We start from the raw sequence: 115343 nt of genomic DNA on the forward strand, positions 1-115343 counted from the left end.
GCCGGGCGCGGCGATCTTGCCTTGCTGCGCACGCTCGCCGAAGGGCGGAATGGCCTGTTCGAGCTGCGCCGACTGGAACTGTCGCGCCAGATCGCGGCCGAGGGCGCGCTGGCCCGCATCCGCCGCGGGGCCGAGGCGGTCAGCCTGCATGCCGCTGAGGTGACCGCGCGTGCGCAGTCCGAAATTGCCGCCGAACGCGCGCGCACCGTCTCGGCTATCGCCTTTGCCAAGGGGGTGATTGTCTTTGTCGGGCTGATCAGCGCGGCGGTGGCGCTTGCCACGGCCTTGTTCGTCTCGGGCTATGTCACCGGCAACCTGCGCAGCATCTCGGATGCGATGATGCGGCTGGCGGTGGGCGACCGTTCGACCCGCCTGCCGCGTGGCGAACATGCCGGCGATGAAATCGGCAAGCTGTTCCACGCCTTTCGCGCCTTCCGCGCCAATATCCTGCGGCTGGACCGATCCAACCGGCAACTGGCGCAGCGCAATGCGCTGTTCCAGAACCTGTATGATGGCATGTCCGATGGCTTGGCGATCCTGTCCGACAGCGGCAATCTGATTGCGCGCAACAGCAGGCTTGCCACCGTGCTGCGGCTTGATCCCGAAGGCCTGAAGGGACGGCCTGCGATGGCGGATCTGCTGGCGGGGGTGGGCTGGGCGCGGGTGGCGGGGCCGCACGGCTTTGCCGAATTGCTGCACCCGGATGGCCGGGTGGTGGAACTGCGCGAAAGCCGTCTGGCCACTGGCGGATCTGTCATGCTGCTGTCGGATGCGTCTGAACGGCGCGCGTTGGAAGACCGTCTGCGGCAGGCGCAGCGCACCGAGGCGCTGGGCAAGATCGCGGGCGAGGTGGCGCATGATTTCGGCAATATCCTCTCCACCATCTCCACCTGCCTGCATCTGATGGAAACCGCGCCGCCCGACCGCATCGTCGCCTTGCGGCAATCGCTGGGGGCGGCGCTGGATCTGGGCGGGGCCCTGACGCAACGCCTGCTGGCCTTTGCCCGCCGCCTGCATCTGGAGCCGGAGGTGATGGATCTGAACGGGCTGGTTGAAGGGGTCGAGGATCTGATCGCGCTGGCGCTGGAAGATCGGATCACGCTGCGCATCACCCCCTGTTCCACGCCGCTGCTGGTGCGGATCGACCCGGGCCAGATGGAAAGCGCGCTGTTGAACCTGTGCCTGAACGCGGCGCAGGCCATCGAAGGCGCGGGCACCATCCGCATCAGCCTTGATCTTGCGTCGGAGGATCGCGCGTTGATTGCCGTTACCGACACCGGCTGCGGCATGTCGCCCGAGGTGCTGGCGCATGCGATGGAGCCTTTCTACACCGCCCGCGCAGATGGAACGGGAACCGGGCTGGGGCTGGCGATGGTCTATGGTTTCATCCGGCAATCGGGGGGGGATGTGCAGATCACCTCGACCCCGGGGCAGGGCACGACCGTGCAGTTGATGCTGCCGCTCTGCCGGGCCGATGGCCCGTTGTTGCCCGCGCTGGGCCGGGTGCTGCTGGTCGAGGATGATCCCGCCGATGCAGACCACGCCCGCCACGTGCTTGGCGGGGCCGATCTGCATGCGGTGTGCAGCGCTGCCGAGGCCGAGGCGCTGATCGCCGCCGCCCCAGCCTTTGATCTGGTTCTGACCGATCTGCACCTTGGCCTTGACCCGGCGGGCTGGCGCATCGCCGAGGCGGCCTTGCGGCGCGATCCGCGCAGCCGCGCCATCGTGCTGTCAGGCCGTCTGCCCGCGGCACATCCGCTGATCACCCGCTTTCCCGGCCGGGCCTTTTGCCTGCCGAAACCCCTTGATCCCGCCGCATTGGCGGCCTGCCTGCAAGGACCGACCTTCCTATGACGCTGATCCCCAAAGCCTTGATCTTCGATTGCGATGGCACCTTGGCGCTGACCGCCGATCTGCATTTTGCTGCCTTCACCGCCGCTTTCGCCGCACAGGATGCCCGGCTGGCGCGTGCGTTTTATCATGCGCGGGGCGGGATGGCGCGCACCGCGTTGATCGAGGCCTGGATGGCAGAGACCGGGCATGATCTGGATGTTGCGCGGCTGGTGCGTGACAGCATCGCCCATGCCTGTGATCTGGCGCATACCAGCCGCCCCAACCCGCCGGTGGCGGCGCTGGCGCTGGCCTGGGGGGCACGGCCTTCGGCGGTCGCCTCGAACGGCGAAGCGCCGGTGGTGCGGGCCACGCTGCACGCCTGTGGGCTGCTGGATCTGTTCGATACCGTGGTCACGCTGACCGACGTTGCGGCCCCGAAGCCGGATCCGGCCATGTTTCTGCTGGCGGCAGAGCGGCTGGGGGTCGTCCCCGCCGACTGCCTTGTGCTGGAGGACAGTGCGCAGGGCATGGAGGCCGCCCACCGCGCCGGAATGGCCGCCCATGATGTGCGCGAACCCGCCGCGCTGGCCACCATTGCCGCGCTGACAGAACAGGTCTCTGCCGCTGTCAGGGTCTGATCCGGCCTTTTGCACCGTTTGAAGGTTTCGGTTGGGCCGGTCGAGGCTATGACCGATTGTCGATCCTTGACAAGGCCGGATCAGTTTTGCATGGCTTTGCATCTGTAGCAAAGACACAACGGGAGTTTCTCAAGGTGGCATCCGCGAACGATCCCGGCCCCGAAATCACCAGACTGATCACCGAAGACGCGCCCCGGCTGATCGAGATCCGCCGCGATATCCATGCCCACCCCGAGACGGGCTTCGATACCGTGCGCACGGCGGCGCGTGTCGCGGCAGAGCTGCGCGATCTGGGGCTGACGGTTCAGACCGGCGTGGGCCGCACCGGCGTGGTGGCCGAGATCGCCGGGTCTGGTCCCGGCCCCTGCCTGATCCTGCGCGCGGATATGGATGCGCTGCCGATCGAAGAGCAGACGGGCCTGCCCTTTGCCTCGACCATTCCGGGCCAGATGCACGCCTGCGGGCATGATCTGCACACCGCCTCGTTGCTGGGGGCGGCGAAGGCCCTCGTCGCGCTGGCCCCGGGCCTGAACGGTACGGTACGGCTGGTGTTTCAGCCCGCCGAAGAAACGCAGGAAAGCGGAGCCGCCGCCATGGTTGCCGATGGCGCGGCAGAGGGCGCGGATCTGGCGATTGGCTTTCATAACCGACCGGAGCTTGCCGCCGGGCTGGTCTTGCTCAATCGCGGTGCCAGCACGGCCTCCAGCGATGAATTCAAGGTGGTGGTGCATGGCAAATCAGGCCATGCCGCCCGCCCGCATGCCGCCATTGATCCGATTGTCGCGGCGGCGCATATCATCACGCAGTTGCAGACCGTGATCTCGCGCGAGATGGACCCGGCGCTGTCGGCGGTGCTGACCGTGGGTCATATTCACGGCGGTGCCACGCAGAACATCATCCCCGACAGCTGCATGTTCGAGGGCACGGTGCGCTGCCGGTCGCCGCAGTCCCGCGATCTGGCCGAAGCATCGTTCCGGCGCATCTGCGAGGGCGTAGCCATGGCGCTGAACGTGCGCGCCGAGGTCGAGTATATCCGCGGCGCACCGGCGGTGCTGAATGATGACACGCTGGTCGACCGCGCGATTGCCTCGCTCGGCCATCAGTTCGACGCGGTGCCGCAGGTCGAACAGGGATCCAGCTTCGGTGCCGAGGATTTTTCGCATTTCTCGGAACGGATGCCCTCGCTGCAGATCTTCATCGGTTCGGGACAGCCGGGCCGGGATGATCGGGTGCACAATTCTGACTATCAGCCCGATGAGGCCTGCATCGCGCAAAGCGCCATCGCGTTGACGCGCATGGCCGTTGATCTGCTGGCCTGACCCTTTTCCGACCGATACAACAAGGAAGACCCTCGTATGAACCTTACCCGCAGCACCTTTCTGCGTTCGGCCCTTGCCGCTGCCGCCAGCCTTGCCGCAGCCCCTTCGGCCCTGTTGGCGCAAGAGCGCAAGAAGCTGGTCTTTGCCACCGAGGGCACCTTTCCGCCCTTCAACATGACGCGCCCCAATGGGGAGCTTTACGGGTTCGAGCTGGATCTGCTGGCCGAAGTCGCAAAGCGCGCCGATTTTGACTATGAGGTCATCGCGCAGGCCTGGGATGGCATGATCCAGGGTCTGGTGGATGGCAAATACGATGCGGTCATCGATTCCGTCACCATCACCGAAAAGCGCCTTGAGGTGGTCGATTTCTCGCTGCCCTATACCACCGGCGGTTCGACCTTCGCGGTGATGAAGGAAACCGGGCTGGAGCTGCCGGGCACCGGCACCTTTGTCGATCTGGACGATACCGCCGCCACCGAAAGGGCCGTTGCGGCGATTGCCGAAGTGCTGGCGGGCAAGACCGTGGGCGTGCATGTGGCGACGATTCAGGCCGATTTCCTTAATCAGTATCTGGCGGACAAGGGTGTGACGATCCGCACCTATCAGACCGGCCCCGAAGTCTATCAGGATCTGATGAATGGCCGTCTGGACGCAGGCATGGCGTCGGTTACCAATATCTCGGCCTTCCTGGAAAAGAATGTCGAGACGGCAATGGCAACCGGCCCGTCGTTCAAGGGCGGCGTGATGGGGCGTGGCTCGGCCATCGTGGTGCAGAAAGGCAATGCAGAGCTTGCCGACAAGCTGAGTGCGGCGCTGAAGTCGATGTCGGATGACGGCACGCTTGAAAAACTGTCGAACCAGTGGTTCGGCATGGTCGTCACGCCGAAGCTCTGAGGTCAGGGTGGGCGATCTGGCACTTCTGGGCTTCGGGCCGGACGGATGGGGGCTGGCGCTGCTGCGCGCCGGCCTTCTGACGCTGGCCGTGTCTGTCGCGGCGTTTCTGTGTGGTCTGGTTCTGGGCACCGGGATTGCCTGGGCGCGGATTGCCGGAAACTGGCCGCTGCGCAAACTGGCCGAGGCCTATACCGTGATCTTTCGCGGCGTGCCGGATATTCTGGTCATCTATCTGTTCTACTTTGGTGGCCGTCAGGTGGTGACCGCCATCGGTACGGCGCTGGGCTTGCCGGGACCGTTTGACATCAGCGGTTTTCTGGCCGGGATGCTGGCCATCGGTCTGATCTCGTCGGCCAATCAGTCCGAAGTGCTGCGCGGGGCCTATCAGGCCGTGCCCAAAGGCACGATCGAGGCGGGCCGCGTGGTGGGCATGACCCGGATCACCCTGTTCCGCCGGGTGATCGCGCCGCAGGCCATGGTGACGGCCATTCCCGGCATGGGCAATCAATGGCAATCGGTCATCAAGGAATCCGCACTGGTTTCGGTGACGGGGCTGGTGGAAACGATGCGTCAGGTCTCGGTTGCGGCGGGCACCACGCAGGAACATTTTCTGTTCTATGCGGCGGGTGCGGTGATCTATCTGATCATCACCACCCTGTCGGATCAGGTGTTCCGTCTGGCAGAAAAGCGCAGCCTGCGCGGCCATGCCGGCGGGGGGATCTGACGATGGATACCGGCTTTCTGTCGACGATTTTCGTCCAGCTGCTCAAGGGTGTGCCGCTGACGCTCAACCTCGGGGTTCTGGCGCTGCTGGGCGGCGGCTGCCTGGCGCTGGTGCTCAATCTGCTGCGGGTGACGCGGACGGGCAATGCGGTTGCGTCGGCCTATGTGTTTGTCTTTCGCGGCACGCCGCTGCTGATCCAGATCTTCATGATCTATTATGGTCTGGCCGGGTTCGGCTTCATCCGGCAATCGGTGCTGTGGCCGTTTCTGCGCGAACCCTATTGGTGCGGCTTGCTGGCGCTGATCCTCAATGACGCGGCCTATACGTCCGAGATCCTGCGCGGTGGCCTGCGGGCCGTGCCGAAGGGCGCGGTGGAGGCGGGCCGGGTATCGGGCATGACACGGCTGGCGATCCTGCACCGCATCACGCTGCCCATCGCCTTCCGACAGGCGCTGCCTGCCTATTCAAACGAGGTGATCTCGATCCTGAAGGCCACGGCGCTGGTCTCGACCATCACCTTGATGGAGGTTACCGGCATCGCCCGCGCCGCCGTGTCGGAAACCTGGCGGGCGGTCGAGATCTTCCTCTGCGCAGCGGCCATCTATCTGGCGCTGTCACTTCTGGTGACGCGGCTCACGGCCTGGGCCGAACGCCGCCTCTCGCCTTGGCAATTCGGAGAGTCACCATGAGCCTGCCCCCCACCGCCCTGTCGATCACCGGGCTGCGCAAGCGCTTTGGTGCGAACGAAGTTCTGCGCGGCATCGACCTCACGGCGCAGGACGGCGACGTGATTTCACTGATCGGGGCCTCCGGTTCGGGCAAAAGCACGCTGCTGCGCTGCATTCCGATGCTGGAAGTGCCGGATGCCGGAACCGTGTCTGTCGGTGCGGACAGCGTATCGCCCAAGGGTGGGCGGCTCAGCCGTGCCGAAGAGGCGGTGGCCCGCCGGATGCGCGGCCATCTGGGCTTCGTGTTCCAGAACTTCAACCTCTGGCCGCATCGCACCGTGCTTCAGAACGTGGTGGAGGCGCCGCTGTTCGTGCAGAACCGCAGCCGCGCCGAAGCGGTGGACGAGGCGATGGTGCTGCTGGAAAAGGTCGGGCTGACAGACAAGCGTGACGCCTGGCCCGCGCATCTGTCGGGCGGGCAGCAGCAACGCGTCGCCATTGCCCGCGCCCTTGCGCAGCATCCCCGCGCGATCCTGTTCGACGAACCGACCTCGGCCCTTGATCCCGAATTGGTGGGCGAAGTGCTGAAGGTGATCCGCAGCCTTGCCGAAGAAGGCCGGACCATGCTGATTGTCACGCATGAAATGGGCTTTGCGCGCGAAGTGTCGTCGCGGGTCGTGTTCCTGCATCAGGGGCTTGTCGAAGAGGATGGCACGCCTGCACAGGTCTTTGGCAACCCCGGATCGGATCGCTGCCGCGCCTTCATCAGCGGCCATTTCGACCGCAACCGATAGGACAGACCATGCGCCAGCCCATCGCCCGCAAAAGCCTTCAGGATCAGGCGACGGACTGGTTGCGCGACGCCGTGATCCGCGGCGATTTCCGGCCCGGCGAGATTCTGACGGAACAGGCGCTGACCGAACGCATCGGGCTGGGGCGCGGCACCGTGCGCTCGGCGCTGTTCGCGCTGGAGGCGCAGGAGCTGGTGACGCGCACGCCCTATTCCAGCTGGCGGGTGGCGGTGCTGGATGCGCAGGCCATCTGGGAAATCTATACCCTGCGTGGCGCGTTTGAGGGGCTGGCCGCGCGGATTTTGGCCGAGCGGCGCGACAGCCTTGGCACGGCCTTGGTGGCGGCGGCGTTTGACCGGCTTGGCACAGCCAATGGCAGCGATACAGATGAACGGGTCGCTGCGGATCTGGGCTTTCATGCCAGTTTCGTCGCGCAGACCGGCCATCAACACCTGATCCGCCGTCACAGCCTGCTGTCTGACAAGATGGAATGGCTGTATCGCTGGTCGGAACATCACTGGCCGCAGCGGCAGCCGCTGGTTGCCGATCATCTACGGCTGTTTGACGCGATGCTGCACGGCACACCCGAAGCTGCCGAAGCCGCTGTGCGCGACCATATTGCGGAATCGATTGACCTGGATGTGGCGGGGTTCCAGTCACTGGCCACCCCGGCCGCATCCGCCAACCAGACGGAGCAGACATGACCCTCACCATCCTTGACGGCGGCATGGGCCGCGAGCTTGAACGTATCGGCGCGCCGTTCCGGCAGCCGGAATGGTCTGCCCTTGCCCTGATGGAAGCACCCGAGATGGTGCGGCAGGTCCATGATGGCTATATCCGCGCCGGGGCGCAGGTCATCACCACCAATTCCTATGCGTTGGTGCCGTTTCACATCGGCGAGGACCGGTTCCGCGCCGAGGGAGAGCAGCTCGCCGCCCTTGCCGGACGGTTGGCGCGCGAGGCTGCCGATGCCGCAACGGGGGTGACGGTGGCAGGGTCTTTGCCGCCGGTGTTCGGATCCTATCGCCCCGATCTGTTCCGCGATGACATCGCGCAGGACTATCTGTCGGTTCTGGTGCGCGGGCTTGCGCCGCATGTCGACGTCTGGCTGGCCGAAACGCAAAGCAGCCTTGCCGAGGCCCGCGCGGCTGCAGCGGCGGTCAGCGGCACCGGCAAGCCGCTGTGGCTGTCGTTCACCCTGCGGGATGAAGACCTGCCCACCGAAGGCACCGTGCCGCAACTGCGCTCGGGCGAGCCGGTGGCCGAGGCGGCACGTCTGGCGCAGAGCCTCGGGGCCGAGGCGATGCTGTTCAATTGCGCCATGCCCGAAGTGATGGCCCCGGCGCTGGCCGCTGCCCGCGTGGCGGTGCCCGGCCTGCGGCTGGGCGTCTATGCCAATGCCTTTGGCGATTCACAGGACGAGGACGGCGCGGCAAACGAGGTGGTCTCCACCATCCGCGACGACCTCGACCCGCATTCCTATTGCCTCTGGGCTGATCGCTGGACCGCGCAGGGGGCCACGATCATCGGCGGCTGCTGTGGCATCGGCACCGATCATATTCACCATCTGGCGGATCATCTGCCGAAGGCGCACGCCTGACAGCCCGCCGCTCTCCGGCCCCGGCGCATACATCCGTTGCGCCGGGGCCGATCCGGGCAGGGATCAGAAATCCCAATCTTCATCGGTCGTCGCCACCGCCTTGCCGATGACATAAGATGACCCCGAGCCCGAGAAGAAATCGTGATTTTCGCTGTCGGGCGACAGGGCCGCCAGAATGGCGGGATTGACCTGCGTGACCGAGTCCGGGAACAGCGCCTCGAAGCCCAGATTCATCAGCGCCTTGTTGGCGTTGTAGTGCAGAAAGGTCTTCACATCCTCGGTCAGCCCGGCCTCGTCATACAATTCGGCGGTATAACGTTCTTCGATGGCATAGAGGTCGAACATCAGGGAAAAGGCGAAATCCTTGGCCGCAGCGCGCTCTGCCTCGCTTGCCCGTTCCTGCGCCCGCTGGAACTTGTAGCCGATGTAATAGCCATGCACCGCCTCGTCGCGGATGATCAGCCGGATCAGATCGGCGGTATTGGTCAGCTTGGCGCGACTGGACCAATACATCGGCAGGTAAAACCCGGAATAGAACAGAAAGCTTTCCAGAAACACCGAGGCGATCTTGCGATGCAGCGGGTTGGCTCCGGCAGCGTATTCCTCAAGGATCAGCCGCGATTTCGCCGCCAGATGCGGATTGTCCTCGGACCAGCGGAAGGCCTCGTCCACCTCGGTCGTCGAACACAGGGTTGAAAAGATCGAGGAATAGGACCGCGCATGAACCGCCTCCATGAAGGCGATGTTGGACAGCACCGCCTCTTCATGCGGGGTCACGGCATCCTGCATCAGGGCGGGGGCCCCCAGCGTGTTCTGGATGGTGTCCAGCAGGGTCAGCCCGGTGAACACCCGGATCGTCAGCTGCTGTTCGGCGGGGCGCAGGGTGGCCCAGCTTTGCACATCATTCGACAGCGGCACCTTTTCCGGCAGCCAGAAGTTCGAGGTCAGGCGGTTCCAGATCTCCAGATCCTTGTCGTCTTGCAGACGGTTCCAGTTGACGGCACGGGGCAGGGCGCGCAGCGGCGATTGCATATTCATCGGATCTGTCCTTTCACAGGCTGCACGACACGCAGCCCTGCACTTCGGTCCCTTCAAGGGCCATCTGGCGCAGGCGGATGTAATAGATGGTCTTGATGCCCTTCTTCCACGCCGCGATCTGGGCGCGGTTGATGTCACGCGTCGTGGCGCTGTCACGGAAGAACAGCGTCAGCGACAGACCTTGATCGACATGCTGGGTGGCGGCGGCATAGGTGTCGATGATCTTGTCGGGGCCGATCTCGTAGGCGTCCTGATAGAACTCCAGGTTGTCATTGGTCATGAAGGGCGCGGGGTAATAGACGCGGCCCAGCTTGCCTTCCTTGCGGATCTCGATCTTCGAGGCGATGGGGTGGATCGAGGACGTGGAGTTGTTGATATAGCTGATCGAGCCGGTCGGCGGCACCGCCTGAAGGTTGCGGTTGTAAAGCCCGTATTGCATCACATCGGCCCTGAGCGCGGCCCAGTCGGCGCGGCTGGGCACATGGATGCCCGCCGTATCGAACAGCGATTGCCCGCGCGCCGTCGCCGGTTGCCAGTCGGCCTCGGTGTATTTGTCAAAGAACGCGCCTGACGCATAGGCCGAGTCTGCAAAGCCCCGGAAGCTTTGCCCGCGTTCGCGCGCAATCAGGTTCGAGGCGCGCAGGGCGTGAAACAGCACCGTGCAGAAATAGATATTGGTGAAGTCGATTCCTTCGGGGCTGCCATAGTGGATGCGTTCGCGCGCCAGATAGCCATGCAGGTTCATCTGGCCCAGACCGATGGCATGGCCTTCGTCATTGCCGCGCCGCACCGATGGCACCGAGGTGATGGCCGACATATCCGACACCGCCGTCAGCGCCCGGATCGCGGTTTCAACCGTGGCGCCGAAATCCGGCCCGTCCATGGTGGCGGCGATGTTCAGGCTGCCCAGATTGCAGGAAATATCGGTGCCCAGATGATCGTAAGACAGATCGTCCTGATAGGTGCTGGCCTCGTTCACCTGCAGAATTTCCGAACACAGGTTCGACATGCTGATCCGCCCGGCAATCGGGTTGGCGCGGTTCACCGTGTCTTCGAACACGATATAGGGGTAGCCGGATTCAAACTGGATTTCGGCCAGAATCTGAAAGAACTCGCGCGCCTTGATCTTGCGTTTCCTGATGCGCGGATTGTCCACCATCTCGCGGTATTTTTCGGTGACCGACAGTTCCGAAAAGGCGCAGCCATAGACGCGCTGCACATCATGCGGCGAAAACAGATACATATCCTCGTTCGCCTTGGCCAATTCAAAGGTGATGTCGGGGATCACCACGCCAAGGCTCAGCGTCTTGATGCGGATCTTTTCATCGGCATTTTCGCGTTTGGTATCCAGAAACTTCAGAATGTCCGGGTGATGCGCGTTCAGATAGACCGCGCCCGCCCCCTGCCGCGCGCCAAGCTGGTTGGCATAGGAAAAGCTGTCTTCCAGCAGCTTCATCACCGGGATCACACCCGAGGACTGGTTTTCGATCCCTTTGATCGGCGCGCCCGCCTCGCGCAGGTTGGTCAGCATCAGCGCCACGCCGCCGCCCCGCTTGGACAGTTGTAGGGCCGAATTGATGGACCGCCCGATGCTTTCCATATTGTCTTCGATGCGCAGCAGGAAACACGAGATCAACTCGCCCCGTTGGGCCTTTCCGGCATTCAGGAAGGTGGGCGTTGCCGGTTGAAAGCGGCCCGCGATCATTTCTTCCATGAAGCGCAGGGCCAGGCCCTCGTCCCCCTGCGCCAGCGTCAGCGCGACCATCACCACCCGATCCTCGAACCGCTCCAGATAGCGCTGCCCGTCGCGGGTCTTGAGCGTGTAGGACGTGTAGTATTTCAGCGCGCCCAGAAAGCTGGGAAAGCGGAACTTCCGTGCATAGGCCGCATCGAAGATCTGGCGCAGAAAGGCGGTGGAATAGGCCTCCAGCACCGGCGCTTCGTAATAACCTTCGCGCACGAGGTAGCCGAGCTTTTCGTCAAGGCTATGAAAAAAGACGGTATTCTGATTGACGTGTTGCAGGAAATACTGCCGGGCCGCCATCTTGTCGGCGTCAAACTGGATGCGGCCCTCCGCGTCATAAAGGTTCAGCGTGGCATTCAGGGCGTGATAATCCAGCGTCGCGGGCGGCATCATGGCACGGTCAAGCATTGGTCTCTCCAGAAATTGTGCAGGCCCGCGCGGATGTGGGCGATGTCGGTGTCGGTTCCGGCCAGTTCAAAACGATACAGGCAGGGCACCGCGCATTTCTGCGCGATGACAGTGGCGGCATGGGCGTAGAAGCGGCCGAAGTTGCGGTTGCCCGCGCCGATCACCCCGCGCAGCCCGCCGCACAGATCGGGATCGTTCAGAAAGCGGATCACCTGTCGGGGCACCGCCCCCCGGCCTGTGCCATCGGAATAGGTCGGGCAGATCAGCACATAGGGGGTCTGTGGCTGCGGCAGGGGGGCCGTCGCGTCGATGGGGATGCGCAGCGCGTCCAGCCCCAGCCGGGCGACCAGCCGCGCGGTATTGCCAGAGCCGGATGAAAAATAGACAAGCCGCGCCATGATCCGGCCCGCCGATCAGCAGAGGGCGTTGATCTTGTCGGGGCGGAAGCCCGCCCAATGATCGCCGCGCGCCTCGACCACCGGCACCTGCCGATAACCAAGCGCGGTGATCCGGGCCAGCGCCTCGGCGTCTTCGGAAAGGTCGATCACGGTGTAATCGACGCCCAGCTTGTCCAAGGCGCGATAGGTTGCCACGCATTGCACGCATGCCGGTTTGGAATAGACGGTGATGGTCATTGCCCTGTTCCTTTGCCTGTTTGCGAACGGCGGACAGGGGGCTGCAACGGGCCAAGCCACAGAGGATCTGTGCCGCACCCGTTCCACGCCACCGGGCCCACCGCCCGAGATCGTTTCTGCGTTCAGGCAGGTCTCCTGGCTTGCGGCGTAGGGCCTTGCCCCGCCTTCCCGATCCGCAGATCAGTGGCATATGGGGCAGGCACACCGCTTACAGTTGCGGGGGCAGCGCCGGACTATCACCGGCTTCCCTTTTCACCCCCTTGTCGCCATGGCGAGTCAGGGGCACCTGAACATCTGCATATAGCGGCTAAGGGGTGGATGGTGTCAATATATAGATAGTGTGCTTGGGCCGATTCTATTCGGCGGCGGCCAGAATGGGGCGGGGCACATAGTTCAGAATCGGCCCCAGCCAGCGTTCCACCACCTCGACCGGCATGTCTTTGCGGGCGGCGTAATCCAGCACCTGATCGAGTTCCACCTTGGCCACGCCAAAATAATAGGCCTCGGGATGGCCGATATAGAGGCCGGACACGGACGAGCCGGGCCACATCGCCATGCTTTCGGTCAGCCGCACGCCGGTTGCCGCCTCGGCATCCAGCAGGCGGAACAGCGTGGTCTTTTCGGTGTGATCCGGCTGGGCCGGATAGCCGGGGGCCGGGCGGATGCCACGATAGGGCTCGCCGATCAGGGCTTCCGGGGCAAAGCTCTCGTCGGGCGCATAGCCCCACAGCTCGCGCCGGACCATCTCGTGCATGCGTTCCGCAAAGGCCTCGGCGAAACGGTCGGCCAGCGCCTTGACGAGGATGGCGTTGAAATCGTCATTTGCCCGTTCGAACCGCTCTGCGATGGCAACTTCTTCGATGCCTGCCGTCACCACAAAGCCGCCGACGTAATCGGCGGTGCCGACCGGGGCCACGAAATCGGCCAGTGCCACATTGGGGCGATCATCGCGTTTGCTGACCTGTTGGCGCAGCGTGTGCAGGGTGGCCAGATCGGCGCTGCGGCTGTCATCGCGGAACAGCCGGATGTCATCCCCCACCGCATTGGCAGGCCAGAAGCCGACGACGGCGCGGGGGCGGAACCATTTCTCGGCGATGATCTGCGCCAGCATGGCCTGCGCATCGGCAAACAGCGCGCGGGCTGCTGCCCCCTGCTTTTCATCGTCCAGAATCCGCGGATAGACGCCTTTCAGCTCCCATGTCTGGAAGAACGGCGTCCAGTCGATATAGCGCGCCAGCTCGGCCAGATCCCAGTCCTCGAACACCTTGGTGCCCAGAAAGCCGGGCCGGGGCACCGCGTAGCCCTGCCAGTCGATCTTCAGCGCATTTGCCCGCGCATCGGCCAGCGGCAACCGCTTTTTGGCCAGTTCGGCGCGGGCGTGGTTTTCGGCCACCTTCTCGTATTCCGCGCGGGTGGTTTCCACGTATCCTGTCTTCTGATCGGGCGACAGCAGCGCCGACACAACCCCCACGGCACGGCTGGCATCGGTCACATAGACGGTCTGCCCCCGATCATATTTCGGGTGGATCTTCACCGCCGTATGGACGCGCGAGGTGGTGGCACCCCCGATCAGCAGCGGAATGTCAAAGCCTTCGCGCTCCATCTCGGCGGCGACATGCACCATTTCGTCCAGCGAGGGCGTGATAAGCCCCGACAGACCGATGATGTCCACCTGTTCACTGCGCGCCACCTCAAGGATCTTTGCCGCAGGCACCATCACGCCCAGATCAATGATCTCGTAATTGTTGCAGGCCAGAACGACCCCGACAATGTTCTTGCCGATGTCATGCACATCGCCCTTGACCGTGGCCATCAGAACCTTGCCCGCGCTTTCGCGGCCGGTGCCGCCGGACAGGCGCTTTTCCTCTTCCATATAGGGCAGCAGCAGGGCAACCGCCTGTTTCATCACGCGCGCGGATTTGACGACCTGCGGCAGGAACATCTTGCCCGCGCCGAACAGGTCGCCCACCACATTCATGCCCGCCATCAGCGGGCCTTCGATCACATGCAGCGGGCGTTCGGCCTGCTGGCGCGCCTCTTCGGTATCGGCGTCGATGAATTCGGTGATGCCATTGACCAGCGCATGTTCCAGCCGCTTTTCCACCGACCAGTCGCGCCAGGCCAGATCGCGTTCGCGCGCTTCGCGGGCACCGGTGCTTTTGAACCGCTCGGCAATCTCCAGCATGCGTTCGGTTGCTTCGGGCGTGCGGTTCTGCACCACATCCTCGCAGGCCTCGCGCAGATCGGGGTCGATACTGTCATAGACGGCAAGCTGCCCGGCATTGACGATGCCCATATCCATGCCCGCCTGAATGGCGTGATAGAGGAACACGGCGTGCATCGCCTCGCGCACGGGTTCATTGCCCCGGAAACTGAACGACAGGTTGGAAACCCCGCCCGAGACATGCACATGCGGCAAAGTCTCGATGATCCGCCGGGTGGCATTGATGAAATCGAGGCCGTAGTTGTTGTGTTCCTCGATCCCGGTCGCAATGGCGAACACATTGGGGTCAAAGATGATGTCCTCGGGCGGGAAGCCCACCTGCTCGGTCAGAAGACGGTAGGCGCGGCTGCAGATCTCGACCTTGCGGTCTTCGGTATCGGCCTGCCCCGCCTCGTCAAACGCCATCACCACCACGGCGGCCCCATAGGCGCGGCACAGCCGGGCCTGATGCAGGAAGGCGGCTTCGCCCTCTTTCATGCTGATCGAATTGACGATGGGCTTGCCCTGCACACATTGCAGCCCGGCCTCGATCACCTCCCATTTGGAACTGTCGATCATCACCGGCACGCGGGCAATATCGGGTTCGGCGGCGATCAGGTTCAGAAACTCGATCATCGCCTGTTTGCTGTCGATCAGGCCCTCGTCCATGTTCACGTCGATGATCTGCGCGCCCGCCTCGACCTGCTCGCGCGCTACCTCCAGCGCCGCCGCATAATCGCGGTTGGTGATCAGCTTGCGGAACTTGGCCGAGCCGGTGACATTGGTCCTCTCGCCCACGTTCACAAAGGGAATATCCTTGGTCAGGGTGAACGGCTCCAGCCCGGACAGGCGCATCAGCGGCGTATGCGTCGGCACGGCGCGGGGCGGATATTTGGCCACGGCCTCGGCAATCGCGCGAATATGGTCGGGGGTCGAGCCGCAGCAGCCCCCCACGATATTCACCAGCCCGTCGCGGGCAAACTCCGCAATCTGGGCGGCCATGAACTCCGGGCTTTCGTCATACTGGCCGAATTCATTGGGCAGGCCCGCATTGGGATAGGCGCAGATCAGCGTCTCTGCCGCGCCCGACAGCTCTGCCAGATGCGCGCGCATCTCGGCGGCCCCCAGCGCGCAGTTCAGCCCGATGGTGGCCGGAGCGGCGTGCCGCACCGAATGCCAGAACGCCGTCGGCGTCTGCCCCGACAGGGTGCGCCCCGAACGGTCGGTGATGGTGCCGGAGATCATCACCGGCAGGCGTAACCCATTGGCAGCAAAAACTTCTTCACAGGCAAAGATTGCGGCCTTGGCGTTCAGTGTGTCAAAGATCGTCTCGATCAGGATCAGATCCGCGCCACCGTCGATCAGCCCGCGCAGCTGTTCGGCATAGGCGGCGCGCAACTGGTCAAAGGTGACGGCGCGGTAGCCGGGGTTGTTCACATCCGGCGACATCGAGGCGGTGCGGTTTGTCGGCCCCAGGGCACCTGCCACAAAACGTTCGCGCCCATCCTCGGCGGTGGCGCGGTTCAGCGCCTGCCGCACCAGACGCGCGCCGTGAAAGTTCAGCTCGTACACCAGATGTTCCAGCCCGTAATCGGCCTGCGCAATCGAGGTGGATGAAAACGTATTGGTTTCCACAATATCCGCCCCGGCCTTGGCATAGCGGTAGTGGATATCCTCGATGGCCTGCGGCTGGGTCAGGATCAGCAGATCATTGTTGCCCTGTTGCGGATGCGGCTTTTCGCCGAACATCGGCGGATGGCAGGCGCAGCCCGCGCCATGGGCGGTAAACTCGGCCTCGCCAAAACCAAGGCTCTGGATCTGCGTGCCCATTGCGCCGTCAAGGATCAGGATGCGGTCGCGTGCCAGCGATGCCAGACGGTCAAAGACGGGGGAAAGGCGGGCAGGGGATGACATGCAGGCTCCGGTCGGCGGCAGGGGGGCACCAAGGTGCAAAAGCGCCTTCTATCGCAAAGCGGAACGGTATCCAAATTCATGTTTCTCATGGAGAACATGAATTCCGCGCATGATGTTGCGCCCAGAGCGGCGCAGGGGTGTCAGATATCCGCTGAAAATTTGGGTATTCACAAACGCGGCAGCGGGCCGTAAGCATCAGGGGCTTTGGTCCGGGTGGTGCGCCATCCGGTTAATAGGGAATGTGGTTCGGCGTAGCCATCAGGTGCCAAATCCACAACTGCCCCCGCAACTGTAGGCGGAGAGCGAAGCCGGGAAATGCCACTGTCGCACAAAGTGTGATGGGAAGGTCCGGCCAAGCGTTGACCCGCGAGTCAGGAGACCTGCCAAGGTGCTCACCCTGTCCGAACGCGTGGGGCGTTTCGGGCTGCGGACCTTCCGCGCGTGGTGATCTCACCGTCTGCGGGGGGCTTTTGCCCTCATCTGACATCATGTTTGACAGCGCGGTCCCTTGCGGCCGCAGATGAGGGATAGCCATGTCGCGTTCCGTTTTTCCGGCCCCAGTTTTTCTGGCTTCGGTTGCCAGCCTCACCTTCAGTGCCCTTCCGGCACAGGCACAGCAGGTGGTCGAGTTTCCGCCGATCTATCTGAATGGGGGCCTGTCGCCGATCGAGGCGGCACGCTATGGCCGCGCGGCCAGCATCGTCACGGCAGAGGATATTGCCGCGCGGGGCATCACCACGGTGCAGGACGCGCTGCGCGCCGTACCGGGCGTGGCGGTCAATGGATCGGGCAACAGCTTTACCCAGGTGCGCATCCGTGGCGGTGAGGGCAATCACACCCTGATCCTGATCGACGGTATCGCGGCGGCGGGGGGTGATGGCGAATATATCCTCAGCGGCATCGAGACGGCGAATATCGAACGGATCGAGGTGCTGCGCGGCCCGCAATCGGTGTATTTCGGCTCCAATGCCTCGGCTGGGGTCATCAACATCATCACCCGCAAAGGCGGCGCGGGCAGCAGCGCCAGCGGCAGCATCGAGCTGGGCGCAGGCACCACCGCCAGCGCCTTCCTGTCGCACCGCACCGCGCAGGGCGGGGTGTCGCTGTCGCTGTCGCGGACCGATGACCGGGGCTTTGATCAATCCGGCGACGGCGGCGAAAAGGATGGTCTGGACCGCACCACCGCCATCCTGTCGGGTGATTATGCGCTGGGTGAAGATCTGACGCTGGGCTTCACCGCGCGGCGGTCGCAGGAAAGCTATGATTACGACAGCACTTCCTACACGGCGGTCGATGCCCCTTCGTATGTTGTTGATGACCCGACCCAGTTCGCGGACCGGGACGAGCTGACTGCCGGGGTCTTTGCCGAATACAGCATGATGAACGGTCGGCTGACGCATCGTCTGGCCGCCGAGACGACGCAGAACAAACAAAGCGCCAATGGTGCGCCGTTCACCCGGACCAGCACCGATGCGTTGAAATACCGGCTGAGCTATGGGCTCGACGGCGCGGTTGCGACCGCCGACAATCTGGTCAACCTGCTGCTGGAAAACCGGCGCGACGCCAGCAGTTCCAACCCGCAATACGGGCGCGAGGCGACCTCGGTTGCGCTGGAATACCGGGGCAGTCTGGACTCGGGGCTGGATGTGCAGGCGGGCGCGCGGTTTGACAATAACGACGTGTTCAAGGATGCGCGCACCTGGACGCTCGGCCTGTCTTACACCTTTGCCGAAAGTGATATCCGTCTGCATGGCTCTGCCGGAACCGGCATCGTCAACCCGACCTATTTCGAGCTTTATGCCGATGCCTTCGGCTATAGCGGCAACCCCAATCTGCGGCCGGAACGCAACCGCAGTCTGGATCTGGGCGTGGAACTGCCGGTGTTCGGGCATCGCGGCACGGTGGATGTGACCCTGTTCAAGGAAACGCTCACCGATGAAATCACTGCGGTCAGCACCGGGCCGGGCACCTTCAGTTATGTCAACCAGACCGGCAACAGCGACCGCCGGGGGCTGGAGGTCGCGGGGCAGGTGCAGGCCACTGACGCGCTGGCGCTGCGTCTGGGATATACCTATCTGGATGCGCAGAACCCCGATGGCAGCCGCGAGGTGCGCCGCCCCCGACATGAGGTGGCACTGGGCGCAACGCTGGACAGCTTTGGCGGCAGGGGCAGCGTATCGGCGGATCTGCGGCATGTGTCGGGCAATTTCGACACCCAGTTCTGGGGCGCTTATCAGACGGTGGAATTGCCCGCATTCACCACGGTCAACCTGACCGCGCGCTATGATCTGACCGATCGGCTTCAGCTGACGGGCCGGGTAGAAAATGCGTTTGATGCGGATGTGACCGATGTCTGGGGCTACGCGACGCGGGGCCGGGCGGTATATGTGGGGCTCAATGCCAAATTCTGATGCTTTGCGACGGATCCTGCTGGCGGGGGCGCTGCTCTGCGCCCCCGCCAGTGCGCTGGCCGATGGCCCGGCGCGCGTGGTGTCGATGAACCTGTGCACCGATCAGCTTGCCATGTTGATGGCGGCTCCGGGGCAGCTTCATTCGGTCTCTTATCTCGCCGCCGATCCGCGCGGGTCGGCGATGGCAGATCAGGCACGGGCCTATCCGGTCAATCACGGGCTGGCCGAAGAGGTCTATCTGATGCAGCCCGATCTGGTGTTGGCGGGCACCTATACCTCGCGCGCGACGGTCGACATGCTGCGCCGTCTGGGCGTGCCGGTGGAAACATTCGAGCCGTCCAATTCGTTGCAAGAGGTGCGCGATGGCATGATCCGCATGGGCGCGGTGCTGGGTCAGAGCGCCCGCGCGGCAGAGATCGTTGCCGCCTATGACGCGGATCTTGCTGCCTTTCAGGAGGCGGTGGCGCACCGCCCCCGCGCCGCCCTTTATGCCGCCAACAGCTATACCTCGGGCGACCGCACTCTGGCCGGGCAGATCCTCGCCACGGCGGGGTTGGCCAATGTGGCGGCAGAGGCGGGCTATGACAGCGGCGGCATCCTGCCGCTGGAGGTGCTGGTGATGGCGGCCCCGGAGGCGGTGATCACCGGGCGCCCCTTTCCGGGCGCGTCGCGGTCGGAAGAGGTGCTGCGCCACCCCGCCCTGCTGGCGATGCAGGACGATCACGCCTCGGGCCATGTCACCGACCGCGACTGGGTCTGCGGCACCCCCTATGTCTTGCGCGCTGTGGCCGAAATGGCCGAGCTGCGCCGCACCTTGATCGAGGTGGACCAATGATGCGGCTGTTCTTGGGCCTGACGGCGCTTGTTGTCCTGCTGTTCGGGGTGGCGCTGGTGGTTGGCCCCGCGCGTATCGGTCCGGTGGCCAGCCTTCATGCACTGATCGTCGGCGATAGCAGCCCGCTGACGCTGGTGATGCGCGAAATCCGCCTGCCGCGCGCGCTGCTGGCGGTGATGATTGGCGCGGCGCTGGGGCTGGCCGGGGCGGCGATGCAGGGCTATCTGCGCAACCCGCTGGCGGATCCGGGGCTGATCGGCGTGTCAGGCTCGGCGGCGCTGGGCGCGGTGCTGGCGATCCAGACCGGGCTTGCCACCACGGTGGCCATGGCGCTGCCGGTTGCGGCGCTGGGTGGGGCACTGATCGGCGTGCTGCTGGTTCTGGCGCTGTCGGGGACGCGCGGCGGGTCGCTGACGCTGATCCTCGCGGGCATTGCCATATCGGCACTGGCCGGGGCGCTGACCTCGCTGGTGCTGAATCTGTCGCCCAACCCCTTTGCGGCGAATGAGATCGTGTTCTGGATGATGGGGTCGCTGGCAGACCGCTCGATGACGCATGTCTGGATTGCGCTGCCGCTGATCCTTGCCGGGGCGGCCTTGCTGGCCAGCCTTGGCCGTGGGCTGGATGCGCTGACGCTGGGCGAAGATGCCGCGCAGGCGCTGAGCATTGATCTGGCGCGGCTGCGCCTTGTGCTGATCTTTGGCACGGCGGCGGTCGTGGGGGCCTCGACGGCCGTGGCGGGGACCATCGGGTTTGTCGGGCTTGTGGTGCCGCATCTTCTGCGCGGGTATGTGGGCGCGCGACCGGGGCGGCTGTTATGGGCCTCGGCGCTGGGCGGCGCGGTGATGCTGCTCGCCGCCGATATCGCGGTGCGGCTGCTGTTGCCCGCGCGCGATCTTAAGCTGGGCGTGGTGACGGCACTGGTGGGCGCGCCGCTGTTCCTGCATCTGATCTATCGCACCCGGAGGGCCGGACCATGACCCTGCTCTCTGTCAAAGGCCTTGGGGTAGCGCGGCGCGGCAGGCCGGTCCTGCATGACATTTCGCTGAGTGTGACCGCGGGCGAGGTGATCGGGCTGATCGGCCCGAACGGGGCGGGCAAGACCACCTTGATGCGGGCCTGCCTTGGGCTGGTGCCGCATCATGGCGAGTCGTCGCTGGCGCAGATGCCGCCCCGGCAGCGGGCGCGTGCCGCCGCCTGGATGCCGCAATCGCGCGAAATTGCCTGGCCGGTTTCGGTGGAAACGCTGGTTGCGCTGGGCCGCACGCCGCATCTTGCCCCCGGTCAACGGGCATCGGAGGCCGATCTTGCCGCCGTGGATCGGGCGCTGTCGCGGATGGATCTGCAAGCGTTCCGCCACCGCAGCGCAACGCAGCTTTCGGGAGGCGAGCAGGCGCGGGTTCTGATCGCCCGTGCGCTGGCGCAAGAAGCGCCCCTGCTGATGGTCGACGAGCCGATTGCCGGGCTGGACCCCGGCCATCAGATTGCGACCATGCAGGCCTTTGCGGCGCTGGCGGAGGATGGCTGCGCCGTCATCGTCTCGTTGCACGATCTCAGTCTGGCGGTGCGGCATTGCACCCGGCTGATCGTGGTTGACGCGGGCCGGATCGTGGCCGATGGCCCGGCGCAGGCGGTGCTGACCCCGGCGCTGTTGCGCGACAGTTTCGCGATCTCGGCCTGGTTCGAGCAGACGGCGGATGGCCCGGTGTTCCAGCCGCTGGAGGTGCTGCGATGATGCGTGTCACGCTGAATCGCCCCTGGCTGAGCTGCGATCTGGGGCAGGAGATGCAGGTGCTGAGCTGGGCGATCAACCGCCCCGGCTTTGCCATGGCGCGGCGCATCCTGTGGCGTGAGGTGCGCAATGCCGACCTGCCGGAAACGCTGGATGTGCGCGACTGGCTGGCGACGGAACTGGCCCGCACGGGGGCCGGGGATGCGATTGCCTTTCTCACCTCGCGCGATGTTACGCGCTATCATCAGGCGGTGCAGACGGTGGGAGACTGCCGGGCCGATTGTGTGGCGACGGTCGGCCTGTCGAACGCGGAACGGGTCGGGCAACGTGTGCTGCGCCCCCATGCCGTCTGGGGCACCATCAACATCGCGGTGCAGCTGGACCGGGGGCTGAGCCAGACCGGACTGATCGAGGCGATCAGCATCGCCGCCGAGGCCCGCACCGCTGCGATCATGGATGCCGATCTGCGGCTGCCGGGTGGACGGGCCACCGGCACTGGCACCGATTGCCTCGCCATTGCGGCCCCGCCGGGGCGCGATGACTATGCGGGTCTGCACACCGAAATTGGCGAGGCTCTGGGCGCTGCGGTCTATCGCGCGACGCGCGCCGGGGCGGCTGACTGGCTCGGCGATCCCCCGAAATTGACAGGAGACGAGAGCGATGGCTGATCTGCACATATGCCTGGAACAGGGGCTGACACAGGCCGAAACCGGCTGGAATATGGGGTCTTTTGGCGCGATTGCCGAATTTCATCATGTGGCGGGCGAGGCCCCGCCCACGCCGCTTGCCCCGCTGGCACAGGTGACCCAAAGGGGCGGGGTGCGGATCGACCGGCTGGAGGGTGTGCGCCCGGTGGCCTATGAGGCGCTCAGCCCGCGCAGCCACCGCTGGTCGCAGGCGGTGGCGCTGTGCCTGCCCGCGCCAGGGGCGGTGATGGGCCAGCGGCGGGTGCTGACGGATCTTGGCCCGGATAGCGCGGCACTGCGCCCGCAAGACCAGGACGCGATCCTGTTTGACATGGGGTTGGCCCAGTATCAGGTGGATTTCTGTATCCGCACGGCGGATGAAGAGCTGTTGGCGGTGCTGCGCGCACAGGCGGGCCGGTCTCTGTTCGAGCCGGGCAATCCGGCGATGGCGGCGATCCTGAAGGCGCACCCACATCGGGTGGCGCTGACGCGGATCGGGCGGGTTGAGGTGTTTCAGAAGATCGGCGGCCCGGATACCGGCGGCGTGTCGCCCGAAGGGCCGCATACCCATGTGCTGCCCAAATTGCTGCGCGCCAAGCGCACCCATTCAGCCAATGCGCCGATCCCCGAAGGCTGGGTGCCCTGCGCCGGCTTTCATCCGGCAAATCCGGTGATCGGCCCGATGGGCGAGGACAAGCCGTTTGATCCCGCTGCCTTTGCCGCGTTTCAGGGGCTGTTGGCCGCCTGGGGTCCGATCGAGTATACTGGGGTCAAATCCGCTGTCGCGGCGGCGCTTGCCGCAGGCCAGATGCCGGATGGGATGCCGGAGCCCGCCACCCGTCTGGGCCGCGCGGCCTTGCGCAATGCGCTGCGGCAGTGGCGGCGGCAGCACGGCGGCTCTGCCTTGCTCGATCAATGGGTCGCCCGCTTTGATGCCGCAGGCACGGCGGGCGATGAGGAGGACGACGCGCCGGGGGACTGAGCGGGGGATCAGGTCTGGCGCAGGCGGCGGGCGCTGATCCAGCTTGCCGCCGCCATCACGCCCGCCGTGGCAAGGCAGAGCGGCAGGCCGCCCAGTTGATAGCTGATCCCCGACAGCAGCGTGCCAACCAGCCGCCCCGCCGCATTGGCCATATAGTAGAAGCCCACATCCATCGTCACCCGATCCGCATCCGAAAAGGCGAGGATCAGATATGAATGGACGGCCGAGTTGATGGCAAAGACAAAGCCGAACAGCAAAAGCCCGGCCACCAGCGTCAGGGTCAGCCACAGGGCGGGGGCTGTGACCGTCGCGGCGGCGGCGGCCAGTGCAAAGGGGATGGGCACCAGCCACCCGGCCCAGGCGATGGCCTTGGCGACAATGGCCGCTTCGGGCTTGCCCTTGGCCGCCAGCAGTTTTGGCGCGGCGGCCTGCACAGCGCCATAGGCGATGATCCACAGCGCCATGAAACCACCGATCAGGAAAAACGCGGCGCGGCGGCCATCCGGGGTGCCATCCGACAGGACCGTCTGAAAATAGACCGGAATCCCCACCACGAACCACACATCCCGCGCCCCGAACAGAAACATGCGCGCCAGCGACAGGCGGTTGATGCGGCGGTCGGTGGACCAGATGGCCGAGAGCCTGGCACCCTTTTGCCCGGCAGGCAGGCCGGGCGGCAGGAACAGCACGACCGCGATCAGGATTGCGGCCAATGCTGCGGCCATGCCCCAGACGGCGGCATCAAACCCGGCCAGCGCCAGCAGCGCCGCGCCGATGAAAAACCCGGCCCCCTTGACCGCATTCTTCGATCCGGTCAGCGCCGCCACCCAGCGGAACAATGTGCCATCACCTGCGGGCGCCAGATGTTTGACTGCCGATTTCGACGACATCTTGGCCAGATCCTTGGCGACGCCGCTGACCCCCTGCACCGCCATGACGAAGGCGACCGAGGCGGCAACACTCCAGGCGGGATCAAGCTGCGCCAGCGCCGCCAGTGCCCCGATCTGCAAGGCCAGCCCGGCATAGAGCGTGGAGGCCAACCCGAACCGCACGGCAATCCAGCCCGCCGCAAGATTGGTCACGATGCCCGCAACCTCATAGAGCAGGAACAGCCAGGCGAGTTGGATGGGCGTGAAGCCCAGCCCGTTGAAATGCAGCAGCACCAGCATCCGCAGCGCGCCGTCGGACAGCATGAAGGCCCAATAGGCGGCAGTCACCGCCATATAGGCACGAAACGGGTTTGCAGCGGTCATGGGGGGTCCTTGCCAGACGGGGCGCGCCGGGGGCTGTCTGCCCCCGGACCCCCGAGGATATTTGCGCCAAGATGAAAGGGGTCAGAAGTGCTGCGCCACCATGCGGGTGATGTCGGCCAGGCGGCAGGCATAGCCCCATTCATTGTCATACCAGGCGTAGATCTTCACCTGGGTGCCGTTGATGACCATGGTGGAGGGCGCGTCGATGATGGCCGAGCGCGGGTCATTGGTGAAATCGCAGGAGACCAGCGGGCGCGGCTCGTAGCCGAGGATGCTTTGGAGCGGGCCTTCGGCGGCGGCCTTGAATAGGGCGTTCACCTCTTCGGCGGTTGTCGGCCTTGCCACTTCGAACACGCAATCGGTGAGCGAGGCATTGAGCAGGGGCACGCGCACGGCATGGCCGTTGAGGCGACCCGCAAGTTCGGGGTAGATCAGGGTGATGGCGGTGGCGGAGCCGGTGGTGGTCGGGATCAGGTTCATCAGGGCCGAACGTGCGCGGCGCATGTCTTTGGCAGGGCGGTCCACGATGGTCTGGGTATTGGTCACGTCATGGATGGTGGTGATGGCGCCATGGCGGATGCCGAGGGTTTCATGGATCACCTTCACCACCGGGGCGAGGCAATTCGTGGTGCAGCTTGCCGCCGTCACCAGATGATGCCGGGCCGGATCATAGGCGTCGTGGTTCACGCCATAGACGATGTTCAGTGCCCCGCCGTCCTTGACCGGGGCCGAGACGATCACCTTTTTCACGCCAGCCGCATAATAGGGCTGCACCTTGGCCGCTGTCTTGAAGACGCCGGTGCAATCGATTACCAGATCCACGCCCAGGTCGGCCAGCGGCAGGTCTTCGATCCGTTTGGCGGTGGTGAGGCGGATGCGGCTGCCGTTGAGGGTCAGGCTGTTGGCGTCATGGGTGATCTGTGCGCGCCAGCGGCCATGCACGGAATCAAACTCCATCAGCAGGGCGTGCTGTTCCGGGGTGCCTTGCGGATCATTGATCAGCACGATGTCACCGCCTGCGCCAGTGTCGATCAGATCGCGCAGGGCGAGTTTGCCGATGCGGCCAAGGCCGTTGAGGGCGATACGGGGCATGGGGCGTTCCTTTCAGGCCTGATCGCGACCGATATGGTCGACGCTGCGCTGTAGCGCGAGGCGGTCAAGCTGGTCGACGGGCAGGGCGGAGAAGGCCATGATGCGCCGGTTCAGTTCGGAAAAGGCCTTGCCGAAAGCCAGCGCCTTTTCGGCATCGGTGCCGGTTGCCTTGACCGGATCGGGCACGCCCCAATGGGCGCTGATCGGCTGGCCCGGCCAGGGCGCGCATTCTTCGGCTGCGGCGGCATCGCAGACGGTGAACACGAAATCCATCTGCGGGGCGTCGGGCGCTTCAAACTCCGAGATATGTTTGGAGCGCAGGGCCGAAGTGTCGAGCCCGGCGCGTTGCAGCACCTCGACCGCATAGGTGTTGAGCTGCGTGCCGGGGCGGGTGCCCGCCGAAAAGGCGCGAAAGCGGTCTGGCGCGGTGGCGTTCAGGATGGCTTCGGCGAAGATCGAGCGGGCAGAATTGCCCGAGCAGATGAACAGCACGTTGAAAGGCTGTGTGGACATGACGGGACTTGCCCCCTGTTGAAGAAGTTGCGCACAAAGATCAGGCCGCCCCCGGCAGCAATCGTTGACGAGATAGCCCAGAAGATCACCGGCCCGTTGCATGTCGACGCTATAGATCAGCGATCGCCCTTCCCGCGTGGCCCCGATCAGGCCGGCAGACTCCAGATCGGCCAGGTAATGCGACAGCGTGTTCTGTTTCAGGGCCAGCGTCTCGGCAATCTCGGTCGGGCGGGCACCCTGGGGGGCGCGCCGCACGAGAAGGCGGAACACCGACAGGCGACCGGGATGTCCGAGGGCGGTGAAGGCCTGGGTTGCGATATTTATTTCCATAAATCAGGAATAATGGATTTAATGGCAATCCCCAAGTGAAAGTTTCATGACCCATTCGGGGGTCGGGTTCGGCGGAGACAGGCCCATTTCCTGCTCGTTTGCTTGTAATCGACGGTCATCGTTCCCATGTGAAATCCTGTGATCTTGTATCGAGCGTCGAGGCCCTCTCCGCTCTGATCCACCTTCTTGACGTGCCGATTTGCCGCGATCCCCGCGCCCTGCGGGGCATTTGCACCCCTGTTGCGACCTGCCGGGCAAATGGCGGGCGCCTATACCTTCCGTGCCGATGGGCCCGGACCATCAAAGGATACCGTCCATGGCACAGTGGCAGACGCACAGGACGATGGATCCCGAAACGGCGGCCCGCCCGGGAGTGATGGCATGACCGCCGTGCTGTCAGGGGCCGGGATTGCGCCGGACGGCTTGCCTTGGGCGGATGCGGCCCCGATCCGTGCCGAGCTGTTCGGGATCGAGCGGATGGAGCAACATGCTCTGACCCTTGCCACCGCACAGCGTGTGGCGCTGCGTCCGCGCCGCGTGCCGCCGCTGCAACATCGGCTGGATGACAATACCGCGCAGCTTCTGGCGGCCTACCGGGCCATTTCGCGCGAGCTGGCCGCCGGGCGGCAAGTGGTGCCGGCGGCGGATTGGTTGCTGGACAATTACCATCTGGTCGAGGCGCAGATCCGCGAGATCCGTACCGATCTGCCGCCCGGCTATTATCGGCTGCTGCCCAAGCTGGAGAGCGGGCCCTTTGCCGGGTATCCGCGCGTGTTTGGCATTGCCTGGGCCTTTGTGGCCCATACCGACAGCCATTTCGACCCGGAGGTTCTGCGCCGCTTTCTGGTGGCCTATCAGACGGTGCAGCCGCTCACGATTGGCGAGCTTTGGGCGGTGGCGATCACCCTGCGCATCGTGCTGATCGAAAATCTGCGCCGCCTGTCCGATCAGATGACGATGGGGCGCTTGCGGCGGCTGGAGGCCGATACACTGGCCGACCGGATCTGCGCGCCGGGTCAGGCCCATGCCGCGCTGTTCGCCGAAATCGAGCGCCGCTCCTCCGGGCCGCTGTCAGAGGTGTTTGCCGCGCAACTGGCCAAACGCCTGCGCGACCGCGACCCACGCACGAACCCGGCCTTGGGTTGGCTGGAAGAGCGTTTGGCCGCGCAGGGCGCATCCATCGACAGCGTGGTGCGCCATGCGCAAGAGCGGCAGGGGGCCTCGAACGTCACGCTGCGCAATGTGATCACCAGCATGCGCGCGATCTCCGAAATCGACTGGGCCGACCTTTTTGAAAGCGTCAGTCTGGTCGAGGCCGGGTTACGTCAGCATGGCGACTATGGCGCGATGGATTTTCCCAGCCGCAATCTCTATCGCAGCGCGGTCGAGGCGCTGGCGCGGGGCAGTGATCTGACCGAAGCCGAGGTGGCCGATCGCGCCGCTGCGCGTGCCGCTACGGCGCGCGATCTGCGCGGGGCGGACCCTGGTTGGCATCTGATCGGGGGGGGGCGTGCGGCGTTTGAAACGGATATCGGGTTTCGCGCGCCGCTGCCCTTGCGCATCCGCCGATGGGGGCTGGCGGCGGGGCCGCGCGGCTATTTCGGGGCGCTTTTTGCGGTGACGCTTGGGCTGGTCGGGTTGTCGGTTGCGGCGCTGCTGGCCTGGGGTGGCGGGTCACTGGTGCTGTGGCTGTGGGGTATGCTTGCCGTGCTTCCGGCCAGCGCGGTTGCAGTTGCGCTGGTCGACCGGATCGCCGCCGCCAGCGTGGGGGCGGTGCGGCTGCCGGGGCTGGAGCTGAAGGCGGGGGTGCCCTCTGCCCTGCGCACCGTGGTGGCGGTGCCGGTGCTGATCACCGACAGCGACGATCTGCGCGCCCAGATCGACGGGCTGGAAGTGCATCACCTGTCTGGCACTGGCGGCGACATGACCTTTGTGCTGCTGACAGACGGGCTGGATGCGCCGACGGAACAGATGCCGGGCGATGCCGCGTTGCTGGCGCTGGCCGGGGCTGAAATCGCGGCGCTGAATCAGCGCCATGCACCCGGCCCCGCCGGGCCGCGCTTTCTGCACCTGCACCGGGCCCGGCGCTACAACGCCGCAGAAGGGGTCTGGATGGGGTGGGAGCGCAAGCGCGGCAAGTTGCATGAATTCAACCGCCTGCTGCGCGGGGCACAGGATACCGGCTTTGTCACTGCGGACGGGCAGGTGCCTTGGGTGCCCGCCGATGTGCGTTATGTCATCACGCTGGATGCCGATACGCGGATGCCGCGCGATGCGGCGGTGCGGCTGGTCGGCAAGATCGCCCATCCGCTGAACCGCCCGGTTCTGGATACGGCGCTGGGCCGGGTCACGCAGGGCCATGGCATCCTGCAACCGCGCGTGACGCCCGCGCTGGCAAGCGGCCACAAGGCCACGCTGTTTCAACAGGCGACCTCTGGCCCCGGTGGCATGGATCCCTATGCGGCGGCTACCTCGGACATCTATCAGGATCTGTTCGGCGAAGGCTCTTTCACCGGCAAGGGCATTTACGATGTCGATGCCTTTGCGGCGGCGATGGAGGGCCGGGTGCCCGACAACACCCTGCTCAGCCATGATCTGTTGGAAGGCATCTTTGCCCGTGCCGGGCTGGTTTCGGATGTGGAGCTGGTCGAGGCTTTCCCGGATCGTCACGATGTGGCCAGCCGCCGCCAGCATCGCTGGACGCGCGGCGACTGGCAGTTGCTGCCCTGGCTGGTGGCACCGGGTATTCCGCTGTTGGGGCGGCTGAAGATGGTCGACAACCTGCGCCGCGCGCTGGTCGCGCCGCTCACGCTGGCGGTGCTGGCGCTGGGTTGGGTGCTGCCCGGCCCGGCGGCGCTGCTGGCAACGCTGCTGGTGCTGGCGGCGGTGGCGCTGCCGGTGCTGGTGCCGATGCTGATGGGGGTCATTCCGCGCCGCACTGGCCTGCATGTGGAAAGCCATCTGCGGCAGTCGCTGGCGGATCTGCGCCTTGCACTGCTGCAAACCGGGCTTGGCCTGACCTTTCTGGCCGACAGTGCCTGGCGCATGGGGGATGCCATCCTGCGCACCTTCTGGCGGCTGGGGGTGTCGCGCCGCAATCTGCTGGAGTGGACGACGGCGGCACAAGCGGCGGGCGGCCCCCGGCCTGGCCTTGCCGGGGTGGCGCGCGGCATGGCGGGAGGGGTGGGTCTGGGCCTGACCGTCAGCGTTGCTGCCGGGCTGGCCGCCCCGGCGGCGCTGCCGCTGATCCTGCCTTTTGCGGCGCTGTGGCTGCTGGCTCCGGCCATTGCCTTCTGGATCAGCACCGCGCATCCCGCGACACAGGACAGACCCCTGCCCGCCGAGGCCGCGCGTGATCTGCGCCGCATTGCCCGGCGGACATGGCGGTATTTCGAGGTTTTCGTGACCGAGGCCGACGGCCATCTGCCGCCGGATAATTTTCAGGAAGACCCGGTTGGCGTGACGGCCCGGCGCACTTCGCCCACCAATATGGGGCTCTATCTGCTGTCTGCCGTTGCGGCGCGCGATTTCGGCTGGTCGGGCCTTCTGCGCACCACCGAACGGCTGGAACTGACGCTGGCCGCGATGGCGGCCCTGCCAAAGTTCAAAGGGCATTTCTACAACTGGTACGGCACCGAGGACGGGCGGGTGCTGGAGCCTGTGTATGTGTCATCGGTGGATAGCGGCAATCTGGCGGGCCATCTGATTGCGGTGGCCAATGCCTGCGAGGGCTGGGCACAGGATGCCACCCCCGGCGACATCCGCACCGGGCTTTTGGATACGCTGCATCTGGCGCGCATGGCCCCCGGTGCGACGGCAGCCCCGCTTGGTGATCTGCTGGATGAGATCGAGGCGGGGCTGCTTGCGCCTGTCGCGGGCGATCCCGGCTGGCTGGCGCTGCAGCGCCTTGCCAGCAAGGCGCGGGCTGCGGTGCCTGCGGGCGATGGCATGACCGAGGCGCAGCTCTGGCTGGATGCCCTGCACCGCGAGCTGGGCCAGCATGCGCAGGACACCGACCCCGCGCTTTCTGCGGGCCTGCCGTCGCGCCTTGCCGCCGTGGCCGCGCAGGCGCGACAACTGGCGCTTGCGATGGATTTCGCCTTTCTGCTCGATCCGGACCGCAAACTGCTGTCGATCGGCTATTCCGTTTCTGAAAACGCGCTGGATCCAAGCTGTTATGACCTTCTGGCGTCCGAGGCGCGCTTGGCCAGCCTGTTTGCCATCGCCAAGAAAGACGCCCCGGCGCGCCACTGGTTCCGGCTGGGCCGGTCGGCAACGCCGCTGAAAGGCGGGGCGGCGCTGGTGTCCTGGTCAGGCTCCATGTTCGAATATCTGATGCCGGCCCTGGTGATGCAGGAATCCGACGACAGCTTGCTGGGCCAGACCAACCGTCTGGTGGTGGCGCAGCAGCAGCGTTATGGCCAGCAGCGCAATGTGCCCTGGGGCGTATCGGAATCCGGGTTCAATGCCCGTGATGTGCAAATGAACTACCAGTATTCCACCTTCGGCATCCCCGGACTGGGCCTGAAGCGCGGGCTTGCGGCGGATCTGGTGATTGCACCCTATGCAACCGGGCTGGCAACCATGATCGACCCGCTGGCGGCTCATCGCAATTTCGCGGCTCTGTCGGCGCGGGGTGGGCTGGGCCGCTTCGGCTTTTTCGAGGCTATGGATTTCACGCCCTCGCGCGTGCCCGAAGGGGCGACCGTCGCGGTGGTGCGCAGTTACATGGCACACCATCAGGGCATGACGCTTGTGGCCATTGCCAATGCGCTGCACGATGGCCGGATGCGCGCGCGCTTTCACGCCGAGCCGATGATCCGCGCCGCCGAGCTGCTGCTGCAAGAGCGCATCCCGCGCGACATCGTGAACGCCCATCCCCGCGCCGAAGAAACCCCGGCCGGAAATCCCGCCGTGGCGGATATGCAGCGGATGGCGCGGATCGAAGGGGTGCCGCAGGGCCCGCCCGTTACCCATCTTCTGTCCAATGGCCGGTATTCGGTGATGCTGACGGCGCGTGGCGGCGGTTACAGCCGCTGGGGGCACATCGCCATCACGCGCTGGCAGGCGGATGCCACACGCGACAGCGGCGGCACGCAATTCTGGCTGCGCGATGTGCGCAGTGGCGCAGTGCATCATCTCAGCGGCGCCGGAGATGTGGCCGAGCACCGCGAGGTGCAGTTCTTTGAAGATCGCGCCATCGTTTCGCGAACCGATGGCACCCTGGCGACCACGCTGGATATTGTGGTGTCGGGCGAACATGATGCCGAGGTGCGACGGATCTGCGTCACCTCTACCTCGCGCCGCCCGCGCGAGATCGACGTGACCTCCTGCGCCGAGCTGGTGCTGACGACGGTTGCGGCGGATGAGGCGCATCCGGCCTTTGCCAAGATGTTCGTGCAGACCGAATATCTGCCGGAGTTCCACGCGCTTCTGGCCACGCGCAGGCCACGCAGCCCGGAAGAAAGCCCGGTCTGGGCGGCGCATTTTCTGGTGGTCGAGGGCGAGCCTGCGGCGGCGATGGAATATGAAACCGACCGCGCGGCATTTCTGGGCCGCGACAATGACATGGCCCATGCGCAGGCGATCAGTGGCGATGCGGCGCTGACGGGCAGCGTGGGCACGGTGCTGGATCCGGTGTTTGCCCTGCGCCAAAGGCTGCGCATTGCGCCGGGTGGCACGGTGCGGCTGGCCTTCTGGACGGTGGTTGCGGCCTCGCGGGCCGAGGTGATTGATCTGATCGACCAGCACCATGACCGTAACGCGTTTGATCGGGCCAAGACGCTGGCCTGGACGCAGGCGCAGGTGCAGCTGCGGCATCTGGGCGTGGATGCGGCGCAGGCGGCAGAGTTTCAACAGCTGGCCGCGCCGCTGCTTTATCCCGATGCGCGGTTCCGGGCGTCGGCTGGGGCCATCCTGCATGGGGCGGGTAAACAATCCGGACTGTGGCCGATGTCCATTTCCGGCGATCTGCCGATTGTGTTGCTGCGGATCGACGATCAGGCCGACATGCCCGCAGTGCATGATGTGCTGCTGGCCCATGAATATTGGCGCATGAAACGGCTTGAGGTGGATGTCGTCATTCTGAACGAGCATCCGCCCTCGTATGTGCAAAGCCTGCAATCGGCGATCGAGGCGGCGCTGCGCAGCAGTAATACCGCCCGCGCCGGGGCGGCGGGCGGGGCGGTTCATGCGCTGCGGGCCGATCTGATGACCGCCGAGGCGCGCGCCCTGCTGGCGGCCACCGCGCGGGTGGTGTTGTTGGCTCGGCGCGGCGCATTGGCCGATCAGATCGCGGCGGCGCTGTCCGAAGGTTCGGCTCTGCCCGCCGCCGCGCTGCCCGCGCGGCAGGCGCTGCGGCCAACCCCGCTGGCCGGGGTGCCTGCCACCGACGCGCCTGTCACCGAATTTTTCAATGGCCTGGGAGGGTTTGACCGGCAGGGCCGTGAATATGTGACGGTCCTCGCTACCGGCGCCACGACCCCGGCCCCCTGGGTCAACGTGATCGCCAATGACGGCTTCGGCTTCCAGGTGTCGGCCACCGGCAGCGGCAGCACCTGGGCAGAAAACAGCCGCGAAAACCGGCTGACCCCCTGGTCGAATGACCCGGTGGCCGATCCGGCGGGCGAGGCCTTCTATATCCGCGACGAGGCGACGGGCGAGCTGCTGTCGCCGACCGCCCGGCCCCTGCGCAGTGCGGGCCTTCATACCGCGCGGCACGGCTTTGGTTATAGCCGCTTCACCCATGAGGCGGGCGGGCTGGCGCTGGATCTGCTGCAATATGTGCCGCTGGATGCCCCCGCCAAGATTTCGCGCCTGACGTTACGCAACCTGTCGGGGCGGCGCAGGCGGCTGACGGTGCTGGCCTATGCCGAGCCGGTCATGGGCCTGTCACGTGCGGCCACCGCGCCGTTCCTGACCACCGGGCGCGATGACCAGAGCGGTGCCCTGTTTGCGCGCAACCCGTGGAACATGGCCTTCCCGGATCGTGTGATGTTTGCCGATCTGGGTGGCACCCAGACCGGCTTCACCACAGACCGCACCGCCTTTCTGGGCCATGGCGGCGATCTGTCGGCCCCGCTGGCATTGATGACGGGAGTGCCGTTGGCTGCTGCCGAAGGGGCCGGGCACGACCCCTGCATGGTGCTGGCCCGCAGCGTGGATCTTGCCCCCGGAGACAGTGTGGAGGTGGCGCATTTTCTGGGGCAGACCGCCTCGCCCGAGGCGGCGCGCGCGTTGATCGACCGGCTGCGCCATGCCGATCTGGATGCGCTGCTGACCGAGGTCGAGGCGCATTGGCAGGAGGTTCTGGGCACGGTGCAGATTGAAACACCGGACCGTGCGATGGATATTCTGGTCAATGGCTGGTTGCAGTATCAGACATTGGCGTCGCGGGTGCAGGCGCGGGCCGGGTTCTATCAGGCCAGCGGGGCCTACGGGTTCCGCGATCAATTGCAGGATGGCATGGCGCTGACGATGGCGCAGCCGGGCCGGGTGCGGGCGCATCTGCTCCGGGCGGCCGGGCGGCAATTTCCCGAAGGCGATGTGCAGCATTGGTGGCTGCCCCATTCCGGGCAGGGGGTGCGCACGCGGATTTCGGATGACTGCGTGTGGCTTGGTTATGCCGTGGCCGATTATGTCGCCACCAGCGGCGATGCTGCGGTGCTGGACGAGATGGTGCCTTTCATCGAGGGCGTTTCGCTTGCCCCCGGTCAGCATGACGCCTTCTTTCTGCCCGATCCATCGGCGCATCACGCGCCGCTCTATGAGCATTGCGCCCTTGGTCTGGATCGCTGCATCGCCCTGACGGGGCGGCTTGGTCTGCCATTGATGGGCACGGGCGACTGGAATGACGGCATGAACCGCGTCGGCGAGGGCGGGCAGGGCGAAAGCGTCTGGCTGGGCTGGCTGCTGCTGCGCACGCTGGCGATGTTTGCGCCGCTGGCCGCGCAGCGGGATCCGGCGCGGGCTGTGCGCTGGCAGGCCCATGCCGAAACCCTGCGCGCCGCTCTGGAGCGCGAGGCCTGGGACGGCGCATGGTATCGTCGCGCCACCTTTGATGATGGCAGCTGGCTGGGCTCGGCCAGCGGTGCGGCGTGCCGGATCGATTCCATCGCACAATCCTGGGCGGTGTTGTCCGGGCAGGCCGACCCTGTGCGCGCCGCGCAGGCGATGCAGGCGCTGGACCGGAACCTGATCCGCCCCGAGGCGAAGCTTGCCTTGCTGTTCACCCCGCCATTTGACAATGCGGCCCCGGAGTTTGGCCCCGACCCCGGCTATATCGCCGGATATCCGCCCGGTTTGCGCGAAAATGGCGGGCAATACAGCCATGCGGCGATATGGGCGGTTCTGGCGCGGACGCAGTTGCGCGATGGCGATGGTGCGGCGCGCTTGTTCGGCATGCTTAACCCCATCACCCATGCGCTGACACCCGAAGGGGTGCAGCGTTACAAGGTGGAACCCTATGTGGTGGCGGCCGATGTCTATTCGGTTGCGCCGCATGAGGGCCGGGGCGGGTGGACCTGGTATACCGGCTCGGCGGCCTGGATGTATCGTGCCGCAGTCGAGGGCATCCTTGGCTTGCGCCGCGAGGGCGACCATCTGCGCATCGACCCCTGCCTGCCACGCGACTGGCCGGGCTTTTCGGCAAAGCTTCGGATCGGCAGCACGCAGTTGGAGATTCGCGTGGTGCAGGGGGGGGATACCGCGACGCCGGGCACAGAGATTGGGCCGGGCGGCCTGCGGGTGCCGTTGGACGGGGCGGCGCATGTGCTGCATCTGCGCCTGCCACCGGATGCCTGAGGGTGGGCGCGGCGGGCAGCCGCGCCGCAAAAGACAAAACCCATCCCCAAGCCCCGCTGCAAGAGAACAGAACCCTTGTCTGGACCCCCAACTATAGAAACCAAATCACGACAGGATTGGTAGATTTATCTCCATGACAATGGAGGCTGCCATGACTCGTATTCTGACCATCTCGGGGCCCGCCACCCAATCCGGCCTGCTGCGGCAGACCGGATTGGGCGCGGCCACGGCAGGCGGGCAAGCCCTGGTGCTGACAGAGCGGCCCGACCCTGAAAATCCGGTTCAGCAATTTCTGGTGGGCGAGGCGATCCTTGCCCATCCCGGGCATGCCATCGTGGCGCAGGGCGCCGTTGTGCCCTTGGTGGCGGCGGTTCTGGCGCAGTGGCCGCATCTGGCGCAGACCCGTGTCTTGCTGGTCGATCCGGTAATCGCGCCGGGGCAGAGCTGTGACCGGCTACCCCGGGCTGCCGCGGTGCAGATCGTGGTGGGCCGCAAGGCCGATGCGCCGCGCCGCGCGATGGCCCGTCATCTGGCGGCGGAGCTTGGCTGCGCGCTGCGGGATCAACGCCCGCTGGCATCCTTTGGTCAGATACAGGCCGAGCGCGCCCGAATGATCGCGGCGACCGTGATGCGCCTGTGCCGCTGGCGGGCCTATGCCCGCGCGCCGCAGGCCGGGCCGGTCTGATCCGTGTTTTGCCCCTCACCCTCTCTCGTCCCGTGGCCCTGTGGGCTGCGGGACTGAACCCATGATCACAATGGAAAACTCCTCATGTATTTCACCAGCGTTCCAGTCACTCCGGCGGCCGTCTGTCCTGCCGGTCCTGTCATTGCCATCGTCGGTGGTGGCTATAGCGGTGCGGCGGTCGCCTGGCATCTGGCGCAGGTGCTGAAGGATCGTCCGGGCCGCATCGTGGTGTTTGAACCGCGCGCAGAGCTGGGGCGCGGCTTGGCCTATTCGACCCCCGATCCCGATCACCGGCTGAATGTGCCCGATCACCGCATGACATTGGCGATTGAAGATCCGCTGCATTTCAAGCGCTGGCTCACCTCGGAGGCCGCGCCCTTGCTGGCACCGGGCAGTGCGACATTGGCGGGCGAGATCTTTGCCCCCCGCGCGGTGTTCGGTCAGTATGTTGCCGCGCATCTGGCACCGCTGATTGCGGCAGGTCGGGTGGTGCATCGGCAAAGCGCGGTCACGCGGATCAGCGCCACCGGGGCGCAATTCGCGGTGCAGGATGCGTCCGGGGCCATCGTCACGGCGGATCAGGTGGTGCTTGCGGTTTCGCATCCACCCCCGGCCCTGCCGTCCGAGCTGGCAGCGCTGCGCCACGATCCGGCGCTGATCGAGGATCCCTCTGCCCCCGGCGTGCTGGCGGCGGTCTCCCCGCAAGAGCGGGTGCTGATCGTCGGATCGGGCCTGACCGCGGCGGATATTCTGTGCAGTCTGATACGGCAGGGGCAGCGGGGCGGGGTGCAGATCCTGTCGCGGCATGGCTGGCGGTCGCAACCGCATGGCCCGAAACAGGCGGAAACGACGGCAGAGTTCACCGAAGGTCCGGCACGCACGGCGCTGACGCTGCTGCGCAGGGTGCGCAAGGCGCTGGCGGCGGATGCGGCGCGCGGGCTGAGCTGGCACGCGGTGTTTGACCGGCTGCGCGCGCAGGGCCCGGCGATCTGGGCGGCGCTGCCGCTGGCAGAGCGCAGGCGCTTTCTGCGCCATCTGCGCGCCCTGTGGGACATCCACAGATTTCGCATCGCCCCGCAGACGCATGACATCGTAAGCCGGGCCGAGCGCGCCGGTCGGGTGGAGTTTCATGCGGCGCGGCTGATTGGCGTGGCGCGGACGCCGCAGGGGCTTCTGACGACGATCCGCCCGCGCGGCAGCAGCCATCTGGCGCATCTGACGGTGGATCGGGTGATCCTTGCCACCGGGCCGGCGCATGGGCAGGTGATTGCGGGCAATCCGGCGCTTGCCAGCCTGCAGGAACAGGGGCTGGTGCAGCCCGATCCGCTTGCGCTGGGGATTGCGACGACGCCACAGGGCCGCGCCATCGGGCAGGCGGGTGCTGCCGTGCCGGGGCTGTTCGTCGCTGGTCCTCTGGCGCGCGGCACCGTGGGCGAATTGATGGGCGTGCCCGAGGTCACCGCGTGGGCAGAGCATCTGGCCCGTCAGTTGGTCGCCGACTTGCCACAGCCCGCAGCGGTTGTGGGCTGAGGCAGATCCGGTTGGCCGCGCGGCGAATTTCCTTCTCTGCGCGGGTCGGCCTTGGGAAGAAAGCCTCTTTGCAGGCGCAGCAATTTGGAATGGCCGCAGGCGGAAAGCGCCGCTAGCTTTATATCGACAAAGTTAGTCGTGATAGGCGTCGCCTGTCGCTCCAGATCAGAAGGAAACCGACCATGGTATTGAAATCACTTGGCCTTGCTGCCGCACTGGCGCTTGCCACCGCCCTGCCATCCTTTGCCGCGCCGCTGAAGATCGGGGTGGTGCCGGGGGCCTATGCCGATGCGGTGGGCGTGGCCGCCGCCGAGGCGAAAGAGCAGGGGCTGGAGGTGGAGGTGATCGAGTTCAGCGACTGGAACACACCCAACCTTGCACTGGATGCCAAGGACATTGACCTGAACTTCTTCCAGCACCAGCCCTTCCTTGAAAATGTCGAGGCCGAAAAGGGCTTTGATTTCAGCGTGGTGGCCCCGGGTATCCTGCAAAACTTCGGCTTCTTCTCGCTCAAGCACGCCTCGCTGCAAGACATCCCCGAAGGGGGCAGCGTGGCGATTGCGAATGATCCGGTGAATCAGGGCCGCGGCCTGTTGCTGCTGGCCAAGGCCGGGCTGATCACGCTGAAAGACGGTGTGGGGTTCAAAGGCACGGTGGATGACATCACCGCCAATCCCAAGAACCTGACATTCACCGAGGTTGAAGGCCCGCAGCTGGTGCATGTGACGCCGGATGTGGATCTGGCGCAGGGTTATCCGCATTTCATCGTGGCGTCGGGCGCGTTCGATCCGACATCTGGCCTGATCTATTCCGGGGTCGAGGACAAGATCTTCAACGTGAGCTTCGTCAGCCGCGCGGGCGAAGAGAATGACCCGAAGATCCAGCAATTCGTCAATCTATTCCACAGCTCGCAGGCGGTGAAGGATCAGATTCACACCTCTTTTGCGGGCAGTGACAAGCTTTATGTCCTTGCGTGGTTGCTGCGATGACCGGGGCGATTGCGATCGGCTTTCCGACGCAGACCGAGGCGGGGGCGCGTGCCGCCCCGGTCGCCGAGGCGCGGAAATCAGGGGGATCGGTGCGGTTCGAGGCGCTGGGCAAAACCTATGTCTCGTCGGCGGGCGAGGTGCAGGCCCTGCGGAACGTTACGCTGGAGGTGAGCGCGGGCGAGATTTTCGGGATCATCGGCCGCAGCGGCGCGGGCAAATCCAGCCTGTTGCGCAGCATCAACCGGCTGGAATCGCCGACCGAGGGCCGCGTTCTGGTGGATGGGGCCGATATTGCCGGTTTGGGCGAAGCGGGCCTGATGCAGCTGCGCCGCCGGATCGGCATGATCTTCCAGCATTTCAACCTGCTGTCCGCCAAAACCGTGCGCGAGAATGTGGCCCTGCCCCTGCGCATCGCGGGTGTGCCTAGGCACGAGGTAGACCGGCGCGTCGACGAGGTGCTGCATCTTGTCGGGCTGGAGGGCAAGGAAGACACCTATCCCTCGCGCCTGTCCGGGGGGCAGAAGCAGCGGGTCGGCATTGCCCGGGCGCTGGTGAACCGCCCCGAGATCCTGCTGTGCGACGAGGCGACCTCGGCGCTGGACCCGGAAACCACGCTGTCGATCCTGCAACTGCTGCGCGACATCAACAAACGGCTGGGCCTGACCATCATCCTGATCACGCATGAGATGAGCGTGATCCGCGAAATCTGTCACCGGGTGCTGGTGCTGGAGCGCGGCCAGATTGCCGAAACCGGCCCGGTCTGGCAGGTGTTCGCAGCACCGCAACATGCCGCGACGCAGGCTCTGTTGCGCCCGTTGCGGCGAGATCTGCCCGCCGATCTTGCGGCGCGGCTGACGGCGCGGGCGACAAGCGCAACCGATCTTCAGGTGGTCGAGCTGAGCCTTGAGGGCGATGCCCTGCCGGATCTGGCAGCGCTGGCGCAGCAGTCCGGTGGGCCGGTGCGGCTGGTTCAGGCGCAGGTCGACCCCATTCAGGGCCATGCGGTGGGCCGGCTGGTGCTGTTGGTCGGCCCGGGGGCCGATCTGTCCAAACTTCCCTATCGCAACAGGAGCCTCGGGTATGTCGCCGCAAATGATTGACCGGCTGATCAACGCCTTTTTCGACACGGTGCTGATGGTCTCGGCCTCGGCCGGAATCGCGGTTCTGGCGGGCATTCCGCTGGCGGTGTTTCTGGTGACCACCGGGCCGGGCGGCTTTTTCCTCGCACCGCGCCTGAACCGTGTTCTGGGGGCCATCGTGAACGGCTTTCGGGCGGTGCCCTTCATTGTGCTGCTGGTCGCGCTGATCCCCGTCACCCGCCTGATCACCGGCACGACAATCGGCGTCTGGGCGGCGGTGGTGCCGCTGTCCATTTCGGCCACGCCGTTCTTTGCCCGCATTGCCGAAGTGTCGCTGCGCGAGGTCGATCCCGGCCTGATCGAGGCGGCGCAGTCCATCGGGGCAAGCCGCTGGCATATCGTGCGCCATGTGCTGCTGCCCGAGGCGCTGCCGGGAATCCTGGGCGGTTTCACCATCACGGTGGTGTCGATGATCGGTGCCTCTGCCATGGCGGGCGCGGTCGGGGCCGGGGGCCTCGGCGATGTGGCCATCCGCTATGGGTATCAGCGGTTTGACACCACGGTGATGGTGGCCGTGATTGTGATCCTCGTCGCTCTGGTCAGCCTCGTGCAGGGCGCGGGGGATACTGCTGTCCGTCACTTGCGGGCGCGGTAGCGCGGGGGATGCAGCCCCTGTCGCAACGCAAAAGGGCCGGGATCACTCCCGGCCCTTTCTGCCTGTCGGCGCCTGTCACAGATTGAGCAGACGCGCCGCCGAGTCATGCAGCACCTTAGGCAACACGCTGTCCTTCAGGCCAAGGCCTTGCAGATCGTCAATGCTCTGGCGGATTGGGCGGAACGGATAGGAGGATCCGAACAGCAGCTGATCGGCCAGAAAGCTGTTGGCGGCCTCAATGTAAAGCTGGCTGCCGGGCTGGAACAGATACATGTCGGGGATCAGAAAGACGTTTTCATGCCGGAAGGCCACGCCGATGATGCCCGCGACCTGCGGCCAGAAGCCGTGAAAGACGCCGATCTTCAGCCGGGGAAACTGCCGCGCCACATTGGCCACCGGCGCGGGGTCGTTATAGCGCGGGTCGGGGGTGGTCGGGCCGCTCATCAGGAACAGTGGCACGTTCAGGGCCGACAGCAGATCATAGAGCGGAAAGAACACCGGGTCATCGGCATGGCGGAAGGGCGAACCGAAGCCCGGCTCCACATCAATTCCGCGCAGGCCCAGCGTCAGGATGGCGCGCTCTGCCTCGTCCAGCGCGGTCTGGCGGCCCATGCTGACGATATCCACCGAACCGATGCCCTCAAGCAGCGGCGAGCCGCTGACAATCTGGTGGATCGTGTCATTCGGCAGATGCTGCGTTGGCGTGTGGCGCCCGACCACCACCGCCTTGGTCAGTCCGGCATCGCGCACTTCGGCCAGAAAGCCCTCGTGCGTGGCCGAGCGGGTGAAATGGTCCAGATCCCCACGGGTGCCGACGCGGCCATTCAGCCAGGTCACCACATCATAATCCGGCCCGCCCGGCGTCTTGCCGAAGAAATCGTGCAAATAGGCGGGGCGGCAGCGCATGTCGATGATATTCATGGGATCTCTCAGCTTGCAGAGGTTTGTTTCTGAACATGGCGCACATCAAAGGCGCCGCCGGTCTGGCTGCTGTCGCGCAGCGTGACCGCGCGTTTGCCCAACAGCGGAAAGACCAGTTCGGCAAAGCGGATGCTTTCTTCCAGATGCGGATAGCCCGACAGCACGAAGGTATCGACCCCCAGCGCCTGATAGTCGCGCAGCCGGTCCACGATCTGTTCGGGGCTGCCAACCAGCGCCGTGCCCGCCCCGCCGCGCACCAGCCCGACACCGGCCCACAGGTTCGGGCCAATTACCAGATTGTCGCGCCGCCCGCCGTGCAGGGCCGCCATGCGCGCCTGCCCGACGGAATCCATTCTGGCGTAATTGGCCTGTGCCGCCGCAATCTCGGCATCGGTCAGACGCGAGATCAGGCGATCCGCCTCGGCCCAGGCTTCGGCCTCCGTCTCGCGGGCGATGACATGCAGCCGCACGCCGAAGCGCAGCGTGCGCCCGTGCTTGGCGGCCCGCGCCCGCACATCCGCGATCTTTTCGGCCACCTGCGCCGGGGGCTCGCCCCATGTCAGATAGGCATCGACATGCCGGGCCGCGAGATCATGCGCCGCCGAAGAAGAGCCGCCGAAATACAGCGGCGGATGGGGGCGTTGCACGGCGGGGTGAAAGTTCCGCGCGCCCTTCACCGTGACATGCTTGCCCTCGAAATCCACCGTCTCGCCCGCCATCAGCCTGCGCCAGACGGTCAGGAATTCATCGGCATTCTCATAGCGGCCATCATGGCTGAAAAACACGCCATCGGCGGCCAGTTCGGTGGCATCGCCCCCCGGCACGACGTTCAGCAGCAACCGCCCGTTCAGCGCCTGATCCAGCGTTGCCGCCTGCCGCGCCGAGGCGGTCGGCCCCATGATCGAGGTGCGCAACGCCACCAGCAACTTGATGCGCGTGGTCGCGTCGATCAGGCTGGCCGCCGTGACCCAAGGGTCCTGGCACGAGGCCCCTGTGGGGATCAGCAGGCCGTCATAGCCCAGCCGGTCGGCCGTCACGGCAATATCGCGGATATAACCATGCGAGGGCGCGCGGCCAAAATCCGAGGTGCCAAGATAGCGGGTATCGCCCGAGGTGGGCAGGAACCAGAAGATATCGGGCGGGGTCATTCGGCAGCTCCGAGCAGGGGGGCGCGGGGCCGAAACCCCTGCGCCGTATGGGTGGCGGGAAGGCGGTCGCCCTTGCCGAAAATCCGGTGGCGCAGAGATCCCTCGCCATATCCGGTCTTGTAGCTGCCGCGCGTTTGCAGTTCGGGCACCACCAGATCGGCGAAATCGGCATAGCTTTCAGGGGCGACGATGCGGGTCAGGTTGAAGCCGTCGATCTCGCCCTCGCGGATCCAGTCCTCCAGCGTGTCGGCCACCTGAACCGGCGTGCCCACGGCCAGCGGATACCGCCCGCCCAGCGCCAGCTGGTTCAGCAGCACGCGTTTGGTATAACCCCGGCTTTCGGCGATCTTCGCCGCCGACTGGATGGCATTCGATTGCCCGAAGGGGATCGGATCATCCAGCCCATAGCGCGCAAAGTCGATGTTCAGCGAGGCCGAGTAATGCGCCAGCCCGGCTTCGGGCGAGCTGACGGCGCGATATTCGGCCAGCTTGTCCTGGGCGGCCTTGGCACTGTGATCGGCGATGACCGCAATGCCTGCAAGGATGCGCACATCTGCCGGATCACGACCTGCATCGGCCACCGCCTTGCGGATCGACCGCGCCATGGCCCGTGCCGCCGCCGGATCGGGGGCCGAGATGAACACACATTCGGCATGCCGCGCCGCGAACAGCTGCCCGCGCCCGGAAGTGCCCGCCTGAAACAGCACCGGCGTGCGTTGGCGTGACGGTTCCGACAGGTGATAGCCATCCACGCTGTAGAACGGCCCCCGATGGTGGACCGGGTGGATTTTGGCCGGGTCGGCATAGACGCGCGCGCTGCGGTCGGCGCGCACGGCATCCTCCTCCCAGGATCCCTCCCACAGCTTGTAGAGCACCTCCAGATAGTCGTCGGCCTGATCATAGCGCAGGTCATGGCTGCCCTGCCCATCGCGTCCCACCGCACGGGCGGCGCTGTCCAGATAGCCGGTGACGATGTTCCAGCCGATCCGCCCCTCGGTCAAATGGTCCAGCGTCGACATGCGGCGGGCAAAGGTATAGGGCGCTTCGTTGTTCACATTGACGGTGACGCCGAAGCCAAGGTGCCGCGTGACCGAAGCCATGGCCGACACCAGCATCAGCGGATCATTGACCGGCAGCTGCACGCCTTCGCGCGCGGTCACGTCGATGCCCGCGCCGTAAACGTCATAGACGCCCAGAATATCGGCCAGAAAGATCGCGTCGAACAGCCCGCGCTCCAGCGTCTTGGCCAGTTCCGTCCAATGGTCCAGCCGCTTGTAATTCACCGAAGTGTCGCGCGGATGCACCCATTGACCATGGTTGATATGACCAACGCAGTTCATGTTGAACGCATTGACCAGAATGTGTTTTCCAAGAGGTCCGGCCATCAGATTGCCCCGTGTCTGGGAGGGTTGATGCCGTTCAGCGTATGATTGCCGACGGCATGGTATTTCCACCGCACCGGATCATGCAGCGTATGGGTGCGCACATTGCGCCAGTGCCGGTCGAGGTTGTCAGCGGCCAGCGTGGCCGATGTGCCGGTGAACTCGAACAGCTTCGATGCGGCCAGCAGTCCGGCCTTGGTGGTCAGCACCCGCGCTTCGGCCACAGCCACCGATGCGGCGGCGACCGTGCTTTCGGTCGGATCGGCAATCGCCGCATCCACCGCGCTGCCCGCCCGCTCCAGCAGGGCTTCGGCGGCGGTCAGGCGCACGGATACTTCGCCCAGACCGGCGAGAGTCAGCGGATCCTGCGCCGCCGTCTCCACCTTTGCATCGAGCCAGGGGCGGGCACGGTCGCGGATGAAGGGCAGGGTGGCGGCGAAGGCCCCCTTGCCGATCCCGAGGTCGATCGCCGCATGGATCAGCTGTGCCACCGGGCCAATCGGCGTGGCGCGTTCAAAACTGGTCTGGAACGGCACGACCCATTCCGGCTGCACGGTGACCTGATCGAAGGCCACAGACCCCGATCCGGTCACGCGCTGGCCAAAGCCGTCCCAATCATCGGTGATGGTCACACCGGGCGCGCGGCGCGGCACGAATACCAGCTGCTGCACTTCGGCATCATCCACCGCCAGCGTCGGGATCCAATGCGCGTAGATCGCGCCGGTGCAATAGAATTTCTGCCCGTGCAGCACCATTCCGTCCGGCGCGCGCACCAGCCGGGTGCGGCGTTTGAAATCGCGATGACTGATTTCTGCCAGCGCATTGCCAAAGCGCAGCCCCTGCAAGGCCTTCTGGAAGAAGAACCGTTGCTGCCCGTCGCGTGCACCGCTGCGCAGCACTTCCAGCGCATAGAAATGGTTCTGCGGAATCTGGCTGAGAGAGCCATCCGCCGCCGCGATGATCGCCGTCACCTGCGCCAGGGTGACCATCGACACCGCCGCCCCGCCATAGGCGCGCGGCACGGTGATGCCCCAGAGCCCCGACGCAGAGAAGCGGTCCAGCTCCTGCCATGGCAGGATGCGGTCGCGGTCGCGCTGCAAGGCGCGGGTGGCGAAATCCGCGGCAAGGCGGTGCGCGATGTCCAGCGCCTCCTGATCCGACCGGATCACATGGGCTTCGGGTGGCGGCTTGGCGGGCGAAGGGGGTGCGGTCATGGTCAGTTCCATTGATGGCGGGCGGGCAGGGCACCGTTCAGGTGCCAATTGCCCAGCAGGTGGAATTTCCAGCGCAGCGGATCGTGCAGCGTATGCACCCGCGCATTGCGCCAGTAGCGGCCCAGATTGGGGCCAGCACGGGTGGTGGCGCTGCCTGCCAGCTCGAACAGCTTTTCCGAGGTTTCCAGCGCCACTTCGCTGGTCAGGATCTTGGCTTCGGCCACCGCCACCGATGCGCGGGCCGAGGCTTCGGCCGTCACTGGCGCGGCGGCGATGCTGTCGATCAGCCGGGCGGCGCGGCGCAGCACCGCCTGCGCGGCATGGATGTCGATCTGTAAGCGCCCCACTTCGGCGATGATATAGGGATCGTCCACCGCGCGGCTGACGCCGCTATCCACCCAGGGGCGCGATTTGTCGCGCAGGAAGGCCAGCGTTTCCGCCAGCGCCCCCAGCGCGATCCCGCTGTCGATGGCAGCCTGAACAAGCTGCGAGACCGGCCCGGCCAGCCCCGGCACATCGGCCCGTTGCCAGACCGGGATGATCTGTTCTTCGCTGTCAATGCGCACATCCTCGAAGATCACCGAGCCCGAGGCGGTGGTGCGTTGCCCGAAGGAGGACCAGTCGTCGACCACCCGCACCCCCGGCGCATCATGTGGCACCCAGACCTGCACCGGCCTGCCCTCTTCGTCATTGGCGCGGGTCGGGATCCAATGCGCGAACAGTGCGCCGGTGGAATAGAAACGATGCCCGGACAGGCGCAGACCCTGATCGGTGCGGCGTAACCGGGTGGTGTTGTGCGTGACCAGATTGCGGTTCTTTTCCGGGCCGGCATTGCCGATCCGGTGGCCTGCCAGCACATCGGCAAAGAAGCGGCGCTTCTGGCTGTCGCTTCCGGCCTCGCGCAGCAGTTGCAGCACGCCGAAATGGTTCTGCGGGATCTGGCCCACCGAACTGTCGGCGGCGCAGATGATCTCGAACACCTCGACCAGCGTCACGTGATCCAGCCCCGGCCCGCCATGCTCTTTCGGGATCAGGATCGAGCCGAGGCCCGAGGCGGTATAAGCCTCCATCTCGCGCCAGGGCAGGATGCGGCCCCGGTCGCGGTCAGCGGCCAGTGGCGCGATATGGTCGGCAAAGGCCTGTGCGGCGGCACGTGCGGCGACGGCATCGCGCAGGACAGGCGGGCGGAACGGCGGCAACGGGCGCAGGCCCACTTCCGCGCCAGAAGAGGGCGTGATCTGGATCGTCATGGCATTGTCCTGACAAGATTTTCAATAACGATTTATCTTGTCGTGATTATGCGCAGCCCCGGCCCCCGAGGCGATTCCAAAGCCGGAGGCGGAAAGAGATCAATCTTTCCCCAAGGGCGGCGCTGGCGAGGGATTTCTTATCCGCCACCCCCTGCCCAACGGTATCACGGGCTGCGTCACTCGGCCCCGGAATAGGGGGCAAAGCGCGCCTCGCCCGGATTGACCGCCAGAGGGCGGCCCACGGTCGGGAAGGCGCGCTGCGGGCAGGCGGGGCGTTCGCAGATCTTGCAGCCGGGGCCGATGCGGGCGGCAATCGCGGGGTTCTTCAGGTCGATCCCGCGCGCATAGACCAGCTTTTCCGCATGGGCGAGATCGCAGCCAAGGGCGATGGCAAAGGTCTTGTCAGGGGCGCCAAAGCCGCCGCGCCGGTGGCGCACCATACGCGCGATCCACAGATAGCTGCGCCCGTCCGGCATCTGTGCGACCTGACGCAGAATTTCGCCGGGGCGGGCGAAAGCCTCGTAGACATTCCACAGCGGGCAGGTGCCGCCGATGCGCGAAAAGTGGAAATCGGTCGCGGATTGCCGTTTGGAGATATTGCCCGCCCGGTCCACCCGGACGAAAAAGAACGGCACCCCGCGCGCGTCGGGCCGTTGCAGAGTGGACAGGCGGTGGCAGATCGTCTCGAACCCCACGGCAAAGCGGCGGGCGATCAGGTCGATGTCATAGGCGGTGGATTCGGCGGTTTCCAGAAAGGCGCGGTAAGGCAGGATCAGCGCGCCTGCGAAGTAATTCGCCAGCCCGATCCGCAGCAAGGCCCGCCCGTCGGGGCCGATGGCGGGATCGTCTGACAGGCGCGCGATCATGTCCTCCTGCTCAATGAAGGCCAGTTGCGTGGCGATCTGAAACGCTTGCTGGCCCGCATCCAGATGGCCCGCAAGGCGCAGGATACGGGCGGCGCGGTCAAAGCTGCGCAGCCGGGTTTCATCGGGCGCATGGGTGACGCGGATGCCATGCCGCCCCGCCAGCCGGTCGATCAGGCCGGCCAGCATCGCGCCTGCGGGCAAGGCGCCGCCAATCGCCTCGGCCGCCGCATCCAGTTCGGGCACATGGTTGCGTCGATTGTAAAACCAGTCGCGGACCGCCTCGAACGCTGTCGGCGCGGCCCGCTGCCCCGGTTCAGACAGCCGCCCGGCCAGAAGATCCGCGCGTTCGGCGGTTTCCCTGAGCGCGGATTGCATGGTGATGATGGTGCGCGCGATCTCGGGCATGTTGGTGGCCAGTTCGCGCACCTCGGCCAGCGAGGGCACCAGCCCCTGATCGGCAAGGGCGGCGCGCAGATCGGTGATGATGCGCGCGCCTTCACTGTCGGCAAAGATCTGCACATCCAGTTCGAACACCGCATTCAGTTTGAGCAGCACCGGGACCGTCAGCGGGCGCTGGTTCTGTTCGATCTGGTTCAGATAGCTGGGGCTGATTTCCAGCGTGCGGGCCAAGGCGGCCTGCGTCAGCCCCCGCTCTTCGCGCAGACGCCGCAGGCGGACGCCCATATAGACCTTGCTCATCTTCGCAACCTTCGCAAATCACAGCGCAATCCTTCGCAATATCACGCTTTTTCAGGACTTTAACGGGTGTTGGATTCACGGATAGCTGATTTTGCAAATCGACTGAAGCCAAAGATGCAGCGTCGGCCCAAGACAGCGAAGGACATTCCAAATGATCACCCATGACCTGCGGAGCCATAAATCCGCGGAACATCTGCCGCGCGCGGCGCAGCTGGCCTGGAAAATCGCAGAGGTGGCGGCTGATCCGGTCACGGTGGAGCCTGCGGTGACCGAGATGATCATCAACCGGATCATCGACAACGCGGCGGTGGCCGCCGCCGCCGTGGCGCGCCGCCCGGTTGCCTCGGCCCGCGCGCAGTCGCTGTGCCATCCGTTCAAGAAAGGTGCCACACTGTTCGGCATGCCGCATGGCACGCGGGTCAGCCCGGAATGGGCGGCCTGGGCCAATGGCACGGCGGTGCGCGAGCTGGATTTCCACGATACGTTTCTGGCCGCTGATTACTCGCACCCCGGCGACAATATCCCGCCGGTTCTGGCGGTGGCGCAGCATACCGGCAAATCCGGAGCGGATCTGATCCGGGGAATTGCGACAGGATATGAGATTCAGGTCAATCTGGTGCGGGGCATCTGCCTGCATGCGCACAAGATCGACCATATCGCGCATCTGGGGCCTTCTGCCGCTGCCGGGCTTGGCACGCTGCTGAACCTGCCTGTCGATACGATCTATCAGGCGGTGCAACAGGCGCTGCACGTCACCACCACCACCCGCCAGTCGCGCAAGGGCGAGATTTCAAGCTGGAAAGCCTTTGCCCCGGCCTTTGCGGGCAAGATGGCGATCGAGGCGGTGGATCGGGTGATGCGCGGCGAAGGTGCCCCCAGCCCGGCATGGGAGGGCGAGGACGGGTTCATCGCCTGGCTGCTGGGCGGCCCGGATGCGCGCTATCAGGTGCCGCTGCCGAGTGAGGGTGAGGCGAAGCGGGCGATCCTGGATACCTATACCAAGGAACATTCGGCGGAATACCAATCACAGGCGCTGATCGACCTTGCCCGCAGGATGGGGCCGGAGATCGGGGATCCTGCGGGGATCGACAGCATCGTCATCCATACCAGCCACCACACCCATCACGTCATCGGCACCGGGGCCAATGATCCGCAGAAGATGGACCCGAATGCCAGCCGCGAGACGCTGGACCATTCGATCATGTATATCTTTGCGGTGGCGCTGGAGGATCGGGGCTGGCACCACGAAACTTCCTATACGCCCGAGCGTTCGGCGCGGCCCGAAACCGTGGCCCTGTGGCACAAGATCTCGACCGTGGAAGACCCGGAGTGGACGCGCCGCTATCACGCGCAGGATCCCAAGGAAAAGGCCTTTGGCGGGCGGGTGGTTGTCACGCTGAAGGACGGGCGCATCCTCACCGACGAACTGGCGCTGGCAGATGCCCATCCGGCGGGCGCGCGGCCGTTCCGGCGCGGGAATTACATCCGCAAGTTCCTGACCCTGTCGGACGGCATCATCGCGCCGGGCGAACAGCAGCGTTTTCTGGATGCGGCAGAAAATCTGGCCGATCTGCCTGCGGATGGGCTGGGCATTCTCAATTTCACCGTCGATCCGGGCCGGTTGGGCAGCCACCGCCCGCACGGCATCTTTGACTGGACATGAGGAGAGCGGGATGAGCGGTTCCATGGTGAAACCGAAGAAATCGGTGGCGCTGTCAGGGGTGGTGGCGGGCAATACCGCGCTGTGCAGCGTGGGCCAGACCGGCAATGATCTGCATTACCGGGGGTTTGACATCCTCGACATTGCCGAGGCCTGCGCCTTTGAAGAGGTGGCGCATCTGCTGCTTCATGGCAGTTTACCCACCAGCGCCGAGCTTGCGGCCTACAAGATCAAACTTCAGGCGCTGCGCGGTCTTCCCCTGGCCGTGCGGCAGACGCTGGAGGCGATCCCGGCTGCGGCGCATCCCATGGATGTGCTGCGGTCGGGTGTGTCGTCGCTGGGCTGTGTGCTGCCCGAAGCGTCGGATCACAATACGCCTGCCGCCCGTGATATTGTCGACAGGTTGATCGCGGCGCAGGGGTCAATGCTGCTTTACTGGTATCATTTTGCCCAGCATGGCCGCCGGATCGAGGTGGAAACCGCGGATGACACCATCGCCGGGCATTTCCTGCACCTGCTGCATGGCAAGCCCGCGACGGCGGATCAGTTGCGCGCCCTGCACATCACGCTGAACCTCTATGCCGAGCACGAGTTCAACGCCTCCACCTTCACGGCGCGCACCATCGCGGGCACGGGATCGGATATGTATTCCTGCATCGCGGGGGCCATCGGCGCGCTGCGCGGGCCAAAGCACGGCGGCGCGAACGAGGCGGCGTTTGAAATCCAGAAGCGTTATGCCAGCCCGGATGAGGCTGAGGCGGATATTCGCGCCCGGGTCGCCGCCAAAGAGGTGATCATCGGCTTTGGCCATCCCGTCTACACGCTGTCGGATCCGCGCAATGTGGTGATCAAGCGGGTGGCGCGGCACCTGTCGGTGCGGGCCGGATCGCAGAAGATGTTCGACATTGCCGAGCGGATCGAGGCGGTGATGGCCGATGCCAAGGGCATGTTCCCCAATCTCGATTGGTATTCTGCCGTCTCGTATCATCTGCTGGGCGTGCCCACCGCCATGTTCACGCCGATCTTCGTGATCGCGCGCAGCGCAGGCTGGGGCGCGCATGTGATCGAACAGCGGCAGGATAACAAGATCATCCGACCGTCGGCCCATTACATCGGCCCTGACAACCGCTGTTTCCTGCCGCTTGACCAGCGCGGCGGGCTGCTCAATGCCCCGGTGGAGTGACCCATGCCCTATCTTAAGTCTGACGCCCTGCCCGATACCCCGGCAGGGGCCCGGTTCCGTGCCGCTCTGGCCCGGCCCGGCATCCTGCACCTGCCCGGCGCACAGAATGGCATGGCTGCCTTGCAGGCCAAGGCGGCGGGGTTCGATGCGCTGTATCTGTCCGGCGCGGCGATGACGGCCTCGATGGGGCTGCCCGATCTGGGCATCATCACGGTGGATGAGGTTGCGTTCTTCATCCGCCAGATCACCCGCGCAACCGGCCTGCCGCTGCTGGTCGACGGGGATACCGGCTATGGCGAGGCGCTGAATGTCATGCATATGGTCAGGACATTCGAAGATGCGGGGGCCGGGGCCGTGCATCTGGAAGATCAGCTTCTGCCCAAGAAATGCGGCCATCTGAATGACAAGAAGCTGGCTGCGCCGCAGGATATGGCGACCAAGGTGGCGGCAGCGGCGCGCGCCACGCGGCATCTGGTGGTGATTGCCCGCACCGATGCGGCGGCCAGCGAAGGCATCGACGGCGCGGTTGCCCGCGCGCAACTCTATGTCGAGGCCGGGGCGGATGCGATTTTCCCCGAGGCGCTGAGCTCTGTCGAGATGTTCCGCGAGGTGCGGGCGCGGCTGCCCGGTGTGAAGCTTCTGGCGAACATGACCGAATTTGGCCGCACTCCGATGCTGACCGCGCAGCAGTTTGAAGAGCTGGGCTATGACATGGTGATCTGGCCGGTGTCATCCTTGCGGGTGGCGAACAAGGCGCAGGAAAGGCTTTACGCGGCGCTGCGCCGGGATGGCGCGACGCAGGCAATGATCCCCGAGATGCAGACCCGCGCCGAATTGTATGACCTGATCGGGCTGTCCGCCTTTGAGGCGCTGGATCAGTCCATCGCGCAATCGGTGGTGCCGGACTGGGAGCGCGGCACGTCTGTGGCCTGAGCGAGAGGGGCGGCCCTGCGCTTGACCTCGGTGCTGCCGCGCTTTAGAGATATGTTATATTATATCAATAGTGGACCCTATCATGCAGCATATCCTTCCCGGCGCAACGGCGCTGTCGATCCTTCTGGCAGGGGCCGCCTGGGCCGATGAGGCACAGACCGTCTACCGCGTGATCGTCGCCGATCACGCCGCCCCGCGCCTGACGGTGCTGGATCTGTCAGCCCCCGACACGCGCTGGACCTTCGATGTGGCGGGGCAGGCCAAACCCTATGCGCTTGCCGGGGGCCGCGTGGTGGCAGCGGTGCAATCGAACGACGATCATGTGCATTTCCTGTCGACCGGGGTGACGGTGCAGGACCATGGCGATCATGCGGATATTGCGGTGGCAGATCCGGCCCTGATCGGCGCGCCGCTGACCGGGCCGCGCCCGTTCCACGTTGTCAGCCATGACGGGCACTCCGTCATCAATTTCGACAAGGGCGGTTACGCGCTGATGCTCAAGGAGGATGCGCTGGCTGCGGGCCAGATTGCGCCGGTCGAATTCCGGCAGAGCCGGGCGCATCATGGCTTTGTCACGCCCTTCGGCGGCACCATCCTCAGCACTGTTGCATCCGACGCGCCGGTTGAGGGTGATGCCGCCTCGACACGGCTCGGGCTGCAAGCCTTTGCCGCAGATGGCAGCGCCGCAGGCGATCTGGCACCCTGCACTGCGATCCATGGCGAGGCGTTTTCGGGGGCCTATCTGGCGGCGGGCTGCAAGGAGGGGGTGCTGACCGTGACCGGCAGTGGCGCAGAACCCACCTACCGGATGCTGCCCTATCCGGCAGAGTTCCCTGAGGCGACAACCGGCACCCTGCTCGGTTCCACCGCCATGCAGGTGTTTCTGGGCAATCACGGACCGGATGGGCTGGTGGTGATTGATCCGGTGGAGGCCCCGCATATGCGCCGCATCGCGCTGCCGTTCCGCCGCGTCGATTTTGCGCTGGACCCGGCGCAGCCCGCCCATGGCTATGTGCTGACCGAAGATGGCAGCCTGCACCGGGTTGACCTGCTAAAGGCCGAAATCGTGGCAAGCGCGCGGGTGACCGAAGCCTATTCGATGGATGGCGACTGGAACGACCCGCGCCCGCGTCTGGCCATGGCAGGCGACCGCATCGTGATGAGTGATCCGCGCGCGGGCCTGTTGCGGGTGATCTCGGCCGAGACGTTGCAAGAACTGTCGACCGTCGCGCTGGGCGGGCAGCCCTATACGCTGACCGTGGTGGGCGGCAGCGGCCTGAACCATTGACCGCGCGGGGGGCGTCAGGCCGCACTGCCTGACGCCCCCCGCTGTCACATCCCTTGCACCTAAAGATCATACGCCCTATGTGAGGCCGCTCTTGTCCCTTTGGCCCCGGGGGGGAATCGTGATGATCCAGACACCATACTACCTGATCGACCGGGCGAAGCTTTCGCGCAACATGGCGATCATCGACCGGCTGCGCGCAGGCTCCGGTGCCAAAGCCTTGCTGGCATTGAAATGTTTTGCGACCTGGCCGGTGTTTGACCAGATGCGGAACCATATGGACGGCACCACCTCCAGCAGCCTCTATGAGCTGCGGCTGGGGCGCGAGAAATTCGGCAAGGAAACCCATGCCTATTCGGTCGCCTGGTCCGATCACGAGATTGCCGAGGCGGTCGGTTATGCCGACAAGATCATTTTCAATTCCATCGGTCAGCTGGAGCGGTTCGACAATCAGTCGGCACAGATCGAGCGCGGTCTGCGGCTGAACCCGCGCTTTTCCACCAGCGGCTTTGATCTGGCCGACCCGGCCCGCCCGTTCAGCCGTCTGGGCGAATGGGATGCGGGCAAGATCGAAGCGGTGATGGACCGGATCAGCGGTTTCATGATCCATTACAATTGCGAGAATGCCGATTTCGATCTGTTCGACCGGCAATTGACCCGGATCGAGGATGAGTTCGGCGCGCTGCTGCACCGGCTGAAATGGGTCAGCCTCGGCGGCGGCATCCACTTCACCGGCGAAGGCTATCCGGTCGACCGTCTGGCGGCGCGGCTGAAGGCGTTTTCGCAGCGCTTCGGCGTGCAGGTCTATCTGGAACCCGGCGAGGCGGCGATCACCGGATCGGCCAGCCTTGAGGTGACGGTGCTGGATATCCTGAACAACGGCAAGGATCTGGCGATTGTGGACAGCTCTGTCGAGGCGCATATGCTCGACCTGCTGATCTATCGCATTTCCGCCCGGATGGATGTCTCGGGCGATCATCCTTACATGATTTGCGGCAAATCCTGCCTTGCAGGCGATGTGTTCGGCGAATTCAGCTTCCCCGCGCCGCTGAGCGTGGGTGACCGGCTGAGCATTGCCGATGCCGCTGGCTATACGATGGTCAAGAAGAACTGGTTCAACGGGGTGAAGATGCCAGGCATCGTGATCCGCGAACTGGATGGTTCTGAAACCGTCGCGCGTGAATTCGGCTATGCCGACTATGCCTCCAGCCTCGGATGACCCGGCGTTGAGTGAGGCCCTTCCCTCTGTCCTTAAAGGAGACGGTTCGAAGTGAAACGGAACGTTTTGATCATCGGTGCTGGCGGCGTGGCACAAGTGGTGGCGCATAAATGTGCGCAGAACAATGATCGTCTGGGTGATCTGCATATTGCCAGCCGAACGCGGGCGAAATGCGAGGCGATCATCGCCAGTGTGCATGACAAGGCCGCGATGAAGGTGCCCGGCGTCTTTGCCGCCCATGCGGTCGACGCGATGGATACGGCGGCGGTCGCGGCACTGATCCGCGAAACCGGCGCGCAGATCGTGATCAATGTGGGGTCGTCCTTCGTCAACATGACGGTTCTGGAGGCCTGCATCGACACCGGCGCCGCCTATATGGATACCGCGATCCACGAAGACCCGAAGAAGATCTGCGAAACCCCGCCATGGTATGGCAATTACGAATGGCAACGCCGCGACCGCTGCAAGGCGGCGGGTGTGACGGCCATTCTGGGCATCGGCTTTGACCCCGGCGTGGTGAATGCCTGGGCGCGTGTGGCCGAAGGCATGATGGACAAGATCACCTCGATCGACATCGTGGACATCAATGCCGGTTCGCATGGCAAATGGTTTGCCACCAATTTCGACCCCGAAATCAACTTCCGCGAATTCACCGGCACGGTCTATTCGTGGCAGCAGGGGGCATGGCAGGAAAACACCATGTTCGAAGTGGGCAAGGTGTGGAACCTGCCGGTGGTGGGCGATCAGAAGGCCTATCTGACCGGCCATGACGAGGTGCATTCGCTGTCCAACCGCTACAAGGACGCCGATGTGCGCTTCTGGATGGGCTTTGGTGACCACTATATCAATGTGTTCACCGTGCTGAAAAACCTCGGTCTTTTGTCCGAAAAGCCGGTGAAAACCGCCGAGGGGCTGGAGGTTGTGCCGCTGAAGGTGGTCAAGGCCGTGTTGCCCGATCCGGCCAGCCTTGCGCCCAATTACACTGGCAAGACCTGCATCGGCGATGTGGTGAAAGGCGTGAAGGATGGCCAGCCGGTCGAGGTGCTGATCTACAACGTGGCCGACCACAAAGAGGCCTATGAGGAAGTCGGCGCGCAGGGCATCAGCTATACCGCAGGTGTGCCGCCGGTGGCGGCAGCGCTTCTGATCGCCGAGGGTGTCTGGGATGTCGGCACGATGGTCAATGTCGAGGATCTGGACCCGAAACCGTTCATCAATCTGTTGAACGGCATGGGCCTGCCCAGCCGGATCAAGGATGCGGCGGGCGACCGGGCGCTTTCGTTCTGAAACAATCGTTCACATTGTAAAAGGGCGGCCCTCGGGCCGCCCTTTCTGGTGTCAGGCGGTGATGAAATCCCGCACGAACTGGCTGGCCGGGCGGGCACGGATGTCCTGCGGCTTGCCGATCTGTTCGATGCGTCCCATTGACATCACCACAACCAGATCGGCCAATTCCATCGCCTCGTCCTGATCATGGGTGACAAACACCGTGGTCAGGCCGGTTTCATCGTGAATGTCACGCAGGCCCTGCCGCAGTTCCTTGCGTACCTTGGCATCCAGAGCGCCGAAGGGTTCATCCAGCAGCAGCATCCGCGGTTCGATGGCCAAGGCACGGGCCAGCGCCACGCGCTGCCGCTGCCCGCCCGACAACTGGCTGGGAAAGCGCGCGCCGATCTGCGGCAACTGGATCAGCTCCAGCAGCTTTGTCACCCGCCGCGCGACCTCGGCCTTGGCCGGGCGTGCGCCGCGGGGGCGGGCGTTCAGGCCATAGGCGATGTTTTCAAACACCGTCATATGGCGGAACAGGGCGTAGCTTTGGAACACGAACCCGGCCCTGCGCTCCTGCACGGTCAGGTTGGTCGCATCCTCGCCGTCAAACAGCACCCGGCCCGAAGTGGGAAATTCCAGCCCGCCCAGAATACGCAGCAGCGTGGTCTTGCCCGAGCCGGACGGCCCGAGCAACGCCACCAGCGCCCCCGACGGAATCGCGAGCGAGACAGGTTGCAGGGCGGCGGTGGCCCCGAAGAGTTTGGAGATTTCGTCGATCTCGATATGCATGTCGCGGTCCTTTCGGAGTGCGGGCAGGGCAGCCCCGCCGGGTGAACTGAGGATCTTAATGGCGATGCGTGGCGGCCAGCGCGTCGGCGTGGCGGATTTCCAGCGCGGTTTTCAGCAGCAGGGTCAGCAGGGCCAGCGCGGTCAGCAGGGCCGACATCGAAAAGGCGGCAACCGAAAGATATTCGTTATACAGCATCTCGATGGTGATCGGCATGGTGGCGGTCTGGCCCCTGATCTTGCCCGAGACCACCGCAACCGCCCCAAACTCGCCCATGGCCCGCGCATTGCAGAGCAGCACGCCATAGAGCAGCGCCCAGCGGATATTGGGCAGGGTGACCGTCCAGAAGGTGCGCAGGCCTGAGGCCCCCAGCGTCAGCGCCGCCTCTTCCTCGGCGCGGCCCTGTTCGACCATCACCGGGATCAACTCGCGCGCCACAAAGGGGAAGGTCACGAACATCGTGGCCAGCGCGATGCCGGGCAGGGCAAAGACAATGGGAAAGCCCTGCGCCACCAGCCAGCCACCGGCAAGCGAATTGGCCCCGAACATCAGCACGATGCACAGGCCCGCCACCACCGGGCTGACCGAAAACGGCAGGTCGATCAATGTGATCAGGAAGGCCTTGCCGCGAAAATCGAATTTGGTGATGAACCAGGCGGCGGCGATGCCGAAGGCCGCATTCAGCGGCACCGAAATTGCGGCGATCAGCAGCGTCAGCTTGATGGCTGACAGCGCATCACGGTTGCCAAGGCTGGCAACCGCAGCCCCCACCCCCTTGGCCGTGGCTTCGGCAAAGACCACCAGCAGCGGCGCAAAGACCAGCACCACGACACCCAGCACCGTCACACCGATCAGGGCAAGGCGGGCCAGCGGTGTTTCTTCGGTGGCAGGGCGGAATTGGGTTGTATCAGACATATCCGATCCTCCGACGGCTCCAGACCTGGATGAGGTTGATGACCAGCAGCATCGCAAAGCTGATCAGCAGCATGGCGATGCCGATGGCGGCGGCGGCGTCATAGTTGAATTCTTCCAACTGGATCACGATAAGCAGCGGTGCGATCTCGGTCACCAGCGGGATATTACCCGCGATGAAGATGACACTGCCATATTCGCCCACTGCCCGCGCGAGGGCGAGCGCAAAGCCGGTCAGGGCCGCCGGGGCCAGCATCGGCAGGATCACCCGGCGCAGCGTGTGCAGGCGGCTTGCGCCCAGCGTGGCCGAGGCCTCTTCGACCTCGCGGTCGATTTCCTCCACCACCGGCTGCACGGTGCGTGTGACGAAGGGCAGGCCGACGAAGATAAGCGCGATGAAGATGCCCCATTGCGTATAGGCTATCTTCCAGCCGATCTCTTTCGCCAGCCCGCCGAAAAAGCCGTTGGGGGCGTAAAGCGCGGTCAGGGCAATGCCTGCCACCGCCGTCGGCAGGGCGAAGGGCAGATCGACCGCCGCATCCAGAATGCGCCGCCCCGGAAAACGATAGCGCACCAGCACCCAGGCCAGCAGCACGCCAAACACCAGATTGAACAGCGCGGCCAGCAGCGAGAGGCGGAACGACAGGAACAGCGCGGCCCAGACGCGCTCGCGGTTCACCGTCTCCCAGATATTGCCAATGCCAAAGCTGGCGCCCTTCAGAAGAAGGGCGCCGATGGGCAGAAGCACGACGAGGGAGAGCATCGTGAGGGTGATCCCCATGGAAAGCCCGAGTCCGGGCATGGGAGAGCGGTGGATCAAAGGTCTGCCCATCTGAACCTCACTTCGTCGTATAGATCTGGTCGAAGATGCCGCCGTCGCCGAAATGTTCGGGCTGCACCTTGGCCCAGCCACCGAAATGGGCGATGTCGACCAGTTCAAGCTGCGGGAAGCGGGCCACATCCTCGGGCGCGGCCTTGGACGCATCCCAGGCACGGTAGAAGTGCTTGTAGGCCAGCGCCTGCCCTTCGGGGCTGTAGAGGTAGTTCAGATAGGCATCGGCCAGTTTGCGCTGCTCATCCGACTTGATGTTGCTTTCCACCAGCGCCACCGGCGGCTCGGCCAGCACCGACACACTGGGCACAACGATGTCGAACTCGCCCTCGCCCAGTTCCTTCAGGGCCAGATAGGCCTCGTTTTCCCAGGCGAGCAGCACGTCACCGATGCCACGCTGGGCAAAGGTGGTGGTGGAGCCGCGCGCGCCGCTGTCCAGCACCGGCACATGCTTGAACAGTTCACCGACAAAGGCCTGCGGATCCTTGCCGTTCTTTTCGGCCCAGGCCCAGGCGGCCAGATAGTTCCAGCGCGCGCCGCCGCTGGTTTTCGGGTTGGGCGTGATCACCTCTACCCCATCCGCCACCAGATCGCCCCAGTCCTTGATGCCCTTCGGATTGCCTTCGCGCACCAGAAACACGATGGTCGAGGTATAGGGCGACGAGTTGTGCGGCAGTTTGGTCTGCCAGTCGGCAGGCAGTTTGCCCGCCTGGGCGATCTTGTCGATGTCAGAGGCCAGCGCCAGCGTGACGACCTGCGCCTCCAGCCCGTCGATCACCGACCGCGCCTGCGAGCCAGAGCCGCCATGCGAGGTTTCGATGGCCGGGGCGTCGTTGCCCTGCGCGGCCCAATAGGCGGTGAAGGCCTCGTTGAATTCGCGGTACAGCTCGCGCGTCGGGTCATAGCTGACGTTCAGCAGCGCCTCGGCCCGTGCCCCCTGCGGGCTGGCGATGGTCAGCAGCGCAAGGGCGAGTGCCGAGAGCGCGCTTTTGAAGAACCGTGGCACCGGCCAGCCCGTCAGCCGTTCCCGACCGGTTTCGATGGTGACGCGGCCGTCCAGATGTTCAGCGACCTTGACGCCTTGCGCCGAGATATGAGCCCCGAGGGTGATGGTGGTGAGCATGGAAGTCTCTTTCGATGGTTGCGGCAGCGCTGCGGCGGCACGGATGGGGCGGAACGGGGCAAGCCCGAAAATGGTATGTGCGGTCATTTGCGGGCCTCCGGGCCAAGGGCATCGACGCGGGCTTCCCAGACGCTGGGGTCGCGGCCATTCAGCAATTCGGCGGCGGCTTCGGTGGGATTGCGCGTGAGGATGGTCAGCGGCGTGCCGTTGATCCGATGCACGGCGCCGGTGCGGCGGTCGATCAGGCGGACGGCACAGACACGCGGCAGGCCTTGGGGCGGCATCGGCATGGCGCCGATTCGGCCCGTGGTGGGGGAACCGAAAGCAATGGCTGCGGTCATCTGCATCTCCTCTGTCCTGTCGGTGGCCCTGTGCCATCCGATGCTTTAATATCGACACAAGTAGTCGTGTATTTCAAAGGAAAATTCACGTCCTTTTTGGTCGTGAAAAGAGAAGGAAATTCTCTTTCCGGGTAAGGAAAGTGGGGCTGTTCTAGTAATTATTGATCAATATCAATGGCATGAGTTTGGATTCGCTTTGTGCAGCAGGTGTGAAAAAAATCACGATGAAAGACATAGACATTTCAGAGATCCATGCCAAACTATCCGCCATGTCCCAAATCGGGCAGAAGAGGATGCTGTGGATGGATGATCTGGACCTGATCGACCGCAAGATTGTGGCGGCGCTCATGCGGGATGCAACGCAACCCGTGGCGCAGATTGCCGATCAGGTCGGGCTGTCACAAACGCCGTGCTGGAAGCGCATCCAGAAGCTGGAAAGTGCCGGTGTGCTGACAGGCCGGGTGGCGCTGGCCGATCCGGGGAAGCTTGGTTTCGGCCTGACCGTGTTCATCGGAATCGAGGCACCCGACCATTCTGCCGAATGGCGCGAAACCTTTGCGAAGGCGACCGATTCCTTCCCCGAGATCATGGAAGTCTATCGCATGGCGGGGGAAATGGATTACCTGCTGCGGGTCTCGGTGCCGGACATGACATTTTTTGACGCGCTCTACAAACGGCTGACCGATGCGGTGCCGATCCGCAACCTGACCTCCCATTTCGCGATGGAGCGGATGAAATATTCAACGGCCTATCCGGTGGATACCCGCAACCGATAACTGCCGGTGCGGCCTAATGCGGGATGACCAGCGGTGCGCCGTGCAGCGGATCTGACATCACGGCGCAGTCCAGATCGAACACCGCGCGCAGGGTTTCGGGCGTCAGCACCTGCTGCGGGCTGCCCTGTGCCACCGGGCAACCGGCCCGCATCGCCACAAGGTGATCACAAAAGCGCCCGGCCAGCGCCAGATCATGCAGCACCATGATCACGCTGCGCCCCGCGCCCAGCCGGGTGATCAGGCGCAGCAGATCAATCTGATGCGGCAGGTCCAGATAGCTGGTGGGTTCATCCAGCAGCACGACCTCGGTTTCCTGTGCCAGCACCATGGCGATCCAGACCCGCTGCCGCTGCCCGCCCGAAAGCTGGTCAACACGGCGCAGCGCCAGATCGGCAATGCCGACCGAGGCCATGGCCTGTGCCACCGCAGCGTGATCGTTGGACGACAGCGGATGCAGCGGGCGCAGATGCGGCGTGCGCCCGCGCGCCACCAGATCGGCCACGCGGATGCCCTCGGGCGCCTCGGCGGATTGCGGCAGCAGGCCGATGCGGCGGGCGCGGTTGCGGGCGGGCATTTCGGACAGCGGCTGCCCCGTCAGCAGCACCTGACCCGCGTCGGGGTGGATCAGCCCGGCAAGGCTGCGCAGCAGGGTGGTCTTGCCGCAGCCGTTCGGGCCGATCAGACCCACGACCTGCGCGGCGGGCAGGCGCAGGTTTACGCCGCGCAGCACCGGGGTGCGGGCCAGCGTCACATGCAGTCCGATGGTTTCAAATGGCATGGCGCGGTGTTTCCTTTGCTACAGCGTGCCGCGCCGGATCCGGCCCAGCAGCAATCCGATCAGCCAGGGCGCGCCGATCACGGCGGTATACAGCCCGGCAGGCAGAACGGCGGCGGGCGCGACCAGCCGCGCCGCCAGATCGGCCCCGAGCACAAGTGCGGCGCCGATCAGCGCCGCGCCGATCAGCTCTGGCCCGCCCCGTCGGTGCAGCCCGCGTGCCATCGGCCCGGCGACAAAGGCGACAAAGGCCAGTGGCCCGGTGATCGCCACCGCGCCCGAGGCCAGCAGCGCCGCTGCCACGATCAGCAGCGGGCGCAGCACCGCCACCCGGATCCCCAGCGCGCGGGCCAGATCATCGCCCAACTCCATCCGGTCCAGCGCGCGGTGGCCCAGCAGCACCGCTACGCCCAGCGGCAGTGCCGCGCCCATGGCCAGCGCCGCCTCGGGCCAGCCGACGCCGTTCAGCGATCCGGCCAGCCAGACCATCGCCTGCCCCGCCGCGCCATCGCCCGCCCGCAGAATCAGCATCTCGACCCCGGCGGCGGAGGTGACACCGCAACCGATGCCATAAAGCACCATGCGCCGCGGCTCGGTGCCACTGCGGCGGCTGGTCGACAGTGCAAAGATCAGCGCGGTGGCGGCCAACCCGCCGGCCCATGCGCCCGCCACGGTATCAAAGCGCAGACCCGCCGTGGTGCCCCCCGCCAACAGCGCAGCCACCGCCCCGAGGGCGGCCCCCTGCGTGATGCCGATCAGATCGGGCGAGGCCAGCGGATTGCGCAGCAGCGATTGGAACACCGCGCCCGACAGACCCAATGCCGCGCCTACCGCCAATGCCGTCAGCACCCGCGGCAGCCGCAGCCCCCAGATCAGCAAGCCACCGTCCGAGGGGCCCGCGCTCAGCGCCTGCCACAGCGCGGCGGGCGGCAGAAAGCTGCGGCCCGCCGCAAGCGACAGCAGTATCAGGCCGATCACCAGCGCGGATAATGCAAGATCTGTGCCCCTCATCCGCGGGGTCCGATCAGGCGATGCAGCAGCAGCATGAAGGCTGGGCCGCCGATCAGCGCCAGCACGATCCCCAGCGCCAGTTCAGAGGGCCGCGCCATCACCCGGCCCAGAGTATCGCAGGCCAGCACCAGTGCCGCACCCAGCGGCACCGCACACAGAAGCGTGGCCGCCAACCCGCCGCGCCCGGCCAGGGACCGCGCCAGATGCGGTACGATCAGGCCGACAAAGCCCAGCGGCCCGGCCAGCGCCACCGCCGCACCGGCGCAGAGCGTCACACTCAGCAAGGCCCCGGTCAGCACCGGCCCGGCGCGCACGCCCAGCCCCGCCCCCAGATCGGCCCCCAGCGCCAGCACATCCAGCCCGCGCGCGACCACAAGCCCCAGCGCCAGCCCCAGCGCCATCAGCGGGGCGAGCCGCGCCAGCGTTGCCATCTCGGCCCCGGCGAGCGAGCCGACCATCCAGAAGCGATACAGATCGCGCGTCTGCGGGTTCAGCAGCACCACGGCGGCGACCAGCGACAGGCACAGGCTGCCAATCGCCGCCCCGGCCAGCGGCAGGCGCAGCGAGATCGCGCCGCCCGCCGCTGCCGAGCGGCCGCCCGCCAGATGCCAGACGGCAAAAGCCGCGCAGAACGCCCCGGCCATCGCCGCCGCCGCCAGCCAGAGCGGGTCTTGTGGCCCCCAGATGCGGATCACCGCCACCACCGCCAGCGCCGCGCCGGCATTGACCCCGGTCAGGCCCGGATCGGCCAGCGGATTGCGCGTCAGCGCCTGCATCAGCACCCCTGCCACGGCCAGCGCGGCCCCCACCGCCACCCCGGTCAGGGTGCGTGACAGGCGCAGGCCCAGCACGATTGCGCCATCGGCGGCAGGGTTGGCCGGATCGGCATGGGTCAGCCCCTGCCAGACCTGCATCAGCGTCAGATCGCGCGCGCCAAAGGCCAGCGAGGCCGCCAGTGCCGCCGATAACAGCAGGCCCAGCAGCGCAGCGCGCAGCATCAGCGAAGGCAGGGGGAGCGAGAGCGCAGGCACGGCGGCGAAGATCCAAACAGGGACTGGCTGGCAGTTTGGCTGGCGACAGTGGCTGGCTTCGCCGCCTGTTTGGCAAGATCGCGGCGGAAGGTCAACCCGTGCCGCTGCTTGACGCCTTGCCACCGTGGCTTTAGGCCATGCGCACCCGATCCCAGCCGAAAGCGCCGCTTTCCGCCAGGCACTCTGCCCCGTTTGCCAAAGGATCGGCTCATGACACGTCTGTTTGCATTGCTGGTACTGCTGATGCTGGCGGCCCCTGCCGTCGCGCAGGATTTTCCGGTGACGATCCGCCATGCTTTTGGCGAAACCGTGATTGCCGCCCCGCCGCAGCGGGTGGTGTCGGTCGGCTATCACGAACAGGATTTCCTCTATGCGCTCGGCATCGCGCCTGTGGGGGTGCATGAATGGTTCGGCGGGCGGCCCTATGCCACCTGGCCCTGGGCCGAGGCGGCACGGCAGGCCGTTGCCGCCACGCCCGAGGTCCAGAACGGCTATGAGATTGATCTTGAATGGGTTCTGTCGCTGGAGCCGGATCTGATCGTCGCCACCTTTGCGCCGATGGATGCGCGCAGCTATGCGCAGCTGGCGCAGATTGCCCCGGTTGTCGGCCCGCCCGCAGGCTATCCGACCTGGGGCGCACCCTGGGAAGAGGAACTGCGGCTGATCGGACAGGCGACTGGACAAGGCACCCGTGCCGAAACGGTGATCGCCGATGTGGCGGCACAGGTGGCCGGGCTGCGCCAAACCTATCCGCAACTGGCCGGGCTGCGCGGCACCATGGCCTATTTCACCGATGGCCAGTTCATCGGTTATCGCAGCAGCGACGGGGCGAACCGCCTGCTGATGCAACTGGGGGTGACAACCCCGGCTACCTTCGATCAGATGGCCGGCCCCGGCGGCAATTTCAGCATCAGCCCGGAGCGGGCCGATCTGTTCGATCTGGATGTGGTGCTGTGGCTGGTCGAACCCCCGTCGCGCAAGGTGATCGAAGCCTTGCCCACCTATGCGGCGTTGCGCCTTGCACGCGAAGGGCGGTCGGTCTGGGCGGATGAGCTGATGATGGGCGCGACGAGCTTTCAGTCGCCCTTGTCACAGGCCTGGGCGCTGGAATCTCTGGGGGCGGCACTGGCGGCGGCGGCGGATGGCGATCCTGCAACAGTTGTGCCTTTGGAAGGTGTTGCGCGTTGACAGTGGCGGCATCCGGGCCGAAAAGGTCCGCGTCCCAGGCAAGGGGAATTCCCCCACTACCACGGTATACCGTGGCCACACCCCTTCAGGTCTGGCTGCTTTCCGCAACCCTGTGCCGGTGATCTGCGCGGACTGTCCGGGCTGATCCTGCCTCTGTGCGATACCGCCCGGCACCTGACAGACTGGACAACAGATGTCATTCTTTCCAACCCTCCATTGCCGCAGGCCCCGGCTTGCGCTGGTGCTTTGTGGCACCATCCTTGGCGCGCCCGCACTGGCCCAGACCACCGAGGTCGAATTCCCGCCCATCGTGCTGAAAGGCCAGGTGGAAACCGCCGTCTCCGGCGGCACCGGCTATACCGCAGAGCTGACCGCGACCGGCATCAAATCCGGCGTGCCGCTGACCGAAGTGCCGCAATCGGTGTCGGTGGTCACGGCGCAGGAACTGGCCGACCGCGATCCGGTGCAGATCGAGGATGCGCTGGCCTATTCCGTGGGCGTCACCGCCTCGCCCTGGGGAGTCGATGACCGATATGACCAGTTTTTGATCCGTGGGTTCGATCTGGGCACCTCGGGCATTTTCCGCGACGGGCTGACCAACAAGGTGCAGAACTTTTCGGGTTACAAGATCGACCCGTTCATGGTGGAACGCATTGACGTGCTGAAAGGCCCGGCCAGTGTGCTCTATGGCGCGAATGATGCGGCGGGCATGGTCAACATCATCTCCAAACGGCCGGTGTTTGAACGCTTCACCGAGGCGCGTCTGGCCTATGGGTCGCACAACACCCGCGAGGCCGGTCTGGATACCGGCGGCGTGCTGGACGCGGCCGGAACCCTGGCCTGGCGGTTGACCGCATTGTCGCGCGAGGGCGCGAATGCGGTGAAAGGCTCGCAGGATGACCGGGATCTTCTGGCGCTGGGCCTGACCTGGGCCCCGAGCGACGCGACCAGCATCACCTTCCTCGGCCACTACCAGAAAGACAATCTGGCCCCGAACAGCTTCCTGCCCGTCGCGGGCGAGGATTATGACGCGGCGCTGGGTGATCTGCCCGAAAGCTTTGTCAACAGCCAGTCGCCGTTCAACCGCTTTGCGACCGAACAGGTCTCGTTCGGCTGGCAGGCGGAACATGCGTTTTCGGAAAACCTCACGCTGCGGCAGAACAGCCGCTATGCCAAGCAGAGAACCGAATATCGGCATCTCTACTTCAACGGCATGATCCAGCCGGATTACACGCCCGATCCCGATACGATGAACTTTGCCGCCTTCGTGGTGCCGGAAGAGGCGACGACCATCGCCACCGACACCCAGCTTGAATATCGCTCCAGCTTTGGCGGGGCCGAAAGCACGCTGCTGATCGGGGCCGATATCTCGCGGCAGGTGCTGGATGGAACGGCGGCGTGGAGCAACCCCTATTCGATCGACATCGGGAACCCGAATTTCGATTTCCCGGTGGCGATGCCGAGCGTTTATAGCGACCGCAAGGCAACGGTGGATCAGAAGGGCCTGTATGTGCAGGAACATCTGCGCTTCGCCAATGGTGTGACGGTGACGGGCGGGGTGCGCCGCAGCTGGAATGAAAACGAGGTGGAGGACAATCTGACCGGCACCACCAGCCGCCAGAAAGACAATGCCACCACCGCGATGCTGGGCGCGACCTGGGATCTGGGCAATGGCTTCATCCCTTATGCCAGCTATACCGAAAGCTTCACCGTCAATATCGGCACCGATTTTGCCGGGGATATGTTCGCCCCGACCGAAGGCCGCCAGTATGAACTGGGCCTGCGCTATGTGCCGGATGCGGGCGGTCTTCAGTATAGTGCCGCCCTGTTTGACACCGAGAAGTCCAACATGCTGACCGCAGACCCGGATCACACCGGCTATAGCGTGCAGACCGGCGAAGTGCGCCATCGCGGGCTGGAGCTGGAGGCGCGCGGCGCGTTCAGCGAACAGCTGTCGGGCGTGGTGAACTACACCTATCTGGATGCCGAAATCACCCGGTCCAACGATGGCGATCAGGGCAACCGCACCGCGCGCGTGCCCGAGCATCAGGCCTCGGCCTGGCTGCAATATGCCTTTGCCGGGCGGATGGAGGGGTTCAGCCTCGGGGCCGGGGTGCGCTATGTCGGCGAGACCTTCGGTGACAATGGCAATACCCGCCGCGTGGATGACTTCCTGCTGGCAGACCTGTCGCTGCGGTATGAGAAAGACAATTACGCGGTGACGCTGGGGGCCACCAACCTGTTCGACAAGGACTACTTCTCGACCTGCGATACCAGCGTCGGCTGTGTCCGGGGCGAAGGCCGCGAAGTGACGCTGAGCCTGTCGACCCGGTTCTGATCCGGGGCGCGGACCAACAGGAAAGGGGCCGGGATATTCCCGGCCCCTTTTGTCTTGCGCGCTCTTCGCCGCCGCCTAGCTGCGGAACGCTGCGGCCAGGCGCTGCGCAAAGCGCGACTGGAACAGCCGGTCACCGATGATGTGCAGGTGATTGGTGCCGGGCACGATCTCGGCTGCGGTGGCGCGCGGCGACCATTGCCGCCAATCCACAAGGTTCAGGCCCCGGCTGAGGCTGTCGCCCGCGCTGAACGAGGCGACAGGCACATCCACCGGGCACAGCGCATGGCGGCGGAACACCAGCGCATTGTCGATCAGCACCCAGAAGGTGTGTTCCCGGCTGGAAACCTCGGGCCCGTCCGTTGGCAGCGGATCGGCCTCGTTGCCGACAAAGCGCAGGAACTGGTCATAGCAGCGCGCATCCATCGCGGCGATCAGCTGATCCCATTGCGGGCGCATCCGGGTGCGTGACAGCCAGTCCTGCATCTCGGCCTCCAGCCGGTCCCGCTCGCCGGGGGCAAAGCGCGGCACCGCGTCCGGGGCAAAATCGGTGCCGAGGTCGCAGACATCGACCATGCCGACCAGCCGGATATCGACCTCGCCCTGCAATTGCCGCGCCGCCTCCCAGGCCAGCAGCCCGCCCCAGGACCAGCCGAGGAAGGCGCAGGGCGCGCCCCGGCTTTCGCGGCGGATATGGCTGACGTAATCGGCCACCACCTCGGTCACCGACAGGTTCAGGCGTTTGTCCTCGTTCAGTGAATGGCACAGAAAGCCGGTGACCGGCTGATCCGGGCCAAGGTGATCGGTCAGGCGCAGATATTCGCGGGTCGATACCAGCAGGCCGGGGAAACAATAGAGCATCGGTTGCCCGCCACTGGCGCGCAGCGCGATGGCCGACCGTCCGGTGGCATTGCCCGCCGCGATCCGTGCCGCCAGTCGGCGCACCGTCGGCGCGTCGAACAGATCGGCAATGCTGAGCGCCACGCCGGGCCAGAGCTTGCGCAACCGCGCCAGCACCTTCAGCGCGGTCAGTGATTTGCCGCCCATGGCAAAGAAGTCATCCGTCACGCCCATGTCGGCATGGCCGATCTCGCTGCGCCACACATCGAGGATTGCGGCTTCGGTCGCGCCCTCGGGCGGTTCACCTGCCGCCTTGCGCTGGCGTTTGCCGGGCAGGGGCAGGGCGGCGCGGTCCAGCTTGGCATTGGGATTGGTCGGCATCCGGTCCAGCACGACGATGGCCGAGGGCAGCATATGCGCAGGCAGCCTTGCCTCCAGCCCGCGCAACAGATCCTCTTCCGCCACATGGGCGGGGGCCACGACATAACCCACCAGCCGCTTGTCGCCGCCATCTTCGCGCAGCAGCACCAGCGCCTCTGATACCTCCGGTTCGGCCAGCAGCGCCGCCTCGATCTCGCCCGGTTCGATCCGGTAGCCGTTGAGCTTCACCTGAAGGTCGACGCGGCCCAGAAACTCGATGGTGCCATCTTCGCGCCAGCGCCCCAGATCGCCGGAGCGATAGAGCCGCGCGCCCGGTGCGCCGCCAAGGCGCGGGCCGAACGGATCGGGGATGAAGCGGTCCGCCGTGGTGCCGGGGCGGCCGACATAGCCACGCGCCACACCCGTGCCGCCCAGATGAATCTCGCCCACCACCCCGATCGGGCAGGGCATCAGATCGGCGTCCAGCACATAGGCGCGCCGGTCGCCCACCGCCCGGCCCAGCGGCGCATAGGCCCCGTCAAACCTTGTGCCCGCATTCACCTTCCACACCATTGGCGTCATGATCGTTTCGGTCGGGCCATAGCCGTTGATCAGGATCTTTGCCCCCAATGCGCGGCTGAGCAGATCGAAGGTGGTCTGCGCCAGACCTTCGCCGCCAAAGGAATAGAGCCGCATCGGTGGGGCCTCGCCCGTCGCCTCGGCCCATTCGGCAAGCTGTTGCAGATAGGTGGTGGGGATCGAGGCATTGTTGCAGCCATGCCGGCGCATCGCCGCCAGCGTCTGCTCCGGGGTCCAGAGCGACCCATCGGGGATTACCACCGAACCGCCCATCATCAGTGGCACCATCCAGCGTTCATGCCCGCCATCCGATGAAAACGGCAGGAAGGGCAGCTCGCGGCTGTCCTCGGTCATCTCGTAGACGCGGGCGGTGGTCTGGTTGTGATCGGTCAGCGGCCCATGTTCCACCGCCACGCCCTTCGGCTTGCCGGTAGAGCCGGAGGTATACATGATATAGGCAAGCTGATCGCGGTGAATGGCCACCTCGGGGTCGGTTGTGGCAAAATCGCCGGGCGGCAGATCGTCGATGCACAGCACATGCGCCGACAGGCCTGCGGGCAGGCGGTCCTGAAAGCGGCGGCGGGTCAGCACCACGCGCACCCCGGCATCGGTCAGGATATGATGGTTGCGGCTTTCGGGGTGGTCAGGCTCCACCGGGATATAGGCCCCGCCCGCCTTCATCGCGGCAAGGATTGCCACCATCGCCTCGGCCCCGCGTTCGATCATGATCGCCACCGGCACCTCGGCCCCGACACCCAGCCCGATCAGCCGATGCGCCAGCCGGTTGGCGGCGCGGTTCAGCGCCTCATGGGTCCAGCGTTCGGTGCCGCAGATCACCGCCATCTTCTTGGGCGTGCGCCGCGCATGATCGGCGATGATCAGATGCACCACGCGCGGGTCGCAGGGGGCATCGTCGGGATAGGGGGCCGACAGATCGGCCAGTTCCGCCTCGGTCACCAGCGGGATGCGGGCCAAGGGCGCATCGGGATCGGCAAGGCCCGCCGTCAGCACCCGCTCCAGATGCTGTAGCACACGGGCGATGAGCGCCGGATCATGCAGTCCCTCGGCGTGATCGGCGCTGAGCGTGATGGCACCATCGGGGTGCAGATCGGCCAGGATCACACATTCGCCCCGCGCGGCAGGGCGCGGTGTTTCCGCCCGGCTGACCCCGGCGGGCAATGCGGGCAGCTGGCGCAGATGCAGCGCGATGGCCCCCAGCGGATGACGGTCGGCCCCGGCGCTGCGCAGCATATCCTGCACCAGCCGCTCCGAGGGCAGCAGATCGGCCTGCATCCCGGCCAGCGCGGCTGCGGTGTCTTGGATCAAGCGGCCAAAGCCCTGCGCCGGATCGGGGGCAAGGCAGAGCGGCAGCAGATCCTCGCTGCGGCTGGCCGGGTTGCCTGCGGGCAGGCCAAGGGCAAAGCGCAGGCGGTCGTGGCCACCGTAGCGTTGCAGCAGCGCGCCAAGCGCGGCGGGCAGCACCTGTGCCGCCCCGCCTGCCGCGGCGATCCGCGCGCCCAGATCGGCCTCCAGCCGAAGCTGGCAGTGCAGACGCGCCGCCCCTTCGCTGCCGCCATGGCGCTGCGGCAGGCGGGCAATCAGCACCTGCGCGTCATCCAGCCTGCTGCGCCAGCGGTGCAGTGTGTCGCGGTCATCGCCGGGCGCTTTGGCAGGTGGTAGGGCACGCACGGGCAAGGGCGCGCCGCGCAGGGCGGCGAGCAGGTCTGCCTCCATCGCCGCCAGCGTTGCTGCATCGCCGAAGATCGGGTGCAGCACAAAGGCCAGCGCGTGATCGCCTGCGCGGCCCGCAAACAGATGCAGCGCCGCCCCCGGCCCGTCGGGCAGGGCGAACTGCGCGGTGCGACATGCCTGTTGTGCCGCCGACACCGGATCATCCACCGCAGCATGGGCCTGCACGTCCACGCAAGGGGCGGCCTCCTGCACCCGCTGCATTTCGCCACCGGGCAGGCGGTGCAAACGGGCGGCAAAGGCGGGATGGGCATCCACCACCGCTTCGGCGGCCTGCATCAGGGCAGAGCGGCTCCAGCGCGGGTCGAAGGTCAACACCAGCCCCAGCACCGCAAACGGGGCCAGTTGCCCGACCTGCTCATGCGCCCAGATCTGCCGCTCTGCCGCCGAGAGCGGGTGCAGGCTGGCTGTCGGAAAAACCATATCGCTGCTCATGCCATCACCGCGCGCAGCGCCAGCGGGCGCGGATCGGCCCAGAGCGTTTCAATCCGGGCGAGACACTCGGCACGCGGGGCGGGCGCGCCTTCGGCCTGCCAGCCTGCGGGCAACGGATAAGTGGCGGGCCAGACCGACCAGCGGCCTTCGGCATTGTGCAGAACCAGCCAGTCGGCCTCTGCGGTGATGGATTGGGTCATGGGATGTCCTCGGTCTTGGGCTGTTGATGGACAGACGCGCGGCGGGCCGGGAAATTCACCGGATTTCCGCAGCCGGGCGGTTTTTCTGCGCAGGGGGTGAATTTCGCCGCCGCGCCCGCGTCTGTCTGACAAAGGCAAAAGGCAGGAGACTTCGATGCAGCCACTTGATCTGGGAGATCCGGCGCTGGGGCGGCTGATCCTGCGCGCGGCCCTGCCTGCGGTGTGCGGGCTGTCGATCAATGCCGCGCATCAGGGGGTGGACGCGCTGTTCATCGGGCAATTGGGGGCCGAGGCGCTGGCCGCTGTCAGCCTTGCGCTGCCACTGGCCGGGGTGACGGCGGCGCTGGGCGTCGGGCTGGGGGTTGGCTGCGCCACCGCCATCGGGCGACGGCTGGGCGCGGGCGATCAGGCCGCAGCCGAGCGCATCGCCTCTTTGGCCATGGCGCTGTGCATGGGTTTGGCGGTGGTGCTGGCGCTGCTGCTCTGGGCAGGCCACCGGGCGCTGCCAGAGCTGCTGGGCGCGCGCGGTGGCGTGATTGCCCCGGCGCAGGCCTATCTGGCGGTCATGGCGCTGTCAGCCGGGTTGGGCATGGTGCAGATCCTGTGTGATTTCACCGCCATCGGCGAAGGCAATGCGCGGTTCAGCATGATGACGCTGTTCCTGTGTTTCGGCTTGAACATCGTGCTGGACCCGCTGCTGATCTTTGGTCTGGTGCTGGGCGTGCCGGGGGCGGCGCTGGCAACCGTGCTGGCGCAGCTGGTGACGCTGGCGGTCTATGTTCGATATTTTGCACGCGGGGCCGGACGCTTGCGGCTGCGGCTGCATTTGCCGCTGGGCCGCGCGGCGCTGACCGAGCTGTGGCCGGTGTTACGTATCGGCCTGCCGGAAACCGGCGCGCTGCTGGTGGCAACGGCGGCAAGCCTGCTGCTGTATCGCATGGCCGCCGGGCTGGCCGGGGCCGAAGGTCTGGCGGCGCTGGGCATCGTGCTGCGGCTGCTGGTGCTGGCCACCCTGCCGATCGAGGGCTTCTGTCTGGGTGCGCAGGCGGTGCTGGCCCATGCGGCGGGGGCGGGCAACCCGGCCCGCCTTGCCCGCGCGGCGGGCATCGTCGCGGCGATTGCCTGTGGCGCGGCGGTGGCGGCCATGGCCGTCGCGCTCTGGGCGGCGCAGCCCCTGATTGCCGCCTTTTCGGCGGATCCGGTGGTGCATGCGCTGGCGGTGCCGGCGCTCTGGCTGCTGGCCCCCGCCTTCCCGGCCATCGCGCTGCGTCTTGTGGCACAGATCACCCTTCAGGCCACCGAACGCGCCCGGCTTGCCGCCGTTCTGGGCCTTGCCCCGATGGGCTGGCTGCTGCTGCCCCTGCTGGCGGTGCTGCCGGCGCATTGGGGATTTTCCGGCCTTGCCGCCAGCCTTTGCCTTGCTGCGTTTGGCGCGGGGCTGGGCGCGGCTGTCATCCTGTGGCGCCTGCTGCGCCCGCGAAATGAAGGAGTTTTCGCATGACCCATCTGCCCCCCGCACGCCCGACCCTGACCGAGGCGCTGATTGCCCCGGCCAACGCGCAGCCGCATCACGCGACCTCGGTGCCGATCTTTCAGACCTCCTCTTTCCTGTTCGACAGATATGAGGACATGGCCGCCGTTTTTGCCGGGCACTCGGATCGCTTCATCTATACCCGTGGCAACAACCCCACCGTGGCCGAGCTGGAGGCGCTGATCGCGCGGCTGGAAGGCTGCGAGGCGGCGCGCGGCTTTGCCTCCGGCATGGCGGCGGTGGCGGCGGCGGTGATGCCCTTCGTGCAGGCGGGCGATAGGGTGGTCGCGGTCGAGAACCTCTATTCCGACGCGTTCCGCCTGTTCGAAGTGGTGCTGAAGAAATTCGGCGTGCAGACCGATTATGTCGATGGATCGGATACCGAGGCGGTGATCCGCGCCTTGCCGGGGGCAAAGCTGGTCTATCTGGAAAGCCCGACCTCGTGGACCTTCACCCTGCAAGACCTGTCGGCGATTGGCCGGGCGGCGCGGGCTGAAGGCGTGATTTCGGTGATCGACAATTCTTGGGCGACGCCGCTGTATCAGCGCCCCGCCGAGATGGGAATTGATCTGATCATCCATGCCGCTTCGAAATACCTCGCCGGGCACAGCGACACGATTGCCGGGCTGGTGACAGGGCCAAAGGCGCTGATCGACCGGATCAACCATGAGGCCTATCATTATCTCGGCGGCAAGATGTCACCCTTCGATGCCTGGCTGGTGCTGCGCGGGATGCGCACGCTGAACCTGCGCATGGCGCGGCATATGGAAAACGGGCTAGCACTGGGCCGGGCCCTGCTGGCGCATGAGGCGGTGACGGCGCTGCGCCATCCCGGCTTTGGCCCGCATCCGGGGCTGACCGGCTTTGGCGGCCTGTTTGCCTTCGATCTGGATTGTAGCGTGGATATTGCCCGGTTCACGAATGCGCTGCGCGTGGTGAAGATCGGGGTCAGCTGGGGCGGGCCGGAAAGCCTGATCATCCCGGCGCAGGCCGCACTCGGGCTTTCGGGGGCCGCGAACTCGTTCCAGCGGTTTGGCGTGAACGCCCGCTCGTTGCGCATTGCGGCGGGGCTGGAAGAGCCGGACGCATTGGTGGAAGATGTGGTGAACGCAATCCGGGTGGCGCGCAGATGACCAATGTGATGGCAGAGGGCCTTGCCAGTGCGGGCGGCACGCGCTGGTATGACCTGCGCGATGAGGCAAGCGGCGCGGTGCGGCGGGTCTTTGTCTGGCTGCCGCCGGGCGATGCCCCTCAGGCGGGCTGGCCTGCCCTGATGATGACCGACGGCAATGCGGTGATCGGCACAGCGGTCGATGCGATGCGGGCACAGGCCTTTTACCCGTCGGGCACCAATATCGGCTGGGGGGTGCTGATCGCGGTCGGCTATCCGACCGAAGACGCCTATGACCCGTTCCGCCGCAGCTGGGATCTTGGTCCGCCACCGGGCAGCAGCTATCCGCCGTTCTGGCCCGATACGCCCGAGGTGCGCACCGGCGGCGGCGCGGAAATGGCGCGCTTCCTGTTGGATCAGGTGCGGCCCTTCGTGGCGGGTCTGGCCCCGCTCGATCCGGCGCGGCAGGGGCTGTTCGGCCATTCCTTCGGCGGGCTGTTCGCGCTGTGGCTGCTGTTCACCCGGCCAGAGGCGTTCAGCCATGTGATTGCCGCCAGCTCGGCGATCACCTGGGAAGACAGCTTTCTGCTGGATCATCTGGCGGCTTTCGATCCGCAGGGGCGCAGGTTGCGGGTGCACCTGTCGGCGGGCGAATGGGAGGGCGATCACCTTGCGCCGTTTCAGGAAGGCGCAGCCGATGCCGCAACCCGGCTGGCCGACAAGGCCAAGACGCGCACCCTCGCCGCCGCGCAGGAAATGGCGGTGGCGCTGGCCAGACATCCCGGCGTGTCGGCGCAGTATGAAACCTACGCGGGCGAAACCCATATGTCGGTGCTGCCGGTGGCGGTAAACCGCGCCATCCAGACAGTTTTTGCGCTGCGATGAGGGTTTTTCACCGTCGGCGCTGAATTTCGGTGCCGCCGCTGCGTCTGACAAGAAAGACATCTTGAAAGGCGCAGCCCATGTCCTTCGATCATCCCCCTTCTTTCATGTTGCAGGCCACCCGCAAGGGGGCAGAGCTGGTTCTGAACGGCACGGGCGACGTGCTGCGCGTGCAGGACGACGGGGCCGGGCGGCTGTCGCTGTCTGCGCCGCAGCACAGCGGGCTTGACGGCGCGCTGGCCGCGTTCGAGGCGCTGAGCAATCAGGGGGGTGAGCTGGTGATCCTGCTGGATCCGCAGGACTGGGCCGCGCTTGCCCCCGATCTGCTGACGCGCGGCATTGCCGTGCCATGGCAAGGGCAGCTTGCGGTGTTCCCGGCGCTGTTCTGGCAGGTGCCGGACCGCTGGCTGAAACATGCGGCCCCCGCCTATCCGACGCTGTGGCGCGCAGGCCCGCATGGCCGCCACCCCTTGCGCGCGCCGAAGCCCGACGGGCTGCTGTATCAGCGCCATATCCCCTGGCTCGATCAGGTGTTCAGCTTGCGGGCGCTGGCGGCAGAGGATCTGCCGCTGTTCCATCGCTGGATGAACGACCCGCGGGTGAATGCGTTTTTTGAAGAGGCAGGCACGCTTGACCAGCACCGCGCCTATATCGCGCGCATGGCGGCCGATCCGCATATGCTGCCGGTGATCGGCGCATTGGATAGCCGCGCGTTTGCCTATTTCGAACTCTATTGGGCGCGCGAGAACCGCATTGGCGCGGTCTATGACGCGGGCGCATGGGATCGCGGCTGGCATGTGCTGGTCGGCGAAGAGGACGCGCGCGGTGCGGACTATATCACCGCCTGGTTGCCCTCGCTGATGCATTACATGTTTCTGGCCGAGCCGCGCACCCAATCCGTGATGGGTGAACCGCGCGCCAGCCATGTGCAGCAATTGCGCAATCTGGGCCGGGGCGGCTTTGCCCGGCTGCGCGATTTCGACTTTGCCCACAAGCGCGCCGCCTTGGTGCAGCTGGAACGCCAGCACTTCTTCGAGGCTCGGCTCTGGGCGCGCCCGCCGGAAACCGAGGGCGCGCCGCTGCGTCTGTCGCCTGCCACCCTGCTGAGCCAAGGAGCGCAGTGATGCCCGACAAGATCCATGACCTGATCGGTGTGGGCTTCGGCCCGTCGAACCTTGCGCTGGCCATCGCGCTGCACGAAAGCGCAAGCCCGGTGCAGGCCCGCTTTCTGGAGGCGCGTCCGGCCTTTGCCTGGCACCCCGACATGATGATTGACGGGGCCGATATGCAGGTGTCCTTCCTGAAGGATCTGGTGTCGCTGCGCGATCCGACCAGCGGCTTTTCCTTCCTGAACTATCTGCATCACAAGGGGCGGCTGGAGCGGTTCATCAATCGCAAGACGTTTTTCCCCAGTCGGCATGAATATAATGATTACCTTGGCTGGGCCGCCGCGCGGCTTGGCCCGGTCTGCGTCTATGATCAGCGGGTGACAGCGGTCGAGGCGGTGGAAAAGAACGGCGCGGTCGATCTGCTGGCGGTCACTGCGCAGGATGCGCAGGGCCATGAGACGCAGCGCTTTGCGCGCAATCTGGTCCTAGCGCCCGGTGGGCAGCCGTTCTGGCCTGACTGTTTTGCCGATCAGCGCGGCGGGCCTGCGGTGATCCATGCCTGCGATTACATCACGGCGCGGCAGGCGCGACTAAAGCCGGGACTGCGGATTGCGGTGCTGGGCGGTGGCCAGAGTGCGGTAGAGATCTTTGCCGATCTGGCGGCGCATCCGGCCGCGCCGCAGCTGGATCTGATCCTGCGGGGCCACGCGATCCGTCCGGCGGATGACAGCGCCTTTGTGAACGAGATCTTTGGCATCGGGTATACCGACCGGCTGTTTGCGCTGCCGCCCGAGGCACGCAGCGCGTTCTTGCGCGATTTTGCCGCCACGAACTATTCGGTGGCCGATGCCGATCTGATCGCCCGGCTTTATGAGCTGTTCTATGAACAAGAGGTGCAGGGCGGCACGCGGCTGCGGCTGCTGCGCGAGACCAGAGTGGCCTCGGTGCGCAGCCAGGGCGCGGGCGTAGTGCTGGAGATGGTGGGAGGGGCCGAGGCCGCGCCGCAGAGCGAAGCCTATGATCTGGTGATCCTCGCCACCGGCTATCGTCGCGCGCTGTCAGAGACGGTGCTGGCGGGACTGCTCCCCTGGATGACCGGCAGCCAGCCAGGGCGGGATTACCGCCTGCCGATGGCTCCCCGCTTTGCGCCGCAGATTTTCGTGCAGGGATATAGTGAGGCAACCCATGGGCTGAGTGATACCTTGCTGTCGGTGCTGCCCGCCCGCGCGCAGGAAATCGCGGCGGCGCTGGCCCCGCCCTCTGATGCGGCGCGGCGGCCCGTGCTGGCGGCGGAATAACCCGTTACGGCGTTGTGGGCCCCGCCCCCTTTGCCGGGGGGCGGACAGCCATGCGCGACACAACTATGGAGTGAATATTCTGTGATATAAACACCCTATTGCGCGAAGTCGCGGGCTGTGGCATGTGCTGCGGCATCCACTCAGGCGCTTTGGCGCAGGCAGATATCCCCCTCATCCGCACCCGTCGTTCCCGCTTCGGGGGCGCTGTGCTGCTCTGCCGCGTGAGATCACCCTATGCCCGCTCGTCTGCCCTGCACCCAGGCTACAACCCCGACGAAAGCTGCCACCCACCAGACGCCCGCGCCGCGTCCGGCGCCGATTCAGGACAATGTGCTGGCCGAACTCATGCGCAACCATCGGGTGCTGCTGTGCGAGGCGATCCGTATTCTGGGCTCGCGTGACCGGGCCGAGGATGTGTTGCAGGATGCGGCGCTGCGCTGCCTGACCAGTGGCGCGCCCGATACCGCCAAGGAGCCGCGCCACTATGCGCGCCGCATGGTGCGCAACCTCGCGCTGGATCATCTGCGGCGCGACAAGAAAGCCGCGGCACATGCCGGGGATGAAACCCTGATCCCGGCCTGCCCGGCGCAGGATCCCGAACAGCGGCTTGCGGGCAAACAGGCGCTGCATCTGCTGGCCGGGGCGCTCTGCGCGATGCCGGACCGCAGCCGTGAGCTGTTCTTGCGCCACCGCCTGCGGGATGCGCCGCAAAAACAGCTGGCCACAGATTTCGGCCTGTCGCCCGCGCGGGTGAACACGCTGATTGCCGAGGCGCATCAGCGCGCCGTTTGTGCCACCGAAGCCGCGCGGGGCGGCTGAGCGCCGGTCAGGGTTTGCGCGCCGTCAGGATGAAGCGGTCATAGACCCGCGTGCGCAGCCGGTTGCGCAGCCCGTTGACCCGCCGTTGCGCGCGGGCAATGGCGCTGTGCGAATGGGTCGTTACCTGCACAAACCCGGCTTCGGTCAGCATCGGGGTCAGCCGGGCGGCGGTGAGCCCCTCGGCAAAGGGCAGTTGCCGCATGATGGCGGCATGGCGCGGCCCCAGCGCCCCGTCATAATTGGGGTCCGGCGACAACCGGTCCCACAGGGCCAGCGCCCGGGCGGCCCATCGGCCATGGCGGGATGGGTGTGCCCAATTGCCATCATAGACCAGCAGCCGCCCGCCGGGGCGCAACAGCCGGAACCAATCGGCAAAGGCGGTTTCGGGCTCGGTCAAGGTCCAGACCAGATGGCGGCACAGGATCGCGTCATAGCTGGCCGAAGGTTCCATCGTCTGCCCGGCATCGGCCAGCAGAAAGCGCAGGCGCGGTTTGCCCGCATGTTTCGCCCGCGCCACCGCCAGCATCGCCTCCGAGAAGTCCAGTGCCGTCACATCATGGCCCAGATCATGCACCAGCCGCGTCACCTCGCCGGTGCCGCAGGCCAGCTCCAGCACGCGCAGCGGGGTGGGGCCCAGATGGTCGCGCATCGGCTGTGCCCAGGTATCGGCCTCCACCCCCGGTGCGATGCGGTGGCCAAAGGCCAGATCAAAGGTTTCCGACCGGCGCGACCAATATTCGCGGATCTCGTCACGCAACTGGTGATTGGCGGTCATGGCGCAGGGATCCTGGCCAGAATCTCGTCAAAGCGCTGCCGCGCGCGGGGCGGCAGATCCTGCGGCAGGGTGGGCGGCAAGGGCGCATCGCCCACCGCGATCAGCATCACCATGCCCATGGCAAAATGCGGGCTGCATTTGATGCCGTAGATCCCCGGCGCGGTCAGCGTGATCTCGAACACCTCGCCCAGACGGCTTTTGAACGGCGTGGCACCCTCGGGCAGCATGCTGTCGATGGTCGCGGCATTGTGGCCCTTGGCCGTCGGCACAAAGCGCACGGTATCGCCGGGGGCAATGCGCAGGAAATCCGGCGCATAGGGCATCGGCCCCTGCGCATTGCGGTTGAGCATTTCCACCTCATGCAGCTCGGCCTGTGCCGGAATGGCAAAGAGGGTGGCAAGGGTGAACAACAGGATACGCAACATGGCAGGTCTTTCAGCAATGGGTCAGGCGATGGGGGCAAACCGCAGATGCGTGCTGCCATCGGTGGGATCGGTCAGGCTGCGGGCCATGACGCCGAACACGTCGCGCAGGCAGGCGGGGGTCAGCACATCGGCCGGGGGACCGATTGCCAGAAGCCGCCCCTGATGCAGCACGGCAACCCGGTCGCAGCCCATCGCCTGATTGAGGTCATGCAGCGCGATCACCGAAGTCACCGGCAGGCTGGAGACCAGCCGCAGGATCGACAGCTGATGGCGGATGTCCAGATGATTGGTGGGTTCGTCCAGCAGCAGCAGTTCGGGGCGCTGTGCCAAGGCGCGGGCGATGTGCAGCCTTTGCCGTTCGCCGCCCGAGAGGGTTGCCCAGGGACGGGTGGCATGGTCCTGCATCGCGACTGTAGCAAGGGCGGCGCTGACGATACTGTCATCGGCCTCGGACCAGGGCGACAGCGCGGTGAGCCATGGCGTGCGCCCCAGTTCAACCGCCTGCCGCGCCGTCAGTTTTTCGGCGGTGTCGGCATGTTGTTCCACCAGTGCCACCTGCTGCGCAATGGCGCGGCGGGTGAGGGTATCCAGCGGGCGGCCTTGCAGATGCACACGGCCTGTGGCGGGGCGCAGCAGTCCGGCCAGCAGCCGCAGCAGCGTGGATTTGCCCGATCCGTTTGGGCCGATCAGGCCCAGCGTCTCGCCCCGCGCCACCTGCATCGTCAGCGCGTGCAGCAGCGGCTTGCCTTTGACGGCATAGGACAGGTTCTGCACCGTGATCATGGCCGACGCCCCCCCCGGATCAGGATCAGCGCAAAGGCCGGTGCCCCGGCCAGCGCGGTGATCACGCCAATGGGCAGCACCTGACCGGGGATGATGGTGCGCGACACCACATCGGCGACGATCAGGAACACCGCCCCCATCAGCGCTGAGGCAGGCAGCAACCTGCCATGGCACGGCCCGACCAGAAAGCGCGCGGCATGGGGGATCACCAGCCCGACAAAGCCGATGGAGCCGACCATCGACACCATCACCGCCGTCACCAGCGCCGCCGCCGCAATCAGCACCAGTTGCACGCGGCGCACCGGAACCCCCAGCGCCGCCGCCGCATCCGCCCCAAAGGCAAAGGCATCCAGCGCGCGGGCATGAAAGCGGCAGATGATCCAGCCGATCAGCGCGATCGGCACCGCCAGCCAGACATCGGGCCAGCGCACCCCGCTGAGGTTGCCCATCAGCCAGAACATGATGCCGCGCGCCTGATCGGCATTGGCCGATTTGGCGATGATGAAGGCGGTGAGGGCGTTGAACAGCTGCGATCCGGCGATGCCCGCCAGCACGATCTGCGCCGCCCCCGATGCGCCCACGCCGCCACCTGCGGCCCGGGCCAGTGCGGCCACCAGCCCAAAGGCCAGCAGCGCCCCGAGAAACGCGCCGAAGGACAGCGACAACATGCCCGCCCCCAGACCCGCGATGGTCACGGCAACAGCCCCGGTCGAGGCCCCGGCAGAAATGCCAAGGATATAGGGATCGGCCAGCGCATTGCGCAGCAACGCCTGCAACACCGCCCCCGACAGCGCCAGACCCGCCCCGCAAGAGGCCGCCGTGATGGCGCGGGTCAGCCGGTAGTTCCAGATGATGCCCTCATCCACCGGATCCAGCACATAACCCGCCCCGAACAGCTTGTTGGCGAGGGTCTGAAGCACCACCACGGGCGGCATCGGGGTTTCGCCGATCATCACGCCTGCCAGAATGGCCGCTGCAAGCCCCAGCAAGGCCAGACCGCCGGTGCCGATCCGGCGGCGCGAGGTGCCAAGGCTTGCAGCGGCGAGGCTCATTGTGCCAGCCCGAACGCTTGCAGCGCCTGGCCCAGTTGCTCCAGCCCGCTGACCGAACGGATGCTCGGATCCATCGTATGTGCATCCATCACCACGATCCGGTTTTCCTTCACGGCGGTCATCTGGCTGGCGACGGGATCGGATTTCAGGAAGGCGATCTTCTTTTCGTAATCATCCGCCTCGAAGCGACGACGATCCATCTTGGCGATCACGATGACACTCGGGTCTGCCTTGGCCAGCGTTTCCCAGCCGACAACCGGCCATTCTTCATCCGATTGCACCACATTGCGCAGGCCCAGCGTTTCCATCATGTAACCCGGCGCGCCCTTGCGGCCCGCGACATAGGGGTCGATGTCCATTTCCGCCGACGAGAACCAGAACAGCGCCGACACGTCTTTCAGCTCCAGCGCCTGCGCGGCGGCGACCGCCTCGGACTCGCGTTTGGTCAGGTCGGCGACCAGCGCCTCGCCCTTGTCCTGCACGTCAAAGATCGTGGCCAGTTCGCGCACGCCCTGATGCAGGCTGGCGGTGGTGAACATCGCGGTGCGGGTGCCATCGACGCCGGTCGTATTGTCCTTGGCTACGCAATCTGCGGGCAGGACATAGGTCGGGATCGACAGGTCGTGGAATTGCGCGCGCGTCGCCACGATGCCTTCGGGGCCGACGTGCCAGACATATTGCACCGCCACCAGACCGGGCTTCTTGGCGACCACGCTTTCAAAGCTCGGATCGTTGTCGGCCAGACGCTCCACCTTCGCGTTCAGTTCGGCGAATTCGGGCAGAACCTCGCTGAACCAGACCGAGGTTCCGGTGACCTTCTCGCCCAGACCCAGCGCATACAGCACCTCGGTCGCGGCCTGACCGACCGTGACCGCCGTGGCGGGGGCCGCATCGAAGGTCAGGGTTTCGCCGCAGTTCTCAAGGGTCAGGGGATAGCTGGTCGGGCCTGCGACCGCCGCAAAGGCGGTGAGGGACAGCAGCGTGGCAAGGCCGGTGCGCAACATCATAGGGCAACTCCATGGTGGGCCGGGACCATGGGGCATCGCAGGATTCTACGGCAACCGGCTGCGCGTACCGGGAGGCGGATCGCATCTGCGACCGGCACGCCAAGGCTGCGTCTGGCATAAGTCATCATACCCTCCCCGGACAACCCCGCCCGGTCTGGTGAACAGTGATGACGGCAGGTCTCCTGACTCGCGGGTCTCGGCTCTCCCCACCTTCCCGGCCAAGACTGGGCCAGTGGTTCCGGGGGTCGCTCGCCGCTTACAGTTGCGGGGGCAGTCACGGAGTCGGCGCCTTTGCGGCTCTTCCTCACCGTATTCCCTTTTCACCCGACCGCGCTTTGCTTGGCCAGGACCATCACCCCCGGAGATGCACTTGGCCCGGTGGGTCTGTCAAGAGGAATGGCGTGGTGCGGGACTGTGGCCGCAAGGGTGTGCCCGCCCCGGACAGTGCCGGGGCGGGCTGGTGGGTGTCAGGCGCGTTCCAGCGCGATGGCGATGCCCTGACCGACGCCGATGCACATCATCGACAGCGAGCGTTGCCCGCCCGTCAGCGCCAGCTCCAGCGCCGCAGTGCCGGTGATGCGCGCGCCCGACATGCCCAGCGGATGCCCAAGGGCGATGGCACCGCCATTGCGGTTCACGCGGGGATCCTCATCCGCAATGCCCAGTTCGCGCAGGGTGGCCAGGCCTTGTGCGGCAAAGGCCTCGTTCAGCTCGATCACATCGAAGCCGGTCTGGGTCAGCTCCAGCCGGGCCATCAGCTTTTGCGCCGCCGGGGCCGGGCCGATTCCCATGATGCGCGGCGGCACGCCTGCCACAGCCCCGCCCAGAACGCGGGCAATCGGGGTCAGCCCATGCTGTCTGGCGGCCCGCGCGCTTGCCACGATCAGCGCCGCCGCGCCGTCATTCACCCCCGAGGCATTGCCTGCGGTGACAGAGCCGTCCGCAAACAGCGGGCGCAGTTTGGCCAGCGCCTCGGGCGTGGTGGCGCGGGGATGTTCGTCGCGGTCCACCGCCAGTGCATCGCCCTTGCGCTGCGGGATCGTGACCGGCGTGATCTCTTGGGCCAACCGGCCATTGGCCTGCGCGGCGGCGGCCTTGGCCTGGCTTGCCAGGGCCATGGCATCCTGTGCCGCGCGGCTGATGCCAAAGTCATCGGCCACATTCTGCCCGGTCTGCGGCATGGAGTCGGTGCCATGGGCCTTGTGCATCGCCGGGTTCACGAAGCGCCAGCCGATGGTGGTATCATGGATCTCGGCATGGCGGGAAAAAGCGCTGTCGGCCTTGGGCAGCACCATCGGCGCGCGCGACATGCTTTCCACCCCGCCCGCGATGTAGAACTCGCCCTCGCCCGCCTTGATCGCGCGGGCGGCGGTGATCACCGCATCCATGCCAGATCCGCACAGGCGGTTGATCGTGGTGCCGCCGACCGACACGGGCATCCCGGCCAACAGCAGCGACATGCGCGCGACATTGCGGTTGTCCTCGCCCGCCTGATTGGCGCAGCCAAAGATCACGTCATCCACCGCCTGCCAATCCGCGCCCGTGTTGCGCGCCATCAGCGCCCGCAGCGGCACCGCGCCCAGATCATCGGGGCGCACTGAGGACAGGCTGCCACCATAGCGGCCAATCGGGGTGCGGATGTAATCACAGATGAAAACCTCGGTCATGGGCGGCCTTTCACAGTTCGGGCACGATCAGGTCGGCCACAGTGCCGTCCAGATGCAAGGTGGCCCCGGTCAGGGATTGCAGGTGGTCGAGCGAGATCGACGGCAGTTTTTCACGCAGCACGAAGTGCTGCGCCACAACGTCGATCACCGCCAGCGAGGTATAGACGCGGGTCACGCAGCCGAGCCCGGTCAGCGGCAGGGTGCAGCGTTGCACGAGCTTCGGTTTGCCATCCTTGGTGACGTGATCGGTGATGACGGCCACGCGCTTGGCCCCATGCACCAGATCCATCGCCCCACCCACGGCAGGCACGCCGCGCGGCCCGGTGGACCAGTTCGCCAGATCGCCGGTTTCGGCCACCTCATAGGCGCCGAGGATCGCCACATCCAGATGGCCGCCGCGCACCATGGCAAAGCTGTCGGCATGGTGGAAGAAGGCCGTGCCGGGGCGGATCGTCACTGCCTTCTTGCCGGCATTGATCAGATCCCAATCCTCCTGCCCGGGCTGCGGTGACTCGCCAAAGCCGAGGATGCCGTTTTCGGTATGAAAGATCGCCTCGCGGCCGGGCGGCTGAAAGCGCGCCACCATTTCGGGAAAACCGATGCCAAGATTGACATAAGCACCATCGTTTATGTCCTGCGCGGCGCGCCAGGCGATTTGCGTGGGGGTCAGGGTCGCGGTCATGCTGCGGGCTCCGGGTATACCGCCTGCGCGCGGTTGAGGGTTTCTTCCTGCTGCGGGTTCGGCACCTCGACCAGGCTCTGCACAAAGATGCCGGGGGTGATGACGGCTTCGGGGTCGATCTCGCCGGGGGCGACGATGCGGCTGACCTGCACCACGGTCTGCGCGGCGGCCATGCACATCAGCGGGTTGAAATTGCGCGCCGCCATCCGGTAGGTCAGGTTGCCCAGCCGATCCCCGACATCGGCCTTGACCAGCGCCACATCGGCCTTGAGCCAGCGTTCCTGCACATAGGGCCGCCCGTCGAAGGTCTCGACCGGCTTGCCCTTGGCCAGATCGGTGCCAAAGCTGGTGGGGGTATAGAAGGCCGGAATACCCGCCCCTCCTGCGCGGATGCGTTCGGCCAAAGTGCCTTGCGGCACCAGTTCCAGCGCGATCTTGCCCGCCAGATACTGCTCGGTGAACACGCGCGCATCGGCGGACCGCGGGAAAGAGCAGATCAGCTTTGCGACCATGCCCTGCGCAATCAGCGCAGCCAGCCCCACATGGCCATTGCCCGCGTTATTGTTCACCACGGTCAGGTTTGTGGGATGACCGGTGGCGCGAAAGCGGTCGATCAGCGCGTGGATCAGCTCGATCGGCGCGCCGGATCCGCCAAAGCCGCCGATCATCACGGTCATGCCATCTTCGATCCCGGCCACAGCGGTGGCCAGGTTTGCGATTGTCTTGTCCATGGAGTGCCTCTTGCATCGGGCCAGGGTCTTGCCCGCTGCATGCAGAAATAGGCAGCGGGCGGGCTTCCGTCCATCCTGTTTGTGCGATATGATGATTTTGTTTACATACCGCACAATCCGCGCAGGCAAAACCGAGGCACCCATGACGATCAGCGAACGGGACATCATGGGCGGGCTGGCCAAGGGTCTGCTGGTGATCGAAACCTTCACCGCCGAACGGCCGCGCCAATCCATTGCCGAGGTGGCGGCGGCCAGCGGGCTGGACCGTGCGACGGCCCGGCGCTGCCTGCTGACGCTGGCGCATCAGGGTTATGCTGATTACGACGGCAAGTTTTTTACCCTGTCGCCCCGCGTCCTGCGCCTTGGCACCGCCTGTCTGGCCACCATGCCCCTGCCGCAGATCGTGCAGCCGGTGCTGGATGCGCTGTCAGACCGGCTTGGCGAAAGCACCTCGGTGTCGATCCTCGACGGGGCCGAGATCGTCTATATCGCCCGCGCGGCGCAGCGGAAGGTGATGTCGATTGCCCTGATGCCTGGCTCGCGCCTGCCTGCCTATTGCACCTCGATGGGGCGGGTGATGCTGGCGGCGCTGCCCGAGGCCGAGGCGCGGACGATCCTGGCCCGCAGCCCGCTGATCGCGCGGACCCCGCACACCCGCACCGGTCCCGATGCCATCATGGCCGAAATTGTCCGCGTCCGCGCACAGGGCCATGCGGTCAACGATCAGGAGGTGGAGCTGGGCCTTTGCTCCATCGCTGTGCCGCTGGTCAATGCGCGGGGCCGGGTGGTTGCCGCGCTGAACCTCGGGCTTGCCGCCGCACAGGGCGATGCCGCGCATCTGGTGCAGCGGTTTCTGCCGGAACTGCTGGCGGTGGCCACGGAATTGCGCGGCCTGCTGCGCTGACAGATACCCCCCCTCAAACTCTCTCTGAAAGGAAATCCTTGCCATGTCGGCACCTCTCGCCTGTCTGGATCACGCGGCATTTCATGTGCGCGACATCGCGTTCCACATCGCGTTTTTCCGCGATGTTCTCGGCATGACCGTGACCAAGCTGGATGGCGATCCCGATGACCCGAAGCAAGCCTGGCTGCTGGGCGGGATTCAGTTGATCCGGGATGCGGAATTTACCGGCCCGGAAGGGCGGTTCGGCCATCTGGGCATCATCTGCCAGGATCTGCCGGCCACCATCGCGGCGGCAGAGGCGTATGGGGCGGTGGCGACCGCCAAGGGGCCGCACTGGCTGTTGCTGCCCGACGGGCTGCTGCTGGAGCTGATGGCGCAGAAGGGTGATGCGGTGCGGATCATCCGCTCTGTCGACCCGCGCGCCTGACCGCAATTCCGGGCCTGGCGGGGCCGCGATGCCCCGCCCCGGCCCGGATCAGACGATGCCGCCGCCGCCGCCCGCCACTGCCGGGCGCTGCGCTGCCACCGTTGCCCGATAGCCCGAGGCGCGATAGGCCGAGAGCGGATCAATCGCGCCCCCGGCCTCCAGCCGGGCCATGGCGAGGATGGGCTCCACATCGGTGCGGAACCCTGCTTTCAGGCAGGCGGTGGCCATCAGCGCGTCATTCCCGTCCTGCGCCGCGGTCAGCTCCGCGCGGTCGACCAGCAGCGCCTGAGCATAGGCCCGGCGCACCTCGCAGGCCGAAACCATCAGGCTTTCAATCGGATCGGTCACATTATGGCTCTGATCCAGCATATGCGCCGGGGCAAAGCCGGGGCGGCCTTCGGCATCGACCAGTTCATTGAACACCAGAAACAGCCGATAAGGATCGACCGAGCCGGTATCCAGATCGTCATCGCCATATTTGCTGTCGTTGAAATGGAAGCCGCCCAGCTTGCCGAACTGGATCAGCCGCGCCACGATCATCTCGATATTGGTGTTCGGCGCATGGTGGCCCAGATCGACAAGGCATTGCGCCTGCGGGCCAAGCTCCTGTGCGATCAGGTAATTGGTGCCCCAGTCCTGCACCACGGTCGAATAGAAGGCAGGCTCGAACATCTTGTGTTCGGTGAACAGCCGCCAGTCGGCGGGCAGGGCGGCGTAGACCTGTTTGGCCGCCTCCAGATAGCGTTCAAACTGGCGGGTGAAATGCACCTGACCGGGGAAGTTGGACCCGTCGCCGATCCAGATCGTCAGCGCCTTTGATCCCAGCTGCGCGCCCAGTTCGATGCAGTCGATGTTATGCGCGACCGCCTGCGCCCGCGTCGCCGCATCGGCGTGGCTGAGCGAGCCGAATTTATAGCTGTGTGCCTGCCCTGGCTGATCCTGAAAGGTGTTGGAGTTCATGGCATCAAAGCCAAGCCCCACCTGTTTGGCCTTGGCCAGAAGATCGGCCACCGGGGCCTTGTCCCATGGGATATGCAGGCTGACGGTGGGGGTGGCGCGGGTCAGGGTGTGGATGACGCCGCAATCATCCAGCTTGTCAAAGATGTGGCGCGGCTCACCCGTGCCGGGAAAGCGGGCAAAGCGGGTGCCGCCGGTGCCGACGCCCCAGCTTGGCACCGCCACGCCGTAAGCTGCGACCTTGGCCTTCACCGCGGCAATGTCGATGCCGCGCCGCGCCAGATGCGCGCCAAGCGCATCATAATCCGCCGTCAGCCGGGCCAGATGGCGGGCGTTGTCCTGTTCGATCAGGGATGCGTGGATCATCATTGTCACCGGGTGAAAGCTTGAACATTGCCGGCATCCACATTCAGGATATTGCCGGTGGATTTGGCAGACAGATCCGAGGCAAAGAAATAGGCCCCCTCGGCAATATCCTCGGGCAGGACCGAGCGTTTGAGCATGGAGCGTTGGCGATACATTTCCTCCAGCCCTTCCTTGTCCTTGCCATAGGTCGAGGCGCGCTGATCCAGCCATTCGCCCGACCAGATCTTGCTGCCGCGCAGCACCGCGTCGGGATTGACCACATTCACCCGGATTCCGGCCTCGGCCCCTTCCAGCGCCAGACAGCGCGCCAAATGGATCTCGGCGGCCTTGGCGGTGCAATAGGCCGCCGCGTTCGGGCTGGCGGCAAGGCCGTTTTTCGAGGCGACGAACACCACCGACCCGCCGATGCCCTGGGTGCGGAAACATTTGAATGCTTCGCGTGACACAAGGAAATAGCCGGTGCTGAGGATATCCATGTTCTTGTTCCACAGGGCGAGGCTGGTCTCCTCGATCGGGGCGGAGGAGGCGATTCCGGCATTGGACACCAGAATATCCAGCCCGCCAAAGGCCAGCGCCGTCTGGGCATAGGCGGCGGTCACCTGTGCCTCGTCGGTCACATCCATCTGCACGACGCGCACCATATCCGCGCCAAAGCGGCTGGCGAGATTGGCCTTCACCGCCTCCAGCGCCGTGGCATCAATATCGGCCAGCATCACGCAGGCCCCCTCCTGCAAGAAGCGTTCCGCCGTGGCAGAGCCGATGCCCCCCGCGCCGCCGGTCACAAAGGCCACCCGCCCGGCCAGCGCCTTCGGCTTGGGCATCCGTTGCAGCTTGGCCTCTTCCAACAGCCAGTATTCGATGTCGAAGGCCTCCTGTTCGGGCAGGCCGCAATAGTCCGACACGGTCGACGCGCCGCGCATCACATTGATGGCGTTCACGTAGAACTCACCCGAAATGCGGGCGGTCGCCTTGTCTTTGGCGAAGGTGATCATGCCGACGCCGGGCACCAGATAGACCACCGCATTGGGGTCGCGCAGCGGCGGGCTGTCGGGGTGTTTGCAGCGGTCGTAATAAGCGGCGTAATCGGCGCGATAGGCCGCGACCTGTGCGGGTAGACCGGCCAGAACCGCGTCGATATTGTTCAGCGCCGGATCGAAATCCACCACCAGCGGGCGGATCTTCGTGCGCAGAAAGTGATCGGGGCAGGAGGTGCCAAGTGCGGCAAGCGGGGCCATCCCGGCGGCATTGACGAAGTCCAGCACGGCGGGCTGATCGTCGAAATGGCCGACCATGTGCTGCGCCCCCGACACCATGCCGCGAATCGCGGGCATCAGGCGCGCCGCCACGGCGCGGCGATCATCTTCGCGCAGCGATGCGTGTTTCTGACCGCCAAAGATGGTTTTGCCCGTGGTTTCGGTGGCGAACCATTCCATTGCCTGATTGATGATGCGCAGCGTGGTCTGATAGCAGGTCTTTGCATCGTCATCCCAGGTGAACAGGCCATGGCTTTCCAGCACGACGCCCTTCGCCTCGGGGTTCTTCAGACAGAAATCCTCCAGCCACAGGCCCAGCTCATAGCCCGGTTTCTTCCACGGCAGCCAGCCGATCTCGGAGCCGAAAATCTGCTGCGTCAGGGCGCGCGAATTCTTTGCCGCCGCAATCGCGATGATGGCATCGGGGTGCATGTGATCGACATGGTTCTTCGGCACATAGGCGTGCAGCGGGGTGTCGATGCTGGCCGCGCGCGGGTTCAGGTTGAAGGTGCAATGCGGCAGGTAGCCGACCATTTCGTCTTCAAATTCAACGCCGCGATAGACGCCCTTCAGGGCGCGCAGCTTGTCCATATAGAGCGTGGAAAACCCGTCCATCCTGATGGAGCCGACATCGCCGCCCGATCCCTTGACCCACAGAACCTCGACCATCTGCCCGGTCAGCGGATCGCGTTCCATCACCTTGGCCGAGGTATTGCCGCCGCCATAATTGGTGATGCGCTTGTCCGAGCCCAGCAGGTTGGAGCGATAGAGCAGCTTTTCCGGCTCGGTCATCGTCGCCGCGCGGGCATCATCCCACAGAGAGGGCAGGGCAGTGGTCTGGGGCCGGGGTTCGGCGGGGGTGTTGGTCATCATATCCTCCCATCGCGCGGGCATCGTGCCGCGCCTCCTTGCCGCGAAATGTGCCAGCCCGTGGCAGAATGTCAATCATTTTCAATCAAGATCAGTCATTGTGCGTGCGCAGAATGACATTCTGCGATTGAAAATGATTGACAAAGATTGAATGAGATGGAAACTCTGTGTCCAAGGGAGGCCACAATGCACGAAAGTGAACGCCACAGGATCATCCTATCTGCCGTGCAGGAGCGCCCCGTTGCGACGGTGGTCGATCTTTGCAGCCTGACCGGCGCGTCAGAAGCGACGATCCGCCGCGATATTGCCACTCTACACGTCCAGAAAAAGCTGCGCCGGGTGCGCGGCGGTGCCGAGGCGATTGCGCCGCCGCAATTCGTCGGGCTGGCGGGGCGGCCGTTTTCGGTGAACGAAACCTTCAACATCGCGCAGAAACGCGCAATTGCCCGCGCGGCGGTGGATCTGTGCGACGAGGGCGATGCCATCATCATCAATGGCGGCACGACCACGTTCCAGATGGTGCATCCGCTGTCGGCGCGCCGCTTGCAGGTGCTGACCAACAGCTTTCCGATTGCGGAACATCTGCTGAAACATTCGCGCAATACCGTCCTGCTGCCCGGTGGCGCGATCTACCGCGAGCAGAACATCATCCTGTCGCCCTTCGACAATGATGTGACGCGCAACTTCTATGCCCGCCGCATGTTCATGGGCGCGCAGGGGCTTGGCCCGCTGGGGTTGATGGAGGCCGATCCGCTGCTGATCCAGGCCGAGCAAAAGCTGATCGGGCAGGCGGACGAACTGGTCGTGCTGGTCGATTCCAGCAAATTCCGCAACCGCTCCAGCCTGATCCTGTGCCCGCTGAGCCGCATCCACACCGTCATCACCGATGACCGGATCGAGGATCGCGCTGCACAGATGCTGGAGGCGGCAGAGATCAGATTGATCGTGGCAGAGCTGGCCGCGACAGACCGAAAAGGCATCGCGCAGGAGGAATAGCGCGGGCCGCAACCGCTCAGGGGAGGAACCACATGAGCATTCTGAGGAAAGCACTCACCACCGCCGCACTGGCAACAGCCTTGATCGCCACCGGTGCCCATGCCGAAACCAAACGCATCGCAATCGTCGTCAAGGCGCTGGGCATCGGTTTCTTCGAGGCGGCGGCCAAAGGGGCCGAAGAGGCGGCGAAAGAGCTGGGCGATGTGGAGATCATCTATACCGGCCCGACCGACACCACCGCCGAAGGCCAGATCGAGGTGATCAACGCCCTGATCGCGCAAAAGGTGGATGCGATTGCCGTCTCGGCCAATGACACCGATGCGCTGGTGCCGACGCTGAAAAAGGCGATGGATCGCGGCATCACCGTCATTTCCTGGGATTCGGGTGTGGCCGCCGAGGGCCGCATGATGCACCTGAACCCCTCGTCCAACCCGCTGATCGGCAACATGATCATCAAGCTGGCCGCCGACAATCTGCCCGAGGGCGGCGAAGTGGCGGTGCTGTCGGCCACCACCACCTCGACCAACCAGAACACCTGGATCGAAGAGATGAACAAGGTGATGGGCAATTATCCGGGCATCACCGTTGTCGGCACGGTTTATGGCGACGATCTTGCGGATAAATCCTACCGCGAGGCGCAGGGCCTGATGCAGACCTATCCCAACCTGAAAGCCATCATCGCGCCGACCAGCGTCGGCATCGTGGCGGCGGCGCAGGCGGTGACCGATGCGGGCAAGGCCGGGCAGATCAACGTGACGGGGCTTGGGCTGCCGTCGGAAATGGCGGGCCATGTGAAATCGGGCGCGTCGAAATCCTTCGCGATCTGGAACCCGATTGATCTGGGCTATTCGGCGACGATGATCGCCTACAACCTGTCGAACGGTGCCAAGGCCGAGGCGGGCGCGGCAATCCCGATGGGCCGCATGGGCAGCGTGACGCTGGATGACAAGCTGGAAGGCGCCATGGCCGATCCGTTTGTCTATGACGCGACGAATATCGACGCCTTCTCGTCGATTTTCTGAGGCGCGGGCCCGGCGTCAGCGCCGGGCCTTCCTTCCCCTTTCAGTCAAGGTTTTCCCCATGCAGGCGCAACCCGTTGCCGCGACCGGCACCGCATCCCCGGTGCTGCGCCTTCGCGGCATCACCAAATCCTTCCCCGGCGTGCGGGCCTTGAACGGGGTGCAGCTTGACCTTTTTCCCGGTCAGGTCACCGCCCTGATCGGGGAAAACGGCGCAGGCAAATCGACCATCGTTAAAATCCTGACCGGCATCTATCAGCCGGACGAAGGCACGATTGCGGTGGATGGGCAGGAGACCCGCTTTACCACCGCACAGGCGGCAGGCGCGGCGGGGGTGACGGCGATCCATCAGGAAACCGTGCTGTTCGATGAGCTGACCGTGGCCGAGAACATCTTTATCGGCCATGCGCCGCGCACCCGGCTTGGCCTAATCGACTGGCGCGCGTTGTTTGAACAGGCGCGTGTGTTGCTGGCGCGGATTGGCGCGGATCTGAATCCGCACAGCAAGTTGCGGGATCTGGGGATTGCGTCGAAACATCTGGTGGCGATTGCCCGCGCGCTGTCGATCGACGCGCGGGTGGTGATCATGGATGAACCCACGGCGGCCTTGTCGCACAAGGAAATCCACGAGCTTTACGATCTGGTGGACCGGCTGAAGGCCGAGGGCAAAGCCATCCTGTTCATCAGCCACAAGTTCGACGAGATCTTTCGCATCGCGGATCGTTTCACCGTGTTCCGCGATGGCCAGTTCATTGCCGATGGCCAGATGGCCGATGTGACCGAGGCGCAGCTGGTGCAGATGATGGTGGGGCGCGCCGTCGATCAGATCTATCCCAAACGCCCGGCGCGGCTGGGGGCACCGATGCTGACGGTCTCGGGCTATTGCCATCCGACCGAATTTGCCGACATCGGCTTTACCCTGCACGCGGGCGAGATTCTGGGCTTTTACGGTCTGGTCGGCGCTGGCCGGTCCGAGGTGATGCAGGCGCTGTTCGGCATCACCAGACCATCGAAAGGCGCCTGCCGCGTCGGCGATGATGTGCGGGTGATCCGCAGCACGGCGCAGGCGGTCGAGGCGGGCATCGTCTATGTGCCCGAAGATCGCGGACGGCAGGGGGCGGTGAAGGGGCTGCCGATCTTTCAGAACGTCACGCTGCCCTCGCTGGGCCGCACCTCACGCCACGGCTTCCTGCGGCTGGCCGAAGAGTTCAAGCTGGCGCGCGACTATACCCAAAGGCTTGATCTGCGGGCGGCAAGCCTCGATCAGGATGTGGGCCTGCTGTCGGGCGGCAATCAGCAAAAGGTGGTCATCGCCAAATGGCTGGCCACCAAGCCGCGCGTGATCATTCTGGATGAACCGACCAAGGGCATCGACATCGGATCGAAGGCTGCCGTGCATGATTTCATGTCGGAACTCGCCGCCGAAGGCTTGGCCGTGATCATGGTCAGCTCTGAAATCCCCGAGGTCCTGGGCATGTCGGACCGGGTGATCGTGATGCGCGAGGGGCGCATTGCAGCCGAATTCAAGGGCGAGGCGATGACGCCCGAAAACCTTGTGCGCGCCGCCGTCGGCATCGAAGGAGAGGCAGCATGACCCTGTTCAAATCACGCGAGGCCATTCTGGCGGCGGCCATTCTGGGCCTGCTGGCGCTGATTGCCACCCGGTTTCCGGGCTTTATCGCGCCGGGCAATCTGGCACGGGTGTTCACCGATACCTCGCCCCTCATCATTCTGGCACTGGGGCAGATGGTGGTGATCCTGACCAAATGTATCGACCTGTCGGTGGCGGCAAATCTGGCGCTGACCGGGATGCTGGCCGCGATGATGAATGGCATGGGCGTGCCCCTGCCGCTGATCCTGCTGACGGTGGTGGCGCTGGGCGCGGTGATGGGCGCTGTGAACGGCTTTTTCGTCTGGAAGCTGGATATTCCGTCGATTGTGGTCACGCTGGGCACGATGACCATCTATCGCGGCCTGATCTTTCTGCTGACCGATGGCAAATGGATCAATGCGCATCAGATGACCGACGGGTTCAAGGCCTTCCCGCGCATGGTGATCCTTGGCCTGCCGGTCATGGCGTGGATTGCGGTGGCGGTGGTGGCGGGCTTTGCCGTTCTGGTCAAGCGCACCGCGCTGGGCCGGGCCTTCTTTGCGGTGGGCGGCAATCCTCATGCCGCCGTCTATACCGGCATCTCGGTCGGGCGAACGCAATTTGCCGCCTTTGTGATTTCCGGCGCGCTGGCGGGGTTTACCGGCTATCTGTGGGTCGCGCGTTATGCGGTGGCCTATGTTGATATCGCGGGCGGGTTTGAACTGGATGTGGTCGCCGCCTGTGTGATCGGGGGCATCGCCATTGCGGGCGGGGCCGGATCGGTGGGCGGGGCCGTGCTGGGCGCGCTGTTTCTGGGCATCGTGAAGAATGCGCTGCCGGTTGTGGGCATTTCACCCTTCTGGCAGATGGCGATTTCCGGCTCTGCCATCCTGATCGCCATTGCGTTCAACGCCAAAAGCTCTGCCGCCAAGGGCCGGCTTATCCTCAAAACTGCGGAGCATCGGGCATGACCTCTCCCACCCCCCGCCATATTCCCGACCGGCTTACCTCGCCCCTATCGCGAGCGCTGAAAAGCTGGGAGGCGCTGCTCTGCGTCACGGCGCTGGCCATTTTCATCGCCAATGCGCTGGCGTCACCATACTTCCTCGATCCGTGGAACCTGTCGGACGCCAGTTTCAACTTCACCGAAAAGGCGCTGATTGCCTTTGCCATGGCGATGCTGATCATCGCGGGCGAGATCGACCTGTCGGTCGCCTCGATCATCGCGCTGGCCTCGACCATCATGGGGCTGGCGATGAGCATGGGTGCCCCGGTGCCGGTTCTGGTGCTGCTGGGCATTGGCACCGGGCTGGCGGCGGGGGCGTTCAACGGGTTGCTGGTCACCCGCTTCAATCTGCCCTCCATCGTTGTGACCATCGGCACGATGAGCCTGTTCCGCGGCATCAGCTATATCATTCTCGGCGACGGGGCCTATACCGGCTATCCGGCGGGGCTGGCCTGGTTCGGGCAGGGGTATGTCTGGTGGGTGTTCAGCGTGGAACTGGTGCTGTTCGCGCTGATGGCGGCGGTATTCTACATCCTGCTGCACCGGACCAATTTTGGCCGCGCGGTGTTTGCCATCGGCAACAATGCCACCGCCGCGCGGTTTTCCGGCATCCGGGTGGATCGGGTGCGGTTCACCCTGTTCCTGCTGACCGGGGGGATGAGCGGGCTTGCCGCCGTCTGCCTGACCTCGCGCCTCGGCTCCACCCGTCCCTCCATCGCAACGGGGTGGGAGCTGGAGGTGGTGACGATGGTGGTTCTGGGCGGCGTCAGTATTCTGGGCGGGTCCGGCTCTATTCCCGGTGTGGTGATTGCGGCGCTGGTCATGGGGCTGGTGACGTTCGGGCTTGGCCTGCTGAACGTGCCGGGCATCGTGATGTCGATCATTCTGGGGGTGCTGCTGATCGCGGTGATTGCGCTGCCCCGGCTGTGGGCGCGGGCACGGAGGGCATGATGGAGAAATACGCCTTCCGCATGACCCTGCTGCCCGGCATGGCGGACGAATACCGCCGCCGCCACGCGGACATCTGGCCCGAGCTGGTGGTGCTGCTGCAAGAGGCGGGTATCAGCGATTATTCCATCCATCTGGACCCCGAGACCGATGCGCTGTTCGGGGTGCTGTGGCGCCGCGCCGATCATGGCATGGCGGCGCTGCCCGATCATCCGGTGATGCGCCGGTGGTGGGCGCATATGGCCGATATCATGCAGACCCATGCCGATCACGCGCCGGTGGCAGTGCCGCTGATTCCGATGTTTCATCTGCCATGACGGCGCAGCACATTGCCGTCATCGACATCGGCAAGACCAACGCCAAACTGGCGCTTGTCGATGCGCAGACGCTGACCGAGCTTGCGGTGGACACCCGGCCCAACACCGTCTTGCCCGGCCCGCCCTATCCGCATTTCGATACCGAGGGCCATTGGGCCTTTCTGCTGGACGCGCTCGCGCGGTTTCATGCTGCGCACCGGATTGATGCGATTTCGATTACCACGCATGGGGCCTGTGCGGCACTGCTGGCGGCGGATGGCACGCTGGCCGCCCCCGTGCTGGATTACGAGGATCCGCGCCCGGGCCAATCCGCCGCCTATGCGGCGCTGCGCCCGGATTTTGCCGAAACCGGATCACCGCGCCTTGCCATGGGGCTGAACCTTGGCGCGCAGCTTCACTGGCAACTGGCGCAGGATGACGGGCTTGCCGCGCGCACGGCGCAGGTGGTGACCTATCCGCAATATTGGGCGCATCGGCTGACCGGGGTGGCGGCCTGTGATGTCACTTCGCTCGGCTGCCATACCGATCTGTGGAACCCGTGGCGGGCGCAGCCCTCGGCCCTGCTGGAGCGCCTTGGGCTGGCCGGAAAGCTGGCGCCGTTGCAGCGCTGTGATGCCATTCTGGGCCCGATCCTGCCCGATGTGGCACGGGCAACCGGCCTGCCCGCCGAAACGCCGGTGGTCTGCGGCCTCCATGACAGCAATGCCTCGCTGTTGCCGCATCTGTTGCAGCGCGAGGGAGCGTTTTCGGTGGTATCAACCGGCACATGGGTGGTGGTGATGACCATGGGGGGCGCGCCGGTCACGCTGGATCCGGGGCGCGATACGCTGGTCAACGTCAATGCGCTGGGTCAGCCGGTGCCCTCGGCCCGGTTCATGGGCGGGCGCGAATATGACGAGATGCGCCCGCACCCCGAAGTGGCGGTATCGGAGCAGGATCGCCGCGCCGTTCTTGACCGCCAGCTGATGCTGCTGCCCGCCGTGCAGAGCGACAGCGGTCCCTATACCGGGCGCGTGGCGCGCTGGACCGGGGATGCCGAGGCGGGGCAGCGCAGTGTCGCGCTGTCCTGGTATCTGGCGCTGATGACAGCGGAATGTCTGCGCATGACAGGGGCGCAGGGGCCGGTGATTGTTGAAGGGCCGTTTGCCCGCAACGCCGACTATTGCCGGATGCTGTCAGCCGCGACCGGGCTTGCGGTCAGCGAGGCTGCCGGGCGCACCGGCACCGCCATTGGCGCGGCCCTGCTGCTGGCTCCGCGCCGCATGGCCGCCCCACCCCCAGCACCCGTGGTGCGGGATGATGCGCTGCGCGCCTATGCGCAGCTGTGGCAGGCGCGGGTGGCGCAGGCATAGGCCACAAATGCACAGAGCCGCCCCGGTGGGCGGCCCTGTGGCACTCAGCATCGGCTGGCTGTGGCGGTTACTTGCCGGCAACCCGCGCATTGCGCGTGGCGATCAGCTTCAGCCGCAGCGCGTTCAGGCGGATGAAACCTGCCGCGTCCTTCTGATCGTAAGCGCCTGCATCTTCCTCGAAAGTCACATGCTTTTCGGAATAGAGCGAATGCTCCGACCAGCGGCCCACGCAGGTGGCCGACCCCTTGTAGAGCTTGAGCCGCACGGTGCCGGTCACATGTTCCTGGCTCTTGTCGATCAGGGCTTGCAGCATTTCACGCTCGGGCGAGAACCAGAAGCCGTTGTAGATCAGCTCGGCATAGCGCGGCATGATCGAGTCTTTCAGGTGCCCCGCGCCCGCGTCCAGCGTGATCTGCTCGATGCCGCGATGCGCCTCCAGCAGCACGGTGCCGCCGGGGGTTTCATAGATGCCGCGCGATTTCATGCCGACAAAGCGGTTTTCCACGAAATCCAGCCGCCCGATGCCATGCTTGCCGCCCAGTTCGTTCAGACGGGTCAGGATGGTGGCGGGCGACAGCGCCTCGCCATTGATTGCGACGGCATCGCCACGCTCGAAGCTCACTTCGATATATTCCGGGGTGTTCGGTGCCTCTTCCGGCGAAACGGTGCGCTGATATACATAATCGGGCGCTTCCTCGGCCGGGTTTTCCAGTGCCTTGCCCTCGGAAGAGGTGTGCAGCAGGTTGGCGTCCACGCTGAACGGGGCCTCGCCGCGCTTGTCCTTGGCAATCGGAATCTGGTTCGTCTCGGCAAATTCGATCAGCTTGGTGCGCGAGGTCAGATCCCATTCCCGCCACGGGGCAATCACCCGGATCGAGGGATCCAGCGCATAGGCGCTGAGCTCGAACCGGACCTGATCGTTGCCTTTGCCGGTCGCGCCATGGGCCACGGCATCAGCGCCATGCTTGTGCGCAATCTCCACCAGATGTTTGGAGATCAGCGGCCGCGCGATCGATGTGCCCAGCAGATACAGCCCTTCATACAGCGCATTGGCGCGGAACATCGGGAACACGAAGTCGCGCACGAATTCTTCGCGCACGTCGACGATGTGGATGTTCTCTTCCTTGATGCCCAGCAGCAGCGCCTTCTGGCGTGCCGGCTCCAGCTCTTCGCCCTGGCCCAGATCGGCGGTGAAGGTCACCACTTCACAGCCATATTCGGTTTGCAGCCATTTCAGGATGATCGAGGTATCGAGACCGCCCGAATAGGCAAGCACGACTTTCTTGGGCTTGGACATGAGACCGCTCCATCGAGGTTTCGCCCGCGATTAAAGGGAAACGCGCGCAAGGGCAAGCATCCTGGGGCAGTTGACAGTGCGCGCGGCCTCTGCGCCATTGCAACCTCAGGGTATCAAGAGGCGTGACGATGAAAGCTTGGCAGATTTTCACCCATTCGGTGCGGCAGGTATTTGGCAATTTCAACGATGCGCTGCGGATCTCCGGGCTGATCTACATCGTGCAGATGATGATTGCCGTGGCGCTGGGCGGCATGGGCATCTCGCCGGGGAACACGTTGGAGCCGACAGTGGGCGTGGCGTTCGGTGCGCTGTTTGCCTCGCTGGCCTTTCTGATCGGATCCTTGTGGATCGCGGTCTCCTGGCACCGCTTTGTGTTGCAGGCCGAAGGGCAGCATAGCCTTGTGCCGCCGTTTCATGGGGCAAAGATTGGCGCCTATTTCGTGAAATCCCTGCAAATCGGCCTGATCGCCGCCATTGTCGGCTTTGCGCTGGCCTCGCTCATCGGCACATTGGTCCTGTCGGCGCTGGGGCAGACGGTGTTTGCCGGAATGTTGGTGATCTTCCTGACGCTGGTGCCGGTTCTGGCCATCGTGAACCGGTTCAGCGCGATTCTGCCGGGCATCGCGCTGGGGGAAAAGCTGACGCTGACCGACGGCTGGCGGGCGACGGCGGGCGATGGGGTGACCATGCTGCAACTGGCGGCGATTGTCGCGTTTTGCAGCCTGTTGCTGGGCCTGCCGCTGGAGGCGTTGACCCCCGGTTCGATCCCGTCGCTGCTGGCCGAGGTGGTGCTGGGTTGGGTTCAGGTGATGGTCGGCGTGTCGATCCTGACGACGCTTTATGGCCATTACATCGAAAAACGCTCGCTGGTCTGATCTTGCCATTCCGGTGCGCTCGGGTCTAATCGGCGGATGACCGATTTTGCCAAAGCCGCCCGCCGCACCTGTGAAGCCCTGCGCGACCTGTTCGAGGCCACGCCGCTGCAACGCAATGACCATCTTTCGACCCGTTATGGGGCCGAAATCTGGCTGAAGCGCGAGGATCTGACGCCGGTGCGCAGCTACAAGCTGCGCGGGGCGTTCAATGCCATGCGCAAGGTGCGGGCAACCCAACCGGATCAGGGCCATTTCGTCTGTGCCAGCGCGGGCAACCATGCGCAGGGCGTGGCCTATGCCTGTCGCCATTTCGAGGTGAAGGGCACGATCTTCATGCCGGTGACAACGCCGCAGCAAAAGATCGACAAGACGCGCACCTTTGGTGGTGCTGCCGTCGAGATCGTGCTGACCGGCGACTATTTCGATCAGACGCTGGCGGCGAGCCAAGCCTATTGCCGCGAGAAGGGGGCGCATTTCCTGTCGCCCTTCGATGACCCGGATGTGATCGAAGGTCAGGCCTCGGTGGCGGTGGAAATTCTGGATCAGCTGGGGCAGGCACCGGATCTGGTGATCCTGCCGGTGGGCGGCGGCGGGCTGGCCTCGGGCGTGACGGCCTATTTGCGGCAGGCGGCCCCGGACACCGATTTCCGCTTTGTCGAACCCTTGGGCGGTGCGAGCCTGACGGCGGCGCTGGAGGCGGGTCAGCCGGTGACATTACCGCGCATCAACAGTTTCGTCGATGGTGCTGCGGTGGCGCGGCTGGGGGTGAACACCTTTGCGCGGCTGGATTGGGTTCCGCCGGAACAGGTGCTGCTGGCCCCTGAGGACCGGATCTGCGTGACCATGCTGGAGATGCTCAACGTCGAAGGCATCGTGCTGGAACCGGCGGGGGCGCTGTCGGTCGATGTGCTGCCGGTGCTGGCCGATCAGATCCGGGGCAAGACGGTGGTCTGCGTCACCTCGGGCGGCAATTTCGATTTTGAACGCCTGCCCGAAGTGAAGGAGCGCGCGCAACGCTATTCCGGGCTGAAGAAATACTTCATCCTGCGGATGCCGCAACGCCCCGGTGCGCTGCGCGAATTTCTGATGATGCTGGGGGCCGAGGATGACATCGCCCGCTTTGAATACCTCAAGAAATCGGCGCGCAACTTCGGCTCTGTCCTGATCGGGATCGAAACGAAATCGGCAGACAATTTTGCGCAGCTTTATGGGCGCATGGATGCGGCCGGGTTCACCTATCGTGACATCACCGGCGATGAATCCCTGGCCGAATTCCTGATCTGATCTGATCAGGCGGCGGACAGGCGGGCCAGCCCGGCCTGAAACGCCGCTTTGGACTGCTGATACAGCCACAGAAGCTGCGGCAGATCGACCGCCGACCCGGCGCTGCTGTTGCGCTCTCCCTCCTGGCAGAGCTGCGCCAGATCGCGGAACCCGAGGTTCAGCGCGCTGCCCTTGAGGAAATGCAGATCACGGCCAAGCGGCTGGCCTGCGTGCATCTGCTGCAGACGCGCGACCACCTCGTCCGTTTCCTCCAGAAACAGGTCGATCACTTCGGCAAAGCCGTCTTCCCCCACTTCGGATCGCAGATCCGCCACCCTGTCCCAATCAATCATCATATCCCCCGGCCCAAGGCCCTCCTGATCCCACACCGCCCGAGAATGGCGGCGCGGGGTTTAACAATCGGTTAGGCCCGCCGCGATCTTCCTGCACAATTTTAGGCTTCACGCTCTGTTAAGGGATGGCATCAACACTGCCCCCGTGACGGAAAGCGGAGCGAGCGCGGTGGCCGATACGATTCAAAGCAGGGCCCTTGTGCCGCGTGCCAGTCTGGCGCCGCGCCGCGTGCTGGTGGTGGATGACAGCAAGGCGCAGCGCAAGATCCTGTCTATGTCTCTGCTGCGCTGGGGCTATCAGGTGATCGAGGCGGGCTGCGGAGAGGAGGCGCTGGCACTGTGTTCGGCGACGGCGTTCGATATCGTGATTTCCGATTGGGTGATGCCCGGCATGTCAGGCATTGATTTCTGCCGCCAGTTCAGGGCCTTGCCGCATGAGGCCTATGGTTATTTCATCCTGCTCACCTCGAAATCCGGGAAGGGCGAGGTGGCGCATGGGCTGGATGTCGGGGCGGATGATTTTCTGACAAAACCCGTCAATGCGGATGAGTTGCACGCCCGCCTGCGCGCGGGCGAGCGGATTCTGGGGATGCAGCGCGAGCTGGTCGACAAGAACCGGCTGATCGGCACAACGCTGGCGGAATTGCAGAAACTCTATGATTCGCTGGACCGCGATCTGATCGAGGCGCGCAAGTTGCAGCAGACGCTTGTGCGCGAGCGGCACCGCGATTTCGGGCGGGGCACAGCGTCAATCCTGCTGAAACCTTCGGGCCATGTCGGCGGCGATCTGGTCGGATTTTTCGAGATCAGCGCCCGCCGCATCGCGCTTTATTCGGTGGACGTGTCGGGGCATGGCGTGGCCTCGGCCATGATGACGGCGCGGCTGGCGGGGCTGTTGTCGGGGGCCTCACCGGATCAGAATATCGCGCTGACCGGCGGAACCGAGGGGCAGCGCGACGCCTGGCCGCCCGAAATGGTGGCGGCGCGGTTCAACCGGATGATGCTGGAGGACATGCAGGTGGAGCAGTATTTCACCATGGCCTATGCCGAGGTGGATCTGCAAACCGGGCGGGTGCAGATGGTGCAGGCGGGCCATCCCCATCCGCTGCTGATCCGGCAGGATGGCACGATCGAACAGCTGGGTCAGGGCGGCCTGCCGATCGGCCTGCTGCCCAATGTGGTGTTTCATCGGATCGAGGCGCGGCTCCGGCCGGGTGACCGGCTGTTTCTGGTGTCAGACGGGGTTACCGAATGTCCTGCGCCAGACGGGCAGGAACTCGGTGCCGAGGGCCTGATCGAGATATTGGCGCGAAATGAAGGGCTTGAGGCACAGGCGCTGCTGGAGGCGCTGGTCTGGAACCTGAACAGCCATGCAGGCGGGCAGGATTTCCCCGATGATGTGTCGGGCGTGTTGTTCCACTATCGCGGCTGATGCAGGGCCTGCGCCAGAAAGGCGCGGTCGCCCGCATTGCCCAGACGGGCCAGCGCCTCGTCTGTCGGCAGCCAGACCGCGCTGTGGCCTGCCTCGGTCGGTGGGCAGATCGGGCGGACGGGCCGGGCGAGATAGATGGTGCACAGCTTTTCGGCCCAGCGGTCATAATCGGGCATGTAGCAGAACCGCCGGAACGCGCCGAGCCGCCGGGTGACGCTGATCCGCCAGCCGGTTTCTTCCATCACCTCGCGGTGCAGGGCGGCAATCGGCTGTTCGCCCCGGTCGATCCCGCCCCCGGGAAGCTGGTATTCGGGCACGGGATTGGCCTGAAAGGTGGTCAGGATCTGATCGCCCTGAAGCAGCACCGCATAGACGCCGGGGCGCAGCCCATAGCGTTGCCCGGGTTTCACCGCTTCGCCAATTCGCCGTATCATGCCCTTGGTCCTGAACTTGCCGCGCCTATATTGTCGCGGTATGCCAAGACTGGCAGCTTTAGGAAACCCCCATGACCATCGGATCGCAAATCGCCTGGGACGATACTGTCCTGCCGTTTCAACTGGACCTCGCGGATATTCGCGGCCGCGTGGCGCGGCTGGATGGCGTGCTGGATCAGGTGCTGAAGCAACATGCCTATCCGCCCCAGATCGAGGCGCTGGTCTGCGAGGCGGCCTTGCTGACCGCGCTGATCGGCCAGACGATCAAGCTGCGCTGGCGGCTGTCGTTGCAGATCCGCGGCATCGGGCCGGTGAAGATGATTGCCACCGATTACTATGGCCCGACCGAGGATGGTCAGGCCGCCCGCATCCGCGCCTATGCGAATTTCGTGGAAGAAGATCTGGACCCCGCTGCAAAACCGTTCGACCTGATCGGCGAGGGGTATTTTGTCATCGTGATCGACCAGGGGCAGGGCATGTTGCCCTATCAGGGCATTACGCCGCTGACCGGCGGGTCACTGTCCGCCTGCGCAGAGACCTATTTTGCGCAATCTGAACAGCTTCCGACCCGGTTCGCGCTGACCTATGGCCGCAGTCAGGTGCCGGGTGTGGCACCGCATTGGCGGGCAGGGGGCGTGATGATCCAGCATATGCCCAAAGCCTCGCCCTTCGTGGCGCAAGAGGGTGGCTCGGGCGAGGGCGGGTTGCTGACCCCGGCGGATATCGTCGATGGCGAGGACGGCGAAAACTGGGCGCGCGTCAATCTGCTGCTGGATACGGTGGAGGAGCTGGAGCTGATCGGGCCGTCGGTTGCGCCGACGGATCTGCTGGTGCGGCTGTTCCACGAGGAGCAACCGCGCGTCTATGATGCCCAGCCGGTGCGCTTTGGCTGCTCCTGTTCGGCGGAAAAGGTGCGCTCGTCGCTGTCGATCTATTCGGCCAAGGATCTGCGCCACATGACCACGCCGGAAGGTATTCTGACGGCGGATTGCCAGTTCTGCGGCGCGCATTACGAATTCGATCCGAAAACGCTGGGCTTCGAGGCCGAGCAGGCGGCACGGGATGGCGATTGAAACGCTGATAGCGGCGCTGGCACGGCCCACGCCTGCCTCGTCGGACTATGATCTGAACCCCGACACGGTTCTGGCTCCGGGGCGCGTTCTGCGCCCCGCTGCTGTTCTGGTGGCGGTGTGTGAAGGGCGGCAGGGGCCAGAGGTGCTGCTGACCAAACGCGCCTCGGGGCTGAAGCACCATCCGGGGCAGATTGCCTTTCCGGGGGGCAAGATTGATGCCACCGATGCCTCGCCCGAGGCGGCGGCGCTGCGCGAGGCCTGGGAGGAGGTGGCGCTCGACCCGGCGCTGGTCCGGGTTCTGGGGCGGCTGCCCGCGCATGAAACCGTCACCGGCTATAGCGTGACGCCGATTTTGGGCCATATCAGAGACGGTTTTGTGTCCCGGGCCGAGTTGGGCGAGGTGCAGGAGGTGTTTCGCGTGCCGCTGTCGCATCTGGCCGATCTGAGCCGGTTCCGGGTTGAGCGGCGGATCTGGCGGGGCGAGTGGCGCAGCTATTATGCCGTGCCTTACGGCCCCTATTATATCTGGGGCGCAACGGCCCGGATGTTGCGCGGGCTGGCCGAAAGGCTTGCTGCATGAGGATCGAGGGCGACTGGCTGACCTCTGCCGCCACGCAGGCGGTGTGCCGGGCGATCACGGCAGGCGGGTTTCAGGCGCTGTTCGTGGGGGGCTGTGTGCGCAATGCGCTGCTGAACATGCCGGTGGCGGACATTGATCTTGCCAGCGACGCCCCGCCGCAAACCGTCTCTGATCTTGCCGAAAAGGCCGGATTGAAAGTGGTTCCGACCGGGATCGACCATGGCACGGTGACGGTGATTGCGGGCGGCGTGCCGCATGAGGTGACGACCTTCCGCCGCGATGTGGCAACCGATGGCCGTCGGGCGGTGGTCGCCTATTCCGGCGATATTGCCGAAGATGCGGCGCGGCGCGATTTCACCATGAATGCGCTTTATGCCCTGCCGGATGGGCAGGTGATCGACCCGCTGGGCGGATTGCCCGACCTTGTGGCGCGGCATGTCCGGTTTGTCGGCGATGCCGAACGCCGCATCCGCGAGGATTACCTGCGCATCCTGCGCTTTTTCCGCTTTCACGCGATCTACGGCGATCCGGCAGGCGGCATTGATGCCGAGGGGCTGGCCGCCTGTGCGGCCCTTTCGGCTGGAATAGAGACGCTTTCTGCCGAACGTATCGGGGCGGAAATGCGCAAATTGCTGGCGGCGGCGGATCCGGCGCCTGCGCTGGCCGCGATGGCGCAGGCCGGGGTTCTGGCGCAGGTTCTGCCGGGGGCCGATGCGCGGCCGCTGGCCCCTCTGGTGCATCTGGAGGGTGATCTTGCGCCGAGCTGGCTGCGCCGCCTTGCCGTTTTGGGCGGCGAGGATGTGAGCGCGCGCTGGCGGCTGTCGCGGCAGGACAGCCGGGATCTGGCGCTGGTGAAGGATGCATTGGGCGATCTGTCCAGCCCTGCCGCGCTCGGCTATCGCTTGAAACCGGCGCTGGCGACCGATGTCATTCTGGCCCGGGCGGCGCTGTTCGAGGCGGACCCGCCACCAGATTGGCGGGCCGAGATCGCGCGGGGGGCGGCGGCGCGCTTTCCGGTACGCTCTGCCGATCTGATGCCCGCCTTGCAGGGCGCGGCGCTGGGGGCGCGGCTGAAGGCGCTGGAACAGCACTGGCTGCAAACCGGGCTGCGGCTTGGCCGGGATGATCTTCTGGGGTGAATTGTTTTCCTTCTGGTCAAATCGGGCTATATATCTGCCAAGACCACAGTGAAGGCAGTTCTTTTGATGTTCCGGTTTTTCGAAGGGCTGGTTGACCCCTATCGGCCATATACGCCCTCCAATACGCCACCGCGCAAACTCTGGCCGTTCCTGCGGGAATATATCATCCCGTTCCGGGGGGTGTTTACCGTTACGGCGCTGCTGTCGGTGCTGGCGGCGGCGGCGGATGTGGTGCTGATCTGGTATGTGGGCCGGGTGGTCGACCTGCTGGCGCAGGGCAAACCGCAAGAGATCTGGGCCAGCTATGGCACCGAGATTCTGGCGGTGGGCTTTGCCGTTCTGGTGCTGCGGCCGCTGATCCTCGTGGCCAATGTGGCGCTGCTGCACAATACGATCCTGCCGAACTTTGGCACCATGATCCGTTACCGCGCGCATAATCATGTGCTGCGGCAGCCGGTGGGCTGGTTTGAATCCGATTTCGCGGGCCGCATTGCCAACCGCATCATGCAGACACCGCCCGCTGCCGGGGATGCAGTGTTTCAGACCTTTGACGCAGTGGCCTTTGCCAGCGTCACTGTGGTGGGTGCGGGCGTGATGCTGGCAGAGGCGGATCTGCGTCTGCTGGTGCCGTTGCTGATCTGGTTCGCGCTTTATGCCGCGCTGGTGAAATGGACGCTGCGCCGGGCGGGCCCGGCCTCCAAGGCCAGTTCGGATGCGCGCTCGGCTGTCACCGGGCGGGTGGTTGATGCCTATAGCAACATCCATTCGGTGAAGATGTTCGCGCATCACGATCTGGAAATGCGTTATGCGACCGAAGCGATCGAAACCGCGCGGGTGAAGTTCCAGCAGGAAATGCGCATCGTCACCAAGATGGATCTGGCGCTGACGGTGCTGAACGGGTTTCTGATCGTGGCGGTGACCGGCTGGGCCTTGCTGCTGTGGTATCAGGGGCAGGCTTCGGTGGGCACGGTGGCGGCGGCGACGACGCTTGTGCTGCGGCTGAACAACATGACCTATTGGATCATGTGGGCGACAACCTCGCTGGTGCAGGCGCTGGGCGTGGTGGCCGAAGGTATGGAGACGATCACCCAACCCATCGGGCTGGTGGATGCGGCAGCGGCGCGGCCCTTGCGGCTGACCGAGGGGCGGATCGACCTTCAGGCCGTCTCGCATCACTATGGCCGCGGTTCGGGCGGTTTGCAGGCGGTAACGCTGACCATCCGGCCCGGGGAACGGATCGGGCTTGTCGGGCGTTCCGGTGCCGGGAAATCGACATTGGTGAAGCTGATGCTGCGCTTTTACGATCCCGAGGCCGGGCGCATCCTGATCGACGGGCAAGACATCACGCAGGTCACACAAGACAGCCTGCGCCGCGAAATCGGCATGGTGCAGCAGGACAGCAGCCTGTTGCATCGGTCCGTGCGCGAAAACATCCTCTATGGCCGCCCCGATGCCACCGAGGCCGAGATGATCGCGGCGGCACAGCGTGCCGAAGCGCATGAGTTCATCCTGACGCTGGAAGACCCCGAAGGCCGCCGCGGTTATGATGCGCATGTCGGCGAGCGCGGGGTGAAGCTTTCGGGCGGGCAGCGCCAGCGCGTCGGTCTGGCGCGGGTGATCCTGAAAGATGCGCCGATCCTGATCCTGGACGAGGCGACAAGCGCGCTCGACAGCGAGGTCGAGGCGGCGATCCAGGATGCGCTTTATGGTGTGATGCAGGGCAAGACAGTGATCGCCATTGCGCACCGCCTGTCGACCATCGCGGCGATGGACCGTATTGTGGTGCTGGAGGATGGGCGCGTGGCCGAAGACGGCAGCCATGCCGATCTTCTGGCGCAGGGCGGCCTTTATGCCCGGTTCTGGGCGCGGCAATCCGGTGGATTTATCGGAACAGAGGAGACGGAATGAAGCTGCTGACATCGCTTGGCGGCTTTATTGACGCCTTCCGCCCCGCCTCGGGCAATCCGCCGCAACAGCTTGGCGCATTTTTCGGCTGGTGTCTGCGCGGGGCCTGGGGGCCTTTGGTGGTGGCGGGCATCATCTCCAGCCTTGCGGGCACGACAGAGGTGGTTTCGGCGCTGATCCTCGGTTGGGTGGTGGATGCGGCGGTAAGCGCAGGGCCTGCCGACTTTTTCGCCGTGCATCTGGATCTGCTGCTGTGGTTCACCGCCTTTTACCTGATCTTCCGCCCGCTGGCCTTTGCGGCCTCGGCGGCGTCCAACTCGATCATCGTCGGGCCGAATGTGATGCCGCTGGTATTGAGCCGTCTGCATCGCTGGACCCTGGGGCAAAGCGTCACCTTCTTTGACAATGATTTTGCCGGGCGGATCGCGCAAAAGCAGATGCAGGCAGCGCGGGCGGTGACCGATGTGGCGACAGAGGTGATCAACACCGTCTGTTTCGCGCTGGCCTCGGTGATCGGTTCGGCGATTTTCCTGATCGCGATTGATGCCCGCATTGCGATTGCGTTGCTGGTCTGGATGGCGGCCTATCTGGCGCTGATCCGGTTTTTCCTGCCCAAGGTAAAGGTGAACTCGGCGGCGCGGGCGGCGGCGCGGGCGATGGTGTCGGGGCAGGTGGTGGATACGATCACCAATATCAAGACCGTCAAGCTGTTCGCTCATGCCGCCTTCGAGGACCGGGTTGCGCTGAAAAGCATGGAGGTCTTCCGCGCCCGCAGTCTGGAATTCGGCGTCATCTCGACCTGGTTCCGATTTACTCTGATGACGCTGGCCGGGGTGCTGCCGGTGTTGCTGATCGGCGGCACTGTGCTGTTGTGGCAGCAGGGCGCGGCCACGGCCGGCGCGATTGCGGCCTCGGGGGCGGTGGCGATGCGGATTGCGCAGATGACCGGCTGGGTCAGCTTTACCCTGATGTCCATCTATACCAGCGTGGGCGAGGTGGAGGACGGAATGCGCACGCTGTCGGCGCCGCATCTTCTGGCCGACAAGCCCGATGCGATCGAACTGCCGCGCGTCAAGGGGGCTGTGCGCTATGATCATGCCAGCTTTGCCTATGGCCGCACGCGGGGCGGGGTGGAGGATGTGTTTCTGGACATCCGCGCCGGTGAGAAGCTGGGCATTGTCGGCGCATCGGGGGCGGGCAAATCCAGCCTCGTGGCGCTGCTGTTGCGGCTCTATGATTGCGAAAAGGGTGCGGTTCTGGTCGATGGCCATGATGTGCGCGATGTGACGCAGGAATCGCTGCGCCGTCAGATCGGCATGGTCACGCAGGAAACCGCGATGTTCAACCGCTCGGCGCGGGACAATATCGCCTATGGCCGCCCCGATGCGACAGAGGCCGAGATCATCGCGGCGGCGCGGCAGGCCGAAGCGCATGAGTTCATTCTGGCGATGGAGGATCATCAGGGCCGCAAGGGGTATGATGCCTATCTTGGGGAGCGTGGGGTCAAACTGTCAGGCGGGCAGCGGCAACGCATCGCGCTGGCGCGTGCCTTCCTGAAGGATGCGCCGATTCTGGTGCTGGACGAGGCGACCTCGGCGCTTGATTCGGAGGTGGAGGCCAGTATCCAGGAAGCGCTGGACCGGGTGATGGTGGGCAAAACCGTGCTGGCCATCGCGCATCGCCTGTCGACCATCGCTGCGATGGACCGGATTGTGGTGCTGGATTCGGGCCGGATCGTCGAGATGGGCAACCATGAGGCGCTTTTGGCACAAGGAGGGCTTTACGCGCGCTACTGGAACCGTCAATCGGGGGGCTTCATCGTCACCGAAGAGGCTGAGGCAGCGGAATGAAACTGACCATCGAGCGACTGGGCCACCTGGGCGACGCCATCGCGCAGGGGCCGGACGGCCCCGTTTATGTGCCACAGATGCTGCCCGGCGAAGAGGTCGAGGGCGAGATTCAGGGCGACAAGCTACTGAATGCGCGGATCCTGACCCCCTCGGCGGATCGGGTGAAACCGCCATGCCCCCATGCCCGCAGCTGCGGTGGCTGCCTGATGCAGCACGCCCGTGACGGGTTTGTGGCCGATTGGAAGATGGGGATCGTGCGCGGTGCGCTGGCCGGTCAGGGCATCGAGGCGGAACTGCGTGGCGTGCTGACCTCGCCGCCGCAATCACGCAGGCGGGCCACGCTTTCGGGGCGGCGTACCAAGGGCGGTGCGATGCTGGGCTTTCATGCGCGCGGCTCGGATCAGTTGATCCCCGCGCCGAATTGTCAGCTGCTGCACCCCGACCTGATGGCGGTGTTCCCGGCGCTGGAGGCGCTGGTGATCGCAGGCGGATCGCGCACCACCGAACTGTCGCTGACGCTGACCCGCACTTTGGCGGGGCCGGATGTGATCGTGGCAGGGGGCAAGCCGCTCGACGGGCAGTTGCGGCTGGATCTGGCGCGCATCACTGAAGCCCACGGCCTGTCGCGGCTGACCTGGGGGGACGAGACGGTGGCCCTGCGCGCCGCGCCGATGCAGCGATTCGGCAAGGCGCTGGTGGCACCGCCGCCCGGGGCCTTCCTGCAAGCGACGGTGGAGGGCGAGCGCGCCTTGCTGGGGGCGGTGCGCGCCGCCGTGGGCAGCGCCGACCGCATCACCGATCTGTTCGCCGGGGTGGGCACGTTCAGTCTGCCGCTGGCCGATCAGGCCGCGGTTCATGCTGTCGAGGGCGAGGCGGCGATGATGGCCGCGCTCGACAAGGGCTGGCGTCAGGCGCAGGGGCTGCACCGCGTCAGCGTCGAGACGCGTGATCTGTTCCGCCGTCCGCTGGAACCTGATGAATTCAAAGGCGTGCAGGCCGTCGTGATCGACCCGCCGCGCGCCGGGGCCGAGGCGCAGACAGCCACACTGGCGCGCTCCGGTGTGCCGGTGATCGCGGCGGTGTCGTGCAATCCGGTGACCTTCGCGCGCGATGCCCGGGTGCTGCGCGCCGGGGGCTATCAGCTCGATTGGGTGCATGTGGTCGATCAGTTCCGCTGGTCGTCGCATGTGGAACTGGCGGCGCGGTTCAGCCGGGCGTGAATTGACGCACGAAGCCGTGATGGCTTTGTGGATCCATGCACGGATGTATTCTCTAGGCAAATTGTGCATAAATGCGGTAGGGCAGGAAAAAAAGAAGCAGTACACAGGCGACCCATGGTCTTGATCCGCATCCTTCTTGCGTTTGCGCTCGTGCTCGGGCTGTCTGCCTGTGGCGGCGGCAAGTTCCGCACCTATCGCGGCCCCGAAGTCACCTCGATCCAGGTGCATAAGGCAGATCGCAAGATGTATCTGCTGCACAATTCCAAAGTGCTGAAAGAATACGATATTTCTCTGGGTTTCCAGCCGGTCGGACACAAGCAGTTCGAGGGTGACGGCAAGACGCCGGAAGGTGTGTATTTCATCAGCCACCACAATCCGCGCAGCCGTTATCACCTGTCGGTCGGCGTGTCCTATCCGAACGAGGCGGATCGGGCCTTTGCGTCGACCATGGGCAAATCGCCGGGCGGCGATATCATGATTCACGGGCGTTCGCGCTACAAGGGCCAGAACAAGGGCGATTGGACCGCCGGCTGCATCGCGGTGCGCGACCGCGAAATGGAAGAGATCTATTCCATGCTGCGCCGCCAGACCCCGATCCTGATCCTGCCCTGAGCCGACATCAGACTGCAAAAAAGGGGCCAATCGGCCCCTTTTCTTGTTTCCGGTGATGACTGCCGCGCGGTTATTGCGCGGGAACATTGTCCATTTCAGAGGTCACGGTGCGGCCCAGAGCGATGGCGTTCACGTTTTGCACGGGCGCGCGGGTGCTGTCGCCGGTGACAAGCGTCCACCAGATCTTGCCGCTCGGCTCCTGGAACCAGGCAAACCCCATCTCATTGGCGCTGGCATCCAGAATGATCGCGCGGGTGTCGGGCTGGTTTGCCCAGGCGGCCAGCGTTTCCAGTTCCGTCTCGTAGGTTTCCGAAATCAGCTCGCCGCCGAAATGCCCGCCATAGCCCGCACGCTGCACCCGCAGCAGCGGCGACGAGCCGTCAGAGCCGAAATGCCAGGGACGATTCTGCGCCGACATGTCACGCGAATGTGCCGCTGCCGCCGCGTTCAGTTGCGGGTTCAATTGCATCTGCACCACGCCCTTGGCCGCCCGCAGCGAGTTGACCGAATCAAGCACCCGATAGGCGATCTCGCCCTCGGTGCGTTTGTCGATCTTGTAGACACGCGGCAGGGGGCGCCCATCGGCGCCGAACTGTGCCTCCGGGGCTGTGGTGCTGCAAGCCGCGAGCATGGCTGCCGCACAGACCGCCAGAACGGAAAATCTCGTCATCTTCTTTCACACCAATGGCAATTCGACCGTTCGTCCTTATCCAATCCGGGCAGAAGGTTCAAACGCAAGTCTGCGTGATCTTGACCGTTGACATCTGTTTGATTTGCGAAGTTGCGGCATTGCAGCTAAAAACCGCTCAAATCCAACGACAAGGAGTTCAGCGGATGAGTGCTGACACTACGTTCAAGCCCAGCCGCCGTGCGGTTCTTGGTGGCGCTGCTGCGGCAGCAATGGGGGCTGCGGCCCTTCCGGCCTTCGCGCAGGCCGACAGTTCTGTGCGCAACAACATCTCCAGCTTCCGTATGCTGGACTGGCAGCCCTACTTCACCGATACCCGCAAAGGCGCGGTTCTGGTGGATACGCAGTCGCGCGCGCTGCATTTCTGGTCGGAAGATCAGACGGTCTACAAACTTTACCCGACCTCGGTGCCGCTGTCGGAAGATCTGACCCGCCGGGGCCGGACCGAGATCATCAAGAAGGTGGTCGGCCCGGAATGGCGCCCGACGCCGTCGATGCTGGAACGCAACCCTGACTGGCCGCCCTATATCGGCCCCGGCCCGGACAATCCGCTCGGCACCCATGCGCTGTGGCTTTCGTGGACCTATTACCGGATCCATGGCACGCATGACACGCGCAAGATCGGCCGCAAATCTTCCAACGGCTGCGTCGGGCTGTACAACGAGCATATTTCGGAATTGTTCAACCTGACCCAAGTTGGCACACAGGTGTTGCTAATTTGACGACATCGCGGGGCGGCATTTCTGCCCCGCTTGCCCTTGCATTGCGCCTGTGACCGTTCACGATTACACAGCGAAATACGAGGTACAGTCTTGGGTGCGCAGTATCGCCTCTGCAAAATTCGATCCTGCGCAATATCTGGAGGTTAACATGAAGAAACTTGCACTTGCTGCCGCTCTGACGGTCGCTGCTTCCACCGCTTTCGCTGGTGGCGTTGTTGAGCCGGTCATGGAGCCGGAAGTTGTTGAAGCCGCGACCTCGTCGTCGGCTGGCGGCATCATTGTTCCGCTGCTGCTCCTGCTGGTTGTGGCTGCTGCTGCTTCCAACTGATCTGACACAGGCTGTCATGGAAAAGGCGGCAGGGAAACCTGCCGCCTTTTTCTTTTTGTAGGCCTGAACAGGGGCGGCCTTACAGCCAGCCCCCCAGATTGTCGCGGATCACGGCAGCGAGGGCCGCGATATGGGCGGCATCATCGTTCAGGCAGGGAATATAGGTAAAGCTTTCCCCGCCCGCGTGCTCAAACGCCTCGCGGATCTCACCATTGATCTCTTCCAGCGTCTCGATGCAGTCGGCGGAAAAGGCGGGGGCCATCACCGCAATGCGCTTCTTGCCCTGTTTTGCCAGCTCTGCCACATGCTCCACCGTATAGGGCTTGAGCCATTCTTCCGGGCCAAAGACCGACTGGAACGTGGTGTCGATGCTGCCCTTGTCCCATCCCAGCCGCTCGCGCAGCAGCCGCGAGGTTTTCTGGCATTGGCAGTGATAGGGATCACCTGACATCAGATAGCGTTTCGGCATCCCGTGATAGGAGGCCACCAGCACATCGGGGCGGTGATCCAGCTGCGCATAGGCGCGTTCTACCGATCGGGCCAGTGCGTCAATATACAGCGGATGGTCAAAGTATTCCGCCACGGTGCGGGCTGCGGGCTGGCGCTTTTCCTGCATCAGCGCGCGAAAGAAGGCATCATTCGCCGTGCCCGAGGTGGCCCCGGCGTAATGCGGATACAGCGGGAAAAACAGGATCTTCTCGCAGCCCGCCGCGACCATCGCCCGCACCTTCGACGCGGTGGAGGGATTGCCATAGCGCATGCAGAAATCGACCATGACCTGATCGCCAAAATTGTCCTTCAGTGTCGCGGCAAGGGCGCTTGTCTGATCTTTGGTGATGGTCATCAACGGGCTTTCGCCCTTGGGGCCGCCCTTGTCGTGATTCCAGATGGATTTGTAATTCGCGCCCGAGGTGAAGGGGCGCTTGGTCAGGATGATCAGCTGCAGCAGCGGCTGCCACTTCCAGCTGGCATAGTCGATCACCCGTTTGTCCGACAGGAATTCGTTCAGATACCGCCGCATCGACCAGTAATCGTAATGGTCGGGCGTGCCGAGATTGGCCAGAAGAACACCGATCCTGGCCTGCCGCACGGGCGGATGGCTGGCAGGCGCATGGGCCAGGCGGCCCTCGCCGGGGCGGATCGTCGGGGCGGCCTGATCGCGCGTGGCGTCCAGCATGGTCATTCTCCTGTCTGTCATTCTGCCCGACATAGTCTTGCGGCGCGTGGCGTCAATTCTCTGTCGATGTCGCAGCCTTCAGCGCATCTTCCAGCCGCTGCACCGCCGATCCGGGCCGAAGCGGCTTTTGCTGGCTGTCATGCGGGGCCCAGCCGGTCAGGCAGATCATTTCGAATGTCGCACCGATGCGGCCATCGGGAAGGGCATAGGCCTGCTGATACTGCTCTGCGGCGGCGGCAAGGACGTGGCGGCGGGTAAAGCGGCGCAGGCGCGTGTTCAGGGCATTGACCTCGCCCATGGCGCGCAGATCGGCCATCAGGTGCCACGCATCGCGGTAGCTGGCATGGCGGGTATAGGCATCGGCCACCGGCAGGTTCAGCCCGGCGCGTTGCAGCAACGCCCCCAGATCGCGGATCTCGCCCATCGGCAGCACCCGCGGCGACAGTCCGCCCGTCACCTGCGCCTCGGCCTCGGCCAGACAGGCGCGCAGCTCGTGCAGCGTCTGGCCGCCAAGGGCAAAGCCCAGAAACAGCCCGTCGGGGCGCAGCGCGCGGCGCGATTGCACCAGTTGGCCAACCGGATCATTGGCCCAATGCAGCGCCATGGCGTGCACGACCAGATCATGTGCTTCGGGGTGCAGGTCCAGCAGATCGTCATCCGCAACGATCCGGGCGCCCGGCAGGACATTTTGCCAGATTTCCGGAAATGGTGTGACAATTGCCGGCTGCGTAAACTGCCTGTTAACCGCGCTCAGTCTTTCCTGAACTTCGAGGACCACCTCCTCATGCAGGAACAGCGCATCGCGGCGGGCGCGGGCGCGGTTGCGGGCAAGGGCGGGGCGGTCGGTAAGCTGGGGTGGGGTCTGCATCATGCCTCCATCATGGCGGGACCATAGGAGCGTCGGATGAGAATGCAAGCCGCTGTGCATCTGGTCTATCCACCACAGTGTCTGAGCTGTGATGCGCTCGTCACCACGGATTTCGGCCTGTGTGCCCGTTGTTGGCGTGAAACGCCGTTCATTGCGGGGCTGGTCTGCGATTGCTGTGGCACGCCGCTGCCGGGGGAGGAGACGGGGGGACCGGTGCAATGCGACGATTGCCTTGCTATTGCCCGGCCCTGGAGCCGGGGGCGCGCTGCGATGCTCTACAAGGACAATGCGCGCCATCTGGTGATGGCGCTGAAACATGGCGACAGGCTTGACCTGGCGCGCCCGGCGGCGGGCTGGCTGCTGCGGGTGGCGCAGCCGCTGCTGGCCCCGGATGCGCTGATTGCGCCGGTGCCACTGCATTGGCTGCGGTTGCTGAAGCGGCGTTACAACCAGTCGGCGCTGCTGGCCGGGGCACTGGCCAGGCTGACCGATCTGCCGCATTGCCCCGATCTGCTGATCCGCCATCGCAATACCCGCAGTCAGGAAGGGCGCGACCGGGACGGGCGGTTCCGCAATCTGGATGGGGCGATCCGCCTGCACGCGCGGCGGCGCTGGCAGGTGGAGGGGCGGCCGATCCTGCTGGTGGATGATGTGATGACCTCGGGGGCCACGCTGGCCGCCTGTGCCGAGGCCTGCCTTGCGGCGGGCGCGGCGCGGGTGGACGTGCTGGTGCTGACCCGCGTTGCGAAGGACGGCTAAATCCTTATAGTCGCGCCAATTGCGAGGATTGGCCCCCGAAGGTGATGCGTCATGAAACCCGTCGAAATCTATACCACCCCGACCTGCCCCTATTGCCTTGCCGCCAAACGGCTGCTGACCAAGAAGGGCGCGGCCTTCACCGAGATTGACGTGAGCCGCGATCCCGCCTTGCGTGATGCGATGACAGCGCGGGCAGGCGGGCGGCGATCTGTGCCGCAGATCTTCATCGGTGGGCAGCATGTGGGTGGCAGTGACGATATTCACGCGCTGGATCATGCCGGCAAGCTTGACCCGCTTCTGGCGGGCTGAGCGATGCGGATTGCCCTTGTGCAACTGACCGTCGGGGATGATCCGGCGGAAAACCTGCCCGAAACGCTGGCGCTTGTGCGCGCGGCGGCGGCGGGTGGTGCGGCTTTTGTGCTGACGCCCGAATGTACCAATGCGCTCAGCTCCAACCGCGATCACCAGCGCCGGGTGCTGCACGCCGAAGCCGACGATCCCACCCTTGCCGCGCTTCAGGCCGAGGCGAAGGCGCTGGGGATCTGGCTGTTGATCGGGTCTTTGGGCGTGCTGACGCAGGATGCCGACGGGCGGTTCGCCAATC

99 protein-coding genes, 1 pseudogene and 3 riboswitches (2 of these 103 only partly in view) are annotated in these 115343 nt (G+C 65.3%); of the genes and pseudogenes, 60 read left to right on the forward strand and 40 right to left on the reverse strand.

The features are described 5' to 3' along the window. The 9 genes from KM031_RS09485 to KM031_RS09525 all read left to right on the forward strand — a co-directional run. Nucleotides 1-1854: the 3' portion of an ATP-binding protein gene (locus KM031_RS09485; RefSeq protein ID WP_215505879.1), read on the forward strand. It extends 639 nt beyond the left edge of the window; only the last 1854 of its 2493 coding nucleotides appear in the window; its start codon lies off the left edge, out of view; its stop codon occupies nt 1852-1854. Continuing rightward, entirely contained in the window at nt 1851-2471 is a 621-nt protein-coding gene (locus KM031_RS09490; RefSeq protein WP_215505878.1) for an HAD family hydrolase, read from the forward strand. The genes KM031_RS09485 and KM031_RS09490 overlap by 4 nt, the downstream gene beginning before the upstream one ends. A 134-nt stretch (nt 2472-2605) precedes the next feature. Continuing rightward, entirely contained in the window at nt 2606-3790 is a 1185-nt protein-coding gene (locus KM031_RS09495) for a M20 metallopeptidase family protein (protein WP_215505877.1), read from the forward strand. A 36-nt stretch (nt 3791-3826) separates the two neighbouring features. Then, a complete protein-coding gene (locus tag KM031_RS09500; RefSeq protein WP_215505876.1) occupies nt 3827-4684 on the forward strand; it encodes a transporter substrate-binding domain-containing protein in 858 nt (285 codons plus the stop codon). A 7-nt stretch (nt 4685-4691) separates the two neighbouring features. Continuing rightward, complete coding sequence (locus tag KM031_RS09505; RefSeq protein ID WP_215505875.1) at nt 4692-5408, forward strand: ABC transporter permease; 717 nt, start codon at nt 4692-4694, stop codon at nt 5406-5408. A 2-nt stretch (nt 5409-5410) separates the two neighbouring features. Continuing rightward, nucleotides 5411-6097, forward strand: a complete 687-nt coding sequence (locus KM031_RS09510) for an ABC transporter permease (protein ID WP_215505874.1) — start codon at nt 5411-5413, stop codon at nt 6095-6097. Further along, the gene (locus KM031_RS09515) at nt 6094-6870 is read left to right on the forward strand and encodes an ABC transporter ATP-binding protein (RefSeq protein WP_215505873.1); all 777 of its coding nucleotides are present in this window, start codon (nt 6094-6096) and stop codon (nt 6868-6870) included. Before KM031_RS09510 ends, KM031_RS09515 begins: the two co-directional genes overlap by 4 nt. An 8-nt stretch (nt 6871-6878) precedes the next feature. After that, on the forward strand, nt 6879-7571 hold the full coding sequence (locus KM031_RS09520) for a GntR family transcriptional regulator (protein ID WP_215505872.1): 693 nt from the start codon (nt 6879-6881) through the stop codon (nt 7569-7571). Next, nucleotides 7568-8467, forward strand: a complete 900-nt coding sequence (locus KM031_RS09525; RefSeq protein WP_215505871.1) for a homocysteine S-methyltransferase family protein — start codon at nt 7568-7570, stop codon at nt 8465-8467. Before KM031_RS09520 ends, KM031_RS09525 begins: the two co-directional genes overlap by 4 nt. A gap of 63 nt (nt 8468-8530) precedes the next feature. On the opposite strand, the gene nrdF is transcribed toward KM031_RS09525, so the two are convergent. From nrdF to metH, 5 genes are all read right to left on the reverse strand, one after another. Then, nucleotides 8531-9505: a class 1b ribonucleoside-diphosphate reductase subunit beta gene (gene nrdF, locus KM031_RS09530; RefSeq protein WP_215505870.1), complete on the reverse strand. Its 975-nt coding sequence runs from the start codon at nt 9503-9505 to the stop codon at nt 8531-8533. Nucleotides 9506-9518: 13 nt separating this feature from the next. After that, entirely contained in the window at nt 9519-11657 is a 2139-nt protein-coding gene (gene nrdE / locus KM031_RS09535) for a class 1b ribonucleoside-diphosphate reductase subunit alpha (protein ID WP_215505869.1), read from the reverse strand. Beyond that, entirely contained in the window at nt 11639-12055 is a 417-nt protein-coding gene (gene nrdI / locus KM031_RS09540) for a class Ib ribonucleoside-diphosphate reductase assembly flavoprotein NrdI (protein WP_215505868.1), read from the reverse strand. The genes nrdE and nrdI overlap by 19 nt, the downstream gene beginning before the upstream one ends. Before the next feature lie 15 nt (nt 12056-12070). Then, entirely contained in the window at nt 12071-12292 is a 222-nt protein-coding gene (gene nrdH / locus KM031_RS09545; RefSeq protein WP_215505867.1) for a glutaredoxin-like protein NrdH, read from the reverse strand. Between the two features lie 108 nt (nt 12293-12400). Further along, nucleotides 12401-12597: riboswitch (cobalamin riboswitch) on the reverse strand. A 50-nt stretch (nt 12598-12647) separates the two neighbouring features. Continuing rightward, nucleotides 12648-16409, reverse strand: coding sequence for a methionine synthase (gene metH / locus KM031_RS09550; RefSeq protein ID WP_215505866.1), 3762 nt, complete (start codon nt 16407-16409; stop codon nt 12648-12650). Nucleotides 16410-16597: 188 nt separating this feature from the next. After that, nucleotides 16598-16811, forward strand: a riboswitch (cobalamin riboswitch). A 131-nt stretch (nt 16812-16942) separates the two neighbouring features. On the opposite strand from metH, the gene KM031_RS09555 reads away from it, so the two are divergent. The 6 genes from KM031_RS09555 to KM031_RS09580 are packed head-to-tail and all read left to right on the forward strand — an operon-like array spanning nt 16943 to nt 23055. Then, entirely contained in the window at nt 16943-18820 is a 1878-nt protein-coding gene (locus KM031_RS09555) for a TonB-dependent receptor plug domain-containing protein (protein WP_215505865.1), read from the forward strand. Further along, entirely contained in the window at nt 18807-19655 is an 849-nt protein-coding gene (locus tag KM031_RS09560; RefSeq protein WP_215505864.1) for an ABC transporter substrate-binding protein, read from the forward strand. Before KM031_RS09555 ends, KM031_RS09560 begins: the two co-directional genes overlap by 14 nt. Continuing rightward, on the forward strand, nt 19652-20635 hold the full coding sequence (locus tag KM031_RS09565) for a FecCD family ABC transporter permease (RefSeq protein WP_371878989.1): 984 nt from the start codon (nt 19652-19654) through the stop codon (nt 20633-20635). The genes KM031_RS09560 and KM031_RS09565 overlap by 4 nt, the downstream gene beginning before the upstream one ends. Beyond that, nucleotides 20632-21390 (forward strand): ABC transporter ATP-binding protein, encoded by a 759-nt coding sequence (locus KM031_RS09570; RefSeq protein ID WP_215505863.1) that lies wholly within the window; start codon nt 20632-20634, stop codon nt 21388-21390. Before KM031_RS09565 ends, KM031_RS09570 begins: the two co-directional genes overlap by 4 nt. Continuing rightward, on the forward strand, nt 21387-22055 hold the full coding sequence (locus KM031_RS09575) for an adenosylcobinamide amidohydrolase (protein WP_246567132.1): 669 nt from the start codon (nt 21387-21389) through the stop codon (nt 22053-22055). The genes KM031_RS09570 and KM031_RS09575 overlap by 4 nt, the downstream gene beginning before the upstream one ends. Next, nucleotides 22048-23055 (forward strand): DUF6925 family protein, encoded by a 1008-nt coding sequence (locus KM031_RS09580; protein WP_215505862.1) that lies wholly within the window; start codon nt 22048-22050, stop codon nt 23053-23055. The genes KM031_RS09575 and KM031_RS09580 overlap by 8 nt, the downstream gene beginning before the upstream one ends. Before the next feature lie 8 nt (nt 23056-23063). Here KM031_RS09580 and arsJ read toward each other — a convergent pair whose 3' ends face one another. The 3 genes from arsJ to KM031_RS09595 form a co-directional block, all read right to left on the reverse strand. Beyond that, complete coding sequence (gene arsJ / locus KM031_RS09585; RefSeq protein WP_215505861.1) at nt 23064-24308, reverse strand: organoarsenical effux MFS transporter ArsJ; 1245 nt, start codon at nt 24306-24308, stop codon at nt 23064-23066. A gap of 81 nt (nt 24309-24389) precedes the next feature. Then, nucleotides 24390-25400, reverse strand: a complete 1011-nt coding sequence (locus KM031_RS09590) for an ArsJ-associated glyceraldehyde-3-phosphate dehydrogenase (RefSeq protein WP_215505860.1) — start codon at nt 25398-25400, stop codon at nt 24390-24392. Between the two features lie 12 nt (nt 25401-25412). Next, nucleotides 25413-26243 (reverse strand): arsenate reductase/protein-tyrosine-phosphatase family protein, encoded by an 831-nt coding sequence (locus KM031_RS09595; protein ID WP_215505859.1) that lies wholly within the window; start codon nt 26241-26243, stop codon nt 25413-25415. A gap of 381 nt (nt 26244-26624) precedes the next feature. Between KM031_RS09595 and KM031_RS09600 the strand changes: the two genes are divergently transcribed. From KM031_RS09600 to KM031_RS09625, 6 genes are all read left to right on the forward strand, one after another. Further along, nucleotides 26625-35045: a glycoside hydrolase family 94 protein gene (locus KM031_RS09600; RefSeq protein ID WP_215505858.1), complete on the forward strand. Its 8421-nt coding sequence runs from the start codon at nt 26625-26627 to the stop codon at nt 35043-35045. A 151-nt stretch (nt 35046-35196) separates the two neighbouring features. Beyond that, nucleotides 35197-35730 carry a hypothetical protein gene (locus KM031_RS09605; RefSeq protein ID WP_215505857.1) on the forward strand — a complete coding sequence of 178 codons (534 nt, stop codon included), beginning with the start codon at nt 35197-35199 and terminating at the stop codon, nt 35728-35730. A gap of 84 nt (nt 35731-35814) precedes the next feature. Further along, nucleotides 35815-37260 (forward strand): FAD/NAD(P)-binding protein, encoded by a 1446-nt coding sequence (locus KM031_RS09610; protein WP_215505856.1) that lies wholly within the window; start codon nt 35815-35817, stop codon nt 37258-37260. Nucleotides 37261-37442: 182 nt separating this feature from the next. Then, nucleotides 37443-38249: a MetQ/NlpA family ABC transporter substrate-binding protein gene (locus tag KM031_RS09615; RefSeq protein WP_215505855.1), complete on the forward strand. Its 807-nt coding sequence runs from the start codon at nt 37443-37445 to the stop codon at nt 38247-38249. Then, complete coding sequence (locus KM031_RS09620) at nt 38246-39349, forward strand: methionine ABC transporter ATP-binding protein (RefSeq protein ID WP_215505854.1); 1104 nt, start codon at nt 38246-38248, stop codon at nt 39347-39349. The genes KM031_RS09615 and KM031_RS09620 overlap by 4 nt, the downstream gene beginning before the upstream one ends. Continuing rightward, nucleotides 39330-39983 (forward strand): methionine ABC transporter permease, encoded by a 654-nt coding sequence (locus KM031_RS09625; protein ID WP_215505853.1) that lies wholly within the window; start codon nt 39330-39332, stop codon nt 39981-39983. Before KM031_RS09620 ends, KM031_RS09625 begins: the two co-directional genes overlap by 20 nt. A 75-nt stretch (nt 39984-40058) precedes the next feature. Here KM031_RS09625 and KM031_RS09630 read toward each other — a convergent pair whose 3' ends face one another. The 6 genes from KM031_RS09630 to KM031_RS09655 form a co-directional block, all read right to left on the reverse strand. Then, nucleotides 40059-40904 (reverse strand): amidohydrolase family protein, encoded by an 846-nt coding sequence (locus KM031_RS09630; RefSeq protein WP_215505852.1) that lies wholly within the window; start codon nt 40902-40904, stop codon nt 40059-40061. 8 nt (nt 40905-40912) lie between these two features. Next, nucleotides 40913-42052 carry an FMNH2-dependent alkanesulfonate monooxygenase gene (gene ssuD / locus KM031_RS09635; protein ID WP_215505851.1) on the reverse strand — a complete coding sequence of 380 codons (1140 nt, stop codon included), beginning with the start codon at nt 42050-42052 and terminating at the stop codon, nt 40913-40915. Further along, nucleotides 42049-43437 (reverse strand): LLM class flavin-dependent oxidoreductase, encoded by a 1389-nt coding sequence (locus KM031_RS09640; RefSeq protein ID WP_215505850.1) that lies wholly within the window; start codon nt 43435-43437, stop codon nt 42049-42051. The genes ssuD and KM031_RS09640 overlap by 4 nt, the downstream gene beginning before the upstream one ends. Then, a complete protein-coding gene (locus KM031_RS09645) occupies nt 43437-44648 on the reverse strand; it encodes an SfnB family sulfur acquisition oxidoreductase (protein ID WP_215505849.1) in 1212 nt (403 codons plus the stop codon). Before KM031_RS09645 ends, KM031_RS09640 begins: the two co-directional genes overlap by 1 nt. A 2-nt stretch (nt 44649-44650) precedes the next feature. Next, nucleotides 44651-45898 (reverse strand): SfnB family sulfur acquisition oxidoreductase, encoded by a 1248-nt coding sequence (locus KM031_RS09650; protein ID WP_215505848.1) that lies wholly within the window; start codon nt 45896-45898, stop codon nt 44651-44653. A 176-nt stretch (nt 45899-46074) separates the two neighbouring features. Next, nucleotides 46075-47463: a short-chain fatty acyl-CoA regulator family protein gene (locus KM031_RS09655; protein ID WP_215505847.1), complete on the reverse strand. Its 1389-nt coding sequence runs from the start codon at nt 47461-47463 to the stop codon at nt 46075-46077. 151 nt (nt 47464-47614) lie between these two features. Here KM031_RS09655 and KM031_RS09660 point away from each other — a divergent pair, with 151 nt between their 5' ends. The 6 genes from KM031_RS09660 (at nt 47615) to KM031_RS09685 (ending at nt 55030) form a co-directional block, all read left to right on the forward strand. Continuing rightward, nucleotides 47615-49126 carry an MmgE/PrpD family protein gene (locus KM031_RS09660; RefSeq protein WP_215505846.1) on the forward strand — a complete coding sequence of 504 codons (1512 nt, stop codon included), beginning with the start codon at nt 47615-47617 and terminating at the stop codon, nt 49124-49126. A 10-nt stretch (nt 49127-49136) separates the two neighbouring features. Further along, entirely contained in the window at nt 49137-50306 is a 1170-nt protein-coding gene (gene prpC / locus KM031_RS09665; protein WP_215505845.1) for a bifunctional 2-methylcitrate synthase/citrate synthase, read from the forward strand. Between the two features lie 3 nt (nt 50307-50309). Then, a complete protein-coding gene (prpB, locus tag KM031_RS09670; protein WP_215505844.1) occupies nt 50310-51239 on the forward strand; it encodes a methylisocitrate lyase in 930 nt (309 codons plus the stop codon). A gap of 82 nt (nt 51240-51321) precedes the next feature. After that, the gene (locus KM031_RS09675; protein ID WP_246567131.1) at nt 51322-52527 is read left to right on the forward strand and encodes a metallochaperone AztD; all 1206 of its coding nucleotides are present in this window, start codon (nt 51322-51324) and stop codon (nt 52525-52527) included. A 121-nt stretch (nt 52528-52648) separates the two neighbouring features. Then, the gene (locus tag KM031_RS09680; protein WP_215505843.1) at nt 52649-53743 is read left to right on the forward strand and encodes a carboxynorspermidine decarboxylase; all 1095 of its coding nucleotides are present in this window, start codon (nt 52649-52651) and stop codon (nt 53741-53743) included. A 51-nt stretch (nt 53744-53794) separates the two neighbouring features. After that, nucleotides 53795-55030: a saccharopine dehydrogenase family protein gene (locus tag KM031_RS09685; RefSeq protein WP_215505842.1), complete on the forward strand. Its 1236-nt coding sequence runs from the start codon at nt 53795-53797 to the stop codon at nt 55028-55030. Nucleotides 55031-55081: 51 nt separating this feature from the next. Here KM031_RS09685 and KM031_RS09690 read toward each other — a convergent pair whose 3' ends face one another. The 5 genes from KM031_RS09690 to KM031_RS09710 are packed head-to-tail and all read right to left on the reverse strand — an operon-like array spanning nt 55082 to nt 59007. Further along, the gene (locus tag KM031_RS09690; RefSeq protein WP_215505841.1) at nt 55082-55801 is read right to left on the reverse strand and encodes a sulfate/molybdate ABC transporter ATP-binding protein; all 720 of its coding nucleotides are present in this window, start codon (nt 55799-55801) and stop codon (nt 55082-55084) included. A gap of 55 nt (nt 55802-55856) precedes the next feature. Continuing rightward, a complete protein-coding gene (gene cysW, locus KM031_RS09695; RefSeq protein ID WP_215505840.1) occupies nt 55857-56714 on the reverse strand; it encodes a sulfate ABC transporter permease subunit CysW in 858 nt (285 codons plus the stop codon). Next, a complete protein-coding gene (cysT, locus tag KM031_RS09700; RefSeq protein WP_215505839.1) occupies nt 56707-57543 on the reverse strand; it encodes a sulfate ABC transporter permease subunit CysT in 837 nt (278 codons plus the stop codon). The genes cysW and cysT overlap by 8 nt, the downstream gene beginning before the upstream one ends. 7 nt (nt 57544-57550) lie before the next feature. Continuing rightward, nucleotides 57551-58753, reverse strand: coding sequence for a sulfate ABC transporter substrate-binding protein (locus tag KM031_RS09705; protein ID WP_371878990.1), 1203 nt, complete (start codon nt 58751-58753; stop codon nt 57551-57553). Further along, nucleotides 58750-59007 (reverse strand): hypothetical protein, encoded by a 258-nt coding sequence (locus KM031_RS09710; protein WP_246567130.1) that lies wholly within the window; start codon nt 59005-59007, stop codon nt 58750-58752. Before KM031_RS09710 ends, KM031_RS09705 begins: the two co-directional genes overlap by 4 nt. 302 nt (nt 59008-59309) lie before the next feature. Between KM031_RS09710 and KM031_RS09715 the strand changes: the two genes are divergently transcribed. Beyond that, a complete protein-coding gene (locus KM031_RS09715; RefSeq protein ID WP_215505838.1) occupies nt 59310-59783 on the forward strand; it encodes an Lrp/AsnC family transcriptional regulator in 474 nt (157 codons plus the stop codon). Between the two features lie 13 nt (nt 59784-59796). Here the strand turns inward: KM031_RS09715 and KM031_RS09720 are convergent, their stop codons facing one another. From KM031_RS09720 to KM031_RS09730, 3 genes are read right to left on the reverse strand one after another with little or no spacing between them, the layout of a single operon-like run. Beyond that, on the reverse strand, nt 59797-60561 hold the full coding sequence (locus tag KM031_RS09720; protein WP_215505837.1) for an ABC transporter ATP-binding protein: 765 nt from the start codon (nt 60559-60561) through the stop codon (nt 59797-59799). 18 nt (nt 60562-60579) lie between these two features. Next, nucleotides 60580-61569 carry a FecCD family ABC transporter permease gene (locus KM031_RS09725; protein ID WP_215505836.1) on the reverse strand — a complete coding sequence of 330 codons (990 nt, stop codon included), beginning with the start codon at nt 61567-61569 and terminating at the stop codon, nt 60580-60582. Beyond that, a complete protein-coding gene (locus KM031_RS09730) occupies nt 61566-62600 on the reverse strand; it encodes a FecCD family ABC transporter permease (RefSeq protein WP_215505835.1) in 1035 nt (344 codons plus the stop codon). The genes KM031_RS09725 and KM031_RS09730 overlap by 4 nt, the downstream gene beginning before the upstream one ends. A 210-nt stretch (nt 62601-62810) precedes the next feature. Here KM031_RS09730 and KM031_RS09735 point away from each other — a divergent pair, with 210 nt between their 5' ends. Beyond that, entirely contained in the window at nt 62811-63788 is a 978-nt protein-coding gene (locus tag KM031_RS09735) for an ABC transporter substrate-binding protein (RefSeq protein WP_215505834.1), read from the forward strand. A 193-nt stretch (nt 63789-63981) separates the two neighbouring features. Continuing rightward, entirely contained in the window at nt 63982-66126 is a 2145-nt protein-coding gene (locus KM031_RS09740; RefSeq protein WP_215505833.1) for a TonB-dependent siderophore receptor, read from the forward strand. 75 nt (nt 66127-66201) lie between these two features. On the opposite strand, the gene KM031_RS09745 is transcribed toward KM031_RS09740, so the two are convergent. Then, nucleotides 66202-70074, reverse strand: coding sequence for a non-ribosomal peptide synthetase (locus KM031_RS09745; protein WP_215505832.1), 3873 nt, complete (start codon nt 70072-70074; stop codon nt 66202-66204). Nucleotides 70075-70082: 8 nt separating this feature from the next. Then, the gene (locus KM031_RS09750; protein ID WP_215505831.1) at nt 70083-70286 is read right to left on the reverse strand and encodes an MbtH family protein; all 204 of its coding nucleotides are present in this window, start codon (nt 70284-70286) and stop codon (nt 70083-70085) included. A gap of 154 nt (nt 70287-70440) precedes the next feature. Between KM031_RS09750 and KM031_RS09755 the strand changes: the two genes are divergently transcribed. The 6 genes from KM031_RS09755 to KM031_RS09780 all read left to right on the forward strand — a co-directional run bounded on the left by KM031_RS09755 (nt 70441) and on the right by KM031_RS09780 (nt 77036). After that, nucleotides 70441-71787: an MATE family efflux transporter gene (locus tag KM031_RS09755; RefSeq protein ID WP_215505830.1), complete on the forward strand. Its 1347-nt coding sequence runs from the start codon at nt 70441-70443 to the stop codon at nt 71785-71787. Continuing rightward, nucleotides 71784-72950: a PLP-dependent transferase gene (locus tag KM031_RS09760; RefSeq protein ID WP_215505829.1), complete on the forward strand. Its 1167-nt coding sequence runs from the start codon at nt 71784-71786 to the stop codon at nt 72948-72950. The genes KM031_RS09755 and KM031_RS09760 overlap by 4 nt, the downstream gene beginning before the upstream one ends. After that, nucleotides 72947-73813 (forward strand): alpha/beta hydrolase, encoded by an 867-nt coding sequence (locus KM031_RS09765; RefSeq protein ID WP_215505828.1) that lies wholly within the window; start codon nt 72947-72949, stop codon nt 73811-73813. Before KM031_RS09760 ends, KM031_RS09765 begins: the two co-directional genes overlap by 4 nt. A 77-nt stretch (nt 73814-73890) precedes the next feature. Beyond that, nucleotides 73891-74934: a GNAT family N-acetyltransferase gene (locus KM031_RS09770; RefSeq protein ID WP_215505827.1), complete on the forward strand. Its 1044-nt coding sequence runs from the start codon at nt 73891-73893 to the stop codon at nt 74932-74934. Continuing rightward, on the forward strand, nt 74934-76217 hold the full coding sequence (locus KM031_RS09775; protein WP_215505826.1) for a lysine N(6)-hydroxylase/L-ornithine N(5)-oxygenase family protein: 1284 nt from the start codon (nt 74934-74936) through the stop codon (nt 76215-76217). Before KM031_RS09770 ends, KM031_RS09775 begins: the two co-directional genes overlap by 1 nt. A gap of 234 nt (nt 76218-76451) precedes the next feature. Beyond that, nucleotides 76452-77036, forward strand: a complete 585-nt coding sequence (locus KM031_RS09780) for a sigma-70 family RNA polymerase sigma factor (protein ID WP_215505825.1) — start codon at nt 76452-76454, stop codon at nt 77034-77036. A 7-nt stretch (nt 77037-77043) separates the two neighbouring features. Here KM031_RS09780 and KM031_RS09785 read toward each other — a convergent pair whose 3' ends face one another. The 8 genes and pseudogenes from KM031_RS09785 to KM031_RS09820 form a co-directional block, all read right to left on the reverse strand. Then, on the reverse strand, nt 77044-77811 hold the full coding sequence (locus KM031_RS09785; RefSeq protein WP_215505824.1) for a class I SAM-dependent methyltransferase: 768 nt from the start codon (nt 77809-77811) through the stop codon (nt 77044-77046). After that, complete coding sequence (locus tag KM031_RS09790; protein ID WP_215505823.1) at nt 77808-78236, reverse strand: pseudoazurin; 429 nt, start codon at nt 78234-78236, stop codon at nt 77808-77810. Before KM031_RS09790 ends, KM031_RS09785 begins: the two co-directional genes overlap by 4 nt. 270 nt (nt 78237-78506) lie before the next feature. After that, nucleotides 78507-79019, reverse strand: a pseudogene (locus KM031_RS09795) (ABC transporter ATP-binding protein); the annotation flags it as partial. Further along, nucleotides 79016-80071 carry a FecCD family ABC transporter permease gene (locus KM031_RS09800; protein ID WP_215505821.1) on the reverse strand — a complete coding sequence of 352 codons (1056 nt, stop codon included), beginning with the start codon at nt 80069-80071 and terminating at the stop codon, nt 79016-79018. The gene KM031_RS09800 and the pseudogene KM031_RS09795, both read right to left, overlap by 4 nt. Beyond that, complete coding sequence (locus KM031_RS09805; protein WP_371879016.1) at nt 80068-81075, reverse strand: ABC transporter substrate-binding protein; 1008 nt, start codon at nt 81073-81075, stop codon at nt 80068-80070. Before KM031_RS09805 ends, KM031_RS09800 begins: the two co-directional genes overlap by 4 nt. Nucleotides 81076-81233: 158 nt before the next feature. Beyond that, a riboswitch (cobalamin riboswitch) is annotated at nt 81234-81447 on the reverse strand. Nucleotides 81448-81545: 98 nt separating this feature from the next. Beyond that, entirely contained in the window at nt 81546-82745 is a 1200-nt protein-coding gene (gene pcaF, locus KM031_RS09810) for a 3-oxoadipyl-CoA thiolase (protein WP_215505819.1), read from the reverse strand. 10 nt (nt 82746-82755) lie between these two features. Beyond that, on the reverse strand, nt 82756-83427 hold the full coding sequence (locus KM031_RS09815; RefSeq protein WP_215505818.1) for a 3-oxoacid CoA-transferase subunit B: 672 nt from the start codon (nt 83425-83427) through the stop codon (nt 82756-82758). Next, nucleotides 83424-84158, reverse strand: coding sequence for a 3-oxoacid CoA-transferase subunit A (locus tag KM031_RS09820; RefSeq protein ID WP_215505817.1), 735 nt, complete (start codon nt 84156-84158; stop codon nt 83424-83426). Before KM031_RS09820 ends, KM031_RS09815 begins: the two co-directional genes overlap by 4 nt. A 142-nt stretch (nt 84159-84300) precedes the next feature. Between KM031_RS09820 and KM031_RS09825 the strand changes: the two genes are divergently transcribed. Then, on the forward strand, nt 84301-85062 hold the full coding sequence (locus KM031_RS09825; protein ID WP_215505816.1) for an IclR family transcriptional regulator domain-containing protein: 762 nt from the start codon (nt 84301-84303) through the stop codon (nt 85060-85062). A 43-nt stretch (nt 85063-85105) separates the two neighbouring features. Then, nucleotides 85106-85489 carry a VOC family protein gene (locus tag KM031_RS09830; RefSeq protein WP_215505815.1) on the forward strand — a complete coding sequence of 128 codons (384 nt, stop codon included), beginning with the start codon at nt 85106-85108 and terminating at the stop codon, nt 85487-85489. Nucleotides 85490-85537: 48 nt separating this feature from the next. Here the strand turns inward: KM031_RS09830 and rhaI are convergent, their stop codons facing one another. Both rhaI and KM031_RS09840 read right to left on the reverse strand, forming a co-directional pair. Next, nucleotides 85538-86812: an L-rhamnose catabolism isomerase gene (gene rhaI, locus KM031_RS09835; RefSeq protein ID WP_215505814.1), complete on the reverse strand. Its 1275-nt coding sequence runs from the start codon at nt 86810-86812 to the stop codon at nt 85538-85540. Between the two features lie 5 nt (nt 86813-86817). Then, entirely contained in the window at nt 86818-88935 is a 2118-nt protein-coding gene (locus KM031_RS09840; RefSeq protein ID WP_215505813.1) for a bifunctional rhamnulose-1-phosphate aldolase/short-chain dehydrogenase, read from the reverse strand. A 186-nt stretch (nt 88936-89121) separates the two neighbouring features. On the opposite strand from KM031_RS09840, the gene KM031_RS09845 reads away from it, so the two are divergent. The 7 genes from KM031_RS09845 to KM031_RS09875 are packed head-to-tail and all read left to right on the forward strand — an operon-like array spanning nt 89122 to nt 96164. Beyond that, entirely contained in the window at nt 89122-89931 is an 810-nt protein-coding gene (locus tag KM031_RS09845) for a DeoR/GlpR family DNA-binding transcription regulator (protein WP_215505812.1), read from the forward strand. A gap of 32 nt (nt 89932-89963) precedes the next feature. Continuing rightward, nucleotides 89964-90953: a rhamnose ABC transporter substrate-binding protein gene (gene rhaS / locus KM031_RS09850; RefSeq protein WP_215505811.1), complete on the forward strand. Its 990-nt coding sequence runs from the start codon at nt 89964-89966 to the stop codon at nt 90951-90953. A gap of 58 nt (nt 90954-91011) precedes the next feature. Next, a complete protein-coding gene (locus tag KM031_RS09855) occupies nt 91012-92544 on the forward strand; it encodes a sugar ABC transporter ATP-binding protein (protein WP_215505810.1) in 1533 nt (510 codons plus the stop codon). After that, a complete protein-coding gene (locus KM031_RS09860) occupies nt 92541-93512 on the forward strand; it encodes an ABC transporter permease (RefSeq protein WP_215505809.1) in 972 nt (323 codons plus the stop codon). Before KM031_RS09855 ends, KM031_RS09860 begins: the two co-directional genes overlap by 4 nt. After that, on the forward strand, nt 93509-94498 hold the full coding sequence (locus KM031_RS09865) for an ABC transporter permease (RefSeq protein ID WP_215505808.1): 990 nt from the start codon (nt 93509-93511) through the stop codon (nt 94496-94498). Before KM031_RS09860 ends, KM031_RS09865 begins: the two co-directional genes overlap by 4 nt. After that, nucleotides 94498-94812, forward strand: a complete 315-nt coding sequence (locus tag KM031_RS09870) for an L-rhamnose mutarotase (protein WP_215505807.1) — start codon at nt 94498-94500, stop codon at nt 94810-94812. The genes KM031_RS09865 and KM031_RS09870 overlap by 1 nt, the downstream gene beginning before the upstream one ends. Continuing rightward, the gene (locus KM031_RS09875; RefSeq protein WP_215505806.1) at nt 94809-96164 is read left to right on the forward strand and encodes an FGGY-family carbohydrate kinase; all 1356 of its coding nucleotides are present in this window, start codon (nt 94809-94811) and stop codon (nt 96162-96164) included. The genes KM031_RS09870 and KM031_RS09875 overlap by 4 nt, the downstream gene beginning before the upstream one ends. A gap of 67 nt (nt 96165-96231) precedes the next feature. On the opposite strand, the gene KM031_RS09880 is transcribed toward KM031_RS09875, so the two are convergent. After that, nucleotides 96232-97461, reverse strand: a complete 1230-nt coding sequence (locus KM031_RS09880) for an argininosuccinate synthase (RefSeq protein ID WP_215505805.1) — start codon at nt 97459-97461, stop codon at nt 96232-96234. Nucleotides 97462-97589: 128 nt separating this feature from the next. On the opposite strand from KM031_RS09880, the gene KM031_RS09885 reads away from it, so the two are divergent. Both KM031_RS09885 and ilvA read left to right on the forward strand, forming a co-directional pair. Further along, complete coding sequence (locus tag KM031_RS09885) at nt 97590-98336, forward strand: hypothetical protein (RefSeq protein ID WP_215505804.1); 747 nt, start codon at nt 97590-97592, stop codon at nt 98334-98336. A gap of 36 nt (nt 98337-98372) precedes the next feature. Further along, the gene (gene ilvA / locus KM031_RS09890; RefSeq protein ID WP_215505803.1) at nt 98373-99620 is read left to right on the forward strand and encodes a threonine ammonia-lyase IlvA; all 1248 of its coding nucleotides are present in this window, start codon (nt 98373-98375) and stop codon (nt 99618-99620) included. 5 nt (nt 99621-99625) lie between these two features. On the opposite strand, the gene KM031_RS09895 is transcribed toward ilvA, so the two are convergent. Further along, on the reverse strand, nt 99626-99952 hold the full coding sequence (locus KM031_RS09895; RefSeq protein ID WP_215505802.1) for an Hpt domain-containing protein: 327 nt from the start codon (nt 99950-99952) through the stop codon (nt 99626-99628). Between the two features lie 169 nt (nt 99953-100121). On the opposite strand from KM031_RS09895, the gene KM031_RS09900 reads away from it, so the two are divergent. Beyond that, entirely contained in the window at nt 100122-101384 is a 1263-nt protein-coding gene (locus KM031_RS09900) for a PP2C family protein-serine/threonine phosphatase (RefSeq protein ID WP_260691896.1), read from the forward strand. Here KM031_RS09900 and KM031_RS09905 read toward each other — a convergent pair. Further along, complete coding sequence (locus tag KM031_RS09905) at nt 101372-101818, reverse strand: NUDIX hydrolase (RefSeq protein ID WP_215505801.1); 447 nt, start codon at nt 101816-101818, stop codon at nt 101372-101374. The genes KM031_RS09900 and KM031_RS09905 overlap by 13 nt on opposite strands. Nucleotides 101819-101889: 71 nt before the next feature. Here KM031_RS09905 and hslO point away from each other — a divergent pair, with 71 nt between their 5' ends. The 7 genes from hslO to KM031_RS09940 all read left to right on the forward strand — a co-directional run bounded on the left by hslO (nt 101890) and on the right by KM031_RS09940 (nt 110197). Next, complete coding sequence (gene hslO / locus KM031_RS09910) at nt 101890-102891, forward strand: Hsp33 family molecular chaperone HslO (RefSeq protein WP_215505800.1); 1002 nt, start codon at nt 101890-101892, stop codon at nt 102889-102891. After that, nucleotides 102881-103471, forward strand: a complete 591-nt coding sequence (locus KM031_RS09915; RefSeq protein WP_215505799.1) for a CoA pyrophosphatase — start codon at nt 102881-102883, stop codon at nt 103469-103471. The genes hslO and KM031_RS09915 overlap by 11 nt, the downstream gene beginning before the upstream one ends. Next, nucleotides 103468-104610 (forward strand): CCA tRNA nucleotidyltransferase, encoded by a 1143-nt coding sequence (locus KM031_RS09920; RefSeq protein WP_215505798.1) that lies wholly within the window; start codon nt 103468-103470, stop codon nt 104608-104610. Before KM031_RS09915 ends, KM031_RS09920 begins: the two co-directional genes overlap by 4 nt. Nucleotides 104611-104676: 66 nt before the next feature. Further along, on the forward strand, nt 104677-106518 hold the full coding sequence (locus tag KM031_RS09925) for an ABC transporter ATP-binding protein (RefSeq protein ID WP_215505797.1): 1842 nt from the start codon (nt 104677-104679) through the stop codon (nt 106516-106518). Continuing rightward, on the forward strand, nt 106515-108365 hold the full coding sequence (locus KM031_RS09930) for an ABC transporter ATP-binding protein (RefSeq protein WP_215505796.1): 1851 nt from the start codon (nt 106515-106517) through the stop codon (nt 108363-108365). The genes KM031_RS09925 and KM031_RS09930 overlap by 4 nt, the downstream gene beginning before the upstream one ends. Continuing rightward, nucleotides 108362-109585, forward strand: coding sequence for a class I SAM-dependent RNA methyltransferase (locus tag KM031_RS09935; RefSeq protein WP_215505795.1), 1224 nt, complete (start codon nt 108362-108364; stop codon nt 109583-109585). The genes KM031_RS09930 and KM031_RS09935 overlap by 4 nt, the downstream gene beginning before the upstream one ends. A gap of 114 nt (nt 109586-109699) precedes the next feature. Continuing rightward, complete coding sequence (locus KM031_RS09940) at nt 109700-110197, forward strand: L,D-transpeptidase family protein (RefSeq protein ID WP_215505794.1); 498 nt, start codon at nt 109700-109702, stop codon at nt 110195-110197. Between the two features lie 70 nt (nt 110198-110267). On the opposite strand, the gene dalA is transcribed toward KM031_RS09940, so the two are convergent. After that, complete coding sequence (dalA, locus tag KM031_RS09945; protein ID WP_215505793.1) at nt 110268-110867, reverse strand: divisome-associated lipoprotein DalA; 600 nt, start codon at nt 110865-110867, stop codon at nt 110268-110270. Nucleotides 110868-111031: 164 nt separating this feature from the next. On the opposite strand from dalA, the gene KM031_RS09950 reads away from it, so the two are divergent. Further along, nucleotides 111032-111607 (forward strand): L,D-transpeptidase, encoded by a 576-nt coding sequence (locus KM031_RS09950; protein WP_215505792.1) that lies wholly within the window; start codon nt 111032-111034, stop codon nt 111605-111607. Between the two features lie 148 nt (nt 111608-111755). After that, nucleotides 111756-111935 (forward strand): hypothetical protein, encoded by a 180-nt coding sequence (locus KM031_RS09955; RefSeq protein ID WP_215505791.1) that lies wholly within the window; start codon nt 111756-111758, stop codon nt 111933-111935. A gap of 79 nt (nt 111936-112014) precedes the next feature. Here KM031_RS09955 and hemH read toward each other — a convergent pair whose 3' ends face one another. Further along, a complete protein-coding gene (hemH, locus tag KM031_RS09960; protein ID WP_246567129.1) occupies nt 112015-113112 on the reverse strand; it encodes a ferrochelatase in 1098 nt (365 codons plus the stop codon). Nucleotides 113113-113164: 52 nt separating this feature from the next. Continuing rightward, nucleotides 113165-113980, reverse strand: coding sequence for a methyltransferase domain-containing protein (locus KM031_RS09965; protein ID WP_215505789.1), 816 nt, complete (start codon nt 113978-113980; stop codon nt 113165-113167). Between the two features lie 36 nt (nt 113981-114016). Between KM031_RS09965 and KM031_RS09970 the strand changes: the two genes are divergently transcribed. The 3 genes in view from KM031_RS09970 to KM031_RS09980 are tightly spaced (at most 51 nt apart) and all read left to right on the forward strand, a layout consistent with a single transcriptional unit that may run on beyond the window. Continuing rightward, nucleotides 114017-114739 carry a double zinc ribbon domain-containing protein gene (locus tag KM031_RS09970; protein ID WP_215505788.1) on the forward strand — a complete coding sequence of 241 codons (723 nt, stop codon included), beginning with the start codon at nt 114017-114019 and terminating at the stop codon, nt 114737-114739. 51 nt (nt 114740-114790) lie between these two features. Next, entirely contained in the window at nt 114791-115048 is a 258-nt protein-coding gene (gene grxC / locus KM031_RS09975; protein ID WP_215505787.1) for a glutaredoxin 3, read from the forward strand. Between the two features lie 3 nt (nt 115049-115051). After that, on the forward strand, nt 115052-115343 hold the 5' end (the start) of the coding sequence (locus KM031_RS09980) for a carbon-nitrogen hydrolase family protein (RefSeq protein ID WP_215505786.1). Its footprint extends 539 nt past the window's final position; the window shows 292 of its 831 coding nt (coding positions 1-292); the start codon lies at nt 115052-115054; the stop codon falls past the right edge of the window.

Source organism: Gemmobacter fulvus (genome assembly GCF_018798885.1).
Classification (GTDB): Bacteria; Pseudomonadota; Alphaproteobacteria; order Rhodobacterales; family Rhodobacteraceae; genus Gemmobacter; species Gemmobacter fulvus.

Coding starts and splice junctions, on each gene's coding strand:
- KM031_RS09490 (WP_215505878.1), top strand. CDS start 1,851: ATGACGCTGATCCCCAAAGCCTTGATCTTCGATTGCGATGGCACCTTG.
- KM031_RS09500 (WP_215505876.1), top strand. CDS start 3,827: ATGAACCTTACCCGCAGCACCTTTCTGCGTTCGGCCCTTGCCGCTGCC.
- KM031_RS09510 (WP_215505874.1), top strand. CDS start 5,411: ATGGATACCGGCTTTCTGTCGACGATTTTCGTCCAGCTGCTCAAGGGT.
- KM031_RS09515 (WP_215505873.1), top strand. CDS start 6,094: ATGAGCCTGCCCCCCACCGCCCTGTCGATCACCGGGCTGCGCAAGCGC.
- KM031_RS09520 (WP_215505872.1), top strand. CDS start 6,879: ATGCGCCAGCCCATCGCCCGCAAAAGCCTTCAGGATCAGGCGACGGAC.
- KM031_RS09525 (WP_215505871.1), top strand. CDS start 7,568: ATGACCCTCACCATCCTTGACGGCGGCATGGGCCGCGAGCTTGAACGT.
- nrdF (WP_215505870.1), bottom strand. CDS start 9,505: ATGAATATGCAATCGCCGCTGCGCGCCCTGCCCCGTGCCGTCAACTGG.
- nrdE (WP_215505869.1), bottom strand. CDS start 11,657: ATGCTTGACCGTGCCATGATGCCGCCCGCGACGCTGGATTATCACGCC.
- nrdI (WP_215505868.1), bottom strand. CDS start 12,055: ATGGCGCGGCTTGTCTATTTTTCATCCGGCTCTGGCAATACCGCGCGG.
- nrdH (WP_215505867.1), bottom strand. CDS start 12,292: ATGACCATCACCGTCTATTCCAAACCGGCATGCGTGCAATGCGTGGCA.
- metH (WP_215505866.1), bottom strand. CDS start 16,409: ATGTCATCCCCTGCCCGCCTTTCCCCCGTCTTTGACCGTCTGGCATCG.
- KM031_RS09555 (WP_215505865.1), top strand. CDS start 16,943: ATGTCGCGTTCCGTTTTTCCGGCCCCAGTTTTTCTGGCTTCGGTTGCC.
- KM031_RS09560 (WP_215505864.1), top strand. CDS start 18,807: ATGCCAAATTCTGATGCTTTGCGACGGATCCTGCTGGCGGGGGCGCTG.
- KM031_RS09565 (WP_371878989.1), top strand. CDS start 19,652: ATGATGCGGCTGTTCTTGGGCCTGACGGCGCTTGTTGTCCTGCTGTTC.
- KM031_RS09570 (WP_215505863.1), top strand. CDS start 20,632: ATGACCCTGCTCTCTGTCAAAGGCCTTGGGGTAGCGCGGCGCGGCAGG.
- KM031_RS09575 (WP_246567132.1), top strand. CDS start 21,387: ATGATGCGTGTCACGCTGAATCGCCCCTGGCTGAGCTGCGATCTGGGG.
- KM031_RS09580 (WP_215505862.1), top strand. CDS start 22,048: ATGGCTGATCTGCACATATGCCTGGAACAGGGGCTGACACAGGCCGAA.
- arsJ (WP_215505861.1), bottom strand. CDS start 24,308: ATGACCGCTGCAAACCCGTTTCGTGCCTATATGGCGGTGACTGCCGCC.
- KM031_RS09590 (WP_215505860.1), bottom strand. CDS start 25,400: ATGCCCCGTATCGCCCTCAACGGCCTTGGCCGCATCGGCAAACTCGCC.
- KM031_RS09595 (WP_215505859.1), bottom strand. CDS start 26,243: ATGGAAATAAATATCGCAACCCAGGCCTTCACCGCCCTCGGACATCCC.
- KM031_RS09600 (WP_215505858.1), top strand. CDS start 26,625: ATGACCGCCGTGCTGTCAGGGGCCGGGATTGCGCCGGACGGCTTGCCT.
- KM031_RS09605 (WP_215505857.1), top strand. CDS start 35,197: ATGACTCGTATTCTGACCATCTCGGGGCCCGCCACCCAATCCGGCCTG.
- KM031_RS09610 (WP_215505856.1), top strand. CDS start 35,815: ATGTATTTCACCAGCGTTCCAGTCACTCCGGCGGCCGTCTGTCCTGCC.
- KM031_RS09615 (WP_215505855.1), top strand. CDS start 37,443: ATGGTATTGAAATCACTTGGCCTTGCTGCCGCACTGGCGCTTGCCACC.
- KM031_RS09620 (WP_215505854.1), top strand. CDS start 38,246: ATGACCGGGGCGATTGCGATCGGCTTTCCGACGCAGACCGAGGCGGGG.
- KM031_RS09625 (WP_215505853.1), top strand. CDS start 39,330: ATGTCGCCGCAAATGATTGACCGGCTGATCAACGCCTTTTTCGACACG.
- KM031_RS09630 (WP_215505852.1), bottom strand. CDS start 40,904: ATGAATATCATCGACATGCGCTGCCGCCCCGCCTATTTGCACGATTTC.
- ssuD (WP_215505851.1), bottom strand. CDS start 42,052: ATGACCCCGCCCGATATCTTCTGGTTCCTGCCCACCTCGGGCGATACC.
- KM031_RS09640 (WP_215505850.1), bottom strand. CDS start 43,437: ATGGCCGGACCTCTTGGAAAACACATTCTGGTCAATGCGTTCAACATG.
- KM031_RS09645 (WP_215505849.1), bottom strand. CDS start 44,648: ATGACCGCACCCCCTTCGCCCGCCAAGCCGCCACCCGAAGCCCATGTG.
- KM031_RS09650 (WP_215505848.1), bottom strand. CDS start 45,898: ATGACGATCCAGATCACGCCCTCTTCTGGCGCGGAAGTGGGCCTGCGC.
- KM031_RS09655 (WP_215505847.1), bottom strand. CDS start 47,463: ATGAGCAAGGTCTATATGGGCGTCCGCCTGCGGCGTCTGCGCGAAGAG.
- KM031_RS09660 (WP_215505846.1), top strand. CDS start 47,615: ATGATCACCCATGACCTGCGGAGCCATAAATCCGCGGAACATCTGCCG.
- prpC (WP_215505845.1), top strand. CDS start 49,137: ATGAGCGGTTCCATGGTGAAACCGAAGAAATCGGTGGCGCTGTCAGGG.
- prpB (WP_215505844.1), top strand. CDS start 50,310: ATGCCCTATCTTAAGTCTGACGCCCTGCCCGATACCCCGGCAGGGGCC.
- KM031_RS09675 (WP_246567131.1), top strand. CDS start 51,322: ATGCAGCATATCCTTCCCGGCGCAACGGCGCTGTCGATCCTTCTGGCA.
- KM031_RS09680 (WP_215505843.1), top strand. CDS start 52,649: ATGATCCAGACACCATACTACCTGATCGACCGGGCGAAGCTTTCGCGC.
- KM031_RS09690 (WP_215505841.1), bottom strand. CDS start 55,801: ATGCATATCGAGATCGACGAAATCTCCAAACTCTTCGGGGCCACCGCC.
- cysW (WP_215505840.1), bottom strand. CDS start 56,714: ATGTCTGATACAACCCAATTCCGCCCTGCCACCGAAGAAACACCGCTG.
- cysT (WP_215505839.1), bottom strand. CDS start 57,543: ATGGGCAGACCTTTGATCCACCGCTCTCCCATGCCCGGACTCGGGCTT.
- KM031_RS09705 (WP_371878990.1), bottom strand. CDS start 58,753: ATGACCGCACATACCATTTTCGGGCTTGCCCCGTTCCGCCCCATCCGT.
- KM031_RS09710 (WP_246567130.1), bottom strand. CDS start 59,007: ATGACCGCAGCCATTGCTTTCGGTTCCCCCACCACGGGCCGAATCGGC.
- KM031_RS09715 (WP_215505838.1), top strand. CDS start 59,310: ATGGATGATCTGGACCTGATCGACCGCAAGATTGTGGCGGCGCTCATG.
- KM031_RS09720 (WP_215505837.1), bottom strand. CDS start 60,561: ATGCCATTTGAAACCATCGGACTGCATGTGACGCTGGCCCGCACCCCG.
- KM031_RS09725 (WP_215505836.1), bottom strand. CDS start 61,569: ATGAGGGGCACAGATCTTGCATTATCCGCGCTGGTGATCGGCCTGATA.
- KM031_RS09735 (WP_215505834.1), top strand. CDS start 62,811: ATGACACGTCTGTTTGCATTGCTGGTACTGCTGATGCTGGCGGCCCCT.
- KM031_RS09740 (WP_215505833.1), top strand. CDS start 63,982: ATGTCATTCTTTCCAACCCTCCATTGCCGCAGGCCCCGGCTTGCGCTG.
- KM031_RS09745 (WP_215505832.1), bottom strand. CDS start 70,074: ATGGTTTTTCCGACAGCCAGCCTGCACCCGCTCTCGGCGGCAGAGCGG.
- KM031_RS09750 (WP_215505831.1), bottom strand. CDS start 70,286: ATGACCCAATCCATCACCGCAGAGGCCGACTGGCTGGTTCTGCACAAT.
- KM031_RS09755 (WP_215505830.1), top strand. CDS start 70,441: ATGCAGCCACTTGATCTGGGAGATCCGGCGCTGGGGCGGCTGATCCTG.
- KM031_RS09760 (WP_215505829.1), top strand. CDS start 71,784: ATGACCCATCTGCCCCCCGCACGCCCGACCCTGACCGAGGCGCTGATT.
- KM031_RS09765 (WP_215505828.1), top strand. CDS start 72,947: ATGACCAATGTGATGGCAGAGGGCCTTGCCAGTGCGGGCGGCACGCGC.
- KM031_RS09770 (WP_215505827.1), top strand. CDS start 73,891: ATGTCCTTCGATCATCCCCCTTCTTTCATGTTGCAGGCCACCCGCAAG.
- KM031_RS09775 (WP_215505826.1), top strand. CDS start 74,934: ATGCCCGACAAGATCCATGACCTGATCGGTGTGGGCTTCGGCCCGTCG.
- KM031_RS09780 (WP_215505825.1), top strand. CDS start 76,452: ATGCCCGCTCGTCTGCCCTGCACCCAGGCTACAACCCCGACGAAAGCT.
- KM031_RS09785 (WP_215505824.1), bottom strand. CDS start 77,811: ATGACCGCCAATCACCAGTTGCGTGACGAGATCCGCGAATATTGGTCG.
- KM031_RS09790 (WP_215505823.1), bottom strand. CDS start 78,236: ATGTTGCGTATCCTGTTGTTCACCCTTGCCACCCTCTTTGCCATTCCG.
- KM031_RS09800 (WP_215505821.1), bottom strand. CDS start 80,071: ATGAGCCTCGCCGCTGCAAGCCTTGGCACCTCGCGCCGCCGGATCGGC.
- KM031_RS09805 (WP_371879016.1), bottom strand. CDS start 81,075: ATGTTGCGCACCGGCCTTGCCACGCTGCTGTCCCTCACCGCCTTTGCG.
- pcaF (WP_215505819.1), bottom strand. CDS start 82,745: ATGACCGAGGTTTTCATCTGTGATTACATCCGCACCCCGATTGGCCGC.
- KM031_RS09815 (WP_215505818.1), bottom strand. CDS start 83,427: ATGACCGCGACCCTGACCCCCACGCAAATCGCCTGGCGCGCCGCGCAG.
- KM031_RS09820 (WP_215505817.1), bottom strand. CDS start 84,158: ATGGACAAGACAATCGCAAACCTGGCCACCGCTGTGGCCGGGATCGAA.
- KM031_RS09825 (WP_215505816.1), top strand. CDS start 84,301: ATGACGATCAGCGAACGGGACATCATGGGCGGGCTGGCCAAGGGTCTG.
- KM031_RS09830 (WP_215505815.1), top strand. CDS start 85,106: ATGTCGGCACCTCTCGCCTGTCTGGATCACGCGGCATTTCATGTGCGC.
- rhaI (WP_215505814.1), bottom strand. CDS start 86,812: ATGATCCACGCATCCCTGATCGAACAGGACAACGCCCGCCATCTGGCC.
- KM031_RS09840 (WP_215505813.1), bottom strand. CDS start 88,935: ATGACCAACACCCCCGCCGAACCCCGGCCCCAGACCACTGCCCTGCCC.
- KM031_RS09845 (WP_215505812.1), top strand. CDS start 89,122: ATGCACGAAAGTGAACGCCACAGGATCATCCTATCTGCCGTGCAGGAG.
- rhaS (WP_215505811.1), top strand. CDS start 89,964: ATGAGCATTCTGAGGAAAGCACTCACCACCGCCGCACTGGCAACAGCC.
- KM031_RS09855 (WP_215505810.1), top strand. CDS start 91,012: ATGCAGGCGCAACCCGTTGCCGCGACCGGCACCGCATCCCCGGTGCTG.
- KM031_RS09860 (WP_215505809.1), top strand. CDS start 92,541: ATGACCCTGTTCAAATCACGCGAGGCCATTCTGGCGGCGGCCATTCTG.
- KM031_RS09865 (WP_215505808.1), top strand. CDS start 93,509: ATGACCTCTCCCACCCCCCGCCATATTCCCGACCGGCTTACCTCGCCC.
- KM031_RS09870 (WP_215505807.1), top strand. CDS start 94,498: ATGGAGAAATACGCCTTCCGCATGACCCTGCTGCCCGGCATGGCGGAC.
- KM031_RS09875 (WP_215505806.1), top strand. CDS start 94,809: ATGACGGCGCAGCACATTGCCGTCATCGACATCGGCAAGACCAACGCC.
- KM031_RS09880 (WP_215505805.1), bottom strand. CDS start 97,461: ATGTCCAAGCCCAAGAAAGTCGTGCTTGCCTATTCGGGCGGTCTCGAT.
- KM031_RS09885 (WP_215505804.1), top strand. CDS start 97,590: ATGAAAGCTTGGCAGATTTTCACCCATTCGGTGCGGCAGGTATTTGGC.
- ilvA (WP_215505803.1), top strand. CDS start 98,373: ATGACCGATTTTGCCAAAGCCGCCCGCCGCACCTGTGAAGCCCTGCGC.
- KM031_RS09895 (WP_215505802.1), bottom strand. CDS start 99,952: ATGATTGATTGGGACAGGGTGGCGGATCTGCGATCCGAAGTGGGGGAA.
- KM031_RS09905 (WP_215505801.1), bottom strand. CDS start 101,818: ATGATACGGCGAATTGGCGAAGCGGTGAAACCCGGGCAACGCTATGGG.
- hslO (WP_215505800.1), top strand. CDS start 101,890: ATGACCATCGGATCGCAAATCGCCTGGGACGATACTGTCCTGCCGTTT.
- KM031_RS09915 (WP_215505799.1), top strand. CDS start 102,881: ATGGCGATTGAAACGCTGATAGCGGCGCTGGCACGGCCCACGCCTGCC.
- KM031_RS09920 (WP_215505798.1), top strand. CDS start 103,468: ATGAGGATCGAGGGCGACTGGCTGACCTCTGCCGCCACGCAGGCGGTG.
- KM031_RS09925 (WP_215505797.1), top strand. CDS start 104,677: ATGTTCCGGTTTTTCGAAGGGCTGGTTGACCCCTATCGGCCATATACG.
- KM031_RS09930 (WP_215505796.1), top strand. CDS start 106,515: ATGAAGCTGCTGACATCGCTTGGCGGCTTTATTGACGCCTTCCGCCCC.
- KM031_RS09935 (WP_215505795.1), top strand. CDS start 108,362: ATGAAACTGACCATCGAGCGACTGGGCCACCTGGGCGACGCCATCGCG.
- KM031_RS09940 (WP_215505794.1), top strand. CDS start 109,700: ATGGTCTTGATCCGCATCCTTCTTGCGTTTGCGCTCGTGCTCGGGCTG.
- dalA (WP_215505793.1), bottom strand. CDS start 110,867: ATGACGAGATTTTCCGTTCTGGCGGTCTGTGCGGCAGCCATGCTCGCG.
- KM031_RS09950 (WP_215505792.1), top strand. CDS start 111,032: ATGAGTGCTGACACTACGTTCAAGCCCAGCCGCCGTGCGGTTCTTGGT.
- KM031_RS09955 (WP_215505791.1), top strand. CDS start 111,756: ATGAAGAAACTTGCACTTGCTGCCGCTCTGACGGTCGCTGCTTCCACC.
- hemH (WP_246567129.1), bottom strand. CDS start 113,112: ATGCTGGACGCCACGCGCGATCAGGCCGCCCCGACGATCCGCCCCGGC.
- KM031_RS09965 (WP_215505789.1), bottom strand. CDS start 113,980: ATGCAGACCCCACCCCAGCTTACCGACCGCCCCGCCCTTGCCCGCAAC.
- KM031_RS09970 (WP_215505788.1), top strand. CDS start 114,017: ATGAGAATGCAAGCCGCTGTGCATCTGGTCTATCCACCACAGTGTCTG.
- grxC (WP_215505787.1), top strand. CDS start 114,791: ATGAAACCCGTCGAAATCTATACCACCCCGACCTGCCCCTATTGCCTT.